At 32.7% G+C, this 108,837-nt stretch carries 92 protein-coding genes and 1 pseudogene (1 of these 93 running past the window's edge); 42 read left to right on the top strand and 51 right to left on the bottom strand.

Going from position 1 to position 108,837, the window contains the following annotated elements:
• From FLACHUCJ7_RS24900 to FLACHUCJ7_RS24875, 6 genes are all read right to left on the bottom strand, one after another.
• On the bottom strand, nucleotides 1-1,311 hold a 1,311-nt coding region (locus FLACHUCJ7_RS24900), incomplete at its 3' end, for a SprB repeat-containing protein (protein ID WP_180910933.1).
• A 626-nt stretch (nucleotides 1,312-1,937) separates the two neighbouring features.
• On the bottom strand, nucleotides 1,938-2,237 hold the full coding sequence (locus tag FLACHUCJ7_RS25675) for a transposase (protein ID WP_379781307.1): 300 nt from the start codon (nucleotides 2,235-2,237) through the stop codon (nucleotides 1,938-1,940).
• 107 nt (nucleotides 2,238-2,344) lie between these two features.
• Nucleotides 2,345-2,950 carry a hypothetical protein gene (locus tag FLACHUCJ7_RS24890; protein WP_180910932.1) on the bottom strand — a complete coding sequence of 202 codons (606 nt, stop codon included), beginning with the start codon at nucleotides 2,948-2,950 and terminating at the stop codon, nucleotides 2,345-2,347.
• 29 nt (nucleotides 2,951-2,979) lie between these two features.
• Entirely contained in the window at nucleotides 2,980-3,522 is a 543-nt protein-coding gene (locus FLACHUCJ7_RS24885; protein ID WP_180910931.1) for a hypothetical protein, read from the bottom strand.
• Nucleotides 3,450-3,968 carry a hypothetical protein gene (locus FLACHUCJ7_RS24880; protein WP_180910930.1) on the bottom strand — a complete coding sequence of 173 codons (519 nt, stop codon included), beginning with the start codon at nucleotides 3,966-3,968 and terminating at the stop codon, nucleotides 3,450-3,452. Before FLACHUCJ7_RS24880 ends, FLACHUCJ7_RS24885 begins: the two co-directional genes overlap by 73 nt.
• The gene (locus tag FLACHUCJ7_RS24875; protein WP_180910929.1) at nucleotides 3,965-4,597 is read right to left on the bottom strand and encodes a hypothetical protein; all 633 of its coding nucleotides are present in this window, start codon (nucleotides 4,595-4,597) and stop codon (nucleotides 3,965-3,967) included. The genes FLACHUCJ7_RS24880 and FLACHUCJ7_RS24875 overlap by 4 nt, the downstream gene beginning before the upstream one ends.
• Nucleotides 4,598-4,772: 175 nt before the next feature.
• On the opposite strand from FLACHUCJ7_RS24875, the gene FLACHUCJ7_RS24870 reads away from it, so the two are divergent.
• The 7 genes and pseudogenes from FLACHUCJ7_RS24870 to FLACHUCJ7_RS25505 all read left to right on the top strand — a co-directional run.
• Nucleotides 4,773-5,177: a helix-turn-helix domain-containing protein gene (locus FLACHUCJ7_RS24870; RefSeq protein ID WP_180910928.1), complete on the top strand. Its 405-nt coding sequence runs from the start codon at nucleotides 4,773-4,775 to the stop codon at nucleotides 5,175-5,177.
• Nucleotide 5,178: 1 nt separating this feature from the next.
• Nucleotides 5,179-6,348, top strand: coding sequence for a hypothetical protein (locus FLACHUCJ7_RS24865; RefSeq protein WP_180910927.1), 1,170 nt, complete (start codon nucleotides 5,179-5,181; stop codon nucleotides 6,346-6,348).
• A gap of 123 nt (nucleotides 6,349-6,471) precedes the next feature.
• Nucleotides 6,472-6,675, top strand: coding sequence for a hypothetical protein (locus tag FLACHUCJ7_RS24860; RefSeq protein ID WP_180910936.1), 204 nt, complete (start codon nucleotides 6,472-6,474; stop codon nucleotides 6,673-6,675).
• Between the two features lie 59 nt (nucleotides 6,676-6,734).
• On the top strand, nucleotides 6,735-9,263 hold the full coding sequence (locus FLACHUCJ7_RS24855; protein WP_180910926.1) for an HD domain-containing protein: 2,529 nt from the start codon (nucleotides 6,735-6,737) through the stop codon (nucleotides 9,261-9,263).
• Nucleotides 9,264-9,509: 246 nt separating this feature from the next.
• Nucleotides 9,510-11,642, top strand: a complete 2,133-nt coding sequence (locus tag FLACHUCJ7_RS24850) for a CHAT domain-containing protein (protein WP_180910925.1) — start codon at nucleotides 9,510-9,512, stop codon at nucleotides 11,640-11,642.
• Nucleotides 11,643-11,655: 13 nt separating this feature from the next.
• Nucleotides 11,656-11,919, top strand: a complete 264-nt coding sequence (locus FLACHUCJ7_RS24845; protein ID WP_180910924.1) for a hypothetical protein — start codon at nucleotides 11,656-11,658, stop codon at nucleotides 11,917-11,919.
• A gap of 8 nt (nucleotides 11,920-11,927) precedes the next feature.
• Nucleotides 11,928-12,131: pseudogene (locus FLACHUCJ7_RS25505) on the top strand (type I restriction-modification system subunit M N-terminal domain-containing protein); the annotation flags it as partial.
• A gap of 205 nt (nucleotides 12,132-12,336) precedes the next feature.
• Here FLACHUCJ7_RS25505 and FLACHUCJ7_RS24835 read toward each other — a convergent pair.
• Nucleotides 12,337-13,092 (bottom strand): SDR family NAD(P)-dependent oxidoreductase, encoded by a 756-nt coding sequence (locus tag FLACHUCJ7_RS24835; protein ID WP_180910923.1) that lies wholly within the window; start codon nucleotides 13,090-13,092, stop codon nucleotides 12,337-12,339.
• 120 nt (nucleotides 13,093-13,212) lie between these two features.
• Between FLACHUCJ7_RS24835 and FLACHUCJ7_RS24830 the strand changes: the two genes are divergently transcribed.
• Nucleotides 13,213-13,563: a winged helix-turn-helix transcriptional regulator gene (locus FLACHUCJ7_RS24830; protein ID WP_180910922.1), complete on the top strand. Its 351-nt coding sequence runs from the start codon at nucleotides 13,213-13,215 to the stop codon at nucleotides 13,561-13,563.
• 276 nt (nucleotides 13,564-13,839) lie between these two features.
• Here the strand turns inward: FLACHUCJ7_RS24830 and FLACHUCJ7_RS24825 are convergent, their stop codons facing one another.
• Complete coding sequence (locus FLACHUCJ7_RS24825; protein ID WP_180910921.1) at nucleotides 13,840-14,190, bottom strand: VOC family protein; 351 nt, start codon at nucleotides 14,188-14,190, stop codon at nucleotides 13,840-13,842.
• Nucleotides 14,191-14,529: 339 nt separating this feature from the next.
• Between FLACHUCJ7_RS24825 and FLACHUCJ7_RS24820 the strand changes: the two genes are divergently transcribed.
• A complete protein-coding gene (locus tag FLACHUCJ7_RS24820; protein WP_180910920.1) occupies nucleotides 14,530-14,946 on the top strand; it encodes a hypothetical protein in 417 nt (138 codons plus the stop codon).
• Nucleotides 14,947-15,181: 235 nt separating this feature from the next.
• Here FLACHUCJ7_RS24820 and FLACHUCJ7_RS24815 read toward each other — a convergent pair whose 3' ends face one another.
• A complete protein-coding gene (locus FLACHUCJ7_RS24815; protein WP_180910919.1) occupies nucleotides 15,182-15,739 on the bottom strand; it encodes a carboxypeptidase-like regulatory domain-containing protein in 558 nt (185 codons plus the stop codon).
• A gap of 281 nt (nucleotides 15,740-16,020) precedes the next feature.
• Here FLACHUCJ7_RS24815 and FLACHUCJ7_RS24810 point away from each other — a divergent pair, with 281 nt between their 5' ends.
• Nucleotides 16,021-16,461 carry a PepSY-like domain-containing protein gene (locus tag FLACHUCJ7_RS24810; protein WP_180910918.1) on the top strand — a complete coding sequence of 147 codons (441 nt, stop codon included), beginning with the start codon at nucleotides 16,021-16,023 and terminating at the stop codon, nucleotides 16,459-16,461.
• An 84-nt stretch (nucleotides 16,462-16,545) separates the two neighbouring features.
• Here FLACHUCJ7_RS24810 and FLACHUCJ7_RS24805 read toward each other — a convergent pair whose 3' ends face one another.
• From FLACHUCJ7_RS24805 to FLACHUCJ7_RS24780, 6 genes are all read right to left on the bottom strand, one after another.
• A complete protein-coding gene (locus tag FLACHUCJ7_RS24805; protein WP_180910917.1) occupies nucleotides 16,546-17,670 on the bottom strand; it encodes a peptidylprolyl isomerase in 1,125 nt (374 codons plus the stop codon).
• A 36-nt stretch (nucleotides 17,671-17,706) separates the two neighbouring features.
• Complete coding sequence (locus FLACHUCJ7_RS24800; protein ID WP_180910916.1) at nucleotides 17,707-18,780, bottom strand: peptidylprolyl isomerase; 1,074 nt, start codon at nucleotides 18,778-18,780, stop codon at nucleotides 17,707-17,709.
• A gap of 16 nt (nucleotides 18,781-18,796) precedes the next feature.
• Entirely contained in the window at nucleotides 18,797-19,441 is a 645-nt protein-coding gene (gene gldI / locus FLACHUCJ7_RS24795; protein ID WP_180910915.1) for a gliding motility-associated peptidyl-prolyl isomerase GldI, read from the bottom strand.
• A 7-nt stretch (nucleotides 19,442-19,448) separates the two neighbouring features.
• Nucleotides 19,449-20,453: a DHH family phosphoesterase gene (locus FLACHUCJ7_RS24790; protein ID WP_180910914.1), complete on the bottom strand. Its 1,005-nt coding sequence runs from the start codon at nucleotides 20,451-20,453 to the stop codon at nucleotides 19,449-19,451.
• Nucleotides 20,454-20,651: 198 nt separating this feature from the next.
• On the bottom strand, nucleotides 20,652-21,908 hold the full coding sequence (locus tag FLACHUCJ7_RS24785) for a chloride channel protein (RefSeq protein ID WP_180910913.1): 1,257 nt from the start codon (nucleotides 21,906-21,908) through the stop codon (nucleotides 20,652-20,654).
• Between the two features lie 133 nt (nucleotides 21,909-22,041).
• Entirely contained in the window at nucleotides 22,042-22,428 is a 387-nt protein-coding gene (locus FLACHUCJ7_RS24780) for a RidA family protein (protein WP_078229692.1), read from the bottom strand.
• Between the two features lie 337 nt (nucleotides 22,429-22,765).
• Between FLACHUCJ7_RS24780 and FLACHUCJ7_RS24775 the strand changes: the two genes are divergently transcribed.
• Nucleotides 22,766-23,575, top strand: coding sequence for a hypothetical protein (locus FLACHUCJ7_RS24775; protein WP_230408909.1), 810 nt, complete (start codon nucleotides 22,766-22,768; stop codon nucleotides 23,573-23,575).
• Here the strand turns inward: FLACHUCJ7_RS24775 and FLACHUCJ7_RS24770 are convergent.
• Together FLACHUCJ7_RS24770 and FLACHUCJ7_RS24765 are read right to left on the bottom strand one after the other, a co-directional pair.
• Complete coding sequence (locus FLACHUCJ7_RS24770) at nucleotides 23,546-24,826, bottom strand: glycosyltransferase (RefSeq protein WP_180910912.1); 1,281 nt, start codon at nucleotides 24,824-24,826, stop codon at nucleotides 23,546-23,548. The two genes, FLACHUCJ7_RS24775 and FLACHUCJ7_RS24770, sit on opposite strands and share 30 nt — an antisense overlap.
• 163 nt (nucleotides 24,827-24,989) lie before the next feature.
• Nucleotides 24,990-25,517, bottom strand: a complete 528-nt coding sequence (locus tag FLACHUCJ7_RS24765) for a hypothetical protein (RefSeq protein WP_180910911.1) — start codon at nucleotides 25,515-25,517, stop codon at nucleotides 24,990-24,992.
• A 198-nt stretch (nucleotides 25,518-25,715) separates the two neighbouring features.
• Here FLACHUCJ7_RS24765 and guaA point away from each other — a divergent pair, with 198 nt between their 5' ends.
• The 8 genes from guaA (at nucleotide 25,716) to yidC (ending at nucleotide 36,901) form a co-directional block, all read left to right on the top strand.
• A complete protein-coding gene (guaA, locus tag FLACHUCJ7_RS24760) occupies nucleotides 25,716-27,245 on the top strand; it encodes a glutamine-hydrolyzing GMP synthase (RefSeq protein WP_078229689.1) in 1,530 nt (509 codons plus the stop codon).
• 62 nt (nucleotides 27,246-27,307) lie between these two features.
• A complete protein-coding gene (locus FLACHUCJ7_RS24755; protein ID WP_180910910.1) occupies nucleotides 27,308-29,212 on the top strand; it encodes a muramidase family protein in 1,905 nt (634 codons plus the stop codon).
• Nucleotides 29,213-29,307: 95 nt separating this feature from the next.
• Nucleotides 29,308-31,413: a PBP1 and LysM peptidoglycan-binding domain-containing protein gene (locus FLACHUCJ7_RS24750; protein ID WP_180910909.1), complete on the top strand. Its 2,106-nt coding sequence runs from the start codon at nucleotides 29,308-29,310 to the stop codon at nucleotides 31,411-31,413.
• Entirely contained in the window at nucleotides 31,413-31,814 is a 402-nt protein-coding gene (locus FLACHUCJ7_RS24745; RefSeq protein WP_180910908.1) for an OsmC family protein, read from the top strand. The genes FLACHUCJ7_RS24750 and FLACHUCJ7_RS24745 overlap by 1 nt, the downstream gene beginning before the upstream one ends.
• 67 nt (nucleotides 31,815-31,881) lie before the next feature.
• The gene (locus FLACHUCJ7_RS24740) at nucleotides 31,882-32,118 is read left to right on the top strand and encodes a DUF3820 family protein (RefSeq protein WP_031454937.1); all 237 of its coding nucleotides are present in this window, start codon (nucleotides 31,882-31,884) and stop codon (nucleotides 32,116-32,118) included.
• Nucleotides 32,119-32,281: 163 nt separating this feature from the next.
• A complete protein-coding gene (locus FLACHUCJ7_RS24735; protein ID WP_180910907.1) occupies nucleotides 32,282-32,695 on the top strand; it encodes a hypothetical protein in 414 nt (137 codons plus the stop codon).
• A gap of 601 nt (nucleotides 32,696-33,296) precedes the next feature.
• Nucleotides 33,297-34,910, top strand: coding sequence for a CTP synthase (locus tag FLACHUCJ7_RS24725; protein WP_180910905.1), 1,614 nt, complete (start codon nucleotides 33,297-33,299; stop codon nucleotides 34,908-34,910).
• An 80-nt stretch (nucleotides 34,911-34,990) separates the two neighbouring features.
• Entirely contained in the window at nucleotides 34,991-36,901 is a 1,911-nt protein-coding gene (gene yidC / locus FLACHUCJ7_RS24720; protein WP_180910904.1) for a membrane protein insertase YidC, read from the top strand.
• 83 nt (nucleotides 36,902-36,984) lie between these two features.
• Here yidC and FLACHUCJ7_RS24715 read toward each other — a convergent pair whose 3' ends face one another.
• Nucleotides 36,985-38,115, bottom strand: a complete 1,131-nt coding sequence (locus FLACHUCJ7_RS24715) for a GNAT family N-acetyltransferase (RefSeq protein WP_078229680.1) — start codon at nucleotides 38,113-38,115, stop codon at nucleotides 36,985-36,987.
• Between the two features lie 47 nt (nucleotides 38,116-38,162).
• The gene (locus FLACHUCJ7_RS24710; protein WP_031454931.1) at nucleotides 38,163-39,206 is read right to left on the bottom strand and encodes a transporter; all 1,044 of its coding nucleotides are present in this window, start codon (nucleotides 39,204-39,206) and stop codon (nucleotides 38,163-38,165) included.
• Between the two features lie 123 nt (nucleotides 39,207-39,329).
• Between FLACHUCJ7_RS24710 and FLACHUCJ7_RS24705 the strand changes: the two genes are divergently transcribed.
• The 5 genes from FLACHUCJ7_RS24705 (at nucleotide 39,330) to FLACHUCJ7_RS24685 (ending at nucleotide 45,752) form a co-directional block, all read left to right on the top strand.
• The gene (locus FLACHUCJ7_RS24705; RefSeq protein ID WP_078229679.1) at nucleotides 39,330-39,611 is read left to right on the top strand and encodes a DUF4834 family protein; all 282 of its coding nucleotides are present in this window, start codon (nucleotides 39,330-39,332) and stop codon (nucleotides 39,609-39,611) included.
• A gap of 51 nt (nucleotides 39,612-39,662) precedes the next feature.
• The gene (locus FLACHUCJ7_RS24700) at nucleotides 39,663-42,122 is read left to right on the top strand and encodes a YfhO family protein (protein ID WP_180910903.1); all 2,460 of its coding nucleotides are present in this window, start codon (nucleotides 39,663-39,665) and stop codon (nucleotides 42,120-42,122) included.
• Between the two features lie 56 nt (nucleotides 42,123-42,178).
• Nucleotides 42,179-43,462, top strand: a complete 1,284-nt coding sequence (locus tag FLACHUCJ7_RS24695; RefSeq protein WP_078229677.1) for a glycosyltransferase family 4 protein — start codon at nucleotides 42,179-42,181, stop codon at nucleotides 43,460-43,462.
• Nucleotides 43,463-43,556: 94 nt separating this feature from the next.
• The gene (locus FLACHUCJ7_RS24690) at nucleotides 43,557-45,026 is read left to right on the top strand and encodes an oligosaccharide flippase family protein (RefSeq protein WP_078229676.1); all 1,470 of its coding nucleotides are present in this window, start codon (nucleotides 43,557-43,559) and stop codon (nucleotides 45,024-45,026) included.
• Nucleotides 45,027-45,452: 426 nt separating this feature from the next.
• Nucleotides 45,453-45,752: a hypothetical protein gene (locus FLACHUCJ7_RS24685; RefSeq protein ID WP_031454926.1), complete on the top strand. Its 300-nt coding sequence runs from the start codon at nucleotides 45,453-45,455 to the stop codon at nucleotides 45,750-45,752.
• Between the two features lie 80 nt (nucleotides 45,753-45,832).
• Here FLACHUCJ7_RS24685 and uvrA read toward each other — a convergent pair whose 3' ends face one another.
• The gene (gene uvrA / locus FLACHUCJ7_RS24680) at nucleotides 45,833-48,631 is read right to left on the bottom strand and encodes an excinuclease ABC subunit UvrA (protein ID WP_180910902.1); all 2,799 of its coding nucleotides are present in this window, start codon (nucleotides 48,629-48,631) and stop codon (nucleotides 45,833-45,835) included.
• A gap of 187 nt (nucleotides 48,632-48,818) precedes the next feature.
• Here uvrA and FLACHUCJ7_RS24675 point away from each other — a divergent pair, with 187 nt between their 5' ends.
• From FLACHUCJ7_RS24675 to FLACHUCJ7_RS24630, 10 genes are all read left to right on the top strand, one after another.
• Complete coding sequence (locus tag FLACHUCJ7_RS24675) at nucleotides 48,819-51,620, top strand: triple tyrosine motif-containing protein (RefSeq protein ID WP_230408908.1); 2,802 nt, start codon at nucleotides 48,819-48,821, stop codon at nucleotides 51,618-51,620.
• Nucleotides 51,621-51,861: 241 nt separating this feature from the next.
• Nucleotides 51,862-54,897 (top strand): SusC/RagA family TonB-linked outer membrane protein, encoded by a 3,036-nt coding sequence (locus FLACHUCJ7_RS24670; RefSeq protein ID WP_180910901.1) that lies wholly within the window; start codon nucleotides 51,862-51,864, stop codon nucleotides 54,895-54,897.
• 11 nt (nucleotides 54,898-54,908) lie between these two features.
• Nucleotides 54,909-56,396: a RagB/SusD family nutrient uptake outer membrane protein gene (locus FLACHUCJ7_RS24665; protein ID WP_180910900.1), complete on the top strand. Its 1,488-nt coding sequence runs from the start codon at nucleotides 54,909-54,911 to the stop codon at nucleotides 56,394-56,396.
• A gap of 8 nt (nucleotides 56,397-56,404) precedes the next feature.
• Nucleotides 56,405-58,030: a PKD domain-containing protein gene (locus tag FLACHUCJ7_RS24660; protein WP_180910899.1), complete on the top strand. Its 1,626-nt coding sequence runs from the start codon at nucleotides 56,405-56,407 to the stop codon at nucleotides 58,028-58,030.
• A gap of 11 nt (nucleotides 58,031-58,041) precedes the next feature.
• Nucleotides 58,042-59,709 (top strand): glycoside hydrolase family 16 protein, encoded by a 1,668-nt coding sequence (locus tag FLACHUCJ7_RS24655; protein WP_180910898.1) that lies wholly within the window; start codon nucleotides 58,042-58,044, stop codon nucleotides 59,707-59,709.
• 78 nt (nucleotides 59,710-59,787) lie between these two features.
• The gene (locus tag FLACHUCJ7_RS24650) at nucleotides 59,788-60,543 is read left to right on the top strand and encodes a glycoside hydrolase family 16 protein (RefSeq protein WP_078229670.1); all 756 of its coding nucleotides are present in this window, start codon (nucleotides 59,788-59,790) and stop codon (nucleotides 60,541-60,543) included.
• Between the two features lie 314 nt (nucleotides 60,544-60,857).
• The gene (locus tag FLACHUCJ7_RS24645; protein ID WP_031454918.1) at nucleotides 60,858-61,442 is read left to right on the top strand and encodes an RNA polymerase sigma factor; all 585 of its coding nucleotides are present in this window, start codon (nucleotides 60,858-60,860) and stop codon (nucleotides 61,440-61,442) included.
• A gap of 50 nt (nucleotides 61,443-61,492) precedes the next feature.
• Complete coding sequence (locus FLACHUCJ7_RS24640) at nucleotides 61,493-61,636, top strand: hypothetical protein (protein WP_167343425.1); 144 nt, start codon at nucleotides 61,493-61,495, stop codon at nucleotides 61,634-61,636.
• Nucleotides 61,637-62,152: 516 nt separating this feature from the next.
• Nucleotides 62,153-63,217, top strand: coding sequence for a tetratricopeptide repeat protein (locus FLACHUCJ7_RS24635; protein WP_223255536.1), 1,065 nt, complete (start codon nucleotides 62,153-62,155; stop codon nucleotides 63,215-63,217).
• 569 nt (nucleotides 63,218-63,786) lie between these two features.
• Nucleotides 63,787-64,848, top strand: coding sequence for a tetratricopeptide repeat protein (locus tag FLACHUCJ7_RS24630; protein WP_180910897.1), 1,062 nt, complete (start codon nucleotides 63,787-63,789; stop codon nucleotides 64,846-64,848).
• A 19-nt stretch (nucleotides 64,849-64,867) separates the two neighbouring features.
• Here FLACHUCJ7_RS24630 and FLACHUCJ7_RS24625 read toward each other — a convergent pair whose 3' ends face one another.
• On the bottom strand, nucleotides 64,868-65,524 hold the full coding sequence (locus tag FLACHUCJ7_RS24625) for an endonuclease III domain-containing protein (RefSeq protein ID WP_078229668.1): 657 nt from the start codon (nucleotides 65,522-65,524) through the stop codon (nucleotides 64,868-64,870).
• 222 nt (nucleotides 65,525-65,746) lie between these two features.
• Here FLACHUCJ7_RS24625 and bcp point away from each other — a divergent pair, with 222 nt between their 5' ends.
• The gene (gene bcp, locus FLACHUCJ7_RS24620; RefSeq protein WP_078229667.1) at nucleotides 65,747-66,199 is read left to right on the top strand and encodes a thioredoxin-dependent thiol peroxidase; all 453 of its coding nucleotides are present in this window, start codon (nucleotides 65,747-65,749) and stop codon (nucleotides 66,197-66,199) included.
• A gap of 70 nt (nucleotides 66,200-66,269) precedes the next feature.
• Here the strand turns inward: bcp and FLACHUCJ7_RS24615 are convergent, their stop codons facing one another.
• The 7 genes from FLACHUCJ7_RS24615 to FLACHUCJ7_RS24585 all read right to left on the bottom strand — a co-directional run bounded on the left by FLACHUCJ7_RS24615 (nucleotide 66,270) and on the right by FLACHUCJ7_RS24585 (nucleotide 76,507).
• On the bottom strand, nucleotides 66,270-68,987 hold the full coding sequence (locus FLACHUCJ7_RS24615; RefSeq protein WP_180910896.1) for a DNA gyrase/topoisomerase IV subunit A: 2,718 nt from the start codon (nucleotides 68,985-68,987) through the stop codon (nucleotides 66,270-66,272).
• A gap of 30 nt (nucleotides 68,988-69,017) precedes the next feature.
• A complete protein-coding gene (locus FLACHUCJ7_RS24610; RefSeq protein WP_180910895.1) occupies nucleotides 69,018-70,085 on the bottom strand; it encodes a PDDEXK nuclease domain-containing protein in 1,068 nt (355 codons plus the stop codon).
• A 12-nt stretch (nucleotides 70,086-70,097) separates the two neighbouring features.
• Nucleotides 70,098-71,972 (bottom strand): DNA topoisomerase IV subunit B, encoded by a 1,875-nt coding sequence (locus tag FLACHUCJ7_RS24605; protein ID WP_180910894.1) that lies wholly within the window; start codon nucleotides 71,970-71,972, stop codon nucleotides 70,098-70,100.
• Nucleotides 71,973-72,137: 165 nt separating this feature from the next.
• Nucleotides 72,138-73,310, bottom strand: coding sequence for a nicotinate phosphoribosyltransferase (gene pncB / locus FLACHUCJ7_RS24600; protein WP_180910893.1), 1,173 nt, complete (start codon nucleotides 73,308-73,310; stop codon nucleotides 72,138-72,140).
• A gap of 90 nt (nucleotides 73,311-73,400) precedes the next feature.
• A complete protein-coding gene (locus tag FLACHUCJ7_RS24595; protein WP_180910892.1) occupies nucleotides 73,401-74,381 on the bottom strand; it encodes a transglutaminase domain-containing protein in 981 nt (326 codons plus the stop codon).
• Nucleotides 74,381-74,908: an NADPH-dependent FMN reductase gene (locus FLACHUCJ7_RS24590; RefSeq protein WP_180910891.1), complete on the bottom strand. Its 528-nt coding sequence runs from the start codon at nucleotides 74,906-74,908 to the stop codon at nucleotides 74,381-74,383. Before FLACHUCJ7_RS24590 ends, FLACHUCJ7_RS24595 begins: the two co-directional genes overlap by 1 nt.
• A gap of 141 nt (nucleotides 74,909-75,049) precedes the next feature.
• The gene (locus FLACHUCJ7_RS24585) at nucleotides 75,050-76,507 is read right to left on the bottom strand and encodes a TonB-dependent receptor (protein WP_180910890.1); all 1,458 of its coding nucleotides are present in this window, start codon (nucleotides 76,505-76,507) and stop codon (nucleotides 75,050-75,052) included.
• 91 nt (nucleotides 76,508-76,598) lie between these two features.
• Between FLACHUCJ7_RS24585 and FLACHUCJ7_RS24580 the strand changes: the two genes are divergently transcribed.
• Both FLACHUCJ7_RS24580 and FLACHUCJ7_RS24575 read left to right on the top strand, forming a co-directional pair.
• On the top strand, nucleotides 76,599-77,363 hold the full coding sequence (locus FLACHUCJ7_RS24580; RefSeq protein ID WP_180910889.1) for an MBL fold metallo-hydrolase: 765 nt from the start codon (nucleotides 76,599-76,601) through the stop codon (nucleotides 77,361-77,363).
• A gap of 13 nt (nucleotides 77,364-77,376) precedes the next feature.
• On the top strand, nucleotides 77,377-77,880 hold the full coding sequence (locus FLACHUCJ7_RS24575) for a hypothetical protein (RefSeq protein ID WP_180910888.1): 504 nt from the start codon (nucleotides 77,377-77,379) through the stop codon (nucleotides 77,878-77,880).
• A 48-nt stretch (nucleotides 77,881-77,928) separates the two neighbouring features.
• Here the strand turns inward: FLACHUCJ7_RS24575 and FLACHUCJ7_RS24570 are convergent, their stop codons facing one another.
• From FLACHUCJ7_RS24570 to FLACHUCJ7_RS24550, 5 genes are all read right to left on the bottom strand, one after another.
• The gene (locus tag FLACHUCJ7_RS24570) at nucleotides 77,929-78,495 is read right to left on the bottom strand and encodes a hypothetical protein (protein WP_180910887.1); all 567 of its coding nucleotides are present in this window, start codon (nucleotides 78,493-78,495) and stop codon (nucleotides 77,929-77,931) included.
• A 30-nt stretch (nucleotides 78,496-78,525) separates the two neighbouring features.
• Nucleotides 78,526-79,170, bottom strand: a complete 645-nt coding sequence (locus tag FLACHUCJ7_RS24565; protein ID WP_031454903.1) for an alpha/beta hydrolase — start codon at nucleotides 79,168-79,170, stop codon at nucleotides 78,526-78,528.
• A 70-nt stretch (nucleotides 79,171-79,240) separates the two neighbouring features.
• Entirely contained in the window at nucleotides 79,241-79,567 is a 327-nt protein-coding gene (locus FLACHUCJ7_RS24560) for a membrane protein (RefSeq protein WP_031454902.1), read from the bottom strand.
• Between the two features lie 3 nt (nucleotides 79,568-79,570).
• Nucleotides 79,571-80,824 (bottom strand): dihydroorotase, encoded by a 1,254-nt coding sequence (locus FLACHUCJ7_RS24555; RefSeq protein ID WP_180910886.1) that lies wholly within the window; start codon nucleotides 80,822-80,824, stop codon nucleotides 79,571-79,573.
• Between the two features lie 65 nt (nucleotides 80,825-80,889).
• A complete protein-coding gene (locus tag FLACHUCJ7_RS24550) occupies nucleotides 80,890-82,818 on the bottom strand; it encodes a vWA domain-containing protein (protein ID WP_180910885.1) in 1,929 nt (642 codons plus the stop codon).
• Nucleotides 82,819-83,028: 210 nt separating this feature from the next.
• On the opposite strand from FLACHUCJ7_RS24550, the gene FLACHUCJ7_RS24545 reads away from it, so the two are divergent.
• Both FLACHUCJ7_RS24545 and FLACHUCJ7_RS24540 read left to right on the top strand, forming a co-directional pair.
• A complete protein-coding gene (locus FLACHUCJ7_RS24545) occupies nucleotides 83,029-84,138 on the top strand; it encodes a lactonase family protein (protein ID WP_180910884.1) in 1,110 nt (369 codons plus the stop codon).
• A gap of 6 nt (nucleotides 84,139-84,144) precedes the next feature.
• Nucleotides 84,145-84,654 (top strand): hypothetical protein, encoded by a 510-nt coding sequence (locus tag FLACHUCJ7_RS24540; protein WP_180910883.1) that lies wholly within the window; start codon nucleotides 84,145-84,147, stop codon nucleotides 84,652-84,654.
• A gap of 56 nt (nucleotides 84,655-84,710) precedes the next feature.
• On the opposite strand, the gene FLACHUCJ7_RS24535 is transcribed toward FLACHUCJ7_RS24540, so the two are convergent.
• The 10 genes from FLACHUCJ7_RS24535 to FLACHUCJ7_RS24495 form a co-directional block, all read right to left on the bottom strand.
• Nucleotides 84,711-86,063: a DEAD/DEAH box helicase gene (locus tag FLACHUCJ7_RS24535; RefSeq protein ID WP_078229652.1), complete on the bottom strand. Its 1,353-nt coding sequence runs from the start codon at nucleotides 86,061-86,063 to the stop codon at nucleotides 84,711-84,713.
• Nucleotides 86,064-86,289: 226 nt separating this feature from the next.
• Nucleotides 86,290-88,182, bottom strand: coding sequence for a DUF4838 domain-containing protein (locus FLACHUCJ7_RS24530; RefSeq protein ID WP_230408907.1), 1,893 nt, complete (start codon nucleotides 88,180-88,182; stop codon nucleotides 86,290-86,292).
• Between the two features lie 20 nt (nucleotides 88,183-88,202).
• A complete protein-coding gene (locus FLACHUCJ7_RS25500; RefSeq protein WP_230408906.1) occupies nucleotides 88,203-88,457 on the bottom strand; it encodes a hypothetical protein in 255 nt (84 codons plus the stop codon).
• 183 nt (nucleotides 88,458-88,640) lie between these two features.
• A complete protein-coding gene (locus tag FLACHUCJ7_RS24525) occupies nucleotides 88,641-89,927 on the bottom strand; it encodes a YaiO family outer membrane beta-barrel protein (protein WP_223255535.1) in 1,287 nt (428 codons plus the stop codon).
• Nucleotides 89,927-92,296: an alkaline phosphatase family protein gene (locus tag FLACHUCJ7_RS24520; RefSeq protein ID WP_180910882.1), complete on the bottom strand. Its 2,370-nt coding sequence runs from the start codon at nucleotides 92,294-92,296 to the stop codon at nucleotides 89,927-89,929. Before FLACHUCJ7_RS24520 ends, FLACHUCJ7_RS24525 begins: the two co-directional genes overlap by 1 nt.
• A 23-nt stretch (nucleotides 92,297-92,319) precedes the next feature.
• Nucleotides 92,320-93,723, bottom strand: a complete 1,404-nt coding sequence (locus FLACHUCJ7_RS24515) for a glycosyltransferase family 2 protein (RefSeq protein ID WP_180910881.1) — start codon at nucleotides 93,721-93,723, stop codon at nucleotides 92,320-92,322.
• A gap of 35 nt (nucleotides 93,724-93,758) precedes the next feature.
• Nucleotides 93,759-94,832: a HEAT repeat domain-containing protein gene (locus FLACHUCJ7_RS24510; protein ID WP_180910880.1), complete on the bottom strand. Its 1,074-nt coding sequence runs from the start codon at nucleotides 94,830-94,832 to the stop codon at nucleotides 93,759-93,761.
• A gap of 28 nt (nucleotides 94,833-94,860) precedes the next feature.
• On the bottom strand, nucleotides 94,861-95,229 hold the full coding sequence (locus tag FLACHUCJ7_RS24505) for a response regulator transcription factor (RefSeq protein WP_031454892.1): 369 nt from the start codon (nucleotides 95,227-95,229) through the stop codon (nucleotides 94,861-94,863).
• A 500-nt stretch (nucleotides 95,230-95,729) separates the two neighbouring features.
• On the bottom strand, nucleotides 95,730-96,494 hold the full coding sequence (locus tag FLACHUCJ7_RS24500; RefSeq protein WP_180910879.1) for a TIGR02757 family protein: 765 nt from the start codon (nucleotides 96,492-96,494) through the stop codon (nucleotides 95,730-95,732).
• Between the two features lie 107 nt (nucleotides 96,495-96,601).
• Nucleotides 96,602-97,267: an ABC transporter ATP-binding protein gene (locus FLACHUCJ7_RS24495; protein WP_180910878.1), complete on the bottom strand. Its 666-nt coding sequence runs from the start codon at nucleotides 97,265-97,267 to the stop codon at nucleotides 96,602-96,604.
• A gap of 185 nt (nucleotides 97,268-97,452) precedes the next feature.
• Between FLACHUCJ7_RS24495 and FLACHUCJ7_RS24490 the strand changes: the two genes are divergently transcribed.
• The gene (locus FLACHUCJ7_RS24490) at nucleotides 97,453-97,743 is read left to right on the top strand and encodes a hypothetical protein (RefSeq protein ID WP_180910877.1); all 291 of its coding nucleotides are present in this window, start codon (nucleotides 97,453-97,455) and stop codon (nucleotides 97,741-97,743) included.
• Between the two features lie 62 nt (nucleotides 97,744-97,805).
• Here FLACHUCJ7_RS24490 and FLACHUCJ7_RS24485 read toward each other — a convergent pair whose 3' ends face one another.
• The 7 genes from FLACHUCJ7_RS24485 to FLACHUCJ7_RS24455 form a co-directional block, all read right to left on the bottom strand.
• Nucleotides 97,806-100,577, bottom strand: a complete 2,772-nt coding sequence (locus FLACHUCJ7_RS24485; protein ID WP_230408905.1) for a T9SS type A sorting domain-containing protein — start codon at nucleotides 100,575-100,577, stop codon at nucleotides 97,806-97,808.
• 343 nt (nucleotides 100,578-100,920) lie between these two features.
• Nucleotides 100,921-101,223, bottom strand: a complete 303-nt coding sequence (locus tag FLACHUCJ7_RS24480; RefSeq protein ID WP_031454887.1) for a DUF6787 family protein — start codon at nucleotides 101,221-101,223, stop codon at nucleotides 100,921-100,923.
• A 33-nt stretch (nucleotides 101,224-101,256) separates the two neighbouring features.
• On the bottom strand, nucleotides 101,257-101,694 hold the full coding sequence (locus FLACHUCJ7_RS24475) for a DUF6146 family protein (protein WP_180910876.1): 438 nt from the start codon (nucleotides 101,692-101,694) through the stop codon (nucleotides 101,257-101,259).
• Between the two features lie 88 nt (nucleotides 101,695-101,782).
• Nucleotides 101,783-102,337, bottom strand: coding sequence for a DUF937 domain-containing protein (locus FLACHUCJ7_RS24470; RefSeq protein ID WP_180910875.1), 555 nt, complete (start codon nucleotides 102,335-102,337; stop codon nucleotides 101,783-101,785).
• A gap of 101 nt (nucleotides 102,338-102,438) precedes the next feature.
• Nucleotides 102,439-103,389, bottom strand: coding sequence for a D-2-hydroxyacid dehydrogenase (locus tag FLACHUCJ7_RS24465; RefSeq protein WP_078229640.1), 951 nt, complete (start codon nucleotides 103,387-103,389; stop codon nucleotides 102,439-102,441).
• Between the two features lie 181 nt (nucleotides 103,390-103,570).
• The gene (gene serC / locus FLACHUCJ7_RS24460) at nucleotides 103,571-104,641 is read right to left on the bottom strand and encodes a 3-phosphoserine/phosphohydroxythreonine transaminase (RefSeq protein WP_078229639.1); all 1,071 of its coding nucleotides are present in this window, start codon (nucleotides 104,639-104,641) and stop codon (nucleotides 103,571-103,573) included.
• Nucleotides 104,642-104,735: 94 nt separating this feature from the next.
• The gene (locus FLACHUCJ7_RS24455; RefSeq protein WP_180910874.1) at nucleotides 104,736-105,806 is read right to left on the bottom strand and encodes an acyl-CoA reductase; all 1,071 of its coding nucleotides are present in this window, start codon (nucleotides 105,804-105,806) and stop codon (nucleotides 104,736-104,738) included.
• 137 nt (nucleotides 105,807-105,943) lie between these two features.
• Between FLACHUCJ7_RS24455 and FLACHUCJ7_RS24450 the strand changes: the two genes are divergently transcribed.
• Nucleotides 105,944-106,294: a 4Fe-4S dicluster domain-containing protein gene (locus FLACHUCJ7_RS24450; protein WP_031454881.1), complete on the top strand. Its 351-nt coding sequence runs from the start codon at nucleotides 105,944-105,946 to the stop codon at nucleotides 106,292-106,294.
• Between the two features lie 170 nt (nucleotides 106,295-106,464).
• Complete coding sequence (locus FLACHUCJ7_RS24445) at nucleotides 106,465-107,628, top strand: hypothetical protein (RefSeq protein WP_078229637.1); 1,164 nt, start codon at nucleotides 106,465-106,467, stop codon at nucleotides 107,626-107,628.
• 52 nt (nucleotides 107,629-107,680) lie between these two features.
• Here FLACHUCJ7_RS24445 and FLACHUCJ7_RS24440 read toward each other — a convergent pair whose 3' ends face one another.
• Nucleotides 107,681-108,837 carry the 3' portion of a TonB-dependent receptor gene (locus FLACHUCJ7_RS24440; protein ID WP_180910873.1) on the bottom strand. The gene runs 1,579 nt beyond the window's last position, so the window shows 1,157 of its 2,736 coding nt (coding positions 1,580-2,736); the start codon falls outside the window, past its right edge; the stop codon is at nucleotides 107,681-107,683.

Genomic DNA, 108,837 nt, shown 5'->3' with positions numbered 1-108,837 from the left:
TCCACCTGCACCTCCTGTAGGGGTATTAATTGAAGCCGCTCCGTTCGAGCCACCATTACAAGATATATTGGTTTGTGAAGCGGCAGTAGCTACTAGAGCCGTTGGTTGTGTAATAGTAAAGTCTCGAGTAGCGGTACATCCGTTAGCATCTGTTACCGTTACCGTATAGATTCCTGCGCTTAATCCGGTTGCTGTAGCAGCTGTTCCACCCGAAGGCGACCATGAGTAGGTATATCCACCAGCACCACCCGAAGCAGTCACTGAAGCTGAACCATTAGATCCACCATTACATGAAACATCTGTTTGAGATGCTACGACAGCGTTTGGCGCCGAGTAGACATTTAGAAAATCTGAAGGTGAACTATTTTCACTTGGGCTGGAGGCAACAGTTCTTATCTTGTAGTTAGCACCTCCAACAGTAGATATTGGAATTACAGCTGATAATTGACTCGCACTTACGACAGTAGTCGTTAAAAATGTCCCAGGAAAATTTCCGTTTACATCTGATAATTCCAATGTGTAGGAATTTGCTATATTTCGCACTACGGGGTCTGAAAAATTAACAGTCACATTACTTCCAGTACAAATAGGATTAGGACCAGGTGAATAGGATACAAATTGACTTCCAAAAATTTTGAAAGGTATTCCTACTTGGTATACGCCATTAGTTAAGGTGCCTGTATAACCGGTATTATTAAACTGCTTTGCATCTCCTGTATTACCAGTGCCCAAAATACTAATTTGCGGAGCAAATGGCCCTGAAGCCAATGAGCCTGTTAGCCCCCATTCAATCCAATGTGTTCCTGGTTGAATTATGGCACCAATCGAAATCCGTATTCTCATTATCGGACGATTATTATCAAGCAAACTAGCGTTTTCTTGAACTCGATAACAATTTGTAAAATCAGTCAAGATCATTCGATTAGTGTTAAAATCACCGAATTCTGATATAGCTGTTCCACTGCTAGGGTCACTATTCCAAATTTTAACAACACCACTTGTAAACGTGGATGAAACCGAACTTCCAGTTTGGTAAGCAAAAACATCAACATAGTCTAAATACCATGGCGCAGAATTAGTAAATTGATCAGTTAAACGAAAATTACCTGCGTTGTTAACAGAGTACCCTAATGTACTATATCCTAATGTAACGTTTTGCATTACAGAAACATCTGAACCCCCAAAACCAACACCGGTATTTGTCGTAAAAGGGCCATTATCATATAGAAGCTCTTGCGCTTTTAAATTGTTTGTTATGAATATTTGGATTAAAAACACAATCAAGAACAATTTGAAAAATTTAGAATTCATAAGAATTTGTAGTTTTACATTAATTTTAAATATTTATTTCCCTTTTTTAATATCTTCCTTTATTAAATTTCTTTATGTCGAAAACCTTACTATACCATTACAATAATTTCTTCCTCTCTTAGTGTCAACTGGTATTTTTGGATTGCTTTAATTAATAAACTATTTTAGAAATCTGATTGGCTCCCATTACCGAATAGTTGGTTCCTCCAGTTACGTCAATAGCTGTTTCCATAACATTAAGGACCATTTGCCCAATCGATGCCTACTAATTAAAGTGTAAGTTTAGCACTGATAATATCAACAAACTTCAATTGTAATTCGTTTTTAAACTTTGATATTTAATAAAAAAAGCCACTACATAAAATGAATATAAAGTCATTTTTTATAAGCGAGGGAATATTTTTTTTAATTTGCTGGCAAATGTATAAAATACTTTATAAATGTTAAAATCGATTTGTATTATTTGCTTTTTCCTCTTTCTTTGGTTTTAATCAATCCTGTCCTAAATAAAATTACGGCATATCAAATTCGGTCATTTCATTGTGTTTAGCCTTTGAAATGGTCATTTTTCAAAAAAAACTGTATGTTTTCCGGGGGAGGCTCTAGGTGTTCTTCAAATGGTTTATCTAGCCATTTTGTAAGTCAATTTTAACAAAAGATTCAAACGTATAAAAGCTACTACATAAATACCAGTCAAATTTTGATTGAGCTTTTAGTGCTTTTAGAATGAGAATGGTAATTAAAGTTGTCCAGATTTGAATCATAACCACATTTTTGGATGTTCCTATAAACGATTTTATGTGAAGTAACTGCTTTATCTCTCTGAAAAAGATTTCTACTTTCCAACGGCTTTTGTATAACTCCCCAATGGCATTAGGCGACCAATGAAACTGATTTGTAATTAGTTCTATGCTATTTCCAGACAAAATCGTAAACTTTTTTGAGGGCAAAGAATTACTTATCGAGGCCTTTTGTTTCCATAACCCTTCGACTCCTCTCAGGGGTGAAAATTGTTTCTGCTTTGCCTCGGAGTTTATTCCTCTTCTTCGTCTTTGTCAGAGTATATTAATTTGCCTTCAATGACCAGATGGTGTAATTCGAAGATTAGTTTTTCGACGATGAGGTTCATTTGACTGACCTGTTCTTTGCTGAGTTTTGACAGTTTGTGGTGGAGGCTCATGTGTTTGTCTGTGTAAAGAAAAATGTCTGTCGGGAATTGTTCGAGCAGGTAATGGTATTTTCTTATGTCGGGGTCTGCATAGCTGCACAGCTGCCATAAGGACTGCGCGGTCAGGTAATGGGGCAGGTAGTATGTTTTGACGAAAATATAGGTCCTGCAAAACGACAGGAAAAACAAGGCAAACAGGTAGTCTAAACCCTGGTAGTTTTGTTTGGGATTGCCGGCTATTGCAAAAAATTGGAGAGCCACATTTTTGGCTGCTTTATAGTGAAAATACAAATCGGCGTGCGAGGGTTCGAAGGGTACTTCCCAATGCAAATCCGGGTGGTATGGGGCGGATGACCAGATGAGGTTCTGATCCTGAATGATACCGGAAAAGAGATGCTGATACTGATACAAATTGTTCTGGATCCAGTAACGGCTGTGGCTTAACAGTACAAAATCGTATTGGTTGCCCATTTTGCTTTTGAGGGAGTGTGTTAGGGCTCTTACTTTTTCGTTGCCAACGGTATTGGCAATAAGCAGCAGGTAATAGGTTGTTTTTCTCCGTAAGTGATTTGATGGAAGGCGTAAATTTGCTCGACTTCTACCGAATTTAGGATGTTTTCGATGGTGGCGTCAAGGATGCTGTCTTTTGGTTTGTTCTCAATTTGACAGGGAACTTCGTGTTTTTTAGCGGCTTCTTTTTTGATTTGTTTCTTTAATTCGGCAAAACGTTCTGTGGCTAGGCGAAGCAGATTTTGTTCGCTGTTTTCAACTGCCTGATACATTTCGTCTTTATAGATTACATCACCCCCTGAAGCTGCTTGTTTTGCTTTTTCAAAAAGGGCTGTCAGGAAATAGTGGTTCCGGCTGTTTTGGACAAAGTATTTTTGAATTTCCGGAATGCATTTGGTCAGGTTTCGGATTCTTTCATCAAGACTTAGGGTGTTGCAAGTGTTTCCGGTATAGAGTTCTTCTAAACATTCGATGTCGTATTCCAGCAGTCTGGCATAGGAGGTAAAGACACTGTTTGAGGCGCCTTCTGCCATGAGGTTTTAATCTGCCATTTCTGAAGTTCGTGATCGTGGTAGAAATTGTTTTGATAGGCATTCAATTTCTTCTTGTATTTTTTCCATTTCGCTGTACTGAAAACAGCTTCTTCTAATTTTTCATTTTGATAGATCACAGCAGCCGGACGGCAGTAAAATGCAGTGAAAGGTGCGCCTAAAGCATACTGATGATGCAGTTTTGAAGAATAGACCAAAGACACATTGATCTGATACTGGTTTTTTTCTTTGGCGACCCATTTACTCTGCCGAAGCTCCTGGACAGAGGTGTTTTTTTCGGTATGGATGATGAGTTGTGAAAACAGAGGCGAAGGCTCTACGGTAAAAAAGACCTGAACGATGCTGTGCTGACTGACCAACTGGCGCAGGATGTTTTCTAGATATTCGTTTTGGAGTTTTGGAAATGAAAGTTTTGCTGCGGTTTTCATACTGTTGCGGTTTTAAGGTTTTGGTCCGGATGGTTGAAATAGACATATACTGATTCTGTAAACAGTCTGGTCATGGCAAACCAAACCATCAGGTGGAGGTGTTCCTGCAGTTCAGGGTCATTCTCCAGCAGTAGGGCGTTTTGGGTATCAAAATCGAAGTGCTGTATTTTTTGCCGATACTTTTTATAATAGTCTACTCCTGTGACTGTTATTACTACAAGGAGCAATTCGTTTATGAATTCTGATGCCGTAATCGATTTTAAAATATACCGGAGACTGTCAAAATGCTTCTGAGCCGGATTTGGGTTTTCTTTTAGGTCATCACAAAAGTATACCAGTACCTGCAGACACGAAAGAATTCCTGCGGTCCTGATGTCCTGTTTGTTAGTATCAGGGATTTCCAGATTGCCTGAAAGCAGTTCTTCTAAGTCGTATTGCTGCAAGAGGTCGGGATAGTTGTCGAATATTCTATTGACACCGGGGTTTTTGAGTTTTTCGAGCAGTGCTGTAATTCCTTTTTCGAGTTTCAGTTTTTCCGGATGCTGCAAAAACATACTCAATGCGGTTTTTGCCTGTGCAGGCGTTATTAGGAGTCTTTTTTCTGTCTTACCGTTTTTATTCTTTTTCATAGTGAGTAGCTTACGATTCACGAACGAAGTTCTATTCTTTCAAAAGGATAAACTATTCCTGATTTGGATATACTATCTGACAAAGGGATATTTTACGGATATTTTTTTATCTTTGAAATTCACACTTTTTAATGCAGATGGCTTTATCTTTGAGCCTTCAGAAATTGTACTCGATATGGAACAAAAAATACATCAGGGAAGAAACGTAAAGCGTTTCAGAGAAATGCTTAACATCAAGCAGGAGGCATTGGCTTATGATCTGGGAGAAGACTGGAATCAGAAGAAAATCTCTATGCTGGAGCAGAAAGATGTAATTGAGGATAGTCTGCTAAAACAAATCTCAGCGGTATTAAAAATTCCGGTTGAGGCTTTTCAGAATTTTGATGAGGAGCAGGCGATAAATATTATTTCTAATACTTTTGGAGATAATGCTTGTGTTGGAAATCCTAACTCTACTTTCAACTTCAATCCTATCGAAGAGCTAAAAAAACTTCATGAAGAAAAAATTGCATTGTATGAAAGAATGTTGAAGGAGAAAGATGAAATGATGGTTAGGCTTGAGAAATTGATTGGGAAATAAAATGATAACATTTTCTCTTCTTATTATTATTTTCGGTATCACATCAATTGTTTTATATGCAGTAAAAAACAATAAAAATCCAAACGAAAACCGCACCATTCTAAGGTCATATGATTTTTCCAAAGGTAAAAATGAAATAAATACTATAAATAATTATGAAAATAAAGAGCATTTCATTCTAGATTATCAATATAATTATGAAGTAATAGCAATTCATTTTGATGAATATAATAAGAAAACCTATCAATTGACATCAAGAGATTACTCTTTATATTTAAAATTATACGACCGTGAACTTAATTTTTTGAATGAAATTGATTTAAAACTTGATCATTCTCCTGAGTTTACCAAAGATGTTGTAATAGAAACATTTAGAGAAGATGATGAAGATTACACGATAATAGTTCTGATTAATGCTGACAGCATCAATTATTACCATTTTGACGCTGATGGAATAAAAATTTATAAAAAATATTTTTCAGTAACTAATAATGAAACCTACCTGATTTATCATAGAGAAAATGAGTTTATTCCGATTCTGGATGAATATTATAATTACAAACCCATAAACATATTTTGGAAGAAGGATGAAGTTTCTTTTGAAGTTTTATTGAGTGATGATCTGATTTATCCAGAAAAAGAATGGTGTGGTTATGAGTACATTGAATCAGTTACAAAGACGAACATAACAAACCAATTTGCTTTTATAACGCATCATGCAAATTATGGTGTTCAAGGCGTAAAAATATTTAAAATCAATCATTCAAAAACTATTGATTTGATTTATGATATGGATGACCTTGACTTTAATGGAGCATTTCATCATTTAAGTTTTAATTCAAAAGGAGATCGTTTTGTAGTACTACTATATACGAACGATAAATTTTATAACGATAGTTTTTCTATTTTGGAATATTCTGTCCTAGATAATAAAAAACCAATACGAATAATTAAAACTAAATATGCTTATTGGGAATTTGGCACATTACATACTCGTTATCTTACGGATAGATTGGTTTGTGTGATAAGAAATTCTGATATAATAGTCTACGATTTAGAATTCGAAAAATTAAAACAAAGACTTAAAAGAGATGTCAATTCTGCATTTTATGTAGGAAACGGTATTTTAATGTATCAAGATGATAATGAAGTTATAGTCTTATCTTTTTAAGAATTATAGGTTTTATACCCGATCCCCACTGGCGGGAGCGTCTCGCTCGTGAACTTACGATTTAAATTCAGAAATATGTTTTCGGTAATTATGGTCAAAAATAATGTAAATTGATTTTATGCATTGAGTGCACGAGCGAGACGCTCGCGCCAGCAGAGGGAATTTAAGTTTGATTATATTAATGGCGCAATTGAAAATAGTTTTGAAAAGATTGACACTGAGACAAATCTTCTCTTGTCAATGGTAATAAGGGAACATATTGCTGATATCGTCGAAGGAGGAAAAGATGCTTTTAAAAAGAGAGAACTTAAGTATCGTTTCAAATAAAAAGTATATTTTAAAAGAATTTTAAAATAATTAAAGACCACATTCATATAAATAAAAAAATGTCAGATAAAAACCTCAATCTAACTATAGACACTAATTTAAAAATTGATGATTTAATTTTAATTAAACGTTTGGAAAACAGTGAATTTCTCCCTAATATTAAAACTGTTTTTAATAAGATACAACCACTCCTTGATAACCAAATTCCAAAAATTTTTGGAAGTTACACCCTTCACAATATTGACCATTCGATTCGAATAATGGATTATATGGCAGATTTAATTCAAGATATTAATTCTTTGAGTGAATTAGAAATTACATTGTTAGTTTATTCAGCATTGCTACATGATATTGGAATGGCTGTTAGCACTAAGGATATTGATTTAATTAAAAAAGATAGTTTTTCTGAAATTGACATTAAATTTTCATCAATGAAAAAAGTGATGAATAATAACGAAGAAATCGCACTAACTGAATACATTAGGAGATACCATTCATTTCTTTCTGCTAAGTATATTAGAGAAAATCTTAATGAATATTTTCAAATACCTGGTCAGATTACTGCTTATTTCACTGAAGATCTTGCACTAATTTGTGAAAGCCATACAAAAGATTTTGATTGGATATCTTCAAGATTAACTCAAAATGACAAAAAGGGACATTTTCACTACAATTCACAATTTATTGCCTGCATATTAAGATTGGGAGATATCCTAGATATTGATTCTAGCAGAACCCCATACAATTTATACAAAACTGTTGATCCAAAAGGAATTAGTGAAGATGAATGGAAACAACATTTTGTTATTACAAACAAGAAAAAAATTGAGTTTGATACGGTCAAGAAACAAAAACAAATTGTTTTTCACGGTGAATCTCCAAATGCAAATATCCATCGAAAAATTCTATCATATATCGATTGGGTTGAAAAAGAACTTAATGGCTCAATGGATCTTACTAACAAAATGCCTAATCAGTATAATATCTTATTTGATTCTTCTCCCAAAATTTATATCAGACCAATAGGTTTTACATTTTCTGAATATAAAATGTCTCTTGATTATCATGCAATTAGTAGACTATTGATGGGAGATAAAATTTATGGTAATAAATCACTCGGTCTTCGTGAAATAATTCAAAATTCCCTTGATGCGTGTAGAGTGAGGCAGGAAATTGAAAAAGAAAAATTTCAGTTTGGTGATGACATCTACGAACCTAAAATAAAAATTATTCTTGATGCTAAAAATAACATTGTCATAATTAAAGATAATGGGATCGGCATGTCAATGGAAATAATAAAAAAACATTTTTTAAATATAGGTGTTTCATATTACAATTCAACCGATTTTAAATTAAGAGATTTAAATTATAAACCTATCGGAAATTTTGGAATTGGTTTTTTATCCTGTTTTATGTTATCAGACAATGTGAAAGTTATAACAAGGAATTTTAAAGATAAAAGTAAATTCACTATTGAACTGGAGAAGAACAATGAATATACATCGTTAACTCAAATTGATGATTTTACATTTGAAGGCACAGAAGTAATATTAAACTACATGAATTTCATGAATATCTTTGGTAATGATGCAGATACAATAAAGGAGTTTTTAAATCAATATTTTTTGACTGATGAAATTAAAATAGAATTAATTAACAAAAGCGAAGAGATCACTCATGAAATCGTAAATTTAATAAACATCGAAAATCCTAATAATTGGATTAAAATTGATTTCCGCAAATATTTGAAAGATATTGATGGTTATATAATTCTTAAAAAGAATAAAGACTATATAACTAACATTGATGATTTAGATTTTAAAGGTGAAATTTATACTTATGACGATATAAATGGAATTCAGAAAATTAATTTACAAAACGACATCAATTTAGAGGATTACATAGATAACAATCAAATTAAATACATAACAATTCCATTAGTCGAAGAAGAAGTTGAAGAACGTTTTCTCACAGGAATCGCATTTACTGATTCAAATGTTGATGATGTTATTCAAAAATTGGAACGAGAGTTAAAATGGATCTCAATAATTGTTAAAAAGGATCTTCAAAAACTAATATATGCATGCACATTTGATGATGAAGAAAGTGGTATCCTTGAAAATCTAAAGTTGAAAGAATTATATAAGTTAGGACATTCTGAAAGATGCAAAACATCGATATTTACTGAAACAATTAATATACATGAAGGCAAAAAGAGGGAATTATATCTAACATTCAATAAGGGTGACAAATATATTTATTATTCTAGGAATCAAGATAAAAAAAGAAAAGAGCTATTTGTTAGAAGCGTTTTAATTAAAGACTTTAGATTTAACCTCCCATATTCAGCTTCATTATTTGAGATTGAAAGTTTAGTGCTAAATATTAATTCACGACTTTTTATACCCGATATCTCAAGAAATAATTTTGATCAGGTAACAATTGATGAAATTAATTATATAGTGGGTAAAGCAATTCACACGGGTATATTGGAAAACTTTCAACTGACCGAGGATAAAAAAAATGCTCTAAAAAGTTTTATAACTAACTATTACGAAAAGATTACTGGATTTGAAAAAGAAGATTGAAAAAATTATTAATTCAATATGTGATATATAATAGTTAGAATTTACATAAAGGAACACAAATATTTAAGAAGGGGAAAAAATTAAACTCCTCCGCTGGCGCGAGCGTCTCGCTCGTGAACGTACGTTTTGAATTCAGAAATACGTTTACGGTAATTATCGTCAAAAATAATGTAAATTGATTTTATGCATTGAGTGCACGAGCGAGACGCTCGCGACAGCAGAGGGATTTGATTAAAAAAAAGAAATATGAATAAAGAGATTTTTATAAATTTTCATAATTTATCTTATGATAAAGAAGTATACATATGGGAGAAAAAATCAGACTTTGATAATCCCGAGGATATTGAAGAATTCTTTGAATGGTTTGAAATAGAAATTAAGGTTATAGATTTTAATTTAGAAAAATCACAATTATTAGCCGAAGCATTTATTAACGATTTATTTGTTTTAAAAACAAAAAACATACTGAATGCAGATTTAATTGACTTTCTTCAATATATAATCTCTGTTTCAATACTAAGAATTGTAACTAGCAATAAAATCTTAAATTACTGTTATGGCTGGATATGTAATTCTCTTAGTAGAGATTTATCTGAAACTTTGCAAAGACAATATGAACCACTAAGAATTGTAACATTTTTTGCTTCAGATAATATATTTATTAAAAAAAATGTAGATATATTTTTTCTAACCTGGAGTGAATGTCTTTTTTATTATTCCAGATGTAGTGGTGGTCATATTGAGTTATGTGATATTTATTTGAAGGTTTATTTTGTAAGAATAATAAACTTATTTAGCCAGCATCTTTTTTTAGAGGAATTAATTCCTGCTTTAGCAAATATTTCAACTTGGTGTTTTGTTCACAAAAAAGAGAGTCAAAATAAAATTGCAAGTGAAATATTGTTTAAAATTTATAATTTAAATATTTCACAAAGCTCTAAGAAAATGATTGCTGTAAATTTCTCTTGTAGAAAAAATAGTTATAACCTATATTCAAAAAAAGAATGGTGTGATATTATAATTACTTCTTATTTAGATATTTTACACCCTCATGAACATCTTCAAATTTATGCTAATAAATTTGAAGATAATGTCGATCAGTTAGTTGAAAATCTTGAGGTTTTGTTTTTATGCTTCGATAAATATTATGAATATCTTGATGCACACGATGATGATTTTAAAATTAATTATGAATTATCAAGACTATATAATAATTTATTAAATTCACTCCACCTTCTTATACAAAACGGAAAAACCGAAATTGCAAGTGAAATAATTTGTAGATACTTTAGGATAGATTATGATAATATATTTAATAAAAAAATTCTCTTCATAATACCAAATAGTCCAAATGGTGTATTATATTCAATTGATAAATCACAGATTATTACTGATACTAATACACTTGAAAATATTCCTCAAATAATTACATTCAATAATCAGTTTTTTTCGACAACAAATACTCTGCATGATTATTCAGATTTTCAATATGAAAATCCATATAGGTTAGGAGCACCAATAAAAGAGAATGCAAATCAATTTTTAGAAGCAATAAAAAAGCATTTTAACTTTAAACAATTATTGCAAGTTCCAAGGTTAAATGAAATTAGTGGAATGCATTTGTTTTATGGTGTCCAATTACCTATTCAATCAATAATATCAAAAGAATTAAATATTCTATTACCTATAATTCAGAGTTTTGAGAAGCCAAATGAACAAAGAAAAATCCGCAAGGTTTTGGTGTGGGAAGGCGACACTATATTAAGCCAAATAGAAAGTGTAGGAATTGTTAATATATTTAATAAAAAAGGAATTGAAACTGTAATATTAAAATTCCATTTATCATCAAAAGAGGAATTTTTAGAAAAATATAATGATGATAGTTTTGATTTAATTTGGATTTGTTGTCATGGAGAATTTAATCATATGGAAGCCCATAAATCATATCTAGACTTAGGGAATAATATTCACTTTAATTTAGACGAATTGAATTCATATAGTTTAAACACATCAGATAGAAGATTAATTGTAGTTGATGCTTGTGATGGTGCAACAACATCATTAATCAATAGTCCATTATCATTGGGTATTGGTTCTGCTTTAGTTTGTTCTAAACAGTCATTAATTAGTCACCAATGGCCTATTGATAATTACTCGGCATTAATTTCAGGGGTTATATTAGCGTCTTATTTGTCTGATGACTTAAATTATTCAGAGGCTCTAAATAAAACAATTAATCTTTTCTATTCGGGGAAGGAATCTGTTGTAGAAAGAATTAATGAATATTGTAGTGAAGAAGACGTAATAGAAAGAATTGAAAATAGTAGGGTAGATTTCCAAAACTTTTACAGCTGGGGATCACTAGCTTATTTAATATAATTAAGATTTAAAAATGGCTATACCAATAAACATTGAACGAGAGCATATTTTTCAGGCAATACTTAGAATAGAAAGAGAAGGAATTCCTCCACGACGAGGTGCAAGAGAATGGGCTGTTGATTATGAAGGGATTATTTATCCTTGTAAACTATTGATTTCATGGGAAAATCTATATGTTAATGGTGAAGAACTTAACCTAGATCCAAATAATTTTAATACATATGATGCACAAGAATACCTAAGAGAAAAGGGATTCAACGTAATTCAAAATAATTAAACAAAGAAATGAGCAAAGAAAATTCAGTCAATACCTCAAGTATAGTATCCAAAGTATGGGCATTTTGCCAAACCTTTAGAGATGATGGTGTAGGCTATGGCGATTATTTAGAACAATTAACTTATTTATTGTTCTTAAAAATGGCAGATGAATACACAAAACCACCTCATAATCGAAAAATGCCTATTCCTGCAGAATATGCATGGGAAACCTTAACTAATAAAAGTGGGACAGAATTAGAATCCCCCGCTGGCGTGAGCGTCTCGCTCGTGAACGTAAGTTTGTTTCATAACACAAATGCTCAATTAAACACCAATGCTAAATATAAGCACAAATATTCAATTGAGCACTGTCGTTCCACTATTGCAAAGCCCTTGTTACAGGCAGTGTTTCTTTTAGCGTTTAATAATTTTGTTTTTAAATCCCGTAAAGTCCCCCCATTACAGAAATTTTTTCCCCATTTATCCAGTATGAATCATCAGAAGCAAGAAATGCTACCACTTTTGCAATGTCTTCAGGTTTACCTGATCTTCCAAGTGGTGTTTTGGAAATCATAAAAGTTTCTGCTTCGCTTCCTGCCATTCCAACGGTATGATAACCTTCTGTTTCTACAATTCCGGGTAAAACAGAGTTGATACGAATATTCTTTCCTGCAAATTCTTTGGATAATGAAATGGTAATAGCATCTAAAGCAGCCTTTGTAGCTGAATATGCAGCACCGTTTGGCATTGGCGTATTACTGGCACCTGAACTTATGTTAATTATGTTACCGCCTGCTTTGCCAAATAGTTTTAAAGATTCGTGAATTGTCAACAATGAACCTAACACGTTAATATTAAATTGCTGGTGAAACGAATCTTCAGTAAAATGCTCAATTGACTCAAATTGATAGATACCCGCATTGTTCACCAAAATATCTAATGTCCCAAAAGCATTTTTTGTTTCTGTAAATAACCTTATCACATCTGATTTTTTGGATACATCACCTTGAACTGCAATAGCATTACCACCATTGTCAGTAATCACTTTAACTACTTGCTCTGCATCTTCTTTACTTGATGCATAGTTTACGACTACACTTGCACCTTCTTCTGCAAGATATTTGGCTATTGATGCGCCTATTCCTTTTGATGCTCCCGTAACTACAGCAACTTTGTTTTTTAATTTACTCATTTTTTACTTTTTTAATTTGTGAGTTGCAAAGTTAGAAAGTGAAAGTATACTTTTGTAACTTTGTATCGAAAAGTAATTGTATCATTCAGGGAATCAAGTAACCTAAAAGTAACCAGTAGTATGGAAAAAGTTCAGTGTTTACAAGAGAATAAGAAAAACTTAATAGCAATTCAAGATTCGATGGATGTGCTAAGTGGTAAATGGAAAATACCAATAATATCTTCTATTTGTTATTATAACAAGAGAAGATTTTCGGATATTTTAAATGATGTTGTTGGTATTTCCAATAAAATGCTGAGCAAAGAACTGAAAGAATTGGAAGTAAATAAAATAGTCAACCGTACTGTTTTGGATACACAACCCATAAGTGTTCAATATGAACTTACAGAACATGGTAAAACATTACAAATCATTATAAACAATCTATCAGAGTGGGGACAAACTCATAGAAGAAAAATTATTGGAAAATAATCGTCAGAATTATTCAGTAGCCCCACTAGTGCTCGTTTGCAACGAGTACTTGCTTAATTTAAAAGATGAATTGTAGCGTTTGTAATGCGGTTTATTAAAATAGAATTCTTATAAAGCTATTTTTTACATAGGCATTATCTCAAAAGCTGCGTTGCAAAAGCTTTATTTAGTTTTACAAGTAAGTAGGTACTTGTTGCAAACGAGCACCAGATGATTATCAACTCATAAAAAAAAACAGAGAATTCAGTTGTTAATGTTTTGAATTACATATTTCAACTAGCTATTTTTATACAACTCAATTTTCCTTCCCTCAAAATCTTCAATTACGGCCATGAATCCAAACTCTGTTTGTGTAGGAGGTAATACAAATACCATGTCTAAAGCTGTTAATTTTTGAATTTTAGCCTCGAAGTTGTCAATACCGAAGCCTAATCTTAGGTTTTTGTCTGCTTCGGTCTGGGTCTTTGTTAAAGGATAAATTTCTAAAACTGTTTTTCCGATACTTGCACTATAATGAAATGGTGAATTTCCGTGTTGATGATAGTCAAAAGTCAACCCGAACAGGGTGTAAAAATCGGATAGTTTTTTTGTGTCGCCTGTTCTTAAAACCAATAAACGTATTTCCATATTATACTTTTGTTTTTGAATTTTGCTGTTTATAGTCTGGGACTAAATTAAGTCTTTTTGCCTATGGATAAACTTTAGTAAACGGATTGTTTGTGGGCACTGCATCCTAATTCTGTCTTTGTGTAGCGGCATTGTAAACGTTTTATTTAGTCCAAAAATGTAAGCGGGTACTCGTCGCAGAGGAGCACCAGATGGATTCGGGACTAAATTAAACATTTGGCCAAATAAGAAACAAAACAACCCGTCTAAAGGCGGATTATTCATTAAAAACAATTCGTTTCAACTTTATCAATTAAGATTATTATTAGTATACTTGCTAAAAAAATAAAAAACAGAAATATGAAAAAAGCAATACTATGTGCATTTATTGCGATAAGTACTTTAATTGGCTGCAGTAGTGATGGTGACGAGGAGTATACCGAAGATAACTCGTTTAGTTTTAAAATAATTGAAACAAAAACATATTATAATAATGAAGGCACCTGGGAGGAAATAACAAATAGTGCATTGTATACAACAGATGATAGCCGTTTGTATTATGAAAAAAACACAAAATTATTGACATACGAATTCAGTAAAGGCTATTATACTCAAAGTCAGGTGACATTTGAAAATGGTAAATTTGTCAGTATTTATATGAATTTAAGCATTGGGTTAATTTCAAAACAGACCTACGAGAGAAAAAAAGGCTATATTGAATGTTTGGAATACAGCAATGATGAACTACTTTATAAGTATATATACAGAACAAGATGAAACATTATTATGTGTAAAAAACCGCTATTTGGCGGTTTTTTTTATTTAAAAGATCTAATTAAACCTTGTTTTCGGATTTGCCACAAGAGCCGATAGTGAACAGGCGAAGCAAATCATTTCAAATATAAATTAATTTTAAGGTAGTGCGAGACCGGTACTTTTATATGAGCGGATTATCCTTGGAGTTGCGTTACAAACGCTTTATTTGGTTCAAAAATGTAAAAGAGTATAAGAATCATGTTTTCTTTTTCTTTTTTTGGTTAGCAATGATAAAGTCTAAAGTTTTGAAAATTAGATCGGTTATATCAGGTTTTTCAATATTGCATTCCCAAGTCCATTTTTGGCGTGATTTTTCCGGATTGTTATTTAATTGCGCTTTAAGATATTTGGTATTGGCACGGATTTCAATTTCTTTGGGCTTTAAAGTTAAAACCTCAAAGCGTAAAAAGACTTTTTCTTTAAATTTTTCAAGCGGAATTTTTATTGAAAATTTCCCCTCTTTATCCGTCATTACATAATCCTGATTTCCCTTCACGAAAACTACCACATCCGGAATCGGAAATTTTACTTCATCTGTTACCTCTCCTCTAATTTCCCTATATTCAAAAGCATAGTTTTCAATTTCTTTATAAGTAGTTTCCTGAGAATAAAAATTTACGGTCATAAACAGGAATGCCAAAAGCAGGATATTTAAATGATTACTATTGTATTTTACACTCATATTTACGCTTACAATTTTTATTAAGTAGTTTTTTGTAACCTGAACTTCTAAAACTGAAGATCTTTTTGGCATTCTTAAACTAAAGTAATTTATTGAAAAAAACATTTTACAAACCATTACCACAGATTGTAAAGTTAAAAGTTTTTATGTTTTGGGTTATACAAAACGGTCTTATAAACAAAACAATTCGAATATAAATTAAAAAGGTAAATGGTAGGTTTTGTAATCATGATTCGTAAACAGGTTTTTAATAACAAAAGTAAACTCTTAAAAAACTAAAGGTTTCTTAAATTGGTTTGAATGTGTTTTTTCTTATTGTAAATTAGTGATTATGAAACTTTAATATAATAATTATGAAAACGAAAATAATTACAGTCGTATTATTACTGAGTTTTGTAATATCGACAAACGCTCAAAAGAAAATAAAGGTTACTGAATTGCCCAAACCGGCACAGGAATTCTTAAAGAAATATTTTAGCAATACATCAGTTGAATCAGTTAAAAAAGATGCAGAACACGGTGAAAAAGGTTATGAAGTCAAACTTAAAGATGGGACTGAGGTAGAGTTCTGGAAAGATGGTACTTATCGAGAAGTGGATGGAGACGACAAACCGATTCCAACCGCATTTATTCCAAAAGTGATAAAAGAGTATGTGGCAAAACATTATCCAAATGAAAAAATTACCCATATTGATTATGGTCATAAAGATCTGGATGTAGATTTAACAAATAAAATTGATCTCGAATTTACGAAGGAAGGAAAATTTATAAAAGGTGATAAGGTTAAAAAATAATTCCTGAATGATGTCGCTGGAAAGTAATGATACAAAAAAGCTCCATTAAAAATAATGGAGCTTTTTATAAATTTATAAGATAACTTAAGGTTGTTTACTGTACGTTTCGATTTCGAAAATTAAAGTTGCATTTGGCGGAATAACTCCTCCGGCACCTGCTTCTCCATAAGCCAGATTTGATGGAAGAAAGAATATTGCTTTATCACCGTCTGTCATCATATCGAGAGCTTCAATGAATCCCGGAATCATACCGTCTTTTTTTCCAACAGTGAAAGGAAAAGCTTTATAACCTCCTTGTGCATCTCTGTTTGCATTATATTTTCCGTATGCTTTTTCTACATTTGACATACTGCTGTCAAAAAGATTTCCGTCTTCAAAATATCCGGCATAGTGAAAATAAATTGTAGAACCTTCTGCACCTTTTACACCAGTTCCTTTTTTCGTCATTACATATTTTAAGCCAGATGCCGTTGTTACAGCATTTGCTTTGGTTGATGTAAAATAAGCAGCTTTGTCTTTAATTACTTTTTGGGACTCTAATTTTTTCGCCTCATCTTTTTTAACGTCCTCGGCTAAAACTTTTACGGCGTCAAATTTTTTGGCAGCAGCACCTTTTCGGGTAATAGTAATTTTTGTCATGATATCGTCCTGAACAATTTTATTTACATTGTCCATTCCGGAAACAACATGTCCAAAAATAGTATGTTTACCGTTTAACCATGGAGTTTCTTTATGGGTGATAAAAAACTGGCTTCCGTTAGTTGCAGGACCTGAATTGGCCATTGCCAGAATTCCGCCTTTGTCAAAGACTAATTCTTTAACAAATTCATCCTTAAAAGAAAATCCCGGACCACCTGATCCATTTCCGTCAGGATCACCACCCTGAATCATAAAATCATTGATAACCCTGTGGAATTTTAATCCGTCATAAAATGGTTTTCCCTTAAGTTTCTCGACTTTTACATTAGGATTTTTACCTTCTGCCAAAGAAATAAAGTTAGCAACCGTTACCGGTGCTTTTACATATTCTAAAGTCAGAACGATATCGCCTTTTGTTGTTGCAATCGTAGCAAAAATCCCTTCAGCAGGATTAGCTGTTGCGGCAGGTTTTGTTGTCGCTGTCTTTGATTTTGCTGCTGGTTTTTTAGTAGCTTGTGCCTGAATGTTAAGTATTGCAAGGCAAAATAAAAATAGAAATTTAAACTTCATTGTGTATTGATTTTAGTCAATGTTAGTTAAAAATAATTATTGTGGTTTTTCCAGTAATTGAACCTCGAAAATAATATTGGCGTTAGGCGGAATAACTCCTCCGGCACCTGTTTCTCCATAAGCTAAATGCGATGGGATAAAAAGGACAGCTTTGTCTCCAAAAGAAAGCTTTTCGATTCCTTCAATAAATCCCGGAATCATACCATCCTTGCGGCCTGCCTGAAATGGAATAGGCTGGTAACCATGTTGTTCACCTCTTGCTGCATCAAATTTTCCAAATAATTTGTTTACCTCTTCTAAACTAGAGTCAAATAAGGTACCATCTTCCAGAAAACCAGCATAGTGAATGTATATCTGAGTTCCTGTTGCAGGTTTTTTACCATTTCCTTTTTCAGTAATTACATATTCTAATCCACTTGAAGTTTTAGTAGCTTTTGGTTTTACCCCTGCATAATAAGCTACTTTTTCTTTTTGAACTCCTGAGTATTTGCTTCTCTCTTTTGCAATTTCACTGAAATAATCATGAAATACTTTTACAGCGTCAAACTTTTTAGCAGCTTCACCGTTTCTGATAATCTTTACAGCAATTAGCTGGTCATCTTGTTTAACCTGATTAACAACTTCCTGTCCTTTTTCAACGACATGACCAAAAATAGTATGTTTTCCGTCTAACCATGGCGTTTCAACGTGAGTAATAAAAAATTGACTGCTGTTTGTTCCCGGACCATTATTGGCCATTGCTAAAACACCGGCTTTGTCAAATTTTAAATCGGTAAATTCGTCCTTAAATTTATACCCTGTATCTCCTGAACCGGTCCCAAGAGGATCTCCGGTCTGAATCATGAAATTTTCAATAACCCTGTGAAATTTTAATCCGTCAAAAAAAGGTTTGTTTTTTAAATTTTCATTTACAAATTCATTTTTACCTTCGGCTAAGGTTACAAAATTAGCAACAGTTACGGGTGCTTTTTTATAATCTAACTCTACAATAATATTTCCTTTGTTTGTTTCTATTTCAGCATATAATCCATCAGGCAGATTACTGTGCTCGTCTTTGCAGGAATAAAATGAAGTAACGGCTAATAACAATAATAAAATACTTTTTTTCATTTTTGAAATGTTGTTTTTATGGGGTTAATGTGTCTTTTTTTGTTTCAATTGCAGTTTTAGTGCTTGTTGCTTTAGCAGGTGTAGTTGCAGTTGTTACTGGTCCTGCTTCAGGATCAGGAATAAAATTACGAAGTGTAACCGTACAGATTAACGATTCATTGGTTCCTATTTTTTTATTGTCTCCATGATATCCATAAGCAATATGTGAAGGAAACAAGAAAGTAACGGTTTCATTTTTATGCATTAATTTAATACCATCACGTAATCCCATCATGATATCTTGTTTGTCAACATAATACGTTTGTGGGCCAAGTTCAGCTTCAGAATATATGATTTTACCTTCAATGTCTTTTATTTCTAAATTAAAATAAGCGATATCTCCTTTTTGGGGTGTTTGTTGGGTATCGGTTAAATTTCTTTCGTCATAAGACAGCCAGTATCCTTTTCGGGTAGCATAGTATTTTACTTTCGGATTATTTTTGATGATATTTTTGATAACATCTTCTTCGCTTGCAACCAGTTTTTTATTTCTGTCAGCCGATTTTTTCATAAACGTTCCTGAAGCTTGAGAAACTGGTCTTCTGGCTTCTTCATGATGTTTACAACTAACAAATAAAACAGTACAAAGCAACGTATAAACGCTTAGTTTTATATAGTTCATAATTGATTTATATTTCTAATTTAATTACTAAATCTTCAAACTTTTTCAAAGTTTCTTCCATTGAAACTTCTGATTTTCCACCAGCAGCATTTGTGTGACCGCCTCCATTAAAATGATCTCTGGCAAACTGATTTACATCAAACCCGCCTTGTGACCGAAACGAAATTTTAATGATTTTTTCCTCTTTGTTTTCTATAAAAATGGCAGTAAAAATAATATCTTTTATACTTAATCCGTAATTTACGATTCCTTCTGTATCGCCTTTTACATAATTAAATGAATCTAGTTCTTCCTGTGTTAAAAAAGTATAAGAAGTTTTATGTTCTGAGAAAATTTTCATGTTCTGCAAAGCACGTCCTAATAATTGTAAACGGCCGTAAGAACTATTGTCAAACAATAAAACCGGTATTTCAGTATTTTCTACTCCTAAATCAATTAATTCAGCCACAATACGATGTGTGTTTCCTGTAGTTTTAGGAAAACGGAATGAGCCTGAATCAGTTAATATTCCAGTGTAAATGCAAGTGGCAATGGTTTTATCCAGATCCTCTTTTTTGTTGAGAAACAAAATAAAATTATAAATCATCTCACACGTAGAACCGTATGATGTGTCAGAGTAAGTGTAAGCTGCATAATTGTGTGGTTTTTCATGATGATCGATCATGATAAACGGAGCTGTCATCTTGGCTAAAGTATGTTCCATTTCACCGGTACGATGCAAAGCATTGAAATCAAGTGTAAAAATTAGCTCAGCTTCTTCTAATATTTTGGTACAGTTTTCAGTATCTTTTTCAAATATTTTTACCGTTTCAGAACCGGGAAGCCAGGCTAAGAAATTAGGGAAATCATTAGGCGCAATAACTGTTGGCTGATGATTGTTTTTTAATAAAAAGTGGTATAATCCTAATGTAGAACCCATGGCATCACCATCTGGGCCTCTATGTGGAATTATTGCAATTTTCTTTGGGGTTGATAGTAATAATTTTACTGCTTCAATATCTTGTATTTTCATAGTGTGCGAATTTACATTTTTTTAATGTAATGCTGAAATCATTTTACAGATTAACACACTTTTATGGATTTGGTTTTTCTTTGTCTGAAGTTTCAGGTTTGAGGTTTAAAACCCGTTCGATAAGAACGGCTTATTTTGCATCGTGTAGCAATTCGGATTCAGTTTGGAATTTGGTATTTCTAAAATTGGTATTTCATTTTACAAATGTTCTAATTCTTTTCTTTGTAATTTTTGATACAATTTGTATTTCGCACCTTTTACAATTTGCGATTTATAAATTCCCACAGAACCCGACGAAAAATAAGCAATCGTGCAAGCAAGAGCAATAAAAATTCCGGGCTGAATTCCAAATAATTCCATTCCCATAATAGTGCAGGCTACAGGAGTGTGGGTTGCGCCAGAAAATACAGCTACAAATCCCAGACCTGCTAAAAGTGCAATTGGCATTGGAATTATGATAAATAATGCGCTCCCTAAAGCGGCACCAATGAAAAATAACGGAGTTACCTCACCACCTTTAAAACCGGCACCTAAAGTAAAACCCGTGAATAAAATTTTAAGAAGAAAATCATACCATTCATTTGGGTGATAAAATGAGTCAACAATAAAAGGGACACCTAATCCTGAGAATTGTGTAAATCCAAAACCTCCAATTGCTATCGCTAAAATGATTCCTCCAATTGCAGGACGAAGTGGCGGATATTTAATGGTTTTAGAAAAAAGAGTTCCCCAAAGGTGAGTGCTTCTTGCAAATAGCAATGCAGTTAAACCCGATAATAGCCCCACAATTAGGGTGTAAAATAAACTGCTAAAATTTAATTCAGGAATAATAGGGATGCTGTAATGAGTATGTTTTACCTGCCAGAATTCAACAGTAAAATAAGCAGCATAGGCAACTACAAATGAAAGAAGAGTACTTTTTAAATTGATTTTGCTGAAATATAAAACTTCCAGAGCAAAAACGGCACCGGCTAAAGGTGTGCCAAAAACGGAGGCAAATCCTGCGCTGATTCCGAGGATAATCAAAATTTTTCTTTCGGAATTATCTAAATTGAAAAGCTTTGTAAATTGATCTGCGATAGCGCCGCCCATTTGTACAGCAGTACCTTCACGTCCGGCTGATCCGCCAAATAAATGTGTGATTAAGGTTCCTAAAAGCACTAAAGGAGCCATTTTAAAAGGGATCACTTCCTTAGGGTTTTCGTATTCTTCAAGCAATAAGTTATTGCCTTTTGCAACAGATTCTCCCCAATAATAATAGATCAATCCCACTAAGAAGCCGCCAACAGGCAAAAACCAGATAATCCAGTTGTGTTGAATTCTAAATTGTGTGACATACTCGAGTGAAACTAAAAAGAAAGCAGATGCTGATCCTGAAAGCAGACCTGTTAAAATACAAATCAAAATCCATTTGAAAATGGTCAGAAATATTTTTTTTAGTTGTCGAAAAGTCATTTATAATAAAAGTTTTGCCACGAATTTCACTAATTAAAACGAATTTTAAAAGTTTGTGTTTGTAAAATTTTAAATTCGAGTAATTGATTAACTAATAAAAGAAATTAAATAGTGATATTCGTAGCAAAATAAATTATTCCTGAACTACAGCAGTAAACTCAATTTCAACCAGATATTCAGGAGCTACCAATTTGCTGATTTCATAAAATCCTGTTGTTGGTTTTACATCCTTAAAAAAAACAGCATGTGCTTTTGCCACGTCTTCAAAAGTACTAATGTCAGTAGTAAAAATTCGGGTTCTGATCACATCTTTCATTCCAACGTTCAAATCTTCCAATACTTTTTCAATACGTTCAAGAATATTATAAGTTTGTGCATAAGCATCATCGGCTTTTACTTTTTCGCCATCAACAATAGCCACAGTGCCTGAAACTTCAATAATATTGCCAATTCTTACGGCACGACAATATCCCATTTTTTCTTCCCATGGTGATCCTGTTAAGATGTTTTCTCTTTTCATTTTATGTTTTTTTTGATTTGCTTTTTAAATTTAAAAACAAATTCCGGTTAATTAATTCTGTTGCAATTTATAAAATATGTAACTGATAAAAGCTGAATTTCTTTGAAATCACTTCGTGAATTTTTATTTTTTGTGATATTTTTAATTGATTTCAGACCAGGTAATGATGTTTTGATATTTGTTCAAATAGTAAAAAACGGTTTGTCTGAAAAAATCAAAGCATAAATTATTCTTTTGAATGTTTAGAAAATTTTGCAGGTTTTTGTTTCTAAAAATTAGCCTAATATATTGTTATAAATGTCATAAATTGGTAGTCAGGAATTAAATTATGCTATTTTTGCGACATCAAATTGTTGCTATTTATAAAATTTTCAAAGCCGAATTCGATAATACTTTTTCAATGAAGCACATTTTATTTTTCATATTATTAGTTACTTCCCTGACAGTTTCTGCCCAAGTTGATTTTAACTCCGGATTTAAAACGATACCTGCTCCCAAGTTTAGTGCTAAACCTAAAAAAAAGACAATTCCGGAAGTCAAAGATCCACAGGCAGAAAAAACGGATATTCCAAGTATTAAAACACCCAACGTTTTTGATAATACCAGTATAACTCCAAAATCTAAGTTTCAGATTGGGGAAGAAAAAAGCAAATTCACAATGTCAACAGAAAATGATTTTGCTAACCCGGGTGATCGTTATGTGGGTAAAATGGAAAAAGATTTAGATAAAGCATTAAAAGATGCCGGATTAAAAGAGGATGATCAGCAATTGGTTTTAAAAGATGTTAATTTTGGAGAAATTAGAACTAGTTCTGCTTATTTCGTTATAAAGTTTCGTGATTATGGGGCTATAGATGGTGATTTGATCAAAGCTGTTTTAAATGGAGATGTTGTTAAGGAAAGATTACTTTTAAGTTCTAATTTTCAAGAATTTAAAATATATTTTAAAGAAGGTTTTAATCCGTTTTTCATAGAGGCTCTTAATAAAGGAAGTCTTGGTGGAAATACAGGAGAATTTCAGATTTATGATGCTGAAGGAAATTTTATATTATCTGAAAAATGGAATAACTTTGAAGCAGGTGTCAAAGCAAATTTTTTAATTTACAAAGAACAAAAGTTACTTACTAAAAAATCTCAAAAAAAATAATTTTGCTTTGAAAATTATTTTTTTTTCGGACTTCTTAATTTTATCCTGATGTCTTATATTTTCAATGATTAAATCATTCTTTTTAATCGAAAAATCACTTTCTTTTTCTGCAATAAAGGCACTTATTTTTTTTAGTCTGGAACACATTAAATCGCCAATGTTTTTTTTCGAGAAAGAGTTTTCGATCGTTTGTTTGCCATTTAATTTTATATGTTCAATATGGGTATAATTATCGTATACGAACTTTAAAACTTTTTTTGAATTTTCGATATCAGGTTCAGCATACTCATAGCCCTGTTTAATAAAATCAGAATCTTTGTCCTGTATCATTAACTCATAGTGGATTAAGAAACTGTTTTGGTTATTCATGAATTCTAAATTCCCGGAATACCCTGTTCCAATCACTATTTTGTTTCTTGACATGGCTTCGGCAAGTGTCATTCCAAAGCCTTCAGCGCGGTGAAGTGAGACATAAGAGTGGCAGGAATCGATAAGCTGTATAAGCTCTTTTTTTGTATAGTCTTCGTTGATAAGGATAATCGATTTGTGATCTTTTGTCTGTTCAATAAATTTCTGATGTAAGCGTTTGTTCTTTTCCAGGTTAACGGTTTTTAGTATCAATACAACATTAGGGTTAGCAGAAAAGGTATCCAAAAAACATTTTATAAGGCCATCAGTATTTTTTCTTTCCGGTGTACTTAGTGAATCAAAAATGGATAAAAAAACAAATTTATCCTGTAATTCTATTTTTGGTTTGCTTTGTTCAATTTCAATACGTTCAATTAAATGAGGTATTTTTATAACGGGTTTAAACGAATAAGAGGCAAAAACATTTTGACAAAAACTGCTAGGTACCCATATTTCATCAAAAAGGGGCAGGAGGCTAACAAAATTTTCAGGAAGCTTATTAAATTCCCATGCCCAGTAAGCGATGTTGTATGTGTTTGATGCTATATTTATATCGTTATTTAGTAAAAAACAAGGAATATCATTAATATTTATATGATAGATGTTGATTATATTATCAGTAATGGAATCCTGTAAAGGTCCACCTTCTCTAATTAACTGAATATTATTCTCTATATAATTAATTTGGTTAAGAATAAAAGTACTGTCCCTTAATGCTGAAAAATTTGCTCTTGCAGCTTCAGAAATGCCTGAAGTTTTTGAAAAGGTGGCGTGATAATTAATAGTGATGTTTTCCATATTTTTAAGATCTCTTTTTGTAGAATTTGTTTTACGGGACTTCATGAAATTTGTTTTTAATGATTGTCCTTAATAAATATGTTCTACTTTAAATAGATGAAAAAATATGCAAAAGTTGCTTTCAAAAATGCTTAATTTTAATTTTTGAATGTAAGTGTTTTGTTTTTAGTGAATTAATGTGTGAGTTTTTAATCTCCTGCTCAGAATATTACAGAGGATCTGCAGTAACCCTAAATTTCATATTTGCTTTTACCGTTACATCTTTTGTTAAGGTTTCCTTTAATGTGACTTTTGTTCTTATTTTATAACTGTCTGCTTTAATGTACTCGTCTAATCTTTTATCCGTACAAATCAAATCAATCGAATTTGCTGTAGTGCTAATATTGTCCTGATAAGCTAATTCTATTTCGTTAGACTCTGTTGTTGAGATATACAAGTGTATTGATTTTAGAAATGTAAATGTTTTGTCTGAAGGATCAGAGATTACTAATTTTAAAGATCTAAGCTTAACATCTTTTACCAGGTTTGCTTTGGTTCTGTTATTTTCAAATTCAGAAGATGAATTTGTAGTAACTTCAGGAGTAATAATCTCCGAAGGTAAGTTGATTGGTGAAGTGCTATTAATTTTAATAGAAGCTTCATTTGAAATGCTGAAGGTTAATAAATCATCAACAACGTCACAAGAGGTTAAAAAAAGAGACAGGCAAACTGTCAAGGCAATAAGTTTTGACTTCATAGTTAAATTCAATTGGTTTTTTGTAGATACGAAATTGTTAGAATTTTAGATTTGTCTTTTTGTTTTAAATGCTGATTTTTTATTTATTATTTAAAGATAAGATGCCAGAATATTAGGAACTTAAGAGCCTTGTATTTAAAAAGAAAAAAAAATCAAAATTCAATTTTTCATTTTCGAATTTAAAAAGTATTTTTGCGCATGCAACACAACGTACTTATTTTAGATTTCGGATCGCAATATACTCAACTTATTGCGCGTAGAGTTCGCGAATTAAATATATTCTGCGAAATTTTTCCTTACAATCACTTTCCTAGTGATTTATCACCTTATAAAGCCGTAATTTTGGGAGGAAGCCCATTTTCTGTTCGCGGAGAAGATGCTCCACATCCTGATTTATCTCAAATTCGGGGCAAACTTCCATTATTGGCAGTTTGTTACGGGGCACAATACTTAGCTCACTTTAGCGGAGGTGAAGTAGCTGCTTCCAATACCAGAGAATATGGAAGAGCTAATTTATCTTATATTAAGGAGAATGAAGTTTTCTTTAATGGAGTTTCAGAAAACAGCCAGGTTTGGATGAGCCATAGTGATAGTATCAAAGCGCTTCCAACAAATGCTGTAAAATTAGCCAGTACTCACGATGTAGAATATGCAGCTTATAAAATTGAAGGCGAAACAACTTATGCAATTCAATATCATCCCGAAGTTTTCCATTCGACAGATGGATCAAAAATGCTGGAAAACTTTTTAGTAAAAATTGCCGAAGTTCCTCAAAACTTTACACCAAATGCTTTCGTAGAAGAAATGGTGGCGGAGCTAAAAGAGAAACTAGGAAACGATAAAGTGGTTTTGGGACTTTCTGGCGGAGTAGATTCTACTGTAGCGGCAGTTTTATTAAACCAGGCAATTGGTAAAAACCTTTACTGTATTTTCGTAAACAACGGATTGCTTCGTAAAAACGAATTCCAAAATGTATTAGATCAATACAAAGGAATGGGATTAAACGTAAAAGGTGTTGATGCAGGAGACCGTTTCTTAGGCGAATTAGCCGGAATCAGCGATCCTGAAACCAAACGTAAAACTATCGGACGTGTATTTATCGAAGTTTTTGATGATGAATCACATTTGATCGAAGACGTAAAATGGCTGGCACAAGGAACAATTTATCCTGATGTAATCGAGTCTGTTTCGGTAAAAGGGCCATCGGCAACAATTAAATCACACCATAATGTTGGTGGATTGCCGGATTATATGAAATTAAAAATTGTAGAACCACTTAGAATGCTTTTTAAAGATGAAGTGCGACGAGTTGGGGCTACATTAGGAATAGATCCTGAGTTATTAGGAAGACACCCTTTTCCGGGACCAGGATTGTCAATCAGAATCCTGGGGGATATTACTCCGGAGAAAGTTCAGATTTTACAAGATGTAGATTCAGTTTTTATTGAAGGGTTGAAATCATGGGGATTATACGATAAAGTTTGGCAGGCCGGCGCAATTTTGCTTCCTGTAAATTCTGTAGGTGTAATGGGAGATGAACGTACTTATGAAAAAGTAGTAGCACTTAGAGCTGTTGAATCAACAGATGGAATGACTGCTGACTGGGTTCATTTGCCTTACGACTTCCTGATGAAAGTGTCAAATGATATTATCAATAAAGTAAAAGGCGTAAATCGTGTAGTTTACGATATCAGTTCGAAACCACCTGCAACTATTGAGTGGGAATAATACGATATTTAAAAATAAGGTCTTACATTTGTAAGGCCTTAATTTTTTATAACCTACTATTTATGAGAGAACTTTTAACGATTTCTCTTGTGTTTATTTTGTCTTTTAACAAAATAGCTGCGCAAGATTCAATTATTGAACACAAAATTCAAAAAGGAGAAACCGCTTATTTTATTGCCCAAAAGTATAAGGTTTCTATTGATGAGATCTACAAGCTCAACCCCGAATCACAAAACGGAATCAAAGACAATCAAATTATTAAGATTCCTGTTCATACAGCACAAAAACAAAATTCAAACCGGCAAATAATCCATATTGTTGCCCAAAAAGAAACTCTTTTTGGCTTGTCGAAACAATATAATGTTTCTGTGGAAGCGCTTCAAAATGCAAATCCAATTCTTATCAATGGACTTCAGGTTGGTCAGGAATTGGTAATTCCGCAAAATACTTCAAAAACTGAAAATATTACTTCTTTAAAAGCAATACATTTGGTTGTAGCTAAAGAATCCTTATTTAGTATTGCCAGACAATATAATGTTTCTGTGCAGGATCTGGAAAGCTTAAATAAAGGTCTTCTTCAAAACGGATTGCAAATTGGCCAGACAATCGCAATTCCAAACAAAAGAAAAACGCTCGATGGAAGAGTTCGTGTAATTAATCAGGAAACAATTTTTCATGTTGTTGAAGCTAAAGAGACTAAATTTTCTATTGCCAAAAAATATAACATCTCTATCGATCAGCTGGAGTCTCAAAATCCTGAAATTGTAAACGGACTAATTGTTGGAAATAAATTAGCGATCAATACAAAAGAGATTAAGCCAACAAACGAAAGTGAGGAACTGATGCTGGCACTTGCTGAAAAACAAGTTGTTGTTGAAAAAACTAAAGCAAAAACCATAGAAATCGATGATTTAAAAGACAGACTGATTGTTCAGAAAGAAATGAATGAAAAGATCATAAAAATCAATGATTTGAAACTGAACCTGAATGATATGAACGGCTCTAAAGAGAATTCGGTTGAAAAGCTGCGTTTAGTTTTAGAAGCAAATAAAAATGTTCAGGATATTTTAATGACAAAATTAGATTCTTTGGTTACTACAATGAACAATGACTTGGTCGAGTTGAAAAGAATGGATGTGCTGAATGTTAATGAATCAAAGCGATTAGAAAAGCAATCGTATGAAAGTATTGGTAAAACAAGTGAATTATCTTCTCAATTAAAGAAAGAACTGGCAGAAAACCGAAAAGCGTATGCCGGTTTAATGAATAAAGTAGAAAGAATTGCTCTTGAAGAAAATCAGGAATATAAGAAAAAAATCCGCGAAAGCGAAAAAAAGAACAGTACTACATCTATTCAGCAAAGACTTTCTTTAGAAGAAATTAAACGTTATAAAATCCAACAGGAGCAAGGTGATGCTCAAAATCAGCTCTTGATTGCTAAAATTGATTCATTGGATAATCAGAAAAAAATTGAGGTAAAAAGGCATATCAGTAAAGCTTCTTTTTATAGTATGGAAGCAAGAAAATTTGATGATAAACTAGCTTTGATGAAACTGAAAAAATATCAGGATGAAGCGATTAAAAATCATAACGTATCTGATTCAGAAGAAAAATCTAAAATAATTTCTCTGGAAGAAATGAAAAAGGAGCTTAAAGAAAACCCGTTTAAAAATGAAAAAAATGTAAAAATTGAAGTTTTTGATAATTTAAAAGAAGTTTCGAATGGTTATTATCTGGTTTTGGGTGCATTTTCAGATCCAGAACCAAGAGATCAATTAATAATGAAACTAATTGATTCGGGAGATTTTAACGCCAGTTTCTTTTTTAATATAAATAGTCTTTCTTATTATGTGTACTCGGATAAATACAATAATATGGAAGAAGTTCTATATCAATGCAAGAAAAGAGAAGAAGATGAGTTATATAAAAATGTTATTATTGCAAAGGCAGAAATTGATCTCAGATAATAATTAGTAAAGAATTAACTTTCGGACTGATTTTTGTTTTGAACATAAATTAGTATCTTGTTCACATTAAACAATAATTGTTTTTAACATCTATTATGAAATATTTTTTCACCCTGTTTTATTTTGTTTTTTTTATTACGTGTTCTGCTTTTTCTCAGGGAAAAGTAAGTAAATACACAGTGTCAAATGGAGAAACAGTCAATCAGATTGCACAGAAATTTAAGGTTACGCCTTATGATATTTACCAGTTAAATCCGGATGCCAGAAATGGAGTAAAACCTAATACAGTTTTATTAATTCCGAGTAATAGCAATAAGGATGTGTCTGTTAAAAAAGAAGTTACAACTGCCAAAAACGTAACTTCTCAAAAAGGAGGAACGCATGAAGTTCAGCCAAAAGAAACACTTTTTGCAATCGAAAAAAAATACGGTGTTTCTGATGAAGCACTAAAGGCTGCAAATCCGTTTTTAGTAACAGATGGTTTACAAATTGGCCAGACATTAGTTATTCCTTCAAAAGGAGCATTGCCAAAAACAAAAACAGCTGCTAAGACAATCAAGGAAATAGCCCAGGAAAAATATGTATATCATGATGTTCAGCCAAAAGAAACTAAATATTCAATTGCAAAACAATACAAAACTACTGTTGAGGATTTAGAAATGCGTAATCCGGATATTGTTGCTAATTTACCGGTTGGATATAGATTGATCATAAAAGGAATTGCACCTAAACAGGAAGGTATGCCTCTGCCGGTTGTAAATAATGAGAAACCTGCTGACACTAAAAAACCTGTTGAAAATTCAAAAAAAGTAACTACTTATATGGAGTATCAGGTTAAGCCAAAAGAAACTTTTTATAGTTTAGGAAGAACTTTTCATATAACTCAGGAAGAATTAACAGAACTAAATCCAGCACTTTCTGAAGGTGTAAAAGAAGGAATGGTTTTAAAAGTTCCGTCAGGATATGTAAAACCAGTTCCAATCGTTGTACAGCAGCCAGTTGAAAAAACTGAGGATAAACCAGTAGAGAGCAGAGAAGAAGCGCCTTCAGGCGGAGGAATAAAAATCCTTGAAAAAGTAAAATCTGAAACTGTTTCTGCTGATCCGCAAGTGGTTGAGCTAAGTAAAAAAAGAGGCAACAACGAGCGTAAAAAGGTAGTTTTACTATTGCCTTTCAATTTGGCAAAAATGCAAAATGATACGCTAAGTCCGGCTACCCGAATTAAAAGTGATAAATTTTTGAACATGACTCTTGATTTTTATTCAGGAGCAATGATGGCAATTGACTCGGCAAAAGTTTTAAAATTGCCTATTGATATTTCAATTTATGATTCACAGGAAACGAAAAGCACATCAAATATTTCTAGTTTGATTTCGCAAAATAAATTGCAGGATGCTGATGCGGTTATCGGTCCATTCTATCAAAACAATGCAGAAGCTACGGCAAATTCATTACGAATGTACAATGTGCCTGTAATTTCGCCGTTGTCAAAAGATTCAGCCAACCCAATTGGTAATTTGTACCAGTCAATACCGTCTAATGACATTGTTAGAAATACTATTTTTGATTACATGCGCTCAAAAAACGGTAATATTGTAGCTGTAGTTGACAAGAAAAAAGAATCTGTAATCAGTTACATCAAACAAAATCAAAAAGGAGTTATCTTAGCTTCTTTAACAGAAACTGGAGGTTTGGATGTAGCCAATCTGAAAAGTTTATTAGTGCCGGGCAGAATAAATTATGTCGTAATGGAAACAGGTAATACTGCAATGATTAAGACAACCATAAAAGCTTTGATTGACGCTCAGAGAACTTGTCAGGTGCAATTGGTGATTTTGGAACCAAATAGTACTTTGGATACAGATGAGATTAGTTTTGAAAACCTGGTGAAATTAAAATTAATGTATCCGTCTGTTACCCGGGAAAGTGATGAATCATCTGTATTGATTTTTGAAAAAGAATACAAGTTAAAAAATAAAGTAAATCCAAATACTTATGCAACCCGCGGTTTTGATGTAACGTTTGATACCATGATGCGTCTGGTTCAGGGAAAAACATATCAGGAAACAACAGATTTAATGACAACAGAACAGGTTGACAATAAATTTCAATATTATAAAAAAGAAGATGGTGGACACGCTAACAAAGGTGTTTATATTTTATATTACGATTCAGACTTAACTTTAAAAGTAGCAAATTAATGACATCAAAAGTAACCTATTTAGGCGATTTAAGAACAAAATCTGTACATGTACAATCCGGAAGTGAAATTATTTCAGACGCACCACTAGACAATAACGGTAAAGGTGAGGCATTTTCTCCAACAGACACAGTTGCAAATGCTTTAGCCAGCTGTATGTTTACTATTATGGGAATTAAAGCACGTGATTTAAACGTAGATTTAGTTGATTCGACAGCTGAAGTAACTAAAATTATGAACGCTGAGCCAAGAAGAATTGGAGCAATCGAAATTGTTTTTGAACTGATAAGCAATGCAGATGAAAAGGGCAGAACAATTTTAGAACGAGCGGCAATGACTTGCCCTGTTTTTTTAAGTTTAAATTCTGATATCGAAAAGAGAATTACTTTCAACTGGAAATAGAAAATATATTAAATAAACAAGGAAGCAAGAAAAGAAGTATTTTTTTCTTGCTTCTTTTCTTTTTAAAATGGAACAAGACAAAAAACTTCTTATAAAATTAGCTCATACCAAAATGCCCTTTGGGAAATATGAAGGCCGTTTTTTAATTGATTTACCCGAATATTATGTAGTTTGGTATCATAATAAGGGTTTTCCAAAAGGAGAATTAGGGCAGCAATTGCAACTTATTTATGAATTAAAATTAAACGGACTGGAAGAACTGATTCGGAATATTAAAAAACAATATCCAAAGCCTTTAAAATAGGTTTTTGCTTTTTTCTATGAACATATATCAGAATGTAACAAGGGTATTTTAACAATAATTAAGTTAGTGAGAAAATTACTTTTTAAATGTTAATAACTTTGTGGTACTGTAGGGGTTTCGAATTTTCGTTTCTCTATTTTTGTGAAAATTAACATAAAACCATATGGAAAAAAATTTACAATCAAATGCAGGTCAGGGAATGGGCGTTGCTGCTTTAATATTAGGTATAATTGGTACCATTACGGCTTTTATTCCTTGTTTTGGTTTAATTGCAATCATCTTCGGAGTGCTGGCAATAGTTTTAGGGGCAATTGGAGTGTCTCAGGCTAAAAAAGAAAATGCATCTACAACAATGCCAAAAGCAGGTTTGATTCTTGGAATTGCTGCTACAGTATTTGTAATTATTTGGGTTTTAATCGTAGTAGGAACTATTGGCGCAACTGCTATTGCTCATAAAGATGAGATATCTGATGCTATCGATTCTATAAAAGTAGAAGCGAAAAAAATAGAAATACAAGATTCATTAAATAAAGAAGCGCATATTGTAACAGATACTACTGTTACGGTTGAAGAATAAAAATAATTACACTTTTAGTGCCACAGATCAAATCTTCTTACGAACAGGAATCTTATAAAAAGATAAACATAATTTTTGCACTGTTAATTATGTTTATTTTTTTGTATTCTTACTTATCACCTTATATGAGTTTTAGATTGAGCTCTTCCTGTGATGGATTACCGCAAACTTATTGTAAAAGCCGTGGCTTGACAAGAGCTTTTTCGCAGATTCTGAGATTGAATTTTGAGAAAGCAATACTGTTTAATGTTTATAGCATAAAAGTTTTTTTATTTTTCCTTGTTCAATTGATAGTTAGGTTTTTTTTAAATGTCATTGTCAAATTGTCTAATTTTAAATTGTTAATTTTTTCTGATGTAATTTTTAGTTTGCTGTTCTTTCTTTTTTCATTTTATGATTTAGTATTGATTTAATTGTTTCTAAAATCAGATGATTGTTTAAAAAAATAAGAATTGTGAGATAGAAAATATTGATTATGGAAACAATTCGTCTTCTACCTGAAAATTTGCAAAATTATCTCATTCCTGAATAGAGAAATTGTCTAATTTAATTTGTACTTTTGCCAAGTTTTTTACACAACTACAATACAAACAACTACAGAATGAATCAAACAAAATATATTTTTGTTACAGGAGGTGTGACCTCTTCATTAGGAAAAGGAATTATTGCGGCATCTTTGGCTAAATTGTTACAAGGAAGAGGATATCGTACCACTATTCAGAAATTTGACCCATATATTAATGTAGATCCGGGAACATTGAATCCGTACGAACACGGAGAATGTTATGTAACGGACGATGGTGCAGAAACTGATTTGGATTTAGGTCATTACGAGCGTTTTTTGAATGTTCCTACTTCTCAGGCGAATAACGTTACTACAGGAAGAGTTTATCTTTCGGTTATTGAAAAAGAAAGAAGAGGAGAGTTTTTGGGAAAAACGGTTCAGGTTGTTCCTCATATTACAAATGAAATTAAAGACAGAATGCAATTGCTTGGTAAATCAGGTGATTATGATATTGTTATTACTGAAATTGGCGGAACTGTGGGTGATATTGAATCGTTGCCTTATATAGAATCTGTTCGTCAATTAGTTTGGGAATTGGGTGAAAATAATGGAATTGTAATTCATTTAACTTTAGTACCATTTTTGGCTGCTGCCGGTGAGTTAAAAACAAAACCAACACAGCACTCTGTAAAAACGTTGATGGAAAGTGGTATTAAAGCAGATATTTTGGTTTGCAGAACAGAGCACGAATTGTCTCAGGAATTGCGCAATAAATTGGCTTTGTTTTGTAATGTAAAAAAAGAAGCAGTTATTCAATCTATCGATGCTTCAACAATATATGAAGTTCCAAATTTAATGCTTGAAGAGGGATTAGATGTTGTGGCTTTAAAAAAATTAGATTTACCTAAAAAAGCTGCTCCGGATTTAAAAACATGGAACACTTTTTTACGCCGATTAAAAAATCCTAAACAGACCGTAAATATTGGTTTGATTGGGAAATATGTAGAAATGCAGGATTGTTACAAATCTATTTTAGAAGCTTTTATTCATGCCGGTGCTGCAAATGAAACTAAAGTGAATGTAATTTCTATACACTCAGAACATATCAATATTGATAATGTTGAAGAAAAATTAGGTCCTCTTGACGGTGTTTTAGTCGCTCCCGGTTTTGGTGAAAGAGGTATTGAAGGGAAGATTGAGGCAGTTCGTTTTGCACGTGAAAATAATATTCCATTTTTCGGAATTTGTTTAGGAATGCAAATGTCGGTTATCGAATATTCAAGAAATATTTTGGGCTATGCTGAAGCGAATTCTACCGAGATGAATGATAAAACCAAACATCCTGTGGTAAATTTGATGGAAGACCAAAAAACAGTTACAGATAAAGGAGGAACAATGCGACTTGGAGCATGGAAATGCGATATTAAACCAAATACGCTGGCACACAGAATTTATAGTGAAAAAACGATTTCTGAGCGTCATCGCCATCGTTATGAATTCAACAATAAATATAAAGAGGAATTAGTAAAAGCGGGCTTAATTGCATCGGGAGTTAACCCTGATACTGGTTTGGTAGAAATTGTAGAACTTGAAAACCATCCATTTTTCATTGGTGTACAATACCATCCTGAATATAAAAGTACTGTAGCAAACCCACATCCAATTTTTGTGAATTTTGTGGCTGCAGCTGTAAATACGCATAAAAAATAATATTAATATTACTGAAGGGTGTAACTTTTGAGTAAAACTCATAACTAATACTCTAAAACGAATAACTTTTTTAAACTATAATGGAAGAAAAAAAATTTGACCTTAATTCAATCATTGGTTTTGTATTGATATTTGGAATCCTTATTTGGATTATGTACCAGAATAAGCCTTCTGAAAAAGAGATTGCTGCTGAAAAAGCCAAGAAAGAATTAGTCGCTAAACAACAAGCTCAGGGGAAAGCGGATAAAACTAAAACTGCTGTTTTGCCTATTGCTGCAACTCCTGGAGATACTGTTCAGCTGGCACAATTGCAAAAAACATTAGGGGGTTTTGCTTACTCGGCTACACTTCCGTCTGCAAAAGAAGCTTATACAACTATCGAAAACGAAAAGATTAAACTTAAAATTGCTAACAAAGGCGGTTATATTGTTGAAGCAACATTAAAGGAGTTTGAAAGATTTGAAAAAGGTTCTAAACAATTAGTAGAATTGATTAAAGACAATAATTCTAATTTAAATATTCAGTTACAGACAACGGATAACAGGACTTTAAATTCTAAAGATTTGTTTTTTGAGCCAACAGTAACTAAAGTTGGTGCAGATCAAATTTTATCAATGCGTTTGAAAGCTGGAGCTAACGAGTTTTTAGAATATAAATATATCCTGAAACCAAACGATTATTTAGTTGGTTTTGATGTTCGTTCTCAGGGACTAAATAAAGTTTTGAATTCTTCTAAGCCATTAGATTTACAATGGGATTTAAAAACTTACAGAAATGAAAAAAGCATTTCTTATGAGAATCGTTACGCTGAAATCTACTACAATTACGAAGAAGGAAAAGAAAGTTATGTAGGTCAAGGTGATCATAAAGAAGAAAAGCCCGAAAAAGTTGACTATATAGCGTTTAAGCAACATTTTTTTACTACAATCTTACAAACAAATACTTCTTTCGAAAAATCACAGTTAGTTTCTGAGAATTTGGTTAAAGATGAAAAAATCGATACAGTTTTTACAAAGCAATTTAAAGCAACTGTTCCTTTAGCATTTTCTAACGGAGAGATTGATTATAAAATGAGCTGGTATTTTGGACCTGCTGATTATAAAGTATTAAAATCGTACGATAAAAATTTCGAAAAAATTATTCCGTTAGGTTGGGGAATTTTCGGATGGATTAACAAATGGGTTTTTATCCCGCTATTTGGATTCCTGAGCTCAACAATTGGATTGTCATTAGGAATTGCCATTATTATTTTTACTATTCTTATTAAATTGGCCATGTCGCCAATTACTTATAAGTCATTTTTATCGCAGGCTAAAATGAAAGTCTTGCGTCCTGAAATTACAGAGTTGGGAGAAAAATTCAAAAAAGACCCAATGAAGAAACAACAGGAAACAATGAAGCTATATAACAAAGCGGGCGTAAACCCAATGGCTGGATGTATTCCTGCATTGATTCAGCTTCCTTTTATGTATGCATCGTTTCAGTTCTTTCCGTCAGCTTTTGAACTAAGACAGAAAGGTTTTCTTTGGGCAAATGATTTGTCTTCTTTTGACTCGGTTGTAAAATTGCCATTTCATATTCCATTATATGGAGATCATATCAGTTTGTTTCCAATCCTGGCAGCAATTGCAATTTTCTTCTATATGAAAATGACTTCAGGCGATCAGCAAATGGCAGCTCCACAGCAGGAAGGTATGCCAGATATGGCGAAGATGATGAAGATCATGATTTACGTTTCACCATTAATGATGTTGATTTTCTTTAATAGCTATGGTGCCGGATTGAGTTTGTATAACTTTATTTCGAATTTAATTACAATAGGGATCATGTTTGTAATTAAAAACTATATTGTTGATACTGATAAAATTCATGCTCAGATTCAGGAAAATAAACAAAAAGAGCCTAAAAAACCAAGCAAGTTTCAACAGCGTCTTCAGGAAGTTATGGAGCAGCAGGAAGCAGCTAAAAAAACTCAAAATAAAAAGAAATAATCTTTTACAGAATTAAAAAAAGGTCGAAATTATCTAATTTCGACCTTTTTTGATATATAAATCTTTGTAAATAAGAATTATCGTTATGTCCATTGGGACAAATCTTTTCGATATGTTTTTCTTTGGCAGTGAATTTTTGGATCAAAGTTTTTCCATAGTAAATGAATAGCATTGTTTTCTAATAGTTCAGGTGTTCTGATACAATTTTGAATTCCTTTTTCGGAGAAAGTTTTATAATATTCATCAAAAATAATCGCTGTAACTCCTTTGTTTTGATAGTCCGGATGTACTCCGATAAGATAAAAAACAACGTCTTTACTATGTTTTCGTGCTTTTAATAAATGAAGAAATCCAAATGGAAAAAGCTTGCCTTTTATCTTTTGTAGTGCTTCTGTAAAACTAGGCATTACGATGCTGAAAGCAATTAATTTATCATCTTTATCAACAACAAATTTGATATATTCCGGGTTAATGAAACTAATATATTTTTTTTTGAAATATTCTTTTTGGACATCGGATATCGCTACAAATGAAGCTAACTTTTCGTAAGATTCATTAAATAAATCAAACATTTTGTCAACATGTGGCATAATGTCTTTCGTCTTTGTAAAAGTTAACGATTTTAAGCCATATCTTTTTTTGATGAGTTCTTGTGCTTTCAGGAAAAATTCTGGTTTTACATTTGAAAACGGAAAAATACTTTCAATGTATTCTTTCTCGATCTGAAAACCTAACTGTTCAAAATGGGTGACATAATAAGGATTGTTATACCAGGTAATCATTGTTCCTATTTGATCAAAACCTTCTGTTAGAACTCCTACTTTATCTAAATTTGAAAATCCCATTGGGCCTTCCATGTGTTCCAGGTTGTTTTGTTTGCCCAGTTCATGCACTTTTTCCAGTAAAGCTTTAGTTACTTCGATGTCATCTATAACATCAAACCATCCAAAGCGAACTTTCTTTTTTTGCTGGTTGTTGACTTCTGCCCAATTAATAATGGCTGTAATTCGTCCTGCAATTTCATTGTTTTTATAGGCGATATAAAAATAGGCCTCTGCATTATCAAAAGCTGGGTTTTTCGTCTTGTCAAAGGACTCTAATTCATCTGCAATAATAGGAGGTACCCAATATGGGTTATCCTTATATAAAGCAAAAGGAAATTTAATGTATTCGGTTAATTCCTTTTTTGTTTTGGCTTCTTTAATTGTAATCATTAAACTTGTTTTTATTATTTTAAGAAATTAAAAGGATTTGAAAAAAGCTATTTTTTTTTCTTCTCATATTTTGCTTTTCTTTTGCGCTCTTTTTCCTGATAGTCTTCTTCTTTTTGCGTTTTTTCGAGTGCCTCTTGTTCTTCTTTTGTAAGTTTATCTTTCTTATCCTTTTTAGGCTTTTTGGGTTTACCTACTCTTGTTAGTTCTTCTTTATGTTTGTCATCATAGCGTATAGAAAAACCAATTCCACCGTAAAGTAATGAAGGAGTATTTTTTAAATTTTTGCTTATTGATGCATCAACCTGTACGTTTCTTGATAATAAATAAGCTGCTCCGCCTCTTACGATTAGATCGCTATATAAATCGCTTTTATAAGCCTGATTTTCTACAAAACCGGACCATTTACTGTTAAAACCTCTTGTTAAAGTTAAAATGTATCCATATCCGGAGTTATCAGTACCTATATAATCTGCAATAATATTAGATACTAATACCCATCTTCCATCACCAAAATGATTTTGGGTCATCAACATTATTTTTGGAGAAAAGCCGGATTCATTTGAATAAAAATTGAGTGTATTTGAATTGTATGCATAGGGATTATTTTTATAAACAAAATTAGCTCCTGCAAAGATTGAAACTGCAGGAATTAATTGGCGCCATTTAAATTTTTTACTTGGGCCGTAACTGTAAATATTAACATCACCTTTATAGTTTTTGAAAGGATCATAAATTAAATATTTAGCACCTAAATTAGTCTGCTTAAAATTACTTTTCTTAAAACTGGTTACCGGTGTTGTGAAGGTTTCATTTTGATACTGAATATCTGCGATAAATTCCAGCTGTTCTAAAAAAAGACCCCAGCGAAGTGTGAAATCAGTTCCAAAACCAGTAGCTTCATAATTCTGTACATCATGTTTTTCATTTATGCCATACAGACCAACTTCAGCCTGAATTACGGATTTTCCAACAGAGAAAGCCGACATGGTTTCTCCTGGGCGATTTGAATTTATAACATCTGTATATTGTGCAAAAAAGTATTGTGGGAATAAAAATAGGCAAGCTATCAAAAAGTTTTTAATTTTTAACATATATGTATTTTTTGATTAAAAAGTAATAACGTTTTCAAATGTACTATATTTTATTATTTATTTAAGATTGATATTTTAATTTTGAACAATGGTTTTATTAATTTTGAAAAAAATTAAACGATTATGCAAGAAGCATCATTTACAGGCTTAAGAATTATCATAGGTATTATAGCTTTTTATTATATTTTTAAATTTTTAGCCAGAATCTTTTTGCCTGTTCTTGTAAAAAAAGCGGTTGAAAAAGCAGGAGAGAATTTTTCTAGACAACAACAATATAGTCAGGACAATACATGGCAAAAAACGCAAGTCAATAATGATGAAATAATCATTAATACGACTAATGCTAAAAATCCGCGCGAAACCAAAAAAGTGGGCGATTATGTTGATTACGAAGAAATAGATTAAGTTTGTACCCTGAAATAATCAGGATTCATCATTTAACCAAACCAACCTAAATTGAAAATAGTAAATAAGTTCTATCCGCATGCCCTTGTTATATTGGGTTTTATTTTAGTTTCCCTAATTTATTTTTACCCGGTTTTACAGGGAAAACAAATTTTCCAATCCGATATTGCTCAATATACCGGAATGGCAAAAGAACAAAATGATTTTAGAGCTGTTGAAAAATCAGAGCCGTATTGGACAAACTCTGCTTTTGGAGGAATGCCGACTTATCAGTTAGGAGCAAATTATCCAAATGACTTTATAGGTAAGTTAGATGATGTTTTGCGTTTTTTACCACGTCCTGCTGATTATTTATTTTTATATTTCTTAGGTTTTTACGGTTTGCTTTTGGTTTTAAAAACAGATCCTTTAAAAGCATTTATTGGTGCAATAGCTTTTGGTTTTTCAACCTATTTAATTATAATTCTTGGGGTTGGTCATAATGCAAAGGCACATGCAATTGCATATATGCCTTTGGTTATCGCAGGTTTTATATTAGTTTTTCAAAAAAAATACATTTGGGGAGGACTGCTTACCATGTTTGCGGTTGCATTAGAAGTGAATGCAAACCATTTTCAAATGACTTATTATTTATTAATTTTCCTTCTTATACTTTCAGGGTACTATACTTTTCAATTCATTAAAGAAAAAGAATATAAAGGATTTTTAACCTCAATTGGTGTTTTGGCCATTGCCGGAATTTTAGCAATTGGTGCAAATGCTACTAATTTATTAGCTACAAGTGAATATGCTAAGTTTAGCACGCGTAGCAATAGTGAGTTAACTTTTAATCCCGATGGATCTAAGAAAACCAATGAAAATGCCTTAAGCCGTGAATATATTACAGAATACAGTTACGGAATTGCTGAAAGTTTTAATCTTATTGCACCAAGACTTTTTGGTGGTTCTAATCATGAAAATGTAGGAACTGACAGCCGTATGTACTCATTTATGACCGAGCAGGGAGTTCCTTCTACACAAGCACAGGATTTTGTGTCAGGAATGCCTACTTATTGGGGCGACCAGCCTATTGTAGCTGCTCCTGCTTACATCGGTGTTGTGGTTTTCTTTTTAGGTATTTTAGCATTGTTTATTGATGACAGAAAAATAAAGTATGTATTCCTAGGAGGAGCATTATTTTCATTAGTGCTTTCCTGGGGAAAAAACTTCTCATTATTAACTGACTTTTTTATTGATTACGTTCCGATGTACGATAAGTTTAGAGCAGTTTCTTCGATTCAGGTTATCTTGGAATTATGTTTTCCTGTTTTGGCAATTATGGGATTGCAATCGTTTTTTAAATCAAAAGAAGAGCCTAAATTGCAGCAAAAAGCACTTATCCAAACTGGTGTTTTTGGTTTGGGAGTCATTATAATTTTAGTATTTGCAAAAGGATTTTTCCATTTTTCAGGAAGCAGTGACAGTTACTTTTTAGAAAGTTACGGTCCTGGGTTTGTTGATGCTTTAAAAGAAGACAGAATGACTTTGTATTCTGCGGATTTATTACGTTCAGGATTTTTTATTGTAGTGACTTTTGGGATTTTATGGCTCTTTATCAAAAATAAACTGGCTCAGAATACTACTTTAATTATCGTTGGCATTTTAATGGTTTTTGATTTGTTTTTTGTAGATAAAAAATATGTTTCAGCAAAAGATTTTGTGAGTCCGGTTGAAATTGCAGCTCCATTTCAGGAAACCCCTTCAGATGCTCAAATTTTAAAAGATACTACGCATTACAGAGTTTTCGAAGTAAACGGAAATATGTCAAGTGCCCGGGCATCTTATTTTCATAATTCATTAGGAGGATATCATGCTGCTAAACCAAGAAGAATCCAACAGTTATTTGATTATCAGATTGCAAAAAATAACATGGAAGTTTTGGATATGTTAAACGTAAAATACATTATTCAGACAGATAAGGAAGGAAAAGAATTTCCAACAGTAAACCCAAATACAAATGGAAATGCCTGGTTTGTGAGTACTGTAAAACTTGTAAATAAACCAGATGATGTGATGAAGGCGTTGGATCATATTGATACCAAAAGAGTTGCGGTTTTTAACGTTCATGAACATGAAGCTAAATTTAGAAGTGCCCGATTAAAAAAACAATGGGATACAACCGGAACAATAAAAGTAATTCAATACAAACCAAATTATATCAAATATCAATCGGATAACGGAAAAGACGGCTTAGCTGTTTTCTCTGAAATGTATTATAAAAATGGATGGAATGCTTATATCGACGGTCAATTAACAGATCATTTTCCTGTTGATTATGTTTTAAGAGCTATGGAAATTCCGGGTGGAAAACATACTATCGAATTTAAATTCGAACCTCAGGTTATTAAAACGGGTAGCAGTATTACACTGGCAAGTTCAATTGGTATGTTATTGTTTTTAATTGGAGGAGTTTATTTTGAAAAATTTTTTCGCAAAGATTCGCAAAGAAATCACGGAGATACTCAAAAATAATTTAAAATCTTTGTGATACTTAGTAGATACTTTGTGGATCTCTGTGGAATTGGAATATGGAACAAAAAAAGCTCTTAATAATAACTTATTACTTCCCGCCAGCTGGAGGGCCTGGTGTACAACGCTGGCTCAAATTTGTAAAATACCTGCCGGAATTTGATGTACAGCCAATCGTTTATGTTCCGGAAAATCCAACTTATCCAATTGTTGATGAAGGTTTGGTAAGTGAAATTTCAGATAAAGTAATTATTCTTAAAAGTAAAATCTGGGAGCCTTATCAATTGGCTTCAATCTTTTCAAAGAAAAAAACAAAAAAAATCAGTTCCGGAATTTTCCCTCATAAAAAGAAACAGACTTTTTTAGACAAAACTTTTCTTTGGGTACGAGGTAATCTTTTTATTCCGGATGCACGTGTTTTTTGGGTAAAACCTTCTGTGTCTTATCTTGAGAAATATATTAAGGAGAACAATATCGATACAATTGTTACTTCCGGACCGCCACACAGTTTGCATTTGATTGGTTTAGAATTAAAAGCAAAACTAAATGTAAAGTGGTTTGCAGATTTCCGTGATCCCTGGACGACTATTGGTTATCACAAGGCATTGCGTCTGTCAAGTTATGCGTCTAAAAAACACAAGCAATTAGAGCATAAAGTTCTCAATTCAGCAGATACTGTTATTGTAACCAGTAAAACCACTAAAACAGAATTTCAGGCAATAACCAATAAGCCTATCTCAGTGATTACAAATGGTTATGATGTTGAAAGCGTAGAGAAGCAGGTTTTGGATACCAAATTTACTCTCGCTCATATTGGTTCCTTTTTATCAGATCGAAACCCAAAGTTTTTATGGGAATGTCTTGTTGAATTGTTAAATGAAACTTCTGATTTTAAATCGAACTTAGAGATTAAGTTAATTGGTGCAGTAAGTCAGGAAGTACTTGATTCAATCGTAGAATTTAAACTAAATGATTATTTGAATCTTATGGGCTATGTGTCGCATCATGAGGCAATTGCGCATCAAAAAAAATCACAGGTTTTGCTTTTAATCGAAATTAATTCTGAAGATACCAAGAGCATTATTCCGGGGAAATTATTCGAATATATGGTATCTAACCGTCCAATAATTGCAATTGGTCCTCAAGGGTCAGATTTTGCTGATATCATAAAAGAAACGAATACAGGAGTATTTTTTGATTATTCTGAAAAAGCGAAATTAAAAAGTGTAATTTTGGACCTTTATAATCAATTTTTGGAAGGAAACCTAAGGGCTAATGGAGTTGGTTTACAGCAGTATTCAAGAAAAAATCTAACCAGGCAATTAGCACAATTGATTCGTTAAAATATCAATTTTAAAAAGAAATAACAATTTCAAATATTATAAGAAAGTAGAATAGCAAATCAAAAATCTACAATCTAAATCCTGCAGTCAAAAAATGGGTATTGTCTTAAATCAGTCTTTCAAAAACACTATAATCACTTATATAGGTTTCGGTATTGGAGCTATTAATACACTTTATTTGTATCCCATTTATTTGGGTGCAACTTATTATGCATTAACAAATTATATTCTTTCGGCAGCAAATGTTATTATGCCCCTGTTTGCCATCGGGATGCAGAATACCTTAGTTAAATTTTACTCACAATATAATACTGAAGAAGAAAGAGAACAATTTTTATCTTTTACAGCTTTATTTCCGGTATTGATGTGTATTCCTTTGGGAATAATAGGAATCTTTTTCTTTGATGATATTACGGCTTTTGTTTCTAAAGAAAATCCCGTAGTCAAAGAATTCATGCTCTTAATTCCATTTATTGGAATTTGTATGGCCTATTTTGAAATATTTTATGCATGGGCAAGAGTTCACATGCATTCTGTTTTTGGAAACTTTATCAAAGAAGTAGGTTTGAGGTTGTTTTCCAGTTTTGCCTTAGTTGGATTGTATTTTAAATGGATTTCATTGGTTGAGTTTGTTTATTTAACTGCTGCGATTTATTTTGTAGCCTTTTTGATAACGATGTTTTATGCCTTTTATATCAAAAGACCAAATTTTCAAATTACAATTCCCGAAAACGTAAAAAGTGTAATGGAATATACTTTTTATATTATTTTGTCCGGAAGTGTTGCCAATTTGCTTTTAGATGGCGATAAACTCATGCTAAATCAATACATGGAAATCAAGAATATTGCTTATTATTCTGTTGCAACCTATATTGCTTTGGTTATTTCGGTTCCAAGTCGGGCCATGCATCAAATTGTATATCCGATTACGGCTAAATTAATGCACGAAAACAAACATGACGAATTGAATATTTTGTATAAAAAAACATCCATAAACCTGCAGATTGTGGGAGGCTTTGTAATGTTATGTATTTTTGTGAATATTAACCAGTTGTATGAAATAGTTCCTGACGAATACAGAGGCGGAATTCCGGTAGTTTTTATGATAGGTTTGTCTAAATATTTTGATTTGATTTTAGGAAATAATAATGCTATCATTTTTAATACAAAATATTACAAAACTGTATTGTTTTTAGGACTAGGTTTAGTGGTGCTGACATTTATTTTAAATGTAATTTTCATACCGCTCTACGGCATTATGGGTTCTGCATTTGCAACCTTATTGTCTATCACTTTTTATAGTCTGGCCAAACTGCTGTTTGTTGTAAAAAAACTTCATTTGTATCCTTTTACAAAACAAAATTTATATTCACTGGCTGTTACAACAGCTTTGTTTTTAGCTTTTTATTTTTGGGAATTTCAGGTTTATCCTTTAATTGGAATTGCTTTGAAATCCATTTTTGTCACGATTTTATATCTGTATCTAAATTATAAATTTACTATCTCACCAGATATCAATAAGGTTATGGATAGTCTTTTAAGAAAAATTGGTGTTAAGATTTAGTAACGTTATTTAAACACTGATAATTAACTAATGTATTTTAGGTTTTTTTTTCTATTGAAACAAATCAGGCGATTTAGAAAATAAAATTACTTTATTTCGCCTCATATATTAAAAAGTGCTCTTTAGATAAAATTTTGGATATTGATTATAAATAATAATTTCAAGTCATCATTTTAATATATTTAAAAAATATTCATAATATTTTAAATATAATTAATTGAAAGATGTTAAAATAAATAGTTGTTTATTTTCTATTTTATTGAATGAAAACTAGCATTATGTTTTTAAATTAATAACGATTCTTCTTTTCTGTTGAAAAATTATTTGTAAATCACTAAAAGTGGGTATTGTTAAGCGGGTTTTGATTGTGTATTTTTGTTATAGTAAGTTTAGAAATTAAGTCACATTAATTTTAATTTAATGATTATGAAGAGCAATCAATTCACCCAGGAAGAAAGTTTACGAGTATTTTCCAATATGATTTCGAAAAAGGTTCATAAAGGATTTGTGCTTGAAGAGCGTAATGACAAAATGCTTTTTGCTGTACTTTCAAAAGGAGGAAAAGCTGTAAATCATGGATTCAATTTTATAATTTTTTGTTTAACATTAGGTTTGTGGTCTGTTGCATGGTTATATCTTACAATAGAAGCATCAAAACAAAAAAAGATTTTAGTTGCTATAGATGAAGATGGCGTCCCTTTTGAAGAAAGATGTTTAGTTGCTTAGCAATTAAAAATGATTAAAAATTTTAGCCACGAATTATTTCATTACAATCAAGTAAAAGAAGTAATTCGTGGCTGATTTTTTTAGTTTAGTTTATCCTTGAGGTAAATTCCTGTTATTGATTCTTTTATTTTTACTATATCTTCAGGTATTCCGGTTGCTAACAAATAACCACCATTTTCTCCTCCTTCCGGACCCAAATCAATAATCCAGTCAGCGCATTTTATAAGGTCAAGATTGTGTTCAATTACAATAATCGAATGTCCTTTTTCGATTAAGGCATCAAATGAAGCTAATAATTTTTTGATGTCGTGAAAATGTAATCCTGTTGTTGGTTCATCAAAAACAAATAAAGCTTTATCTTTAGTAGCCCCTTTTACTAAAAAAGAGGCGAGTTTAATACGCTGTGCTTCACCACCGGAAAGGGTAGAAGAAGATTGCCCCAATTGAACATATCCTAAACCTACATCCTGTAGCGGTTGCAGTTTTTGAGTGATTTTGGTTTGTTTATTTTTTTCAAAAAAAGCAATAGCATCATCGATAGTCATGGTCAGAATATCATTGATGTTTTTTTCGTCGAAATTAATTTCCAGAATTTCTTTTTTGAATCGTTTTCCTCCACAGGTTTCACATGGTAAAGAAACATCGGCCATAAATACCATTTCGACATTTATAGAGCCTTCTCCCTTGCAGGTTTCGCATCGGCCACCATCAACATTAAAAGAAAAATGTTTGGCCTGATAACCTCTTATTTTGGATAGTTTTTCTTTAGCATACAAATCACGGATATCATCATAAGCTTTGATATAAGTAACAGGATTAGATCTCGAACTTCTTCCAATAGGGTTCTGATCCACATATTCAATATGCTTAATTTGAGAAAAAGAACCTGTTATGTCGCTAAACTGACCCGCTTTTTCGGCAGCACTTTCCAGTTTTTTTTGCATGGCCGGAAATAAAATCTTTTTGATTAGTGTACTTTTTCCACTTCCTGAAACTCCCGTAATTACTGTTAAAACATCTAAAGGGAAAGTAACATCAATATTTTTTAAATTGTTTTCTCTTGCGCCAATGATATCAATATGATTTTTGAATTTTCTTCTTTTTTTCGGAACAGAAATTTCTAAATCACCATTCAGATATTTAGCGGTAAGAGATTCAGATTTTAAAATTTCATCATAAGTTCCCTGAGCAACCAAATTTCCTCCAAAAGTTCCGGCTTCTGGACCAATATCAATAATCATATCTGCAGCTTTCATAATATCTTCATCGTGTTCAACCACAATTACGGTATTGCCTAAATCACGAAGCGAAAGTAAAACTTTGATCAGTCGTTCTGAATCTTTTGGGTGCAAACCAATACTTGGTTCATCGAGGATATACATCGAACCAACTAAACTGCTTCCCAGAGAGGTGGCTAGATTAATTCTTTGTGACTCTCCTCCGGAAAGACTTGCTGAGTTTCGATTTAAAGTAAGATAATCCAAACCAACTTCCGTCAAAAATGATAGACGATTATTGATTTCGACCATTAAACGTTTGGCAATTTGCTGTTCGTAAATATCTAAATCAATGTTTTTGAAAAAAGTAACCAGATGTTTAATTGGTAAATCGACTAATTCTGAAACTGTTTTACCATTTATTTTTACATACGAAGCTTCTTCACGTAATCGTTTTCCGCGACAAGCATAACACTTAGTTTTTCCTCGGTAGCGCGACAACATGACACGATTTTGAATCTTGTAGTTTTTCTCTTCGAGTTCTTTAAAAAAATCGTTTAATCCCTGAAAATACTGATTTCCTTTCCATATCAAATCTTTCTGATCTTCTGTAAGTTCGAAATAGGGTTTATGAACAGGAAAATCAAATTTATAAGCATGTTTCACAAATTCATCTTTATACCAGCTCATGCTTTCTCCCCTCCAGGGATAAATAGCGCTTTCAAAAACAGATAATGATGTATTGGGTACCACTAAATCTGCATCAATGCCAATAATATTTCCGTAACCTTCACAGACAGGGCATGCACCATAAGGATTATTGAAGCTGAATAAATGGACATTTGGTTCAAGGAACGTAATGCCGTCTAATTCGAAATTGTTTGAATATGTATATCTCTTATCAGAACTTAATTCCTGAAGATAACAAATTCCCTTTCCTTCAAAAAATGCAGTCTGAACAGCATCTGCCAGTCTATTATAGAATTCTTCTTCTTCTTTTACGACAATTCTGTCAATGACCAATAAAATATCTTTATTGTCTAATTTGTGGATATCCGTTGGTGTAAATTCATCCAGACGGACCATTTCGTTGTCGACTAATATACGGGCAAATCCTTGTTGTAAAAGAACTTTAAGCTTGTCTTCGAGCTTACGTCCTTCTTCAAGATGTATAGAGGAAAGCAATAGCCATTTGCTGTCTGGATCGAAATTTTTAACATCTGAAACGACATCAGTTACGGTATTTTTTTTTACTTCTCTCCCTGATATTGGTGAATAAGTGCGGCCAATTCGAGCATATAAAAGTTTGATATAATCATAAATTTCAGTAGAAGTTCCTACAGTAGAACGAGCATTTGTAGTGTTTACTTTTTGCTCAATAGCAATTGCCGGAGCAATTCCTTTTATGTATTCTACTTTTGGTTTATCTAATCGGCCTAAAAATTGCCGTGCGTATGATGATAGACTCTCCACATAACGTCGTTGTCCTTCGGCGTATAAAGTATCAAATGCCAGACTTGATTTTCCTGATCCGGAAAGACCTGTAATAACCACAAGTTTATTTCGCGGGATTGCAACATCTACATTTTTTAAATTATGTACCTGAGCTCCTTTAATGATAATATTATGTTTTGGGTCGAGTGTAGAAAGATCAATTTGCATAAAAAAAGTCAATTTGTACAAAAGTAATCAATTTAGAATTTAGTTTTGTTAAGGTCGTTGTTCCAAATTTTAACTAATTATTCCAAAATTATCATGTTTTGTTAAGGAGATTTTTTATTAAAATTTGTTGGTTTGATTTAATAAGCTATTTTAGAACTGCTTTATAACAAACTAAACCACAATACATTTGAAAACTAAACTTTCTATACTTTGTTTTTTGATAGGTTTTGCCCTGTTTTCGCAGGAATTACCGCCAATTGTAAAATACCCCTCAACTTTGTATGGCGCTGGAAATCAAAGCTGGATGATTTCGCAGGATGAACAAAATAGAATTTATTTTGCGAATAATGAGGGGCTTTTAGAATACAATGGAACCAATTGGGAGTTATATCCAACTCCAAACGAAACCATAATGCGATCTGTAAAAGTGATAGACAATAAAATTTACACAGGTTGTTATATGAACTTTGGTTACTGGATCAGACAATCAAAAGGTAAATTAATATATATTTCTCTAAGTGATACCATTAAAAATAAAATTCTCGATGATGAACAGTTTTGGAATATTTTAAAATATGATCAATGGATTTTATTTCAGTCTCTTAACAGAATTTATATTTATGATACAAAAACAAAAAGCTTCAAAATTATTTCGCCTCAAAATGGGGTTTTAAAATCTTTCAGTACCAAAAATTCGATTTATTATCAAACCATTAATGAAGGTCTTTTTGAAATAGAAGGAGGAAAAGGAAAATTGATTTCCAATAATCCTATTCTGAAAAAACACACCATTGTCAATGTTTTTACTCTTGATGATTGTTTGTTGATTCAGACACAATTACGCGGATTTTATAAGCTTACCAGAACAGCTTTAACACCCTTTTCAACAGAAGTTGATGCACAATTAAAATCTGGTTTTGTTTACAGTAGCCAGAAACTTCACGATGGGAGTTATGCATTAGGAACGGTTTCTAAAGGAATCTTCATTTTATCAGATACCGGAAAACTAAAATATCATATTCAGCAAAGCAAAGGATTGAGTAATAATACCGTTTTGTCTTTGTTTGAAGATAAAGATCAGAATGTTTGGGTAGGCCTTGATAACGGAATTAACTGCATCAATCTGCAAACGCCTGTGCATAGTTTTACAGATGATACCGGAGTCCTGGGTACAGTGTATACTTCAATTACATATAACGGGATGTTGTATGTGGGAACAAATCAGGGGTTGTTTTGTAAAAAATATCAAAGTACAGATGATTTTCAGTTCATAAGCGGAACTAAGGGGCAGGTATGGTCTTTGTTTGAATATGATAATACACTTTTCTGCGGCCATGATTCGGGAACTTTTATTATAGAGAAAGCATCGGCAAGAAATATCTTTTCTGGTTCAGGAACATGGAAATTCGAACAGGCACCAAATAATAAAAATGTATTGCTTCAGGGGAATTATTATGGAATTTCGGTTTTAGAGAAAATTAATAATCAATGGATATTTAAAAATAAAATTGAAGGCTTTAATTATTCATCGCGTTATTTTGAAATTACTCAAAATCTGGAAGTCTATGTAAGTCATGAGTACAAAGGGATTTTTAGATTTAAACCTGATAATTCTTTTTCAAAAGCAAAAGATTTTTACGCCTATTCCTCTCCTAAGAAAGGAAAGAATGCAAGTTTAACCAAATTTAACAATGCAATTTACTATGCTTATAAAGATGGAATTTTTAAATTAAATTCAGTTACAAAAAAATTTGAAAAAGACAAATTACTGAGCTCTATTTTTGAAAAGGATGAATATACTTCGGGAAAACTAATAGTGGACCAGTCTAATAAAATCTGGCTGTTTTCTAAAAATTACATTCATTATTTTTCTGCCAGTAAATTAAGTAATCAGTTAAAGCAAAATATAATTCCAATTCCATCCTCTTTGACTAATTCAATGTCAGGATTTGAAAATATTACTCAAATTTCAAAATCAACCTATTTAATTGGAACCACAGATGGTTATTATACGCTTAATATTGATGATTTAAGTTTTAAAAACTATACGATTTTTATTTCGGATATTTTGATCAATAAGCAAAATCAAACTTTAAAAAATGTTGCTTTAAATGATGAAGGAAGTTTTAAGGCAAATGAAAATAATATCACCTTAAATTACACGGTTCCAGAATATAATAAATATATCAATTCTGAGTACCAGTATTTATTAGAAGGTTTTCAGAATGAATGGAGTGAATGGAGCACAAAATCTTCAGTGAATTTTAAAAACCTGTCTCCGGGAAAATATACTTTTAAAGTTCGTGCTAAATTTGCCAATACACTTTTGCAGAATATGGCAACATATACTTTTATAGTTTTTAAGCCTTGGTATTTAACTAATCTGGCTTGTTTTATTTATTTATTATTATTTGTTGTTATTGGGTATTTTATCAATAAAGCCTATCGCAATTTTTATCAAAAGCAAAAAGAGAAACTTATTGAAGAAAATAATCTTTTATTAGAGATAAAGGAGCTTGAAAACGAGCAGCAATTAATGAAACTTAGAAACGAACAATTGTCTCAGGATGTTGATAATAAAAATAGACAATTGGCGGTTTCTACAATGAGTTTAAATAGGAAAAATGAACTTTTGGCTTTTATTAAAGAAGATCTGAAGAAGACTACGCAGAATGATGATAAAAATATCAAATCGGTAATTAGAACAATTAATGACAATATTACCGAAGAAGATTCATGGAAAATTTTTAAAGAGGCTTTTGATAATGCTGATAAGGACTTTTTAAAAAGAATTAAACTGATTCATCCCTTACTTACTCCCAATGATTTGCGTCTTTGTGCTTACTTGCGATTGAACCTCTCATCAAAAGAAATTGCGCCGTTATTTAATATTTCGGTTCGAAGTGTTGAAATAAAAAGATACCGTTTACGTAAAAAAATGGATTTACAACATGAAGTTGGTTTAGTCGAATATATTATGGCTGTATAGTAAAGCCAGATTTTCGTTAAAATAACTATACATTACCTCAACATTAACCTTTTCTTGTGTTTTTTACACTTATTTTGTTAAATAAATTAATATTTAAAGTTTATTAGTAAATAAAGGTCTTTTTTGAAGTATGTGTATTTTTTTGTTTCTTTTTTTATAATGTATGTTTTTTGTTGAGGTTAATTTTGTCATTTTCGTAAAGAGAACGAATAAATTAGCTTTCAATAAAAACTAACTAATCATGAAACCAAAATTATTATTAATGGCATTGTTGCTGTTTACATCTTTTGCGTTTTCGCAGGCTTTAGATGTAAATGGTACTGTGTTGGATGGCTCAGGTATGGCACTGCCAGGAGTGAATGTAAAAGTTAAAAACTCGTCACAAAGTACTACTACAGATTTTGACGGATCTTTTAAATTATCAGGCCTCTCAAAAGGAACCCTAATTGTTTTAAGTTACATCGGTTTTCGAACTCAGGAGGTTTCTGTATCGGGTAACAAAATAACTGTCAAAATGAGCGATGATGCAAAATCATTGGAAGAAGTTGTTGTTATTGGTTATGGTACACAAAAAAAGAGAGATCTTACAGGATCAGTAGGTTTAGTTGACAGCAAAACAATTGAAGCTTTAAAGCCTGTAAAAGTAGAGCAAGCTCTGCAAGGAACTGTTTCAGGAGTAAATGTAACGAGTCAATCGGGTGCCCCTGGTGCGGGATTAGATATTCGTATTCGTGGTATTGCTACTAATGGAGAAAACAAACCGGCTGCTATTATTGATGGTTACATAGGAGATTTAAGCTTGTTGAACCCTAATGATGTTGAAACGATTACGGTATTGAAAGATTCGCAGGCGGCTATCTACGGAACGATTGGTGCAAACGGTATCATTCTGATCACCACTAAAATGGGGAAAAGAAATACAAAAGCTAAACTTGCATACAATACTTATACTGGATTTCAGGAAACATCAAAAAAGCTACATACCTTAGATGCTACAGAATACGCTCTTTTACTAAATGAAAGTTATGCTAACGGTGGAAAACCACTTCCTTATCCAAACGTGACTGGTTTAGGAAAAGGTACAGACTGGCAGGATGAAGTTTTTGGTAAAGGAGTACCCATTATCAGTCATGACTTAACTATTTCAGGAGGATCAGAAAAAATAAACTATTCTGTTAGCGGATCGCATCTTGATCAGGAAGGAATCGTTGGAGCAGATAAATCAGGATTTTTAAGAAATACTGCAAGAGTAGCCGTAGGGGGTGATGTAACGGATAAATTAAAATTTAAGACTAACGTAATTTACACTCATTTTACAAGAAAAACATTAAATGAAAACGGATTAGGATCTGTCTTATTTAATGCTTTGAATATTCCTGCTACAATTAAACCATATGATGCAGATGGAAACTTTACAGTTATACCGCTTAACGGTTTAGGAAACGAAATTATCAACCCTTTAGCCCAAATTGCGAATACTTATAAAGATTATAATTATAAAAAAATTAATGGAAGCTTTGGTATAGATTATAAAATTTTTAAAGATTTTGTCATAACAAGCACAATTGGTTTTAATACTTCAAACAGTGAATCAAAAACTTTTGGAAAAGAAATTAGTTATGGAGGTAAAGTATTTGATGTAAAACAAAGCTCAGTAACTCAGGGAGCTGTAAATGATAATGATTATTCATTTGATCTTTACGGTACTTATACAAAAAAAATAGGTGAAAGTCATAATGTAGCCGGAGTGATAGGGACAACAATTTACAAAACCTGGGGTAACGGACTTTTTGCAACGGGTTATGATGTGCCTTACAATTCATGGGAATTTGCTGATCTTAAATTAATATCAACCATATCAAAAGTTTTAAATAACAGTTCTTATAATTATGATGTAAGAAGGTTATCTTATTTTGGAAGATTACAATACGATTTTAAAGGTAAATATTTACTTTCTGCTATCATAAGACGTGATGCTTCTTCGAGATTTGGTCCGGCAAATAAAGTAGCATATTTTCCTTCAGTTACAGGAGGTTGGGTCGTTTCTGATGAAAAATTCTTTGGAGAACAAAAAATGATTAATTTCTTAAAATTCAGGGCCAGTTATGGTAGTTTAGGAAATGATCAGATTGGAGATTTTACTTATTTAGGTCAACTTACAGGAGAAGCAACTTATGTTTTTAATGACGAATTGGTTAGTGGCAGGGCGGAAGGTATCTTGCCAAATCCGAATGTGAAATGGGAAACAGCTAAGAAATTTGATGTTGGTGTTGACATGAAATTATTAGATAATAAAGTTTCGCTGGTAGCAGATTATTTTATAGATACCAGAAAAGATTTATTAATCCCCGGTATTGCAGTTACCGGTACTAGTGGAATAGGTGCTCCGGGTGCTGGTGCTCCAACAATAAATGCCGGTACAGTAAGAAATTCAGGTTTTGAATTTGCTGTAGATTACAAAGAGAAATTTTCTGACACTTTTTCTATGAGCGTTGGATACAATGTCACTTTTCTTAAAAATGAAGTGCTTGAAGTAAATAATGCCACTCATTATATAGAAAGAGGCTCGTTTTCTGTGGGTCAGCTTGCACCAACCAGAATGGAGGAAGGGAAGCCAATTGGATATTTTTATGGATATAAAACAGATGGTATTTTTCAAAACCAGGCAGAAGTAGATGCACATCCGTCTCAGCTTGCTTTAGGAGCAAATGCTGCTCCCGGTGACTTGAGATTTGTAGACGTTAATGAGGATGGTGTGATAGACAGCAAAGACAGAACAAATATTGGAGATCAGATTCCTGCGGCTACTATGGGATTTAATTTACAGATGAATTATAAAAATCTGGATTTTGCAGTTTACACTTATGCATCTTTAGGTAATGACTTGATAAGAAACTACGAGAGAAATCTTTCTGATGTCAATCATTTAGATTACGTTTTAGACAGATGGACAGGTGAAGGAACCTCTAATTCTACGCCAAGAGTTACCACAGGTGCTACATCAAATAGTGTCTTTTCTGATTATTATGTAGACGATGCTTCTTATTTGAGAATACAAAATGTACAGTTAGGGTATACATTAGATCCTAAAATTGTACAAAAAGCAGGTATTACAAAACTTAGATTATATGTAGGGGCAAACAATCTTTACACTTTTACAAAGTATAAAGGTTTTGATCCCGGAGCATCTACCGGAGATCCAATTGCCGGAGGAATTGATTACGGGTTTTATCCAATACCAAGAACTTATCTTTTGGGATTAAATCTTAACTTTTAATTGTTATCAAAATGAAAAAATATACACACATATTTCTTTTAACAGGAATACTGTTTTCGACAGTTTTTATTTCTTGTTCGGATGACTTTGTAGAAACTACACCACAGTATTCTATAGATTCAGAAAACTATTTTAACTCAAAAAGCGATTATGACCAGGCATTAGTGGCCGCTTATGATATACTTCAATCTACATATGTAAATGTTTTATTAGGAGAAATTGCATCCGATAATACTTTGGCCGGAGGTGAAAGTCCTACAGACGTAGTGGGGTTTCAACAAATAGATGATATGATTCATACACCGGTAAACAGCAATTTGCGCGATATATGGAATTGGATGTTTGCCGGAGTGCAAAGAACTAATTATATCCTTGAGTTTAAGGATAAAACTGATTTTGAAGGGAAAGCACAACTTCTTGCAGAAACCCGTTTTCTTAGAGCATACTACCAATTTGAATTAGTTAAGTGGTTTGGAGGTATACCAATGAAGGGAGATGCAAGGTTTAAATTAGGAGATGAAACGAAAATTCCACGTTCGTCAGTAGCAGAAGTATATTCCTCAATAGAAGCTGATTTAACTTATGCTGTTGCTAATCTGGCTCCAACAACTACTCAAAAAGGCAGGATTACAAAAGGTGCAGCTCAGGCATTATTAGGAAAGGCTTATTTGTATCAAAATAAATTTGCACAGGCAGCAACTACACTGGAAAGTTTAATAAGTTCTTCTCCTTATTCTTTAGTAACAAATTATAATTTATTGTTCGAAATGGAAGGTGAAAATGGACCGGAATCTATTTTTGAAGTGCAATATACAGATATTGAAGGTGCAGGGTTTGGATGTTTGCAATGTAGTGAAGGAAATGTAGCTGTAGGTTTTAGCGGAATACGTGGTTATGAGGGACCTTTGTTTTCGCCTGGTTTTAGTTTTAATGTTCCAACTCAGGAAAGTGCCGACGCTTTTGAAGTTGGTGACAGACGTAAAGACGTTGCTATATTAGATATTGCAGCCTGGTCAGCAGCAAATTCAGGTGTTAAATATAGTAAAGGAAACGAGGACACTGGATTTTTTAACAGAAAATATTTGCCAAGAAAGAGAAGTGCCAATGCCGCCGGAGATTTGAATTTGACTAATCCGAATAATTACAGAGCGATTCGGTATGCGGATGTTCTTTTAATGGCAGCTGAAGCTTACAACCGTGGAGGAATTGATGATGGTAAAGCGAGAGGATATCTAAATGAAGTTAGAAAACGTGCTTTTGGTGATACAAATCACAATATTTCTGCTTCAGGAGCCGCATTAACCGATTTTATTCTGGCAGAAAGAAGACTAGAGCTTTTTGGAGAAGGACATCGTTTTTTCGATTTAGTGAGAACAGGAAAAGCAGTAGGGAAAATTCCCGGTTTTCAAGCTAATAAAAATGAATTATTCCCAATTCCAATTGAAGAAATTCAGTTCTCAAATGGAAACTGGCAACAAAATCCCGGATATATTAAATAACATCAATTATGAAAAAAATATATTTTATTATAAGTTTTTTCGTTTTGACGATCCTGATGGGTTGTGCAAACGATGACAACAATATTGATCTGGATGGTATAGCTGCGCCTGAAAACATATCGGCTTTGACCACAGTAACACAAGATAATTCAGGTAAGGTTACTTTTTTGCCTAAAGGCGAGGGAGTAACACAATATAAAATTGATTTTGGTGACGGAAGTGGACAGTCAGATTATTTTTCTTCTGGTGCAAATGCATCACATGTTTATAAAGAAGGGGTTTATACTGCTAAAATCATAGCGATGGGATTAAATGGTATAACCACTGAAGTAGCTCAGCAGGTAATAGTTTCTTTTAAGGCTCCTGAAAATTTAGTAGTTGTGGTAACGAATGATTTGTCAGTTTCGAAAAAAGTAATGGTTAAGGCAAGCGCAGATTATGCTTTGTTTTATGATGTTTATTTTGGGGAAGCAGGAAAACCGGATCCAATTTCGGCAAATAATGGCGAATCAGTTTCGTATACGTACAAAGATGCGGGAGTATATACAATTCGTGTTGTTTCAAAAAGTGCTGCAATTAAAACCACTGAATATAGTACTCAGGTTACTGCAAAACTTGTTCTTAACCCAACAACTGCTGCGCCAACTCCGCCAAACAGACAGGCGGGAGATGTAATTTCTATTTATGGTTCAAAATATACCAATGTTGCAGGAACTAATTATTTCCCTGATTGGGGTCAGGCGGGACAAGGCAGCAGCTGGGCAGAATTTGATCTGAACGGAGATAAAATGTTGAATTATATAAAGCTAAGCTATCAGGGAATTGCTTTAGCAGATGGTACATCAATAGATGTTTCTGGTATGGAATATTTGCATATGGATGTCTGGACAGCAGATTTACAGAAATTAGAAACATCCTTGATTAATGTTGGGCCTTCTGAGAAGCCTGTTACAAAGGATCTTACGGCAAATCAATGGACAAGTATTGATATTCCAATTTCGGCATTTACAAGTCAGGGATTGTCAGTTGATAAAATTTTTCAGTTGAAATTGGTTGGGACCCCTTGGGCTGGCGGAACAGTATTTATCGATAATATTTATTTTTACAAAACAGCTGCTCAGTCAGTGCAATTGCCTTTGGATTTTGAATCTGCTGCCTTAACATATGCATGGGGAGGTTTTGGAGATGCAGGTTTTGGACCAATTCCTGTTTCTGTAGTAACAAACCCTGATAAAACGGGCGCTAACATTTCTAACAGAGTAGTTAAAATTGAGAAAACATCCGGAGCTCAGGTTTGGGCTGGCGCGAGTCTGAACTTAGAAAATACAATTGATTTTACTAAAGGAACTACTGTAAAACTAAATGTGTGGTCTCCTAAAGTCGGGGCTGATATTTTATACAAAATGGAAGTGTCGACATCACCAAAAGACGGAAACGGAAATCCAACTGTTTTTTTCGAAGCACATGCAACAACCACAACAGCCAATGCATGGCAGGTACTAACTTTTGATTTGACGACAGCACCAGGTTTTAGTACTGCCAATAAATACGACAGGATAATTTTATTCCCGGACTTCGGACAAATGGGAACAGGTTCTGTGTATTACTTCGATGACATAAAACAATCCAATTAAAAAAAGAAATCATGAGTAGAAAAATAATCATAAAAATAGTATTCTTATTTGCGATTCTCCTGATGACGGGTTGTCAGAAAGATGATTACGCATTTGGAGATATTAATGCTCCAACAAACATACAGATAACTGCTGAAATTGTTGGAAAAACAGCCGCAGAACCTTATGGGGATGGATCAGGAATCGTAAAACTTGTAGCCACTGGAGAAGATGTTATTTCGTATAAATATGTATTTAGTGATGGAACTTCAGAAAATTCACCTAGTGGTCATTTTGATAAACGATTTACTAAAACGGGCGTAAATAAATATATCGTTACAGCTATTGCTTACGGAAAAGGAGGTATAGCTACTAATACTACAATTGAGGTTGAGGTTCTAAGTAACTTTAGCGATCCGGATGCAGTTAATTTCCTGACTGGAGGAACGTCAAAAAAATGGTATTGGTCAGCTTCTGAGCCTGGGCATTTAGGAGTGGGACAAAATGATGGTGATGCAACGAAAAATTATTATGCGAACTATTATCAGGCAGCTGTTTTTGAAAAAGCAGGATCTCCGGCCAGTAGTTGTTTGTATGAAAACGTATTGACTTTTTCTTTGGATGGAGAACAATTAAAATACGAGTTGGATAATGGCGGTTCAACCTTCTTTAATGCTGCTTTTGCAAGTGTGGCAGGAGGGAGTTCACCAGATGATGCTTGTCTGGCATACAATGCAGGTGGGGTAAAAAATGTATCCCTGAGTCCGTCAGAATCTGTAGTAACTAAAAATCCTAATCATGCTACCCAAACAAGAGGTACCATGTTAAATTTCTCTGATGGTGGTTTTATGGGCTATTACATTGGTCAGAGCTCTTACGAGATCTTATCTATTACGGCTAACAGGATGGTAGTGAGAGCTGTTATGGGGGGCAATCCTGCTTTGGCATGGTATCATGTTTTTACAACAACAAAACCAACTCAGGTTCCCGATACAAATGTAGATTACACTAATTTAGTCTGGTCTGATGAGTTTAATACAGATGGTGCTCCTGATACAGCAAAATGGGGGTATAATTTAGGAACTGGAGATAATGGCTGGGGAAATAATGAAAAACAAAATTATACTAATTCTGTTACGAATGTAATTGTGCAGGGTGGAAGCCTTAAAATTACTGCCAAGAAAGAATCTTCGGGAGGTGCAGCTTATTCATCTGCGAGATTAGTAAGTGACAATAAATTCAAATTTACTTACGGAAAAGTAGAAATCAGGGCTAAACTTCCAATAGGTGCCGGAACCTGGCCTGCAATTTGGATGTTAGGTCAAAATTATGCAACGAAGCCATGGCCTGCCTGTGGAGAAATTGACATCATGGAGCATGTAGGGAACAATCAAAATGTTGTACTTGGGACATTGCATTATCCTGGTCGTTTTGGTGGCAGTGCTGACTCAGGAAGTAAAACAATAGCAAATGTTTCTACTGAATTTCATGTATACAAAGCCGTTTGGAGTCCAGTCTCCATAAAAATATACGCAGATGAAACACTCATACATTCAGTTGCGAATACGGCTTCATTACCATTTAACAGCGATTTCTTTTTAATATTAAACGTTGCAATGGGAGGAAACCTGGGAGGAAACATTGATCCTGCTTTTACACAGTCTTCTATGGAGATTGATTATGTAAGGGTTTATCAATAAATAATTAATTAGTAAAAATGAAAATTGGAAGGTCAGTTTTGCTGGCCTTCTTAATTTCTTAATTTAAAAAATATTGAGATGAAAAAAGTAATGTTGCTTTTTATGATTAGTAGTTTTTGCATGGCGCAGCAAGTAAAAAGAAAACTGATTTGGGAAGAAAATTTTAATAAGAAGATAAATGAATCTGTCTGGAATTTTGAAGTCGGTGACGGATGCCCAAATCTATGTGGCTGGGGAAATAATGAGAGACAAATTTATACCAAAACGAATCATCAAATAAAAGAAGGTAATCTGATTATTGAAGCCCGAAAAGAAGGAGAAAAATATACTTCTACAAAAATCACAACTAAAGGAAAGAAAGAGTTTCTTTATGGACGGATTGAAGCAAGAGCTAAACTACCAGTTGGTCATGGCTTGTGGCCTGCATTTTGGATGTTAGGTGCTAACATTGATGAGGTAAAATGGCCAAAAACAGGTGAAATTGATATTTTAGAATATATTGGCAGAGATCCGCATATGGTTTACACAACCCTGCATACTCAGGATAGCCACGGAAATACAATTAATACCAAAAGAACAGAGTTCTCAAATATAGAAGAAGGCTTTCATGTTTATGCTATTGAGTGGAATAAAGATAAAATTGATTTTTTCGTTGATGAAGGTTTAGTTTATACATTTCAGCCTGAACTTAAAAATGAAGATACATGGCCTTTTAATAAACCGTTTTACATCATTATTAATTTAGCCATTGGGGGAAATTTTGGAGGACCAGCAGTTGATGATACAGTTTTACCTCAAAAATTTTATATTGATTATGTTCGTGTTTATGAATAATATAAAATAATTACTATTAAAAAGAGAAGTGTAATTTGTTTATAATAAATATTTTAGATAGCTATACTTCTTTTTTTAACTGTTAAAACATTCCAATTATTTAAGATTTGGAAGCACTTTGTCGATAAAATTTAAAATTAATTGATATTATTTTGAATTTTACTATTAATTAATATTCTAATAATTTGCTTTATAAAATAAAAATTTGTTAAATTTGGACACATATTAACAAACAAAAAAAGACAAGCCTATACAATAAAATTACTTTTTAGAAAATTACTCCAAATTTTAAACAAAACTAAAAAAGTAGTATTATGGCTGATCTGCATATTCCTGACGCTCTATTGGTTAAAAATTATGTTGAAGGCAATGAAAATGCTTTAGCAACATTAATAAAAAGGCACGAGTCTAAAATATATGGATTCATATATTCTAAGATTGCCGATAGAGATATTTCAAATGATATTTTTCAGGACACTTTTATTAAGGTTATTAAAACTTTAAAATCCAATTCATATAACGAAGAAGGTAAATTTTTGCCTTGGGTTATGCGTATTTCCCACAATTTAATTGTAGATCATTTTCGTAAAACCAAAAAAATGCCAATGTACAGAGAAACAGAAGAATTTTCGATATTTTCGATTATGTCTGATGATTCTTTAACTATTGAAGGTAAAATGATTGTTGATCAGGTTGAAGTTGATCTAAAAAAACTAATTCAGGAACTTCCGGAAGATCAAAAAGAAGTATTGGTAATGCGAATGTATCAGGATATGAGTTTCAAGGAAATCTCTGAACTCACAGGTGTGAGCATTAATACCGCTTTAGGCAGGATGCGTTACGCACTAATGAATTTGAGAAAAATTATAGATAAGCATCAAATTATTTTAACCAACTAATACTATTTTAGATATTGCCGCGTTATACTGGTATAAAACATTTTCATAGTATGGCGAAAATTTACTCTAAGAAAGCATTAGCTTCTAAAGACTTAAAACCAAAAAAGGAAGTCGTTTCTTTTTTATTAAGTTATTCACAAGCTTTAAAAGTTGTGAAAATCGATAATAAAAGTTTTGAGATCATAGCTAATTAAACAGCCCACTACTTTGTCGGATGTTTATTCGAAAGAAAAACCAAATGGTCGTTTTGGTTGAAAGCTCACTATTCGTATACAATACAAATAGTGAGTTTTTTTTTATTTTTAATCTCTGAGTTATCTCATTTTTAGAGCGTTGGAGATATTTGTAATACAGAATGTCTTAAAACAGGTTGTTCTTGTAAGGAATTATTTCTTTTAAAGAGACTTATGGAAAATAATTTGTATTTTATTTGTGTTTTCATTTTTTAATTCTATTTTTAGATAAAAAATAAATTGTCTTTAAAAAAAGTTGTATAAAAAAGCATTTATAATTTTAATTAAGTTAAAAAAATGATTTTTTTTGTAATATAGATGATGTTTAACCTTATAAAATTTGTTGATATGATAAAAAACTACCCTAATTTTTCTATCTAGTTTGATAAAGCTTTTAAATCCGCATTAGATTTACAAGCCTACAGTTTTGCATCTAAATGCAGCCCAAAATCTATTAACCATCAAACTAATCTAAACATGAAATTAAAATTTATAATGTTATCAATAGTATTGATAAATGTTGGAGTGTATTCTCAAAAGCCTCAAATAAAAGATGCCCAATCTTTGTTTGAAAAAGGAAAATCAGAAGAGGCGCTTGTAATTTTAAAAAAGTCAGAATACCTAATTCTGAATGCGCCGGATGAAGAAAAATCAGATTTTTATTTTTTAAAAGGTAACGTTTTAAAGGATTTGGCTATCAAAAATATTGATGCGGCTAATAATTTTTCATCTGCATCAGAATCTTACCAGGATGTGATTTTATACGAAAATGAAGCGGGTAAATACAAACTTTCCGTAAAAGCTAATATAGCTTTAAAAGATATGAAATCTAAACTCGTCAATGGTGCTGTAGCTGATTTCAAGGCAGGTAACTTCAAAGAAAGCGCTGAAAAGAGTTATAAAGTGTATTTATTTGATAAAAAAGATACATTAAACCTTTTTAATGCTGCTGCTGCCTATTTAAATGCAAAGGAATATGGTCTGGCAATCCAGTATTATGAGCAGTTAAAAAAAATGAACTTTTCAGGAAATGGCATTCTCTATTACGCGACTAATAAGAAAACAAAAGAAGAAGATGCTTTTATCTCTCCAAAAGCAAGGGATTCCTATATTCAGGAAGGACTTTATGAAAAACCAAGAAATGAAGCTATTCCTTCCAGGAAGTTCGAGGTAAATAAACACTTAGCCTATGCTTATTTGGAGAGAAAAGATTTAGTCAAAGCAGAGGCGACCTACAATTATCTTTTAGAATTAAATCCTAATTATATTGATTCGTACATCAATCTGGCTTATTTAAAGCTAGAATCAAAAAAAGAAATAGTAGATAAAATAGATGCTTTAGGAAATTCAAAAAAAGAAATGCTGGAATATGATAAATTAACAGCAAAAAAAGATGATATTACAAGAAGCGCGATTCCATATCTTACGAAAGCGCTTATAATTGAACCTAAAAATCCAGACGTTACAAAGATGCTTTTAGGAATTTACAGATCCCTGGATATGACAAAAGAGTATAATTCTCTAAAGGCAATTAGTAATTAATGAAAATGAGTTTTATTAGGTATTAATTGTTCAAAAAAGGCTTAGGAGTTTAATTTTTAAACTTCAAGGCTTTGGTTTAATCAGGATTTTTTATTTCGAAAGAAAAACCAAAGGGTCGTTTTGGTTCTAAGCTCACTATTCGTATACAAATACAAATAGTGAGCTTTTTTTATGCAATAATTTTATTTTTTTTGATAAAAATGAATAATCAATCTTAAATTTGCAGTGCAATAAATAACAGGATTTGCGGTTTTAATTTTTAATTAATTAAAGGAATTATACTTTAATTATGATTTTTATTATTAAGGTGTTAAAGTTTAGTGCTTTGTTAGGTTGCCTGATTTTTATATTTAGTTTATTAAAAAAAAGCCCTTATTTTGTGCAAAATCAGCGAATGTGATTTTGTTCGCCTGAAAAGTTGTCAATATAAAATAAAATAATACAATAAATAAATATTTTAACCAGCTATGAAGAAAAACTACACTACTTTATTTTGTTCTGTTTGTATTTCTTAAATGTGTTTAACACTTTAATTGTCCAATTTATTTAACAATCAAACTAAACAAAAAATGAAAAATAACATTAAAATACTTTCCTTTCTGTTATTGATTAATATCAGTGTATTTGCACAAAAAGATCAAATAAAAGAAGCTCAATCCTTTTATGATAAAGGAAAAATTGAGGAGTCAATAACAATTTTGAAAAAGATAGAATACCTTATCGTCAATGCACCTGATGTAACTAAATCAGATTTTTTTTATTTAAAAGGAAATAACTACAAAGATTTAGCTACTAAGAATATAGATCCGAAAAACAATTTTACAATAGCTTCAGGTGCCTATCAGGATGTACTTTTATATGAAAATGATTCACGTCATTATAAATATGCTTTTAAGGCAGATTTAGCTTTAAAAGATATTAAATCTAAACTGGTAAACGGAGCAATTAAAGATTTTAAAGAAGGCAGATATAAAGAAAGTGCTGATAAAAGTTACGAAGTGTACTTATTTGATAAAAAAGATACCTTAAACTTATACAATGCAGCAGCTGCTTCTTTAACAGGTAAAGATTATGTTTCATCTGTTAAATATTACGAGGAACTTAAAAAAAGGAACTATACAGGAACAGGAACTATTTTTTATGCAACTCATAGAAAGACAAAAGTAGAAGATGCTTTCGTTTCTTTAGGTGCGCGTGATTTGGCGGTTAGTGAGGGTGTTTACGAGAAACCCAGAAATTTTTCCCCTCCTTCCAAAAGAGAAGAAGTTTTGACTAATCTGGCTTTTTCATATTTAGAAAGAAATGATTTTGCTAATGCAGAAAAAAACTATCAGGATGCTTTGCAGATAAATCCTAATTGTATTAATTGTTGCATTAACCTTGTTTTTGTCAAAATGGAATTGAAAAAGGCATTGTTGGATCAGATGAATGCATTAGGGAATACTCCGAAAGAAGTAAAACAATATGATGAATTAAATGCTAAAAAAGATGAAATTGTAAAAAGTGCAATTCCGTACCTTAAAAAAGCGTTAATTATCGAGCCAGGCAATGAAGAAGCTAAAAAATCACTTTTGGGTATATACAGAGCTTTGGAAATGACTAACGAATATAATGCTTTGAAAAATAAGTAAATAATATATAAAGAAGCTGCTAAATTTTCTTTTGGGCAGCTTCTTCTATTACTGATTTTTTACCAATAGTTCTGGTAATAATATCTTTTTCCAGGCTCCATCCACGTGCAGGTGAATATTCACGGCCGTACCAAATAATCTGCAAATGCAGGTCATTCCATAATTCTCTTGGAAACAATCTTTTTGCATCTTTTTCTGTCTGAACTACATTTTTTCCGTTTGAGAGATTCCATCTGTACATGAGTCTGTGAATATGCGTATCAACAGGAAAAGCCGGGACTCCAAATGCCTGTGACATCACAACACTTGCTGTTTTATGCCCAACAGCCGGTAAAGCTTCAAGAGCCTCAAAACTCTGTGGAACTTCTCCGTTGTGCTTGTCAATCAAAATATGTGACAAACCATGAATTCCTTTCGATTTCATTGGCGATAACCCGCAGGGGCGAATAATTTCCTTAATTTCTTCAATCGACATTTTAATCATATCATACGGATTATCAGCCTTTGCAAAAAGCAACGGTGTAATCTGGTTAACACGTACATCCGTGCATTGCGCCGAAAGTAAAACGGCTATCAATAAGGTATAAGGATCTTTGTGATCTAGTGGTACAGGTATAGTAGGGTAGAGTTCTTTTAACGTATTTATAACAAATTGTACGCGGGCTTCTTTATTCATTTCCGTATTTTTAATGCCGTAAAAATAGCATAATTTTAATGATGTGCCTAATCCGGCTTTCCGTTTCAACTCCTCATTGTTAAAGTAACATTTTTTCGCATTAACAAGAGCTTCCTCCGGTCGCTTTCTTAATGCAAAAAATATAAACTTTCACAATTCCGGGGTTTTCACTTTAATCCGGGGCAGAAAAAATTAACAATTGATAATTAACAATTATAAAAGATGACAACATTACAAAAAGGAGATAAAGCGCCAAATTTTTCAGGAACAGATCAGGATGGAAAAACGCATAAATTATCAGATTATGCCGGAAAAAAATTAGTAGTTTTCTTTTACCCAAAAGCAAGCACACCGGGCTGTACTACAGAAGCATGTGATTTAAGAGATAATTTTGAGCGTTTTAAAGCCAATAATTACGAACTTTTGGGAGTAAGCGCAGACAGTCAGAAAGCACAATTGAAGTTCAAAGACAAATACGAATTTCCTTTTCCGCTTTTGGCAGATGAAGATAAATCAGTAATCAATGCGTTTGGCGTTTGGGGGCCAAAGAAATTCATGGGAAAAGAATATGACGGAATCCACAGAACGACTTTCATAATCGATGAAAATGGAATTATTGATGAGGTTATTTCTCAGGTTAAAACGAAAGAACATGCTGCACAAATTTTAAAATAATAAAAGTAAAGTCCAATAAAAATGCCCTTTCATAAAGGGCATTTTGATATTATATTTCTATTTTAAAATATTATTCTAAAACCAAACCAATCTGACCATCGTCATCTAACTCTGTTTCAACCGGATCGTCGTCTGATATTTCAGGTTTTTCAGGAACTTCTTCAACTGGTTCTTCGTATGGAAGCGGATCCAATAAATTAACTTGTCTTAATTTATCGGTTGTTAATTGATTGCCTAAGGCTTTAAAACCTTTTACGGCTATAAAATCTTCAATATCAATATGAAGATCTTCTTTTTGAACACCTTTTACTTTTGCAAAGACCAATTGTGCTACCGGACGATAATCTGTAGATACAATTTCTAATTGCGAGTTCGGGTGATCGGTAATAAAACTTTCTTCTTTGCCTTCATTTTCTACAAGGAAACGTTTTAAGAAGTAGCGCTCTTTTTCACCATCATAATAAATGGCAGAAATTGGTTTCTTAGGTTTCCATTTTTCAAGAACAATCATATCCTCTTCAAAATGAGTTGATAACTCCGGAATAATTACTTTTAATTTTCCTGATTGGCTTATGACTAAAATCTTGTCGCTTGGTTTAAATTCGCCAAGCAATTCTCCTCTGGCATCAACATTCAAACGTTTTACGGTATCATCAAACCAAACTTTTCTTGGCAGTAAAGTCGAAATTCCTTTTTCTTTTAATTCGATTTTCTTGATCGGATATTTTGTAACCAAATTTCCTTTTGAAGCACGGCCTTTAATTGCCAGGCCTGCAAAATCTATATCGAATTTTAATTTTTTAATAGTTCCTATTTGTCTTAGCAAGATGGTAACAACTTCGGCTTCGCCGTTCGGGTTATGTGAAAAATAAACTACCTGTGAACCTTTGGTTCCATTCGTTAAATCGTAGGCTTTGTCTCTGGTTACTCCCGACACATTAAAACGTTTGATATAAGAAGGACCTGATTTTCCGTCACGGTAAATCATATTGTAAATGGTACGTTTATCGCTTTTATCAAATACCGCAATATGTATAATGTCTTTGCCTACAAACGTTTTTGCATCAACTTTCGTAATCATCATCGTACCATCGCGCAAAAATACAATTACATCGTCTATATCTGAGCAGTCTGCTACATATTCGTCTTTCTTTAAGCTGGTTCCTACGAATCCTTCTTCTCTGTTTACGAATAATTTTGTATTTCTTAAAACAACTTTTGTTGCTTCAACATTGTCAAAAATTCGCAACTCCGTCTGACGCTCGCGGCCTTTTCCGTATTTCTCTTTTAATTTGGTAAAATAGGCAATTGCAAAATCGGTAAGATGTTCCAGATTGTATTGTACCTCTTTCATTTCTTCCTCTAATCTTGAGATTAATTCATCGGCTTTATCAGAGTCAAAACGAGTGATACGAATCATCGGAATCTGAGTAAGTCTTTGCAAATCTTCATCTGTAATTTCTCTTACGAATGATTTTTTGAAAGGCTCAAATCGATCATACAAATATTTGTAAAGCGATTCTCTGTCGCCGTACAATTTGAAATCAATATACATTTCTTCACGAATGAAGATTTTTTCTAAAGTAGAAAAATGCCACTTGTTTTTTAATTCTTCTAATTGAATTTCTAATTCCTGACGAAGTAAATCAACAGTTCTTTCTGTCGAAATTTTCAACATTTGAGAAACCCCGATAAACAATGGTTTATTGTCTTCAATTACACAGCCTAAAGGCGCTACAGATGTTTCACAGGCTGTAAACGCAAATAAAGCGTCGATTGTTTTATCCGGAGAAACACCCGGGAAAAGATGAATTAAAATCTCAACATCTGCCGCCGTGTTGTCTTCAATTTTCTTGATTTTGATTTTGCCTTTTTCATTGGCTTTCAAAATACTGTCAATCAAAGTTGTGGTATTAGTTGAAAACGGAATTTGCGTAATTACTAATGTATTTTTGTCTAATTGAGCAATTTTAGCACGCACACGCACACGTCCGCCACGAAGTCCATCATTATAATTAGACACATCGGCAATACCTTGTGTCATAAAATCAGGATAAAGTGTAAACGGTTTTCCTTTTAAGATTTTAATCGAAGCATCAATTAACTCATTGAAGTTGTGAGGCAAAACTTTAGTCGAAAGTCCAACCGCAATACCCTCTGCTCCCTGTGCCAAAAGCAATGGGAATTTAACGGGAAGATTGTTTGGCTCTGCACGACGACCATCGTATGAAACGCCCCAATCGGTAATTTTCGGAGAATATAAAACCTCCAAAGCAAATTTAGACAAACGTGCTTCAATGTAACGCGAAGCTGCTGCACCGTCTCCCGTTAGTATATTTCCCCAGTTTCCCTGGCAGTCAATCAGTAAATCTTTTTGACCAATTTGCACCATGGCATCACCAATACTCGCATCTCCGTGTGGGTGATACTGCATGGTGTGACCTACTACATTGGCAACTTTATTATAACGGCCATCATCCAGCTCTTTCAAAGAGTGCATAATACGACGCTGAACCGGTTTAAAACCATCTTCAATAGCGGGAACTGCACGTTCCAAAATTACGTACGAAGCATAATCCAGAAACCAGTCTTTGTACATACCGGTTACTTTCGTGATTACATCTTCACCTTCTTCTTCCTGATTTTCATAAAAATGCTGTCCTTCAAATTGCCTGGCATCTACATCAATAATTTCGTCATCTCCTTCTTGATTTTCATCAAGCGGATTTTCTTCTGAATTATTCTCGTCGTCGTTTGGAATTATGTTGTCGTCTTCTTCGTCTTTCATTTAATTATATTCGAAATTATAATTTTAATATTATTTGTTTTCGATGAGTTGTTTTAAAACTTCAACGCTTGGTAAAACCGTTTTATATTTACTTGCAAAAATTTGTTCGTTATTTTCTGGTAAAGTGTATTTTACAACTGCTTCACTTTTGTTCTGACAAAGCACAATTCCTATGCTTTTATTTTCGTCTTCCAAACGAATCTCTCTGTCATAATAATTGACATACATTTGCATCTGCCCTAAATCCTGATGTTTTAATTCTCCTATTTTCAAATCAATAAGAACAAAACATCTTAATATTCTATTGTAGAAAACTAAATCAATTCTGAAATGTTTATCATCAAAAGTAATTCTGTTTTGTCTTGCTACGAAAGTAAAACCATGACCTAATTCTAATAAAAAATGTTCTAATTTATTTATTATTTCCTCTTCTAATTGAGATTCCGAATATTGATGTAATTCGGGTAAACCTAAAAATTCAAGGATGTAAGGATCTTTAATAATGTCTTTTGGCTTTTCAATAATTTGACCTTCTTCCGAAAGTTTTAGAATTCCTTCTTTATCCCTGCTTAAAGTTAATCGAGTATAAAGTGCCGAATCGTACTGACGTTTTAATTCCCGAACACTCCAATTATACTTTTCTGATTCTATTTCGTAAAAGCGCCTTTCTTTTTCGTCATCAATTCCCATCAAAAAAATGTAGTGAGTCCAAGTTAATTGGAAAAACGAAATCAGTGATTTCGTTTTTTCAATTTTCAAATCTTCTTCAAGTGATGTGGCATTTTGATTTTCTAAAATTCGAGTCAGTGTTACGGAATTTGAATATGTTAAATAAAATTTCCTTATAAATTCTAAATTTCTAATCGAAAATCCTTTACCAAATTCCCTTGTCAATTTTTCAGAAAGTCCTTTTAATAACTGTTTTCCATATTCAGCTCGATCCTTTCCATTCTGTTCTTCCTCAACAATGATTTTTCCAATTCCATAGTAGGTAGCTGTCATCGTTGAATTTACTGTACGCAAAACTTGTTGTCGGGCATTTTGAAGTAACTCGACTACTTGCTTAAATATAATTTTATTTTGAAGATCGTTTGACAATATTATGTTTTTTTAAATAGCAGCATCTTCAATAGTATCCAACTCCACCTTCAAATTTTTGATAATAAACTCTTGTCTGTCCGGCGTATTTTTCCCCATGTAGAAAGACAATAATTGCTCAATCGAAGTGTTTTTATCCATCATAATTGGATCCAGGCGAATCGTTTCTCCAATGAAATTTTTAAACTCATCCGGAGAAATCTCTCCCAAACCTTTAAATCGGGTAATTTCAGGCTTTGGTTTTAATTTTTCGATGGCATCTTTTCTTTCTTCTTCAGAATAACAGTAAATAGTTTCTTTTTTGTTACGAACCCTGAAAAGCGGTGTTTGTAAAATATACAAATGCCCTTCTTTGATTAATTCAGGAAAAAACTGTAAAAAGAAAGTAATTAATAATAAACGAATATGCATTCCGTCGACATCGGCATCGGTTGCGATTACGATGTTGTTGTAACGCAGTTTTTCGAGTCCGTCTTCGATATCCAAAGCAGCTTGCAGTAAATTGAATTCTTCATTTTCATACACAATTTTCTTTGTCATTCCGTAGGAGTTCAAAGGCTTACCACGTAAACTAAAAACGGCTTGTGTATTTACGTCACGCGACTTGGTAATTGATCCGGAAGCCGAATCTCCCTCGGTAATAAAAAGTGTGCTTTCTAAATTTCGAGGATTTTTTGTATCCGGAAGATGTGCACGGCAGTCTCTTAATTTTTTATTGTGAAGATTGGCTTTTTTAGCACGATCTGTAGCCAATTTACGAATCCCTGATAATTCTTTTCTTTCGCGTTCAGCCTGTAGAATCTTGCGTAATAATGCTTCTGCTGTTGGCGGATTTTTGTGTAAGTAATTGTCTAATTTGTTCTTAACAAAATCGTTTACAAAAGTACGAACAGAAACTGCCGGTGTTCCGTCATCAGAACCCATATCTGTCGAACCCAGTTTAGTTTTGGTCTGAGACTCAAAAACGGGTTCCATCACTTTAATGCTAATTGCACTCACAATCGATTTACGAACATCGGAAGCTTCGAAATTTTTGTTATAAAACTCACGAATCGTTTTTACAATTGCTTCACGATATGCGGCTAAGTGCGTTCCACCCTGTGTAGTATTCTGACCATTTACAAAAGAGTGATATTCTTCGCTGTATTGTGTTTTACTGTGCGTTAAAGCGATTTCGATATCATGATCTTTCAAATGAATGATTGGATATTCCAAGTCTTCTTCACTAATCGTTTCTTCCAATAAATCACGAAGACCATTCTCAGAAATATATTTTTCTCCGTTGAAAATAATAGTTAAACCATTGTTTAAGTAACAATAATTTTTAACCATTTTAATCACATATTCCATACGGAATTTATAGTTTTTGAAGATCGTTTCATCTGGCGTAAAAGTAACTTTCGTTCCTTTTCGTTTCGTAGTATCGATAATGTCTTCTTCCTGAACTAAATTTCCGGCAGAGAATTCAGCTGCTTTTTGTTTGTCGTCACGAACTGATTCTACCCGAAAATAGTTGGACAATGCATTAACTGCCTTTGTTCCGACACCGTTCAGACCAACTGATTTCTGGAAAGCTTTAGAATCATACTTTCCACCCGTATTCATTTTCGAAACCACATCAACCACTTTACCCAATGGAATTCCACGTCCGTAATCACGAACTGAAACCGTTTTGTCTTTGATACTCACTTCAATAGTTTTTCCTGAGCCCATTACGAACTCATCGATACAGTTGTCTAAAACCTCTTTTAAAAGAATATAAATACCATCATCCGGTGATGATCCGTCTCCCAATTTTCCGATATACATTCCGGGGCGCATACGAATATGCTCTTTCCAATCGAGTGATCTAATATTATCTTCGTTATATTGATTTTGCTCTAGCATAAATGAATTTGGATTTTTGGCTAATGTACCATTTCTGCATAAAAAATGAAAGCGTATTATTTTAAAGTTATCAATAAAATGCCTAAAAAAAGTAATTTATTGATTCTGAAAAAGAGGAACCGTTAAAAATATGAAAAATTGGTTTTGAAACCAAAAAAATCAAAGTCAGATGCCGAGAACTTGTTTTGCCAAAGCAATCATTTCAGGTGTTCCCGTGTTTTTGTTTTTTTCGTCAGAGAGTTTTACAACGCCTTGCCAGCTTGCATGATCCGGTTTTGTTTCGGCTAATTTAATGACCATATTCATCGATGGCAGGCCGACATCATTGGTAAAATTAGTTCCGATTCCAAAAGACATTCTGATTTTATCTCTGCAAAAATCTGCTATGATTTTCACTTTGTCAAAATTGAGAGAATCTGAGAAAACAATTGCTTTCGATTTTGGGTCAATTCCCATTTTGGTATAATGAAAAATTACTTTTTGTGCAAATTCAATTGGGTCTCCGCTATCATGTCGTACACCATCAAAAAGTTTGGAGTATTTTTTATCAAATTGACTAAAAAATATATTTGTTGTGTATGTGTCGGTGAGCGCAATTCCCAGGTCCCCTCCGTAAACTTGTGTCCAATGTTCCAGACTAATTGAATTAGCCATTTTAAAGCCATATTGTGCAGCATGAAACATAAACCATTCATGGGCGTGCGTTCCTAAAGGTCTGCGGTTGTTAATCATTGCAAAATGCACATTACTAGTTCCCATGAAGCTTTGCCCACCATACGTTCTCAGTGTTTCATTAACTAATTCGTGTACTTGATAAGAATGACGGCGTCTTGTACCAAATTCTAAAATTGAAACTCCGAGTTTATTGTAATTGTCAATTTTGTTTTTGGTCACTTTTTTTATAGCATCATCATTTAAGCGAATTAAATGATTTGATTTATAAAAAAGCTCTGAGATTAAAGACATCAAAGGCACTTCCCATAAAATTGTCCGGTACCAAAAACCTTCTATTGTAATTTTTATATCAGAACCTTCTTGTGTAATATGCACTTCAGACGGATCAAAACTATATCCCTGCAGAAAATCTAAATAAGTTGGATCAAGGTAAGGGCAATAATGTGTCAGATAACTTTTTTCTTCTTTCGTTAAACGAAGATCTGCCATTGCATCTACAGAACGGCGAATTAAATCTGCAAAACCAGCAGGAAAAACATGCTTGCCACGATTGATAAAACCATAACGGACTTTTGCTTTTGGAAAAAGCCTGATTACGGCATGCTGCATTGTAAATTTATAGAAATCATTATCTAAGATTGATTTTAAAAAAGTTGTTTCCATAATTCAGGCCGTTAATGTTTTATCACTAATTGCTAAGTTACGCTAATTCCGTAAAATAAGAAAGAGATATAGTTAGCGATGAAACAATAACTACTTAGAAATTACTTTAAAGGAAGCAATACTATTTGTATCCAGATAAAATGTAATATAATCCCCGATAGTTTTATCAAAAGTAATCTGAAATTCTAAGCCACCTTTTTTTTCTTTTGAATTTACTACCCGAACGGGTTGGTTCTTTTTGTTTAAATAATAAAAGGGATCAGATTTTGAAATATTTTTGATCAAAAAAGTTATTTTATCACCACTATTGACTTCAATTATTCCAGATTTCGGTGCGATTATTTTATTATCCCCGGCAATTGCTCTGTTATAAATTAAAGGTCCGTTTAAAAAGTCATCTTTGTTTAATTTTTCGCCAAGAAAAGATCCGGAGTCAGGAAAATGTTTTGCGAAAAAGTAATCGGGTTCTGTATCAAAATAAACAGGGTCAAAATCTTTTACCATTTTACCTTTATTATTGTCATAATATCCTTGTCCCCAGGTCACATCAATTAAACGCCATTTTCCATCAATTAAAGCTGTATTCCAGGCGTGATTTGAAGAGGTATTTTTTCGGCCTATATCAACTAATTTTGTTTTCGAATCCCCTTTAATAATTTGTGATTTAATTCCAACTAATGAAGCTAAATGCTGAAATAAAAGTGTAAAACCTTCGCAAACTGCTTTTTCAGATTTGAATGTTTTTTGAAGTATTTGAGTATTAAATTCTTGTATTTTTCGTTGTTTTTCGTCTTCCGTGCGATAAGAGAAACTTTGTGTTTTTGACGGATTTAAAAAAGCATTAAAATTATATTTTATATTAAAAGCCATCCAACTGTAAATAGCTCTTGCTTTGTCATAATCTGATTTGAAATCTTTTTCGATTCTTTCAGCTAATTCTTGTGTACTACTAAAGTTTTTAGGATATTTTAAAACGATATTATCAACAGCACTATATTTTTGAGAATAGGAGGTGTGCAGGAAAATGGCATTAAAAAAAATAAAGGCTAAAACTATTTGTTTTATTTTCATTAATTGAAACTGTTTTTTACAATTGTTTTTAGTTCATGATCAAATTCCGGATTTGAGATTTCATTTTTTTCTAAATCAAAGTTTGAATTGAAAGAAGGAAGTGAAAAAAGACCTTTTACCTGAGCGCCATATCTTGGGAAAGCGGTTTTTGCAATTTCTAAAACCGAAGCCCCGCCTCTTGCTCCAGGAGAAGTTGCCATCAAAAGCATTGGTTTTTGCTGAAAAACATCCTTGATAACTCTGGAGCTCCAATCGAATACGTTTTTAAAGGCAGCAGAATAATTGCCATTATTTTCAGCCAAAGAAACAACCAAAATATCAGCGCTTTCGATTTTTTTCAGAAATGATTTTGCAATTTCATGCTGGCCAATTTCTTTTTCTAAATCAACACTAAATACAGGCATTGCGAAATCATTCAAATCTAAAACTTCTACTTCGGCATTTTCAAATTGATTTGCAGCATAACTTGCTAAATGTTTATTGATCGACTGTTGGCTGTTGCTTCCTGCAAAGGCTATAATTTTCATGTTTTTTTAATTTTTATTAAAAGTAATGAAATTAAATTATAATCAAAAACGGCTTAAAGGAAATAAGTTCGGTAAAATAAAAGTCCAAAAAAGAATCGCTCTTTTTTGGACTTTTTAGGATTTGAATCAATAAAATTTGGCTTAATTCTGCTTTAATTCCTTTTGTGGATGATACCCAAAAAGGTGATGCTCTTTGATAATTTCAGCAACTCCTGATGGAAGCATAGGTTCCCAGCCGGATGTTCCATGACTAATCATTTTTAAAACTTCGCGAGAGAATACATTTAAAATATTAGGATTATAATCTACAATATCGACTACTTTTCCGTTGAATTTAAAGAATTTATATAATTCCTTCATTCTAGGATGTACTTTTAAGTTTTCAGAAGTGATAATTTCTCCATTTTCACCCAACATTGGATATAAAAATACTTTCATATCACGATAGAATAATTTTCCAAAAGCTTCAAGGATTCCGCCACTTAAATGACGGTAATACTTCTCATCAAATATATCAACCAAATTATTCACGCCCATTGCAAGTCCCATACGAGCTTTGGTATAATTAGAGAAATATTCAACGACTTTATAGTATTCCTGAAAATTAGAAATCATAACGGTTTGGCCTAATGAACAAAGTAATTCAGCTCTGTCCATAAAATCACGCTCATCAATTTCACCATCTGATCGTAAATTTGAAAGTGTAATTTCAAAAACTACTAAAGTATTATCTTTTTCAACCTTATTTTCTTCGAGAAACATTTTTAATGATTTCTCATACATATCAAGATTTACATTGGTAACCGGACGGAAACTTCCTCTAAAGGCAAGAAGATTTTTTTTGTATAAAACGGCAGCCGGTAAAACGTTTTTTCCTTCAGGATTAAACATTACGGCATCTGTCATACCATTTTTAACCAGTTGCAAACTCATCAAACGATTATCAACATCTGCAAAACGAGGTCCTGAGAAATTAATAGTGTCTATTTCCAGCTGATCTTTATCTAAGTGATCGTATAAATAACGAAGTAATCGTTTAGGATCATTGTATTTGTAGAATGCGCCGTAAATTAAATTAACGCCTAGGATTCCAAGTGTTTCCTGTTGTAATCGGGCGTCAGTTTCTTTAAAACGAATATGCAGAATAATTTCGTTGTAAGCCTCGTCTGGTTCAATCTGATATCGTATTCCAACCCAGCCGTGACCTTTAAATTGTTTGGCAAAATCTATAGTGGCAACAGTGTTGGCGTAACTAAAAAAAAGTTTGTTTGGGTGTTTTTCTCTGCTTAAACGTTCTTCAATCAGTTCCCCTTCAAAGGTTAACATTTTTTTGAGTCGGTTTTCAGTTACGTAGCGTCCGTCACTTTCAGTTCCGTAAACAGCATCACTAAAATCTTTATCATAAGCAGACATTGCTTTTGCAATTGTTCCTGATGAACCTCCGGATCTGAAAAAATGTCTAACTGTTTCTTGTCCAGCGCCAATTTCAGCAAAAGTTCCGTAAATATTCTCGTTTAAATTAATGCGTAGCGCTTTGTCTTTGATAGAAGGAATCTGAGCGATGACCTTGTCACCTTTGAGTTTTATTTCTGTACCCATTTTATTTTAAATAGATTTGTTACAAAGTTAGTAAATTAGCGTTCTAATGAAAGAGAAATAATCCCTATTTTTGTAAAAAAAACAAGTTCAATTGAAGATCTATTTTTTAGGTACCGGTACTTCTCAAGGTATTCCCATTATTGGGATTGATCACCCTGTTTGCAAAAGCACAGATGCTAAAGATAAAAGGCTTCGTGTGTCTATTTGGATCACATGGGACGAACATTCGTATGTTGTAGATTGCGGTCCTGATTTCAGACAGCAAATGCTTTCCTGCGGCTGTCGAAAACTTGATGCCATTTTATTTACACATGAGCATGCTGATCATACAGCTGGATTGGATGATATTCGTCCGTATAATTTCAGACAAGGTGAAATTCCTGTTTACGCACATCAGCGTGTGATTGATAATCTTAAACGCCGTTTTGATTATGTTTTTGAAACTGTAAATAAATATCCAGGAGCACCAAGTGTAAAAACTATTGAAGTAATCAATGACAAACCTTTTGCAATTGGTGATAAAATGGCTGTCCCGATAAATGTAATGCACGGAGATTTACAGGTTTTTGGATACAGAATAGATGATTTTGCTTATTTGACAGATGTAAAAACCATCGAAAAGACTGAAATTGAGAAATTAAAAAACCTGAAAGTTTTGGTTGTAAATGCTTTGCGCGTAGAACCCCATGATACCCATTTTAATTTGCAGGAAGCACTTGATTTTATCAATTTAGTAAAACCTGAAAAAGCTTATTTGACGCATATTAGCCATGTTTTGGGATTTCATGAAGAAGTCCAGAATCAACTTCCTGAGAATGTTTTCCTTGCTTATGATAACTTAGAAATTACAATTTAATTATACCTACAAAATGAAGAAATCCTTAATGCTTTATCTTTTTTTATTAGCAATCCTAATGAATGTTTTTACTTACATGTTTTACAGCAGAGAAATAAAATTTGAGAAGGACAGATATGATAAAACGACCAAAAAGCTTAGAGACAGCATAACTACAGTTTCGACAAAACTGGCAGAATCAAATTATTTTTCGTTGGAAAACAATGAAAACGCCCAAAATTATTTTGATAACAGTGCAACAGGTGGAAAAGTAATTTTATATGAAAAACTGATTCCGGTCGTTACTGAAAAATTACTGGACTTAAATGCAAATCCAAATGGGAATCCTTATACAGGACAGGATAAAATTGGTTCGAACAAATTTATTATTAATAAGGTTAAAATATTAAATCACAGATGGATAATTGCTGATTATAGCAACGGCGAATTATGGGGAGAGGTATTGCTGAAATACTTTGTTGATGATAAGGAAAATATAACTTTTGAGGTAAATCAGAACTGGTTATATCAAAAATAGGATTTTTTAATCCTATTTTTTTTTTTTGACAACAAAATTCTATTTGAATTAGAAAACATGATGAGTCATAAAAATGATGGCATAAATCCAGAAGTTATAGATTATAGTAAAACTAAAGCCATATAAAATACTTTTTGAAAAATTACTTTTACAAACAGATGATTTTTTAAAAACGAGTCTCAATGCCCTGAAAAAAATCCAATACAGTATTCCGATAAAATTTAAGATTGTAATCCATAATATAGTTTCAAAAGCCCAAAGTAAATAGCTGGCTACCATAGAAACAATCAGCCATAAAATTATACTAAATATAATTTCAATAATTCCATCTCCAACCTCCGGAATATCAGTTTCAACAGCCATGTTTTTTTGAAAAAATATATTTTCCTGTTCGAGTTCTCCTAAATTATGTTTGATTTTAATTCCTTTATATAATCCGATTGAGATAAACAAAAAGAAAGAAAGAGATAAAATCGAGGTAGAGATTAATGAATTTTTGAAGAGTGAATTATCAAATCCTAAACCTAAAATCCAAACGGATAAAATAGTTAACGGGATGACAATAAGAGTAATTATAAAAATATTTCTGGAATTAATAATGTTATAATTACTCATAATGTATTTCTTGCAAATTGCTTATTAGGGCTAATTTTTCAGCCAATTCTTAAAATCAAAGAAATTTTGCGGAGCCACGCCATGTCCAACAGGATATTCCTTATAAGTAACAGGAATATTTAAATTTTCTAAAATAGCCGGTGTTTTTCTGGCCCAATCTATTGGAATGACCTGATCGACAGTTCCATGCGAAGCGAATATTGTCAGGTTTTTAAAATCGTTTTTCTCGAAATCTTCCTTAATAATTTCTGCATTAAAATAGCCACTCATTGCTACCACTCTCTGAATTTTTTCAGGATAAGAAAGTGCTACTGAATAACTTAAAATCGAACCCTGACTGAATCCTACTAAAGTCACATTATTTGGATCAATAGGATAATTCGCAATTAATTCATCTATAAAATTTGCAATTATATCTCGTGAGGTTTTGGCTTGTTCATTGTCTGAAAATTTATTCTGATCAGCGTCAAAATTAATGGCATACCAGGCATAGGCACCATATTGTAAATCATAAGGTGCTCTTGCTGAAATAATGTAATAATTATCAGGAAGTTCAGTAGCAAACGAAAACAGATCGGCTTCGTTACTGCCGTATCCGTGTAATAATAGCAATACAGGGTTTTTGTCCAGGATTACTTTTGGGGTTTGTATTTTATATTCTAAAGATAGATTCATTTTTTTGTAAGTATTATAGTTTTATGCTTCAGTTGGGTTCGAAATCCGGTTTTTAATTTTGATATTCTGTTTACCCGATACTTTTAAGCCATTTCTGGAAAAGTCCGCCAACCAAAGGCATTGGTCTTGTGTGGCCCTGAATAGCACTGAAAATTCCGTAAGCCCATAAAACAGATACAAAAATCCACATGGGGAAAGTGATAAAAAAACTGTCGAAAGGACTGATAATTAAGGCCAGGGAAATAAAAGTAATTGATAAACCTGCGGCCTGGCGGATATGAAAAGAAGCAAAGCTGTTTTTATTTTCAGAATTCATACTCATGGCAATCAAAACGCCAATAATTAGAATATAACTTGTAATAGCAATTGGTTTTCCTTCTTCGACTGTATTATTCATTTTTTATTTTGTAATAAGTTGATTTTGATTTAATATTCCATAAACAGAACCTGTGATTTCAGTTCCTAAAAAAGCAGAATTTTTAGATTTTGAAAGGATGTTTTCTTTTGTAAAAGTCGATTTTCTTTCCGGAGTAAAAAATGTGAAATTAGCTTTTCCACCCTCTTTGATTGTATTACTTTCTAAACCGAACACTTCTCTTCCTGAAGTTAATTTTGAAATTACAGTTTCTAAAGGCAAAACCGTCAATAAAGCTCCAAAAGAACTTTCTAAGCCAATAGTTCCGTTTTTGGCAGTATCAAATTCCATTTTTTTAAATTCAATATCAATTGGATTGTGGTCAGATGTAATTAAATCAATTGTTCCATCTGCGATTCCGTTAAGTAATGCTTGTCTGTCAAGTTCGGTTCTTAGTGGCGGAGTGACTTTAAAACGTGTATCAAAACCGTCCAGTTTTTCATCGGTTAAAACCAAATGATGGACAGATGCACTGCAGGTTACGTTTAAGCCTTTCGCTTTTGCTTCTCTAATCAATTGAACTGATTTTGCTGTAGAAATGGTTGGAATGTGAAGTTTGCCTCCCGTGTATTCCAGTAAAAATAAATTTCGGGCGATTTGCAATTCTTCGGCCAGATTTGGAATTCCTTTTAAACCTAATCTGGTTGAAACAATTCCTTCATTTGCTACTCCATTTCCTTTTATATTAGCATCCTGGGAATATGCAATTACCAGACCATCAAAATCCTGAACATATTGTAAGGCGATTTTTAGCAGATTGGCATTGTCAAGACTTTTATTGTAATCTCCAAAAGCGATGGCTCCCGATTTTTTCATATCAAACAATTCGGCCATATCTTTTCCTTCACTGGCTTTGGTTAAAGCACCAATAGGAAAGAGTTCTGTGGCAAAACCATTTGCTTTATTTTTTACAAAATTCACCTGTGATTGATTATCAATTACAGGAAAGGAGTTGGGTTGTAAAGCAATAGCTGTAAATCCGCTTTTTGCTGCAACATTCAACCCATTTGCGATAGTTTCTCTGTCTTCGTAACCCGGTTCTCCAAACGAAACACTGCTGTCAAACCAACCTTGGGAAAGATGTAAATTATCAAACTTAACTTCTGTTGTGTCATCAATGTCAAGAATGGATGTTCCTATTTTTTCAATTAAACCATCTGCAATTAAAAGATCAACAGTCTGGTTGTGAAACGGACTTTTTGAATCGATAATTTTGGCGCTTCTGATGATTATTTTCATATGTAGATATTTTTTTGTCGTAAAATGATTTTGTAAAAAGTAAGTCCTTTTAGAAAAAATGGAATCTATTTTACAAATTTTATAATGGCCATTTCTAATGCTAAAAATAACAGTGCAAAGATAACAAACCATTTCCAGATTTGGCTGTCTGTGCGTTCAGTTTGTAAGGTGTTGAAAATGGTTGAAATTGTATCAGCAGTTTTAAAATCTGAAACTACATTTGTGTTTACCTGACTCAGGTCGCTTTCACTTCGGTTGTAATTGAAACTCAGGTTTTCAACTGATTCTTTTTTATCAAAAACGCTGTAATTTCCAGCTGTGTCCGGAAAATCATTGAAAGTTAGTTTAACCTTATTATTCAATATTTGCTGAATTGGAATAAATGAATCTTCTGTTCCTTTAACTTCTAAGATGGCATCTTTGCTTAGTAAAACATCCACAAAATAAGGCTGATTATTACCAATTGTCAGGGCGTTTACACCTGTTTTTTGATTGTTTTGCCCCATTTTATAAAATAAGGGAACTATTAGCGGAGATTGCTGAAAATTAGAATTCCCTGAATTTACAGGAGCTGAAAAAACAGTAATTCCTGCAACCGGATTCTGAAGCATGCTTACAAAAGGACTTTGATCTTCATAAGATAAAACTGCCGGGTACGGACTTGAAATATCAAAAGAGGAATTTGTTTTTGGATACTGGAAATTCGTTATTTTATTTTCAAAAACACCTGAAAAAAGAGGATGGTCGAAATTGATTTTCGTAATTTGTTTACTTTCTGTTTTTAGATTGTTGAATTGAATTTTTCCAAAATTTGCTAAAAAAGTATTCAGATTTGAAACTGAACTTTTTTCAGAAGGAATAACAACCAGATTACCGCCTTTTGAAACAAAAGCTTTTAAAGTCGTCTGCAAGGCCTGTGGAATTTCAGTTAATTCATTCAGAATTATAGTGTTTTGCTTTTCTAAGCTATTGTAATCTAAAGAACTGATGGAGTAATTGTTGTAATTGAATTCTGCAGGAGTATAAATCCTGGATAAGAAATTGCTTTTTTCTGGTTCTCCGATGCTAATAACATTTGTTTTTTTAGCTTTCGAAATACTGAAAAAAAGTGTATTGTCATAAGAAAGACCGTTATCTTCAATCACTACATAACCATGAAAAGCTTCTTTTGGAATCGTGAAATTGACTTTCTTTTTCTTTGAATCAAAATTAATAATCGTTTTAGCAATAAGCTTTTTCTGATTGTACAAGGCCATCGAAACGGGTTTAAAATCTTCGCCGTATGCTGATAATTTAATTCCTATTTCGTAGAAATTTTCTAAAGTCTGGTTGATAAAAACACTGTCGATTGAAATGTTGTTTTTTTGTTCTGCTTCCGGAATTATAAAATAGGGTTTCTCGTCAAAATCGATATTTTTCACATCTTTTTCGGCTAAACCAACAGCATCCGTAATAATGACAATATCTTTTTTATTTGCCGATTTGTGTGCTTTTATCTTCGCAGTTATTGCTGAAAGTTCAAATGGAGTTGCACTATATTTTAGATTCTGCAGTGAACTTTTAGCCGATTTAATATCTGTGTTCCAAAAGTTTTCGGTATTGGTTAGCAGTGAAAATTTAGCAGTTTCTGGTGTGTTTTCTAAAAGTTCCTGAACAGCACGTTTTAATAATTCACCTTTTTTCCCTTTGGCCTGCATGCTAAAGGAATTATCAAGGACAATGTACATTTCGTTTGCTGAATTTTTACTGTCAATTGCTTCAAAAAAAGGCTGTGCAAAAGCCAGAATAACACAAGTTAGTAATAGTAAACGTGTTGCTAATAATAGTCTTTTCTTTATTTTAGAACTTTTACGGGTTTGAATGGCAAGTTCTTTTAAAAACCGGACATTGGTAAAATAAGAAGTTTTAAATCGTCGTAATTGAAACAAATGAACCAAAATTGGAACAATCAATAAGAACAGAAAGTATAGAATTTCGGGATTTTTAAAATGCATTCAGGCTTTGATTTATTTCACTATATTATTTGTATGCAAATGTGCCTGCCAAAAATACAAATTTGTTGAGAGTTAAAGCCTGCAAAGCAAAACTTTTTATTCAAAAGATATTTGAATAATATAACTTTTCAAAATTCATTTATAACGGAAAAATCTGTCGAAAAAGATATTATTGCCTATTTTAGCTAATTCAAAAAACCACTTTATAATATGAAAAGAATGTATCTAATATTATTTTCAGCTTTGGCAGTTATTTCTTCAAAAGCTCAGAATAAGTTTAATTTATTGGTAGGAACCTATACCAATACTTGCGAGAGTAAAGGAATTTATGTTTATGAATTCAATGCTGACTCAGGGGATTTTAAATTAAAAAAATCTTCAGAAAATGCTGTAAGTCCAAGTTATTTATCAGTTTCTGCAGATAATAAATTTGTTTATGCTGTAAATGAGAATGGTAATCAAAGTACTGTCAGTGCTTTTAGTTACGATTCTAAAAGTGGTAAAATAAAATTAATAAATAAAAATGATGCTTTAGGTGCAGATCCCTGTCATTTGATCAATGATAGTAAAAATGTAATTGCAGCTAATTATTCAGGCGGAAACATTGCTGTATTTAAGAAAAATGCAGACGGGAGCATTACAGAAGCGCAGCAATTAATTCAGCATGAAGGCAAAGGACCAAATGAAGCACGTCAGGAAAAAGCTCATATGCATATGGTGGCTTTTTCTCTGGATAAAAAGTTTGTTTTAGCCAGTGATCTAGGTTTGGATAAAGTTTTTATCTATACATATAATCCGGGTGCGGCACACGATATTTTAAAATTAAAGGAAAGTGTTGATGTAAAGGCAGGAAGCGGTCCACGGCATTTAACTTTTAGTAAGGATGGTAAATTTATGTACTTAATTCAGGAATTAGATGCAACGCTGACGACTTTTAGCTATGACAAAAGCGGAAGTTTAAAGAAGATTGCCGAAACCAGTATTCTTGCTAAAGATTTTAAAGGAGGTACAGGTGCTGCAGCAATTAAAATTTCGCCTGATGGAAAATTTTTATATGTAACAGATCGTGTAGATGCCAATAATATCTCAGTTTACAAGATTCTTAAAAATGGAAATATCCAATTGGTAGAACAACAAAGTACGTTAGGAAAAGGACCAAGGGATTTTGCTATTGATCCCACAGGTAATTATCTCTTAGTTGGGCATCAGCATACCAATGAAATTATTATATTTAAAAGGGATAAGGTTACAGGAAAACTTACTAATACTGGAAAGAAAATAGAATTGTGTTCGCCGGTTGGACTGGTTTTTACTAAGTAAATAGATATGAATGTTTCTGCTAAAATTTTAAGTAATTTAGGTTACATTTTAATAATTATTTCGATTGTTTTCATTTTTGAAAATGTAGATTTATTGGTTTCTCACTGGCATGAATTGTTTACCTATGATTCTTATAAAATGATTGGTGGAGGAATTCCTCAAAAAGACGTTTTATTTTATGATATTTTTCGTTGGTTATTGCTATTAATTGGCGGAATAGGTTTTATGAACAAAAATGTTTTTGCATGGATATTTATACAGGCTTTTGTGATTTTAACGTTCTGCACCGCTGCGATTAATTTATTATCTGATTTTGCTACACATTATGAAAGTATAAATTTGAATTATTTTTTGACACTAATAATAAGCGGGAGTATAATGTTCTTTCTATATATAACATTAAATCAGAATGCTGTCAAAGAAGAGTTGGGTGTAGACAAATACCAGAAAATTTGGCTTTGGTCAAGCATCTTTGCTTCAACCACAATTGGAATTCTAATTTTGGAATTATTATAAAATAAAAATTCCAAATTCTAAGCATTATAACTTTGGAATTTGGAATTTTAAATTTTTTATTTATCCTTATCTTTTCTCTTCTTGTCTCTGGTTTTCAACATATTTCTGTTAACAGATCCATGCGTTTTCTTTTTCGTTTTTGAAGGTCCGCCCAAATTGACCTTCTTGTTCTTTTTAGCTTTTTCATGAAAAGCACCTTCGCCCTCCAGTTTTACTTTTTTCATTAAAAACTTAATCGGCTGTTTGTCTTTTTCAGGTTCGATCAGCTTGGTTGAAATTTCAACTTCTTCAGGAAAATCGGTAATTTTAAGTTCCTGATTCATTAAAAGTTCTGTTTCGATTTTAAATTCTTCTTCTCTTGGAGCAACAAAACTGATGGCTGTTCCTGTTGCGTCTGCACGACCCGTACGACCAATTCTGTGCATATACAATTCAGGCTCTTCAGGAAGTTCAAAGTTGATTACGTGAGTGATGTCAGAAATATCCAAACCTCTAGCCATAATATCGGTTGTGATCAGGCCGCGAAGATTTCCTTCCTGAAATTCGGCCATCGTACTTAAACGATAATTTTGAGATTTATTAGAGTGAATTACTCCAAACTGACCTTCAAAATCTTCTTCGATTCGGGTATGAAGCATATCTGAAATCTTTTTATTGTTTACGAAAACCAAAACGCGGTTCATACTTTCGTCAGTTTCTAATAAATGTTTCAAAAGATTTACTTTCGTATTGAAATTCGGAACGTTATAGGTAATTTGAGTGATTTTTTCAAGTGGGGTTCCTGAAGCTGCAAGCGTAACTTCTTCCGGAAAATCAAAAAAGTCATTTAAAACTGCATCCACTTCATCTGTCATGGTTGCAGAGAATAAAATGTTTTGGCGTTTGGTTTTCATCATAGCCAAAAGAGCCGTCAATTGTGTACGGAAACCTAAGTTCAGCATTTCGTCAAACTCATCAATAACAAGCTTTTGAGTTTCATCAAAACGAATCACAGCGTCAAGCGCCAAATCCATTGTTCTACCCGGTGTTCCAACTAAAATGTCGATTCCTTCGTAAACCGCTTTCTTTTGTGTATTGATATTTACTCCTCCAAAAATCCCTAATGTTTTAACCGACATGTATTTGGTCAGTTTTTCAACTTCTTCTACCACCTGAACCACTAATTCACGGGTTGGAACCAGAATCACGATTTTTGGTGTATTGGTATTGGTGAATTTATATAATTTTAAGAGAGGCAATAAGTAAGCAAATGTTTTACCCGTACCGGTTTGCGCAATCCCCATCATATCGCGGCCTGACATAATCACAGCAAAGGATTTTTCCTGAATAGGAGTAGGAGTAACAAATCCTAATTCATCGATTGCTTTTTGTACTGATTTTGGAAGATTGAATTTTTCGAACGTGCTCATTTGCCTTATTTTTTTGCAAAGATAGTATTAAATCCCCTTATAACAGACAAATACTGTAGACATCGTTAATCAATTGTAAGTTTAAATATTAAAATCTTAATTTTAAGCAGCTTTTACACGTAACAATAAGCATCAGAAAACTTTAATTTCTTCTTCACTGAAAGGAGGCAAAGTTTTACATAATTATTTTTTATTAAAACTATGATTTCAATATTTTTGGTATTTATTATTTTTGTGTGAGTACTATTTCATCTAACATAAGCATTGGCTTTTTATTTTTTCTTTCTCGCCAGACAGGAAGTTTCTGTTCCGGAATTAAAATGATTTTTATTTTATCAAAAACATGAAAATTAATATTGAGAAACTTGTATTCTTTGATATTAGTGGTTTGATTTTCTGTTGATTGTTGTTTTTTTTGTTCTTTGATGACTTCCCATTTTTGATTTCGAAAGCCCTTCAAAATATTTTTTTTCGGCAAAAATATCCAGTGTCTCTGATCTTCTAAACATTGAAATTGTAAAGAGTTAAAATCTATATTATTACAATCAATACTTATTTCGGCATTTTCGCCGTACCAGCCTGTCCAGTTAAGATTAATATCTTTATAACCTTTTATTCCATCATTAAGCCCTCTTTCTTTTTTAGCATTAAAATTTTGGGAAGACTGGGTTTCAAATTTGTATTTTAGGGTTTCTCCTAAATGCTTTGTGACATTATTTTTAGCAATATAGTTCCATTGAATTCTATATTCTTCAGGGCTTAAGCCGTCTTCACTGAGTTCGTAAATTCCGAAATCTGAACAGTTTTTTACAAAATCCTGAATCCTGTTTTCCAGATTATCTCTCACAGAAAATGAGTCTCCGTTTTTTTGATACATTCCGTGAGGTTCTTTTCTATAGAACTTTGCCTGTTCAAAATAAACATATTCTAATGCTAATCTCAGTTTTAAAATTCTCTTGGCTATTACAGGCTCATCTTTGGAAATCATTTCAGCCTGACTTATTAACTGATCGTATTGATCCATTGCTTCTGGAGAGAGAAATGTGTTCCTACTTTCTATTGGATTGGTATAAATATTCAGATAGCGGTTACTTTTTTTCTGATTTTGCATAAGTAAATCAAGATATTTTTTGACAAACGGAGAAGCATTGCCATAAAAACCATTTAGGAAATCATTTGTTACAGCTTCAACATCAGTATTGGTGTCCCAAATTATTTTTGCTAAAAGATATTGTCTCAACTCATATAAATCTCCTGCAATATCTGCATAACCCTGTACAAAGAGACCTTTGACCTTATTTTGTTCGTATAATTTATAGTTTTCCGAAAAAGTATGAAAGTTTGGAAAAGGAGAAAGATAATTGGTAAATTCAACCGTATAGTCCCATAAATATAAATGGTCTGTAGCAGCACTCCATTTGTGGAGCTTATTCAAAAAGTCATTATTGCCTGGTGTACCTTCGATAGCTTTTCCACGATTCATTTCAATTGGGCAAAAAAGTGTATAAATATTAGGTTTAATTTTAATGTTTTTTGGAGCCTGATAGGTGTGAAGATAAGCTAAAGTTGTTATTTTAGTTTTTGGAAATTGTACAGCAATTTTATTTAGAAAGTAATACAACGACGATCCTTGCGGTCCTCCATGTTTTTCATTTAAAATTTTACATTTATCACATTCACAATACACAACATCATCATTCTGGCTTATTGAAAAGAAATGAGCATTAGGATTTTGGCTAATAATGTCAGCCATTTTTTTTGAAACAATTTTGACTACAGCATCATTGGTCATGCATAATGATGCTGGATTTCGTTTACCTTCGTACAGAGCAAAAAAGGCCGGATTTTTTTTAAAATATTCTTTGGCACTTAATAATTTATAGAAGGAATGTCCCCAAATACCAAAATCATCAATATGCCAATCCAGTTTGTGCCAGTCTCTAAAATTTTCATCATAACAATCCGGATAAAATAAAGCGCGATATTCAAAAGAAGGTGTGTAGGTTTTATTGAAGTTCTTTGGGAATGTTACTTCTTTCAGTTTCGGAATAAAACTGTCCTTTGCAGTATATTTTCTAAAACCCCATGTTTCCAGTAAGGTATAAATGGCATAGCGCAACGTTTTTTCATTCGAACCAATTAGAAAGATGTTTTTTCATCGCTTTTGATGATAAATGAATCATTTTTATTTACACTTTCGGGATTAATTTCAAGAATAATTTTCGAACTATCAACGTTTTCTGATTTGTTATTTTGAATAAAAATTGGATTCTCAAAAGCCTGGTCTAAATAGCTTTTTAAAAGAACGGATGCTTTTTTTGTATAATCATTAGAAGAAACAATACTAATTTCCTGCCCTTTCGTATTTGCTAAATGTAAGGAGTTTTGAGCCATAATTTTGCAGTTTAGAAAAGATAAGAAAACAACAATGCAGAAAGTAGGAAGTTGTTTAATTTGCATTATTTAGAATTGATATTGGAACTTCAAATGAGCTCTGGTTTCATTTTTCTTACCACAAAATTAACTTCAAAGCAGGATAAAATATTGATTGATTTTCTTTTAATTTTTGCCAATTTATTACCTAAATCTAATTTCCCAGGACAATGCAAGGGTTGAAATCCAGAAATAATTGCCCTGGTCAAAAGGAATTTCCTGATGAATGATTCCGAGTTGTGCTCCCCAGGCATTTTGTTTGTTATTGGTAGAAAAATAATAAGAAACATTTAGTTTTTGGGATTGCAGATTTACAATTCGGTCATCATTTGTAAAAAAATAATTCTGATTGAGTTCCGGCGAAATTCCGGCCCCAACATTGATGCCGAAATAATTATCAGCATCACTTCTGTATTTTCGGTATGTTAAAGTACCTGAGGAACTTAATCCATTGTCTCCCGGAGTAAAATAAGGACGGAAAGACCAGTAATTATTTCCGTTGTACCAGGTTACAGAACCAGTATAAATCATGGTTGTTGTATCGTATTGCAAACCTCTGAGCCCTAGCGAAACTTCAAAACTTCTGGGCAGTGATTTAAAAATTTCTGCACCGTATCTATAATCAGGAAATAAAGAAGAACCAGATACACCAAAGTTTAAGTAAGCATACATTCCTTTAGCAATTTTTGGATATAAATCAACCTCATACTGAGTTCCGTACTCCCCAAGTCTTCTGTCGATATTAACTCTCCCAATAATGCTGCCGTACCTGGTTTGGCGGGCATATTTTACAGCATTATAAAACATAGGATCAAAGACATCAGAGTAAATATTGATTTCTGAAGTCACACCAATCGTATTGTTTCGGACTGTTTTTCTCAAAGCCGAATCAGATTCTTTAGTTATAGAATCATTTGGAATCTTACTGGATATCGTTTGAACCCCACCGGCAGTAGCAGTTGGGATCATTGTACTTTCCTGAGCACTTTTCTGCAAGTCCAGTATTTCAGTATCATTTGGAAATTTTTTCAGCGCTTTCTTGCATAATTTCAATGCAAGAAAGGGAAAGTCAGCCCACATTTCATTCTTAATGGCTGCTATCCATGTGGTTTTCCTGTGTGTATCTTTTCCTAAAATTTTTTGAAATTCGGTTCTTGCTTTTTTATAATCTCCATCCCAGGCATAGGTCGAAGCCAAAAATTCACGAACATCATGATAATCGGGATATTTAGTCAGGATGTGTAATAAAGTATCTTGTGCCTGCTTTCTGTTATTGTTGAAAGCCAGGTCACGAGCTGTTTTAAAAGAGACATCAGGGTCGCCAGAATATGTTTTTTCCTGTCCAGTCATTTGAAATGAAACTGAAAATAACGTTATAATGAGAAAAATATAGATTTTAGCAAAAATTTCTTTTTGTATAACAGTGCCCATTACTTATGTTGTTTTGAATTGTTGATTGATTTTTGAGATCTTTCGATCTTTATTTTGATTTCTGGATTTTTTATGCCGTTTGACAATGCTAATTCCCCTGTTTCTATAACTTTTTTATTCTGTTCAGACCACCAATAGATATCCATCAGTGCCAAATAGGCATCATCATACAAAGGCATTCTTTTGATCACAATCAGCAACTCATGTTCTGCTTTTTTATATTCACCGTCCCAACCAAATACTCGGCCTTTTAAAGTCCGTACATCTGAATAATTGGGTAATTCATTTAATATAAAATCGCATAATAAAATCGCTGTTTTGTGCTTTTTATTGAAAGCTAACTCTCTTGCTTTGAAAAACATCTGGTCGGGATTTAATCCTTTGGTTAGTTTGTCGATCTCGATTTGCTCTTCCTTAGTAAAATGAACTCCCTGCTCTTTGTTTAAATTCAATGATTTTGGAATAATTTTATCCTTCTGTGTCAAATATGCATTCAGATGTTTAAAGGTATTAAATTCACTGTTAACCTTATCCAAAATAGCATTGTCACTGATTCTTTCTACATCAAAATTATCTTTTATTTTGTACAATTCACCACTCGAATACAAATATTCTTTATACACATAATCATCAATAGTTCCCTTATTTCGGGTCAAAGGAATACCCTGATTATTCCTGAATTCTTTTGCAGTGTCAAGTCCTTGACCCATCCAGGCGGTTTGATCCAGTTTGTTGAATTTGTAATTATTAAACAAAAAGGAAACCAAACTTGGCGTTACATCCCAGTGCGAAGAAACTGATTTAAACGATTCCGTTCTTTTTAGCATTGGACTAAAAATATACAAAGGCACATGAAAACGGCATAATTTGTCTTTTTGAGGAATAGGAATCAAACGGTGGTCGCCTGTAATTATAAAGATGGTATTTTTATAATCAGGTCTTTTTGCATACGCTTCCATGTAATTTTTAATTGCATTATCAGTGTAATTCAAACAGGCAAAAATATCTTTATAAGAGCCAATTTTTCCTTTTTGCGATTTTAGATTTTCATGGGTATCAATAATAGTATCAATTTTTTTTAAGTATTCATTTTTTTCCGGAAAGTCAAAAGGTTCATGATTGGTAAGGGTTTGAATGATATCCAATCGGGGAAGTTTCATTTTGTTAGTCTCGACTAGTGCTTTCCTGAAAATTTCAGCATCAGGATAACCCCAGGAAAAGCCTCCTGCATTAGCTTTTGTTTGAGAATATTCTGAACCATAATTATTTTTGTCGATTGTATTATCAATGCCGTTTTGATCCAGAAAGTTGATTTTTCTATCAAAATTTGCATCATCTCCAGAATAGAAAGATGTGGTGTACCCATTAGCTTTTAGCACATTTATAAGGGAAAGATGTCTTGGAAACGGATTTAATTCTAAAAATCCTTTCTCACCATAAGTTAATGAACCCAATAATGAAGAAAGTACGGCAAAAGTTCTTCCACCGTTACTTAAAAAATTTTCCCAATACAATGATTTTGGGATCATCGAATCTAAGTAGGGGGTAAATCCTGCATATTCGTTTTTATCAATAAATTCGGCCCCCAAACCTTCAACAACAATAACGACAATATTTGGTTTTTCATTGGTAATATTAAAATAAGGAGCTAAAACATCGGGAGTAGATTTAAAAGGTTTCAGCATCGGATATTCCGATTTGAATTTGATGTTTTGAATGTTTTTGGCTATGTTTTTATCTCTTTCAAACCGAATAATGTCTTTGGTTAAAAACGCCAGCTTATTTTCGTACTTTGAGTCAGAGAGGTCGGGAACAAATAATTTTATAACTCCTGCGATAATTAAGAGTGTAAATATTGCTCCTAAAACGATTTGCTTTTTGCCTAGTTTTGTAAAAGCAAAATAGATTCCCAAATACAATAAAGGAATTATTATAAAGGGAAGGAAATACATAAATGAAAGAGACTCAGATGCTGTTACGGTTGTGTATGTGTCTGACAGAGAATAACCTAATAGATCTGCTCCCAGGTTGACAAGGGTTGTAGAACTATATTTTACCAATGCAAACTGAATAATTACAATCAAAGAGAAAACTATTTTGATAAATAATACCCCAAGATGCTTTTTGATATAATTTAGTATGAAATAAAATGGACTAAAGAGCAATCCTATAAATATTCCGGTGCAAAAATCATTTGACAATTTATAGATTAATATAGTGCTGCTATTTTGGTTTGCTGAACCATTAGTAGTTGATAAAGTTTCAAATAAACTTAATAAGCAAAATATAACAATTACCGAAAAAATTAAATTGATATAGGTATAAGTATGGCTATTATTTAAAATATCTTTTAATTTTTTTATCATCATCTTTAGAAGTCTAAATTAAGTATTTATGCTTTAGTCATTCCCTTTCGCGTCATATGTCCCCATTCTATTTTTTTGTAAAAACAGTAATTTATATTTCCTTTTATTGCTGAGTATAGAATTATTGGATGAATTACCAAAGGTTCTAAAAAGGCTATTATTATTAATTTAAAACCTATTGATTTTTTTTTGTATTGATGGTAAGTAAGCTCTTCAGAGAAAATTGCAACAATTGAAAACATAACTGAAAACGTATAAGCCAGAATAATAAATGCTAATGCATAATCCCATCTTACTTCATTGAGAGCGATAAGAATCCCAAAATACAGGATACCTGCAACTTCAATAATTGGAGCCAATCTTTCAAAAACCAGCCAATACGGATAACTGACAAGTCCTAAGGATCTATATTTGGGATTAAATGCTATTTTACGGTGTTTTCTAAGTGTTTCGATAGTTCCACGGGTCCATCTGTTTCTTTGGGATATAAATGTTTTGTAATTGTCCGGAGCTTCTGTCCAGCATAATGGATCCGGAATATAAGCAACTTTGTATTTTTCTTCGAGTTCTTCCATGTGTCTTCTCATTCGAACAATAATTTCCATATCTTCTCCAACAGTATTTGTATCGTAACCACCAACATCGATAGCTATTTTTTTATCAAATAGACCAAAAGCGCCAGATATTACCAATAGTCCGTTTAGCCTGCTCCATGCCATTCTTCCTAATAAAAAAGCCCTTAGGTATTCTAAAATTTGTCCTTGTTCCAGCCATGTTTTAGGAAAGTTTATATCGAGTAATTTACCATCGTTAACAATACAGGAATTAGCAATTCTTATCACACCTCCCGAAGCAATTACTTTAGTATCGGTTGATTCCAGAAAAGGCTTAATCATTTTTTGAAGTGCGTCTTCTAATAACAAGCAATCTACATCTATACAGGCTACATATCTGTTTTTACTCATATTTAGTCCCATATTCAAAGCATCAGCCTTTCCTCCGTTTTCTTTGTCAATTACAGTTAATTTGTCAAAAGCAGGATTTGTAGATTTATAAACACCTTTTCGTAATGGTTTTGTTTTAATATGTTCATTGATAAGATGATCAATTTGAACCAGGTCGTAGGCTTGAATGAGCTTGCTTAAACTGTCATCTTTACTTCCGTCATTTACAATAATAACATCATAATTTACATAATGACTTGATAACAAAGACCGAACATTTTCTACAATATTCAAACTTTCATTGTAAGCAGGCGCTATAATTGAAATTGATGGAGAAAAAGTAGAGGATAGTATTTCCTTGTAATTAACAAAGCTGTTTTTTTTAATATATTCAATGGTTTCGACAGCTGAAATCATTGCTAATAGGATATAAGATGCAATAGCAAATACAGAAAATACAAGAAAAAAATAATGAATGACTGACATTAAAATTTAAACTTTACTCGATTGATACTATTCAATTAGGCTGTTAATGCTTTTTTAAATTCGGCTTCATATAATGCATATTCTTCAAAATTAATGTTTTTTAAAATTTCCATTACTAACAGCCTTATTTCAGAATTTTCGTGATGTATTTGCTCTAATATAAAAGGTTTGTCACTAGCTTCATATACATTTGCCATCATTTTAATAAAAGCAATTTGTTCTTCATGACTGCGTTCATTAAAATTGTTTTTCAAGATGTTTTTAGCTTCAAATATGTTCAAATCACTCAAGACAGAAATTGTATTGATTCTTACATCTTCGCTCTTGTGGTGCAACAGCTCAATAAGTTCTTCTTTTGCCTCAAACTGATTATAAACTTTGGCAAGTTTTAGCGTAAAGACAACCACCGAATCATTTGATGATTTCAGCCATGGTCTAATGTCTGCAATTTGTGTGTCATTATTAATTTGAAGAATTTCTAATAATTGAATCTGATCCCACTCGGATAAAGGGGTTTGTAAAACATTCAAAAAATCAAGTCCTTTAAAGGCATACAGGTAAACCAGATACAATTGCATTTCTTTACGAACTTCCTTCTTTGGATGATTGATGTTGTTCATTATTATTTTATGAACTGCCTTTATTTTGAATTGAGTAAGCTCTCTGATACCAATTGCAATAACTTCCCATTTTTTATTTCTTAACTTTGCTAATGAGTAACGTAAAAGTCCCAGTTTTACAAAGAGTTTGTCAATTGATTCGCCCATTTCACCGGATATTTCATTTCTTAATTTCAATAATATTGAAACTATTATTTTTCTTTTAAAAGGATTGGCAATGCTTTTTTTTAATTTGTCGATAATTTTTAGCTGCTCCGTACTAAATGCTTCGTTATCATTTCCGGCATATAAATAGGTCACAAGATAGGATTCGTACTTTTCCTGATATTTATAGACTATCTTTTCATTGGCTCTTAAATAATTTCTTAAATATTTGAGGTAAAAAGCCAGTAAAAAGATGATGGTAAAAAAAATGCTACTAAACAACCATACCAATTGAATCATTAGAGAAGTGTTTTCGAAATATCCTAAAATGTCGTTAGTATTCATGACTTGAAACTAATTAATTTTTGAAATGCTAATTCAGTATTTTTTTTATTCTTATTACTAATTCATGAGGGCTAAAAGGTTTACTCATAAAATCAGTAGCGCCCAAATCAAATGCTTTAAGCACTATTTCTTCTTGCCCGGCTGCCGAAAAAACAATAATTGGTGTTTGTAAATTCAATTTGTTTCTTACATGACTTATTACTTCCAGTCCGCTAACATAGGGCATCATAATATCTGTTAAGACTAATTCCGGACGATATTCTTCTATTAATGTAATTGCCTGTTTGCCGTCTATAGCTATTAAAAGTTCGTACCCTTCTTTTTCTAATCTAACTTTCAATAACAATGAGAGTACTGAATTGTCTTCGGCTAAAACTATTTTTTTAGAGCTGTTCATTTTGTTATGAGTATTAAACCAGGTTTGTAAATTAGTTTCAAAAATTACAATGAAATTTATTTGTAGTTTTAAATAGACCAGTCTTATCTAATAAATTAATTTATTTATTATCTATACAAACTAAATGAGGAAAACGTTATTTTCTTTAAAAAATAAATTTGGAAGAAATTATATAAACCAAATATAATCTATTTTTATTTAAAAATATCCGATAAAGTGCTAAAAAACAACGTTATAATGCATTTTTTATTTTTAAAACAAGTTTGTTATAACGATATAACAATGAGTTTTTGATTTAGAAAACGTTAATTTCCAAATCAGTTTTTTTAATAAAATAAATACAGGGATAGTTTTTTTGATTATGAAGAGCAGCAAAGCCTGAACATTTCGAAAAATAACTGTAATTCGTAATAAAGTTATTTTCAAAATATTCTTTAATGAAATTCAGGAACGTTAAGTTTTATATTCTTTAATAAGTTTTCTGAATATCAGGGATTGAGTTAAAAACCTTCGAAAACACCTAGGCCAAATAAGGCAAAATCATATTTTACAGGATCAGAGGAATCCATTTTGCGGAGCTTATGGTCTAATTCGGCCAGGGCTTTTGCGTCATTTTGCTTTCGATTAAGTAATCCTAATTTACGTGCTACATTTCCCGAATGGACATCTAAAGGACAAGACAATAAAGAGGGAGGAATGCTCTTCCAGATTCCTAAATCAACTCCTTTTGTATCTTGACGGACCATCCATCGTAAGTACATATTGATGCGTTTTGCTGCCGAATTATTAAGAGGATCCGAAACGTGTTTTTTTGTTCTTGGCAGATGGTCAATTTCAAAAAATATTTTTTTGAATTCATGAATACTTTTTTGCAGGCTATCCTCTTCCTGATGTTTTGCAAAAACGGTTTCTAATCCATTGTGATTTTTATAGATATGCTGTAATCCTTTGATAAAACCTGCAAAATCTTTTCCGTTAAACGTACGATGAACAAAATTTTCTAAGCGTTCTAAATCCGAATCAGAATGTGACATTATAAAATCGTAAGGTGTATTGCCCATTAAATTCATCATCTGATGAGCATTTTTGATGATCATTTTTCGATTTCCCCAGGCAATCGTTGCACTTAAAAATCCTGCGATTTCAATATCTTCTTTTTGGTTAAAAAGATGCGGAATCTGAACGGGATCGCTTTCTATAAAGTCGAGATTATTATACTGCATGACTTTTTCGTCAAGAAATTCTTTGAGTTCTTTTTGGGTCATGTTTAAAATGAATGTTTTGTTATTCTGATGCCTAGCCCAGATGGGAGTGGCATCCTTTTATGGCGGGGTTCGCCAAAAAAGATAAAGCGTACAGCTGGAAACTGCTCCTAATTACTAATCTGTCCATCGACCATGACCAATTTTCTGTCGGCCATATTTGCCAGTTCCTCATTATGTGTTACGATAACAAATGTTTGTCCGAACTCGTCACGAAGCTGAAAAAACAATTGATGTAAATTTTCGGCAGAGTGGGTATCCAGGTTTCCGGAAGGTTCATCCGCAAAAATTACATCCGGTTTGTTAATTAAGGCCCTTGCTACAGCAACACGCTGCTGTTCTCCACCTGAGAGTTCGCTGGGTTTGTGATTAATTCTGTGCGATAATCCTAAATAGTCCAGTAGTTTTTTAGCTTCTGCTTCTGTTTCAGAGGGTTTTTTACCTGAAATATACGCTGGAATGCATACGTTTTCCAGAGCTGTAAACTCAGGTAAAAGCTGATGAAACTGAAATATAAAACCTAAATTGAGATTTCTGAATTTTGATAAAGCTTTATCGTTGAGTCCTAAAACGTTTGCTCCGTTTATGGTAAGAGAGGTTTCTGCATTTGTTTTTTCTGGTTTGTCTAAAGTTCCTAAAATGTGCAGTAAAGTGGTTTTTCCGGCTCCTGAGGCACCAACAATTGAAACAATTTCCCCTTTTTGAATATGTAGATCAACTCCTTTTAAAACTTCAAGCTTATCGTAGAATTTATGTATGTTTTTTGCGTGTATCATTTGGAAACTGTTTTTACAAAGAAACAAAGATTCTGCCGATATTGAAATGTGTCGTAACAGAATTTTATGAATCTGATTTATCGGCATGTTTATTGACGTGGGAATTTAGAAATTAATTGAATTAATAAAATAATTTATAGTGGTTAAATTATTTTTAATTTTAGTTGTAATTTAAAAGTCACATTATGCAGGATTTAAAGGTTGTTGAAGATAACAGAATACAGAAATTAATAATTGGGTTAGTTCTGGATGGAATTGGTACGATTTCATTTTCGATTCCGCTTTTAGGAGAGTTTTCAGATGTAATCTGGGCACCGATTGCAGCTTTAATCATGTCCAGAATGTACAAAGGCAGAGTAGGGCGGGTAGCAGGTATTTTGACTTTTGTAGAAGAGATACTTCCGTTTACCGATGTGATTCCGTCTTTTACGATTACATGGATTTATACTTATTTCTTTCAGAAACAAAAAGAATGATAATAATAAATGGCAGCTATTAAGCTGCCATTTATGTTAAAAACTAAAAAACAAACTTAAACTTATTGAACTACAATCTTTTTGCTATGTAAAACTTTTTTTGTTTCCGGGTCAGAAACTTTTATAATAAAAACGCCTTTTGATTTTAAATTGATGTTTTCCTGAGTTTTTCCGGTAATGATTCTTCTTAGTACTTCTTTGCCTAAAATATCAAATACTTTAAGTTCTGCATTGTTGCCGTCATTTTCCATCAAAACAGAAAATGAACCGTTATTTGGTACAGGCCAAACCGTAAATGCGGTGCTTTCTTTATTTGTTTTTTCTGTGGACAAGTTAGAGCTATACCCGCTAACGATATTAACTGTGCGTGTCATAATTGCTCCTTCATTATCAGTAACAGTAAAGTCAAAAGAACATAAACCAGTTGCGTTTGGGGTAAATCCTGCAATATTTCCATTAAGAGTAACATTTCCGTTAACAGGATTAGACAGCGAATAGTTAACTCCGTTTGTAAAACCTCTTGATATTTTCTGTAAATGAACATCGACTTTATTTCCTGTTGGAGAATCGTAATGAGGAAGAGACATCCATTGTAAATATTTGTCTAAATTGGTATATCCGTCTAAGTCTGTATCAGCATTACTATCTGAAAAATCTCCTGTACCTGAATTTGTATTTGTACCTATAATTGTTTCCCACCAATTCGGTAATCCGTCCTGATCTGTATCCCAGTTTGCGTCTCTGACAATTTCAGCGTATGTTTCGTATCCGCCAACATCAGATTCGTTATCCGGGAATCCTGGTTTGTTGGTTACACTTCCTCTGTATGTGTAAGTTCCGTTTAATGTCTCTGTGATGATTCTTTCATCATGCACATCAAATTCAGGTTGAGTGCACCCAACATCTGATAAAACAATTTTATAGGCGGTTTTTGCAGATTGTGTGGTTACGTATGAAGGAAAAAATGGTGTGTTGACAAAATTGTCAAAAGTATTAGTCGCTCCGTTTTTATAAGTAGATCTTCTTCCGATTGTTTGATTGCTTTCGTCAAAATAGCCAGGCATAACATTTCCATTAAAATAACATTGTTGCATTCCTTTTCCGGTATTTTCGTTATCCGCACTAAATGCAACAAATATTTTGGAACCGGCACCAGGCTTGTAATAATTGTTTACAAAATTGACTTCTTTGGTTCCTCCATCAGTTGTTCTTCCTCCCCAATTATAAACTACATTATTAGTTATGTCCATTCTGCCGGAATAAAAACCATTGCCATCTAATCCGCCTCCTAAACTCCAATTACGGCCATAATTATGTGCCAATAAGTTATGATGAAAACTTCCAATATCACCACCGATGGTTGCTGCATAACCATGTTCAGTACCAGCAGGATAATTTTCATGCCCTGCAGCATTTAATGCTTCAGATATTAAGGTTCTTTGTAATGTGATATTTTTTCCTGAACGCGAACTAAAAGCCTCGTCAATTGTCCAGCTGATGGAACAATGATCAATGATACTATTATCAGCACCGGTTAATCCCATTCCATCAAAAGTGGATCCTCCTCCTAATCGAACTCTTATATTTTGAACGATAGCATCATTTCCTGTTATTCCGAAAGGTGCTGTGCGAATACAAATTCCTTTTCCCGGAGCCGTTTGCCCGGCAATAGTTACATAAGGCTGACTTGAAACCAAACGAGAATTAAGCTTAATGATTCCAGATGTATTAAAAACAATGGTCCTCGGCCCAATATCGTTAGTAACAGCTTCACGTAAACTTCCTGGGCCACTGTCATTTAAATTGGTAACGGTAACAACTTTTCCGCCTCTTCCACCACGGGCAAAGCGTCCATAACCTTCAGCGCCCGGAAAAGCGAGTTGAGCAGGACGAAATCTCCAGATGTTACCTTTTGTGATTTCATTATTCGCTAAAACTTCATCTACCCTCCAATAGTATGTCTCACCTGTATATAATCCGTTTGCCTGGAAAGAAGTATTTGCTTTGAGTTGATTACCTTTAAATTCAGGTGAAGATGTATTAGCGGCTTCCAATGCTGCTAAATTAGTTCCAAAATAGATATTATGTGATACAGCATTAATGGCAGATGTCCATGTTAATGTTTTATTGCCTGAACTTAATTCTACGTGTTCATCATTATGTTTAGGAGCAGGATTTGTAGCCTGATTAAAAATATTAGGCGTGTTTAATTCAAATCCGTTTAGCATTACATTTTTGTAAGTTTCACTACCAGATCTTTCGGCAGCAAAAAGAATAATTACATCTTTTCCTGTAGTTGCCTGAAAGGTTAAATAAGCCGATTTTGCATCTGCTGTTTTGACTGCTCTCACGCTTGGAATTAAATTATTGATTACTAAATTGCCATCTACCGATATATCAATCGGACTAAAAGTATAAACGGGGCTATCTACTGCATTCAAAAAAGCGAGCAGGGTATGGGTTCCTGTTTCTAAACCACTAATTTTTACTTCTATTTGGCCACCTTCATTTGCAGTACCATTTTTTACAGTAACTCCATCACAGACTAATCTGGCATAATAAGGTGATGAAATTCCGGCTTTGTACCAATTGGTTCCTAATATGTCTCCTTTGTCTCCTACACGAGTTAGTGTAAATGTTACTCCGTTTACAGTTTTAGTGTCTGAATTTGTTGTAATTACCCAAGGAGTATAGTCTGGTTCGCCTACTTCAGTTGTTTGTCTGCCTGATTGATCAAAATCGATTTTCACTACCGGATTTTGAGCAAATATTTTTGTCATAGACATTGTAAGGCATACAATTGCCATTACAAATTTCATTGTATTGTTGAACATTATGATTGGTTGGTTTAAGTTAGTAAAGAATTAAATCTTCATCGTAAAGTTTTAAAATACTTGAAATAAAACTGTCCTGTCCCATCCTGTTCTGGTAATGTGTTTTGTATGATATAGTCATTATTTTTTAATATAATGCATGTTTTATATTAAAAAACCAAGGATATTCTTTGGATTTGGTGTGAATACAGACAGGTAATGTTCTTTTTTTAAAACTACAACTGTTCTGTGTCTAAAGAAGAATAATAGTACAGATGAGTCAATAAAAAAAAGTTTATACAGATAACTATTTTAGTTTGGTGGCAAGTAGCAAGTAGTCAGATTGAACTATAGCGTGAAAAAATTAATCTTTAAATAAAAAACCAAGCCCCATACTCTTAAGCATTTTCTTTTCGAAGTTCCAAAAAAAACGAAATTGTCCAAATAAAGTTCCTATAGCAACTAGCAGAATTTGATAAATAGGAAAAATAATTAATAGTCGAATTAAAGTAAACCAGCCCCCAAAATCTTCTTTAGTTATATTTAATAATTCACAAAAAGGTCTGGACAGCCAGGCAGATGCCGATCCGGTGATGGCAAATACAATAAATATAATAACAAGTTGAAAATTTGAGGTAATGCCCCAACGTTGCTTTAATCTGTTCATTATTTGTTTGTAGTGATTACAAATATACTAACATTATCGTTGTGGTACATATCCGGCGAGCTTTTGTTTGAAAGTATTTTGAAAATAAATCATATAGTTATATATCAGGTAGTTTACTTCGTACCCATACTTTATATGTGGCTGATAATCGATAGTCATTTCATATAAATTCGGATTGTATCGCTGAGGCTGTAAAACACGGCTGTTCCATTCTGTTACATACATCAGGTTTTTATTTTCCAGATAAGCTAATGAATAATAATTTCTTGGTAATGCCTGAGAGGCAAGCCAGAAGCTAAATCCGTTATCAATAATAATAACTTCATATTCTAAAGAATCATTTGCAATCCGAACGGTATCGTTTACTGCTATTTGTGATGTAGGACCGTCTATAACAGTCTTATTCTTAGAAGATGATGAACAGGCAATTACTGTAAATAAAACTCCGAGTATGTAAATTAAACTTTTCATAATTTAAAATTACGAAAAAATAAGAAGACGGTTTTATTATTTAACAAAAGCCATTTGCAGTTAAGTAAACGGCTTTTGTTTATTAAATCTATTTTTTGAACAGCCTTCCAAAGAAGCCGCTAAGACCACCACTTTTAGCAATCACCATAACATCACCAACATCTAATTTTCCGTCAGCGTTTTGATCCAGGCCAAATTGTACTCCATATTTTGAAATCGTATCCATGATATTTGTAGCCTGACCACTGTTTCCGGAAATGGCATTTACAATATCAGAAATTTGAAAACTTCCGTCTTTTGGGTCTTTTGCCTTGTTAACCAAAGAATTTAAAACTTGCGGAATAAGGCTTGCTGCAACATTTGAAGAGGTGTCAGTGTTTAAACCAAATTTTTCACCAAGGTTTCCAGATAATTGTTGCGTTAGTTGCTGTACTACAGGATTTGAACTGTCAATTGTTTTTTCCTGAAATAAACCAGCTAATTGTTCAACACCTCCTTCAGAAGCTATTTTTTGTAATCCTGAAAAAATAGAGTTTCCTGTTTCTTTTATTATTTCTTGATTATGCTCATTTGGAACGGCATTATTTTTAACAACAGCTTCTTCTCCGAATTGTTGTACTAACTGAGTTAATTGGTCTAACATGATTCAAGGTTTTTAGATTAGACTCAAATTTAATAAAAAAAGAAAGGGGATTTATTAAGCAATGTTAATAAATCCCCTCAAAATTATTTAGTTATAATGAATTAACTTAATAAAGTAATAATTTGTGAAGCTAACTCAGTACCAATTCTGTCCTGAGCTTCTCCTGTTGCAGCTCCTATGTGAGGAGTCAATGAAATTTTAGAGTGCATTAAAATAGCCATTTCAGGTTTTGGTTCGTTTTCAAAAACGTCTAATCCTGCAAATGCTACTTTTCCTGAATCTAAAGCTTTTACAAGAGCTACTTCATCAATAACACCTCCACGAGCACAGTTTACGATTCCAACACCATCTTTCATGATTTCAAATTCTTTTTCACCAATGATGTAACCATCCTGAGCAGGAACGTGTAATGTAATGAAGTCTGATTCTTTTAATAATGATTCCAATGATTGAGGAACGATCGTAGTCGTAATAGACTGACCATCAAAAAACTCAACTTTTACATCAACTGAAGGAATATAACCATCAGCAGCAATAACTTTCATACCTAAACCAAGAGCCATTTTTGCTGTAGCCTGACCAATACGGCCAATACCAACAATACCTAAAGTTTTACCTCTTAATTCAGTTCCATTTGCGTAGGCTTTTTTCAAACCGTCAAAGTTTGAATCACCTTCCAAAGGCATATTTCTGTTAGAATCATGTAAAAAACGAACACCAGAAAGTAAGTGTCCAAATACCAATTCAGCAACAGATTCTGATGAAGAAGCAGGGGTGTTAATTACGTGAATTCCTTTACTTTTAGCATAATCAACATCGATATTATCCATACCAACACCACCACGTCCGATGATTTTGATACCAGGACAAGCATCAATAATATCTTTACGTACTTTGGTTGCACTACGCACCAAAACTACGCTTACATTATTTTCGTTAACAAAATTAGCAACTTGTTCCTGAGCTACTTTTGTAGTGATAACTTCAAATCCACCTTTTTCTAAAGCTAGAATTCCACTTTTAGAAATTCCGTCATTCGCTAATACTTTCATTTTAGTTTATGTCTTTGCGAGGAACAAAGCAATCTCGTCCTCAAATTAATTTTCTTTTTTTTTGTTTAGAAGCTAATTCCCGCTATTCATTTCAATCTTTTATGTTTTAAAGAAAAACATAAAAGGATTTCCATTTCTATCGGGGCTAGGGCTCTGGTATTCAATTGATATTTTTCAGGAACTAAACTTTAGTTTCCAAAGCTTTCATTACATCAACTAAAACCTGAACACTTTCGATAGGCATAGCGTTGTAAATAGAAGCTCTGTAACCACCCACAGAACGGTGGCCAGGTAATCCTGAAACTCCTGCTTCTTTCCATAGTTTGTCAAAGGTTTCAGTGTGATCAGCATTGTTTAATAAGAATGTCACATTCATATTTGAACGGTCTTCAACAGCTGCAGCACCTTTAAATAATGGATTTCTGTCGATTTCAGTATATAATAAAGAAGCTTTTGCATCATTTAATTTTTCAACAGCAGCAACTCCGCCTTGAGCTTTAATCCATTGCATAGTCAATAATGACACGTAAACAGAAAAAACAGGAGGTGTATTGTACATACTTTCTGCTTTGATGTGTTTAGTATAGTCTAACATACTAGGGATTGCTCTTCCGTTTTTGCCTAAAATTTCTTCTTTCACTACTACAAGTGTAGTTCCTGCAGGGCCCATATTTTTTTGAGCTCCGGCATAGATTAAATCAAATTTAGAAAAATCTAAATCGCGTGAAAAAATATCAGAACTCATATCGCAAACAACCGGAATGTTGGTTGTAGGGAATTCTTTCATTTGAGTTCCAAAAATAGTGTTGTTGCTGGTACAGTGAAAATAATCTGCATCAGCCGGTATTTGGTATCCTTTTGGGATATGGTTATAATTTTCTTCTTTTGAAGAGCCTACAATAACAGTTTCTCCAAAAAATTTAGCTTCTTTAATGGCTGCTGTCGCCCATGTTCCTGAATCTAAATAAGCTGCTTTTCCGTTCTCTTTCATCAGGTTGTAAGGAGCCATTAAAAATGCTGTACTTGCTCCACCCTGTAAAAACAAAGCCTGATATCCTTTGCCTGTAAGGCCTAATAAGTCTAAAGCCAATGCACGGGCTTCATCCATAACAGCAACGAAATCCTTGCTTCGGTGCGAAATTTCAAGAATTGATAATCCTGAATTATTAAAATCTAAAACTGCTTTTGATGCTTTTTCAAAAACTTCCTGAGGTAAAATACTTGGTCCTGCGCTGTAGTTGTGTTTTTTCATGGTATAGTTAAAAGTCCAAATTTTAAAAACGCAAATTTCGGGAATACGAGCCGAAAAACCGTTAAATTATTCGCAATAATTATAAATTTTTAACCTATGTTATTAACAAAAACGATATAGTATCAATATTGTCTGCGTAATCCCATAATTCCGGAGTCTGGGTTTTGCCAAAAGAAATACTGTTTTTAATCAGATTATTGCTTACAATGCATTGAATTTGCTCAGCATCAGCTTCGAGACGGTTTTGTAAATCTTCTATGGTTTCATAAAATTCATAAAAAACGCTGGAAATAGGAGAAGCATAACTGGAATCTTCTTTTATGGTCAAAAATCCATTGTCCAGTAATTTGAAATTACTCATCAAAAAAACAGCTTTATTGTAGTCATAATTATTAGCATATTTTTCGTAATGAATAACATCCTGATATTTAAAAATAGCTTCAAAAAAAGTATCAAATTTGTAATCTTTCGGAACAAAAAGTTTAGATACATTGCGGCATCCCAAACCAAAATAGCGAAAAATATCTTCACCTAAAGCTTCTAAATCTTCTTTTGTTTCCCGACCGTTTAAAACAGCAACAGAATTTCTGTTTTTACGAATAATGGATGGTTTGTCTTTAAAATAATATTCAAAATAACGTGCTGTATTATTGCTTCCGGTCGCGATTACGGTGTCAAAATTTTCTAATTTTCCTTCCACGAAAGTGATCTTATCTTTTAAACTTTCATCAGTAAAAATTAAGTATTTGGCTAAAAACGGCAGTAAATGCTGATCATTTGAAGAAGTTTTAATCAAAGCTTTATTTCCTGTAATCAAAACCGATAAAAAATCGTGAAAGCCAACTAATGGAATATTTCCTGCTAAAATTAAGGCAACAGTTTTTTCTTTTCTGTTGTTTTGAGAAAACTCAGATTCGTAGTTAGAAAGCCATTTATCAAGGTTTTCTTCTGTAAGGGCATCAGACCACGATTTTATTGCAAAAGATACTTGTTCAGGAGTGTACCATCCGTTATGTGACTGCGAAAGCTGAATAAGTTTTATAAAATCTTCAAAAAACAAATCATTACCTAAAACCGATTCATTACGGGTATTTCCTTCTTCTGAAAACTGACTCAAAAACCGGCCCAGTGCTATAAAAGATTGTTTTTTTTCGTTTTGTAACATAAGTAATTTGTTTATGAAAGGTTTTGATTGTAATTTTGCACAAAAATAAGCTATATTAAGTTATAAGGCAAAGCAGAATAAAATGTTTGGCATTTTTTGTAAAATCTTATAATTTTTAACCCGTAACCAAGAATAAAATGGCAATAATTATAACCGATGAATGCATCAATTGTGGGGCTTGTGAACCAGAGTGCCCAAATACAGCAATTTATGAAGGAGCTGATGATTGGAGATATAAAGACGGAACAAGTCTTTCAGGAAAAGTAATTTTACCAGACGGAACTGAAGTTGATGCAGATGATGCGCAAACTCCAATTTCTGATGAAGTATACTATATCGTTCCTGGAAAATGTACAGAATGTAAAGGTTTTCATGATGAACCACAATGTGCTGCAGTATGTCCGGTTGATTGTTGTGTGCCAGACGATAATCACGTAGAAGATGAAGAAACCTTGTTGAACAGACAGGCGTTTTTACACGGAGAATAATATTTAGCATTAAGAATGTAAAATCCTGATTTTTAAAAACTCAGGATTTTTTTTTATTCCAAATTTTCTTATTTTGAAAAACATTACTCCTTTGATTTTTAATGTTTTATTTTTAAAATGTTAATTTATTAATCAAAAATTAATACTTTCGTTGAAAATTTAATAAACTCATGAGCAGATTAGTACTATTATTAGTTCTTTTTTTAAATTTAAATGCCTTTGCACAGGAACAAGAGTATTCTATAATTGTAAAAGATATAGAAACGTTAATGCCTATAGAAAACGCAACGGTACTTATTATGAAAACGAAGCAGACTTTGATTACTAATAAGGACGGAAAAGTAACTTTTCTGTTAAATGGAGCTTCTAATGTTCAGGTTTCTGATACGGATTATGAAAAACTGACACTTCGATGGGCTTCTTTAAAAGAAGACCAATTTGTAGTTTATTTAAAAAGCAGCCATAATAAACTGGATGAAATCGTAGTTTCAAATGAAAACCCTCAAAAAACACTTCAAAAAATTGTTTCTAATTCAAGGCAAAAATTAGCCTCTTCTTATCGGTTAAAAGTATACGTAAGAGAGTTTTTTATGTTAAATAATAAATACTCTTATTATAATGACGGACTGGTAAATTTTCAATTTTCTGTTAGCCAGAAAAAAGCAACTACTACGTTACTGGTAGAGCAAAACAGGTCTTACGGGTTGTTGGAAAAAGATATCAGCGCCGATTTAATGGGCTATAATTTGAATAATATTATGGAAAATTATTCCAATTTAAAGTATTTCGATCCGCTTTTGGATTCGAAAACAAAAAAGGAGTATAGTTTTACAACCAAAGGACATCCCAATAATAAGAACTATTATATAATGTCAGTAACTCCGTTGGATAATTCAAAAACTGCCTTGGATACCTACGAAATTATTTACGATCCTGAAAAAAAACTGATTGTAGAATTTAGTGTTATTATAGTACCTGCTAATCTTGCTGAAATTCAGGAGAATGAACAAATTGGTTCTCAAAACATCACAAAATCGTCTGTAAGGGTTAATTACAGGATAGATGGTTTAGACTATTATCTATTGACTGCAAATGAAGAAATAGGGTATGATTTGGTTTTAAAAGAGGAGATAAAAAATATTCAGGTTAGGAATAGTTTTATAACAACCAATTTCAACAGACAAAATTTTACGTATAAAGAAAGTGATGTTTTTAAAGAAAAATCACTTTTTAATAAAAAAAATAAAGTCCTGACTAAGTATTGGGATATATCCGGATTCACTGCTACTGATGAAGAAAAAGGAATTATTGATTCATTAGAATTTAAATTATAAACAAAAAATCCTGAGTTTTACTCAGGATTTTTTGTTTTTGTTTGTAATTTGGTTAAAAATTAAAACCAAGTCTTGCATAGTAGTAAGCACCATTGAACCCCATTTGCACCGCATCCCAATAACCACCGGCTTCAACCCAGTCATCTTGCTGGTCAGGGTAAACATTTAATAAGTTATTAGCTCCAATGCTTAACTTAGTAGATTTACACAGTTTAAATCCTAAAGTCAAATCCGTCACAATTTTTGCTCCGTAAGTATCTGTAGCAGCTCTTTTTTGGTTTGAAAATACCTGTTCATCGGTTTCAGAAGGGCTAGTTCTATAATCTTCCGGATCTTCATCCATTTGATAATCTAGTAGTTTTACTTCGCTGAACCTGGTAAATGCCAGTCCTGCATCGAACCATTTTCTTCCATAGTTTAGGTTCAGACCAAATTTATTTGGCGGAGCAGAGGCAAGTAAAAAGGCTTTGTCACGTTCTCCAAAGAATGTTTTTTCGTCTAAATCACCATTTTTCACCTTATCAATTTTCATATCATTGATGTTCCCAACCAAAGTTGCTCCAAATCGATTTTCGTTAATTGTTTTTTTCCATGCTAAAACTACATCAAGTCCGGTTGTTTTTGTATCTACTCCATTTACAAAAAATTGTGCTTTATCTACATTAAGTCCTAAACCTGAAGCATCAAAATACCCCGTCAATACAATTCTGTCTTTTACATTAATTAAATAGCCATCTACAGTTGCGGTAAAATCTCCAAAATTGGCCGTTAAACCTAAAGATGCGTTTATAGCTTTTTCTTCGTTTAGATTATCAATACCAAAAGCTTTCGTTACAGGGCTGTTGTTGGGAGAAAGCAATACTTCTGTAGCACCTCCGGAGCTGAAATTTGTAAAACGTAAGTTATAATAAATTTGGGCTAATGATGGTGCACGGAATCCTGTACTAACAGAACCTCTTAAATTAATATGATTAGTAAGCATGAGCCTTGAGGCTAATTTTCCGTTTATGGTACTGCCGAAATCACTGTAATTTTCAAAACGGACAGCACCGCTTACCATAAAAGATTTAGTAAAATCTAATTCTGCGTCTGTATACAATGAAAGATTAGTCCGGCTTTTGTCAACAACGTTATTTGGACTATAGCCAGGAAAACCTTGCGAACCCCCGGGTCTTGAAATTGTTGGTGAAGAATCTGGATCAGTTGGGT

Source organism: Flavobacterium salmonis, assembly GCF_903819435.1.
GTDB classification, from domain to species: domain Bacteria; phylum Bacteroidota; class Bacteroidia; order Flavobacteriales; family Flavobacteriaceae; genus Flavobacterium; species Flavobacterium chungangense.
The sequence above is the reverse complement of the archived record's forward strand: the minus strand, read 5'-3'. Positions and strand labels throughout refer to the sequence as shown.

What these genes read in the sequence shown, in the direction of transcription:
- FLACHUCJ7_RS24890 (WP_180910932.1), bottom strand. Translation starts at nt 2,950, where the DNA reads ATGGGCAACCAATACGATTTTGTACTGTTAAGCCACAGCCGTTACTGG.
- FLACHUCJ7_RS24885 (WP_180910931.1), bottom strand. Translation starts at nt 3,522, where the DNA reads ATGGCAGAAGGCGCCTCAAACAGTGTCTTTACCTCCTATGCCAGACTG.
- FLACHUCJ7_RS24880 (WP_180910930.1), bottom strand. Translation starts at nt 3,968, where the DNA reads ATGAAAACCGCAGCAAAACTTTCATTTCCAAAACTCCAAAACGAATAT.
- FLACHUCJ7_RS24875 (WP_180910929.1), bottom strand. Translation starts at nt 4,597, where the DNA reads ATGAAAAAGAATAAAAACGGTAAGACAGAAAAAAGACTCCTAATAACG.
- FLACHUCJ7_RS24870 (WP_180910928.1), top strand. Translation starts at nt 4,773, where the DNA reads ATGGAACAAAAAATACATCAGGGAAGAAACGTAAAGCGTTTCAGAGAA.
- FLACHUCJ7_RS24865 (WP_180910927.1), top strand. Translation starts at nt 5,179, where the DNA reads ATGATAACATTTTCTCTTCTTATTATTATTTTCGGTATCACATCAATT.
- FLACHUCJ7_RS24855 (WP_180910926.1), top strand. Translation starts at nt 6,735, where the DNA reads ATGTCAGATAAAAACCTCAATCTAACTATAGACACTAATTTAAAAATT.
- FLACHUCJ7_RS24850 (WP_180910925.1), top strand. Translation starts at nt 9,510, where the DNA reads ATGAATAAAGAGATTTTTATAAATTTTCATAATTTATCTTATGATAAA.
- FLACHUCJ7_RS24845 (WP_180910924.1), top strand. Translation starts at nt 11,656, where the DNA reads ATGGCTATACCAATAAACATTGAACGAGAGCATATTTTTCAGGCAATA.
- FLACHUCJ7_RS24835 (WP_180910923.1), bottom strand. Translation starts at nt 13,092, where the DNA reads ATGAGTAAATTAAAAAACAAAGTTGCTGTAGTTACGGGAGCATCAAAA.
- FLACHUCJ7_RS24830 (WP_180910922.1), top strand. Translation starts at nt 13,213, where the DNA reads ATGGAAAAAGTTCAGTGTTTACAAGAGAATAAGAAAAACTTAATAGCA.
- FLACHUCJ7_RS24825 (WP_180910921.1), bottom strand. Translation starts at nt 14,190, where the DNA reads ATGGAAATACGTTTATTGGTTTTAAGAACAGGCGACACAAAAAAACTA.
- FLACHUCJ7_RS24820 (WP_180910920.1), top strand. Translation starts at nt 14,530, where the DNA reads ATGAAAAAAGCAATACTATGTGCATTTATTGCGATAAGTACTTTAATT.
- FLACHUCJ7_RS24815 (WP_180910919.1), bottom strand. Translation starts at nt 15,739, where the DNA reads ATGCCAAAAAGATCTTCAGTTTTAGAAGTTCAGGTTACAAAAAACTAC.
- FLACHUCJ7_RS24810 (WP_180910918.1), top strand. Translation starts at nt 16,021, where the DNA reads ATGAAAACGAAAATAATTACAGTCGTATTATTACTGAGTTTTGTAATA.
- FLACHUCJ7_RS24805 (WP_180910917.1), bottom strand. Translation starts at nt 17,670, where the DNA reads ATGAAGTTTAAATTTCTATTTTTATTTTGCCTTGCAATACTTAACATT.
- FLACHUCJ7_RS24800 (WP_180910916.1), bottom strand. Translation starts at nt 18,780, where the DNA reads ATGAAAAAAAGTATTTTATTATTGTTATTAGCCGTTACTTCATTTTAT.
- gldI (WP_180910915.1), bottom strand. Translation starts at nt 19,441, where the DNA reads ATGAACTATATAAAACTAAGCGTTTATACGTTGCTTTGTACTGTTTTA.
- FLACHUCJ7_RS24790 (WP_180910914.1), bottom strand. Translation starts at nt 20,453, where the DNA reads ATGAAAATACAAGATATTGAAGCAGTAAAATTATTACTATCAACCCCA.
- FLACHUCJ7_RS24785 (WP_180910913.1), bottom strand. Translation starts at nt 21,908, where the DNA reads ATGACTTTTCGACAACTAAAAAAAATATTTCTGACCATTTTCAAATGG.
- FLACHUCJ7_RS24780 (WP_078229692.1), bottom strand. Translation starts at nt 22,428, where the DNA reads ATGAAAAGAGAAAACATCTTAACAGGATCACCATGGGAAGAAAAAATG.
- FLACHUCJ7_RS24770 (WP_180910912.1), bottom strand. Translation starts at nt 24,826, where the DNA reads ATGAAGTCCCGTAAAACAAATTCTACAAAAAGAGATCTTAAAAATATG.
- FLACHUCJ7_RS24765 (WP_180910911.1), bottom strand. Translation starts at nt 25,517, where the DNA reads ATGAAGTCAAAACTTATTGCCTTGACAGTTTGCCTGTCTCTTTTTTTA.
- guaA (WP_078229689.1), top strand. Translation starts at nt 25,716, where the DNA reads ATGCAACACAACGTACTTATTTTAGATTTCGGATCGCAATATACTCAA.
- FLACHUCJ7_RS24755 (WP_180910910.1), top strand. Translation starts at nt 27,308, where the DNA reads ATGAGAGAACTTTTAACGATTTCTCTTGTGTTTATTTTGTCTTTTAAC.
- FLACHUCJ7_RS24750 (WP_180910909.1), top strand. Translation starts at nt 29,308, where the DNA reads ATGAAATATTTTTTCACCCTGTTTTATTTTGTTTTTTTTATTACGTGT.
- FLACHUCJ7_RS24745 (WP_180910908.1), top strand. Translation starts at nt 31,413, where the DNA reads ATGACATCAAAAGTAACCTATTTAGGCGATTTAAGAACAAAATCTGTA.
- FLACHUCJ7_RS24740 (WP_031454937.1), top strand. Translation starts at nt 31,882, where the DNA reads ATGGAACAAGACAAAAAACTTCTTATAAAATTAGCTCATACCAAAATG.
- FLACHUCJ7_RS24735 (WP_180910907.1), top strand. Translation starts at nt 32,282, where the DNA reads ATGGAAAAAAATTTACAATCAAATGCAGGTCAGGGAATGGGCGTTGCT.
- FLACHUCJ7_RS24725 (WP_180910905.1), top strand. Translation starts at nt 33,297, where the DNA reads ATGAATCAAACAAAATATATTTTTGTTACAGGAGGTGTGACCTCTTCA.
- yidC (WP_180910904.1), top strand. Translation starts at nt 34,991, where the DNA reads ATGGAAGAAAAAAAATTTGACCTTAATTCAATCATTGGTTTTGTATTG.
- FLACHUCJ7_RS24715 (WP_078229680.1), bottom strand. Translation starts at nt 38,115, where the DNA reads ATGATTACAATTAAAGAAGCCAAAACAAAAAAGGAATTAACCGAATAC.
- FLACHUCJ7_RS24710 (WP_031454931.1), bottom strand. Translation starts at nt 39,206, where the DNA reads ATGTTAAAAATTAAAAACTTTTTGATAGCTTGCCTATTTTTATTCCCA.
- FLACHUCJ7_RS24705 (WP_078229679.1), top strand. Translation starts at nt 39,330, where the DNA reads ATGCAAGAAGCATCATTTACAGGCTTAAGAATTATCATAGGTATTATA.
- FLACHUCJ7_RS24695 (WP_078229677.1), top strand. Translation starts at nt 42,179, where the DNA reads ATGGAACAAAAAAAGCTCTTAATAATAACTTATTACTTCCCGCCAGCT.
- FLACHUCJ7_RS24690 (WP_078229676.1), top strand. Translation starts at nt 43,557, where the DNA reads ATGGGTATTGTCTTAAATCAGTCTTTCAAAAACACTATAATCACTTAT.
- FLACHUCJ7_RS24685 (WP_031454926.1), top strand. Translation starts at nt 45,453, where the DNA reads ATGAAGAGCAATCAATTCACCCAGGAAGAAAGTTTACGAGTATTTTCC.
- uvrA (WP_180910902.1), bottom strand. Translation starts at nt 48,631, where the DNA reads ATGCAAATTGATCTTTCTACACTCGACCCAAAACATAATATTATCATT.
- FLACHUCJ7_RS24670 (WP_180910901.1), top strand. Translation starts at nt 51,862, where the DNA reads ATGAAACCAAAATTATTATTAATGGCATTGTTGCTGTTTACATCTTTT.
- FLACHUCJ7_RS24665 (WP_180910900.1), top strand. Translation starts at nt 54,909, where the DNA reads ATGAAAAAATATACACACATATTTCTTTTAACAGGAATACTGTTTTCG.
- FLACHUCJ7_RS24660 (WP_180910899.1), top strand. Translation starts at nt 56,405, where the DNA reads ATGAAAAAAATATATTTTATTATAAGTTTTTTCGTTTTGACGATCCTG.
- FLACHUCJ7_RS24655 (WP_180910898.1), top strand. Translation starts at nt 58,042, where the DNA reads ATGAGTAGAAAAATAATCATAAAAATAGTATTCTTATTTGCGATTCTC.
- FLACHUCJ7_RS24650 (WP_078229670.1), top strand. Translation starts at nt 59,788, where the DNA reads ATGAAAAAAGTAATGTTGCTTTTTATGATTAGTAGTTTTTGCATGGCG.
- FLACHUCJ7_RS24645 (WP_031454918.1), top strand. Translation starts at nt 60,858, where the DNA reads ATGGCTGATCTGCATATTCCTGACGCTCTATTGGTTAAAAATTATGTT.
- FLACHUCJ7_RS24640 (WP_167343425.1), top strand. Translation starts at nt 61,493, where the DNA reads ATGGCGAAAATTTACTCTAAGAAAGCATTAGCTTCTAAAGACTTAAAA.
- FLACHUCJ7_RS24635 (WP_223255536.1), top strand. Translation starts at nt 62,153, where the DNA reads ATGAAATTAAAATTTATAATGTTATCAATAGTATTGATAAATGTTGGA.
- FLACHUCJ7_RS24630 (WP_180910897.1), top strand. Translation starts at nt 63,787, where the DNA reads ATGAAAAATAACATTAAAATACTTTCCTTTCTGTTATTGATTAATATC.
- FLACHUCJ7_RS24625 (WP_078229668.1), bottom strand. Translation starts at nt 65,524, where the DNA reads ATGAATAAAGAAGCCCGCGTACAATTTGTTATAAATACGTTAAAAGAA.
- bcp (WP_078229667.1), top strand. Translation starts at nt 65,747, where the DNA reads ATGACAACATTACAAAAAGGAGATAAAGCGCCAAATTTTTCAGGAACA.
- FLACHUCJ7_RS24615 (WP_180910896.1), bottom strand. Translation starts at nt 68,987, where the DNA reads ATGAAAGACGAAGAAGACGACAACATAATTCCAAACGACGACGAGAAT.
- FLACHUCJ7_RS24605 (WP_180910894.1), bottom strand. Translation starts at nt 71,972, where the DNA reads ATGCTAGAGCAAAATCAATATAACGAAGATAATATTAGATCACTCGAT.
- pncB (WP_180910893.1), bottom strand. Translation starts at nt 73,310, where the DNA reads ATGGAAACAACTTTTTTAAAATCAATCTTAGATAATGATTTCTATAAA.
- FLACHUCJ7_RS24595 (WP_180910892.1), bottom strand. Translation starts at nt 74,381, where the DNA reads ATGAAAATAAAACAAATAGTTTTAGCCTTTATTTTTTTTAATGCCATT.
- FLACHUCJ7_RS24590 (WP_180910891.1), bottom strand. Translation starts at nt 74,908, where the DNA reads ATGAAAATTATAGCCTTTGCAGGAAGCAACAGCCAACAGTCGATCAAT.
- FLACHUCJ7_RS24585 (WP_180910890.1), bottom strand. Translation starts at nt 76,507, where the DNA reads ATGGGTACAGAAATAAAACTCAAAGGTGACAAGGTCATCGCTCAGATT.
- FLACHUCJ7_RS24575 (WP_180910888.1), top strand. Translation starts at nt 77,377, where the DNA reads ATGAAGAAATCCTTAATGCTTTATCTTTTTTTATTAGCAATCCTAATG.
- FLACHUCJ7_RS24570 (WP_180910887.1), bottom strand. Translation starts at nt 78,495, where the DNA reads ATGAGTAATTATAACATTATTAATTCCAGAAATATTTTTATAATTACT.
- FLACHUCJ7_RS24565 (WP_031454903.1), bottom strand. Translation starts at nt 79,170, where the DNA reads ATGAATCTATCTTTAGAATATAAAATACAAACCCCAAAAGTAATCCTG.
- FLACHUCJ7_RS24560 (WP_031454902.1), bottom strand. Translation starts at nt 79,567, where the DNA reads ATGAATAATACAGTCGAAGAAGGAAAACCAATTGCTATTACAAGTTAT.
- FLACHUCJ7_RS24555 (WP_180910886.1), bottom strand. Translation starts at nt 80,824, where the DNA reads ATGAAAATAATCATCAGAAGCGCCAAAATTATCGATTCAAAAAGTCCG.
- FLACHUCJ7_RS24550 (WP_180910885.1), bottom strand. Translation starts at nt 82,818, where the DNA reads ATGCATTTTAAAAATCCCGAAATTCTATACTTTCTGTTCTTATTGATT.
- FLACHUCJ7_RS24545 (WP_180910884.1), top strand. Translation starts at nt 83,029, where the DNA reads ATGAAAAGAATGTATCTAATATTATTTTCAGCTTTGGCAGTTATTTCT.
- FLACHUCJ7_RS24540 (WP_180910883.1), top strand. Translation starts at nt 84,145, where the DNA reads ATGAATGTTTCTGCTAAAATTTTAAGTAATTTAGGTTACATTTTAATA.
- FLACHUCJ7_RS24535 (WP_078229652.1), bottom strand. Translation starts at nt 86,063, where the DNA reads ATGAGCACGTTCGAAAAATTCAATCTTCCAAAATCAGTACAAAAAGCA.
- FLACHUCJ7_RS25500 (WP_230408906.1), bottom strand. Translation starts at nt 88,457, where the DNA reads ATGGCTCAAAACTCCTTACATTTAGCAAATACGAAAGGGCAGGAAATT.
- FLACHUCJ7_RS24525 (WP_223255535.1), bottom strand. Translation starts at nt 89,927, where the DNA reads ATGGGCACTGTTATACAAAAAGAAATTTTTGCTAAAATCTATATTTTT.
- FLACHUCJ7_RS24520 (WP_180910882.1), bottom strand. Translation starts at nt 92,296, where the DNA reads ATGATGATAAAAAAATTAAAAGATATTTTAAATAATAGCCATACTTAT.
- FLACHUCJ7_RS24515 (WP_180910881.1), bottom strand. Translation starts at nt 93,723, where the DNA reads ATGTCAGTCATTCATTATTTTTTTCTTGTATTTTCTGTATTTGCTATT.
- FLACHUCJ7_RS24510 (WP_180910880.1), bottom strand. Translation starts at nt 94,832, where the DNA reads ATGAATACTAACGACATTTTAGGATATTTCGAAAACACTTCTCTAATG.
- FLACHUCJ7_RS24505 (WP_031454892.1), bottom strand. Translation starts at nt 95,229, where the DNA reads ATGAACAGCTCTAAAAAAATAGTTTTAGCCGAAGACAATTCAGTACTC.
- FLACHUCJ7_RS24500 (WP_180910879.1), bottom strand. Translation starts at nt 96,494, where the DNA reads ATGACCCAAAAAGAACTCAAAGAATTTCTTGACGAAAAAGTCATGCAG.
- FLACHUCJ7_RS24495 (WP_180910878.1), bottom strand. Translation starts at nt 97,267, where the DNA reads ATGATACACGCAAAAAACATACATAAATTCTACGATAAGCTTGAAGTT.
- FLACHUCJ7_RS24490 (WP_180910877.1), top strand. Translation starts at nt 97,453, where the DNA reads ATGCAGGATTTAAAGGTTGTTGAAGATAACAGAATACAGAAATTAATA.
- FLACHUCJ7_RS24485 (WP_230408905.1), bottom strand. Translation starts at nt 100,577, where the DNA reads ATGTTCAACAATACAATGAAATTTGTAATGGCAATTGTATGCCTTACA.
- FLACHUCJ7_RS24480 (WP_031454887.1), bottom strand. Translation starts at nt 101,223, where the DNA reads ATGAACAGATTAAAGCAACGTTGGGGCATTACCTCAAATTTTCAACTT.
- FLACHUCJ7_RS24475 (WP_180910876.1), bottom strand. Translation starts at nt 101,694, where the DNA reads ATGAAAAGTTTAATTTACATACTCGGAGTTTTATTTACAGTAATTGCC.
- FLACHUCJ7_RS24470 (WP_180910875.1), bottom strand. Translation starts at nt 102,337, where the DNA reads ATGTTAGACCAATTAACTCAGTTAGTACAACAATTCGGAGAAGAAGCT.
- FLACHUCJ7_RS24465 (WP_078229640.1), bottom strand. Translation starts at nt 103,389, where the DNA reads ATGAAAGTATTAGCGAATGACGGAATTTCTAAAAGTGGAATTCTAGCT.
- serC (WP_078229639.1), bottom strand. Translation starts at nt 104,641, where the DNA reads ATGAAAAAACACAACTACAGCGCAGGACCAAGTATTTTACCTCAGGAA.
- FLACHUCJ7_RS24455 (WP_180910874.1), bottom strand. Translation starts at nt 105,806, where the DNA reads ATGTTACAAAACGAAAAAAAACAATCTTTTATAGCACTGGGCCGGTTT.
- FLACHUCJ7_RS24450 (WP_031454881.1), top strand. Translation starts at nt 105,944, where the DNA reads ATGGCAATAATTATAACCGATGAATGCATCAATTGTGGGGCTTGTGAA.
- FLACHUCJ7_RS24445 (WP_078229637.1), top strand. Translation starts at nt 106,465, where the DNA reads ATGAGCAGATTAGTACTATTATTAGTTCTTTTTTTAAATTTAAATGCC.